Raw genomic sequence first — 112,469 nt, forward strand, 5'->3', positions numbered from 1 at the left:
AGCCTCGGCGTGCTGCACGGCTTCCGCTCGCTGTTCCTCCAGGACGGCCACGGGCAGATCACCGAGGCGCACTCCATCGCCGCCGGTCTCGACTACCCCGGGGTCGGGCCGGAGCACGCCCACCTGCGCGACCTCGGCCGGGCGCGCTACGTCACGGTCTCCGACGAGGAGGTGGTGGACGCGGCCGTGCGGCTGGCCCGCGCCGAGGGCATCGTGCCCGCGCTGGAGTCGGCGCACGCGGTCGCGTGGGTGATCCGCGCGGCGCGTACGGGCGAGCTGCCGCCGGGTTCGACGGTCCTGCTCACCCTGTCCGGCAGGGGCGACAAGGACATCTCGACCCTGAAGGAGCTGGTATGAGCACCGGCCTGCTCGAAAGGCCGCTGCGCGCCCGGCGCGACGGCGGCCACAAGCTGCTCATGCCGTACGTGACCGGCGGCATCACCCCCGGCTGGACCGGCTACCTGCGGGCGTTCGCCGCCGCCGGCGCGGACGCGATCGAGCTCGGCCTGCCGTTCTCCGACCCGACGCTCGACGGCGCCACCATCCAGGAGGCGTCGGACGCGGCGCTGGCCCGGGGCGCGACGGCCCACGGCATCCTGGCCGAGGTCGCCGAGCTGCGCCTGGACGTGCCGCTGGTCGCCAGCACCTACTACAACCTGGTGCTGCGCGACGGGCCCGCGGAGTTCTGCCGGGCGCTGCGGCGGGCGGGGGTCGCCGGGCTCATCGTGCCCGACCTGCCGCTGGACGAGGCCGGCGAGCTGGCGGACGCGGCCGCCGAGGCCGGCGTCGACCTGGTCCTGCTCGCCTCCCCCGCGACGCCGCAGCAGCGGCTGGACGAGATCGCGCGCCGCAGCCGGGGCTTCGTCTACGCCGTCTCGGTGATGGGCACCACCGGCGAGAGGGCCGCGCTCGCCGAGCCCGCCGCCGCCCTCACCGAACGGATCAAGCAGGGCAGCGACCGGCCGGTCTTGCTAGGATTTGGCATTTCCACGCCGGAACAGGCCGTGGAAGCCACCCGGCGCGCCGACGGTGTCGTCATCGGTGCCGCGATCATGCGCCGGATCCTCGACGGGGCGGCGCCGGACGACGTCGGCGCCTACCTGACGGGCCTGCGGCGGGCCCTGGACCAGGAGCGTGACGAAAGACGATGGCCCGCGACGCCGGACACGAAGCGAGGTACCGCGCCATAGCCGCCGACCTCGCCGCGAAGATCCGGTCGGGACATTACGCCCCTGGGGCGGCGCTGCCGCCCCAACGCGAGCTGAGCGCCTCGTACGGGGTCACCCTGATGACGCTGCGCCAGGCGCTCCGGCAGCTCAGCGACGAAGGGCTGATCGTGCAGCAGGCCGGCCGGGGCACGTTCGTGTCCCCGCCGCACCTGGCCTACCAGCTGGGCTCCCTGCAGAGCCTCGCCGACGACCTCAGGAAGCAGGGCCACGAGGTACGCACGGTCGTGCTCGGGCGTTCCCTGCGCCGGGTCCCGGCCGGGGTCGCCACGCAGCTGCGCACCGCTCCCGGCGAGAGCGCGCTGCGACTGGAACGGGTGCGCGAGTTCGCCGGCCGCCCCGCGATCCACCAGGTCTCGTGGATCCGGCGGCCGGCCGCCGAGCAGATCCGCGATCGGGACTTCACCGCCGTCTCCCTCTACGGCGCCCTGGCCGACTGCGGCGTGGCGGTGGCGCGGGCCTCGGAGAAGATCCGGCCGGGCCTGCTCGACCCGGCCGTCGCGGCGCACCTCGGGGAGCCGCCCGGCAGCCCGGTCTTCCTCAGCGAGCGGATCACGTACGCGCTCGACGCCACCGCGCTGGTCGCCGACCACGCCACCATCCTGGCCAGCATGATGGAGATCCGCACAGAACGGGCCGCCACCGGCCTCTCGCTCACCTGGGGCGCGAGCACCTGATCCCCACCCAGAAAGAGCGCTCAGGTAGATCTCGGGCAATGTTTTCGATCTAGGTCGGCGCAGGCCAGCGTGTCAGCCGCCAGGAGAGACCGATCGGCTGCGATGTTGGCGCTCCAGGTCTCACCCTGTGTTGGAGCGCAAAATGATCAATCTCGGCTTCGTCGGGCCCAGCCGTCCCGCCAATGACTACAAGCTCACCGACGTGGTCGACGGTGACACCCCGAAGATCGAAATGTCGGTCCGCATGGTGTCCATCGACACCCCGGAAACCCACTTCGGGGGCACCCCGGCCACGGCCCAGGCCGCGCTCGAGCGCACCAAGGCCCGCCTGCAGGACGGCACGTACGACGCCATCCCCGAGCACCTGCGCGAGTACCTCATCTCGCGCATCACCCCGAACGCCGCGGACCACCACATCACCGCCGGCCAGCTGGCGGCCGAGGCGCACAAGACCATGGTGAAGACCCGCCTGACCCGCCCGGACGGCACCCAGCGCAAGCTGGCCGTCGTCGCCACCGGCGAGCTCGTCGAGAACCACGGCCGCCTGCTGGCCTACACCGCGCCCTGGTTCGCCGGCGGGCCGTCGGACCCGCTGCCGCCCCGCGACGACCCGCAGCGCCGCACCTTCAACCTCGACCTGCTCTCCCTCGGATGGGCCGCCAGCTTCCTCATCTACCCCTCCATCCCGCCCTCCTTCGACCTGAACCTGATGCTCGACGAGGCCGAGGTCGCCTGGGAGCAGAAGCGCGGCGCGTGGGCGCAGTTCGGCCCGGAGCTGCTGCTGGGTTACGAGTACCGGGCCTGCGTCAAGCTCGGCGTCAAGGACCTGAAGAATCCCGCCGAGGCCGTCGCGAACGCCTACGAGCGCGTGTGCGTGGACCTGCGCACCCTGACCGAGGTCGGCCTGTACGGCTACCACCAGGTCCCGCCGCCGAACCGGCTGTGGATCTGGCAGAGGGACCTGGAGCAGGCCCGCAAGGACCTGCCCATCAAGCACTAGTTCCTGACGCTCACGCCGCCGTGCGGATGATGCCCAGGGCCTCCTCCACGCGGTCGGCGTGGGTGCGGAAGCTGAGCACGCACAGGCGCAGGAAGAACTTCCCGTCGACGGTGGTGCTGCTCAGGAAGACGCGCTGGGTGTCGTTGACGTCCGCCAGGAGCCGCCGGTTGCGCTCGTCCGTGCCACGCAGCCGGAAGAGCACGACCGTCAGGTCCGGCCGCCACGGCACCTCGAAGCGCGGGTCCTGGGCGAGCCGGCGGTGGACGTGGCCGGCGAGGTCGAGCTTCTCGTCCAGCTCCCGCGCGAAGGCGCGCACGCCGTGCAGGTGCAGCGGCAGCCACAGCCGCAGGCCGCGGAACTCCCTGGTCAGCTCCACCCCGAGATGTCCGTAGTCGGGCAGGCCGTCCAGCTCCCGCAGGTCCTGCAGATACCGGCCGTCGGCCGCGTGGGCGGCGTGGAGCACGGCCGGGTCGCGCACCAGCAGCAGGCCGGTGCCGTACGGGAGGAAGAGGCTCTTGTGCGGGTCCAGCACGATCGAGTCGGCGGCCTCGATCCCGGCGAGCCGGGTCCGGCCGCGTTCGGTGAGCTGGAAGCCGCCGCCGTAGGCCGCGTCCACGTGGAACCAGAGCCCTTCACGGCGAGCCAGCTCGCCCAGCTCTGGCAGGGGGTCGACGGTGCCGGAGCTGGTGGTCCCGGCGGTGCCGGCCAGCAGGAACGGGTGCAGTCCCGCCGCACGGTCGTCGGCGATCATCCTGGCCGCCGCCGCGACGTCCATGCGCAGGTCCGCGGTGGCGGGCACGACGCGGACGCGCTCCGGGGGCAGGCCCGCGACGCGGGCGGCCTTGGCGACGCAGTAGTGCGTGTGCTCGCTCACGTACAACGTGCCGTCGCCCGGCCGGCCGTGCCGGGCCGCGAGCAGCGCCGACAACGTGGCCGGCGAGCCACCCGTCGTGACCAGCCCGCCCGCGCCCGCCGGCAGTCCGAAGCGGTCGCAGAACCAGGTCACCACCCCGTGCTCCATGGCGACCAGGGCGGGTGACATCTGGGCCACGCCGGTGAAGCGGTTGGCGGCCTGGGCGAGCAGCTCCGCCAGCGCCGCGGTGACCAGACCACCCGCCGGGAAGTAGGCCAGGTAGCCGGGCCCCGCCGTGTTCACGCCTTGCCCGGCCGCCTGACGGAACGTCTCCAGGAGCGCGCCGAAGTCGCCGGGGCCGTCGGCGGGCGGCCGGAGCAGCGCGGGGGCCAGCCGGTCCACCTGCCCGTAGTCGCTCGCGGGCGCCGAGTCCAGCTCGGCGACCCAGTCGGCCAGGAAGTCCACCGCCTGGCGGCCCAGCCGGGCGACGGCGGATCGGTCGAGTTCGAGGGGAAGAGCACTTTCGTCGGTAGTCACGCGAGGCACCGTAAACCGGTGCCGAACGTCATGGATTGGACGTTATTGCACCCCCCGCTGGTAAGCGCGGGGCGGGACGCCGACGAGGCTCCGGAAGTGCCGCGAAAGGTGCGACTGATCGCAGAACCCCACCGCCACGGCGGCCTCGGCCGGCGGCATGCCCTGCCGCAGCAGCTCGCGGGCCTTCGAGACGCGCAGCTGGGTCACGTACGCGTGCGGCGGCATGCCGTACGCGCGCCGGAACGAGCGCAACAGCGCGAACGCCGTGACCCCGGCCGTGGCGGCCAGCTCGTTCAGGCCGGGCGGGTTCGGCATTGTCGCGTGCAGCAGGTCGCGGATCTCGGCCATGCTCCTGCGCCCGGCCGAGCGGGCCGGGCGCCTCGGGCGGCGCGTGCCGTACGCGCCGAGCACGACGGTCAGCAACGCGTGCAGCTGGGAGTCGGCGGCCAGCGACGGGCCGGACTCCGCCGCGCGATGGGCGGCCCTCACCCGCCGGGCCACCGGGGCGTCGGGCACCATCCTCCGGTCGAACGACGGGATCCCGGCGGGCACGCCGAGCTCGTCCGCGACCTCCCGCATCTGCTCGACGCTCGGGTACAGCACCCGGTACGTCCACCCGTCGGCGGTCGGGGACTCGCCGGTGTGGACGATGCCGGGCTCGATCAGCACGACGTCGTCGATGCCCGCGTACTCGACGCCGTCCGCGAAACGGATCGCCTCCAGGCCCGCCTCCAGCGTCCCGATCGCGTACGTCTCATGGCTGTGCCGGGCGAACCGGCGCCGGACGAAACGTGCCCGCATCAGATCCAGGCCACCGAGGCCGCCATAACGCCAATAGCTGGCGAACTCTCCGGATGCCATGACGTCCTCCCACCGATTCCGGCACTCCCGTACCGCCGCTCCTGCGATCTCATCAGTTCGCGGGGCCGCTGCGGGCGCGCGTGAGCGCGCCGCGGCACGTCGATCCTGCCGGGGTCGCGGACGTCGCCGAGTGGCTCTCACCGGGTCAGCGGGAGATCACCTGGCTTCTGTCCGGATTCAAGGGCCGCATCGCTCTCGCTCCGCTGCGCGGGCAGCTCGGGAACGGCCTCCTCCTCCGCGAGGGCGGGCCGCTCGGGCCGCTCGGGCCGCACCCGTTCGGAGCCGACCGTGGCGGGCTCGGCCGGTGCGGCGTTCTGCGTCGCCCGTTCGAAGAAGCGCAGCAGCTCGACCGGCAGCGGCATGATCAGCGTGGAGTTCTTCTCCGCGGCGACCTCCACCACGGTCTGCAGCAGGCGCAACTGCAGCGCGCCCGGCGTCTGGGCCATGATGCCCGAGGCGTCGGCCAGCTTGCTCGCGGCCTGCAGCTCGCCGTCGGCGACGATCACCCTGGAGCGCCGCTCGCGCTCCGCCTCGGCCTGGCGGGCGATCGACCGCTTCATGGCCTCGGGCAGCTGCACGTCCTTGATCTCCACGCGGTCGATGTGGATGCCCCAGCCGAGCGCCGGACTGTCGATCATGAGCGCGAGGCCCCGGTTCAGCTCCTCGCGGTTGGTCAGCAGGTCGTCCAGCTCGCTCTTGCCGATGATGGACCGCAGCGAGGTCTGCGCCACCTGCTCGACGGCGAACAGGTAGTTCTGCACCTCGATCGCGGCCCGCATCGGGTCCTGCACCCGGAAGTAGGCGACGGCGTCGACCCGTACGGAGACATTGTCCCTGGTGATGCCCTCCTGCGTGGGGATCGGCATCGTGACGATCTGGACGTTGACCTTCCGCATCCGATCGACGCCGGGGATCAGGAACCTCAGGCCCGGCTGGCGGATCTGCTGCTGTGCCCGGCCGAAGCGGAAGACGATGCCGCGTTCGACCTGGTTGACGACTCTCACCCCGGCGACCACCGCCAAGAAGAGGAAGAAGGCGATGACTCCGAGCACGATGTTGATGTCCATGGACCTATCCCTTCTCTTACGAGCCTAGGTCCTGTCCTGCGCAGCCGCAGCTGCGCCGCGCGACGAGGGCGGCGTGCGGGGTGAGCGGGGCGGCCGCCTCGTCGAACAGCAGGGCGACGGCCTGCTCGGCCATGGCCTGGAGCGGCTGCTCGGTCACCGTGAGCGCCGGAGCGGTGTGGGCGCTCTCCGGGGTCCCGTCGAGGCTGATCACGGCCAGCCGGTCGGGGACGGCCAGGCCGTGGGCCCAGGCGCCGGACAGCACCCCGATGGCCTGCTCGTCCGTGGCGGTGACCAGGGCGCGCGGCAGGGTGCCCGCGGCGGCGAGGCGGCGGGTCAGGGCGTCCGCCGTGGCCCGCGAGTAGTCGCAGCGCAGGAGCTCGGCGCCGGGGTCGCCGTCGACGGCCGCGTGCCAGGCCGCCCGCCGCACACCCACGGGCCCCTCGTCGTCGGGGCCGGCCAGGAAGGCGACGTGCCGGTGCCCGTGCCCGCGCAGGTGCGCGACCGCCTCCCGTACGGCCTGTTGATTGTCGGCCGCCGCCACGGGCGCGCCCGCAGGCCCGTTGTGGATGTAGACAGCCGGTACGCCGGCCGCCTCGGCCACCTCTGCCACGTCGCCCACGGAGTCGGACGAGACGATCACCAGCCCGTCGACCTGGGCGGCCAGGAACCGTTCGACGAGATGCCGCTGGCGCTGCGCCGAGTAGCCGGCGTTGCCGACCAGCGTGAGCAGGTCGCGGCCCTCCAGAGCCCGCTCGACGTGCCTGGCCAGGGCCCCGAAGTAGGGGTTGGACGCGTCGGCCAGCACCAGCCCGGCCACGCCCGTGGTGCGCGAGCGCAGCGCGCGGGCGATGCGGTTGGGCCGGTAGCCGAGCTCGGCCGCCGCGGCCAGGACCCGCTCGCGGGTGGCGGCGGCCACGGGACGGGGCCCGTTGTTCATCACGTAGCTGACCACCGCCGTCGAGGTCCCCGCTCGGCGGGCCACGTCGGCCAGAGTGCTCGGACGTTTCCTCATGGCGGTTTACATTCTCGCATCTAATCGATTAGATATGCACTTGGCGATTCTAAACGATTAGACAAGAGGTGACCGTGCTGCCCTTGATCGTCGACACCGACACCGGCTCGGACGACGCCGTGGCGCTGCTGCTGGCCGCCGCCAGCGGCCTGGCCGACGTACGCGCGGTGACGACCGTGGCGGGCAACGTGCCCCTGGCGACCGCGACCCGCAACGCGCTGATCTCCCTGCAGACGGCCGGCCGCCCGGACGTCCCCGTCCACGAGGGCTGCCAGAGCCCCATGACCCGCGCGCTGTCCACCGCCCAGCACGTGCACGGCCAGGACGGGATGGGCGACCTGGACCTCCCCGACCCCCTGCGGGCCGCCGAGCGGGAGCACGCCGTGGACGTCCTGCTGGCCGCGCCCCGCCGCCTGCCCGGCGAGCTGACGCTGGTCACCCTGGGACCGCTCACCAACCTCGCCGCCGCCCTGCTCCGCGACCGCGACCTGCTCTCCCGCTACCGGCACGTGTACTGCATGGCCGGCGCCGCGGACCTGTGGGGCAACGTCTCGGCCACCGCCGAGTTCAACGTGTGGGCCGACCCCGAGGCCGCCCGCGTGGTGCTCCGGGCCGCCACGCCGGACCAGGTGACCTGGATCGGCTGGGACGTCTCGCGCCGGGACGCCGTGATGACCCCGGCGGACCAGCTGCGGATGGAGCGGCTCGGGACCCCCATGGCCACCTTCGCCCACCGCGTCAACCGGACGGTCGCCGAGTGGGCCCGCGACGTCACCGGCCTGTCCGGCTACGACCTGCCCGACCCCGTCGCCATGGCCGTGGCGCTCCGGCCCGAGCTGGCAGTCGAGCGGGAACGGGCGTACGTGGACGTCGCGCTCGGCGACGAGACCCGCGGCCAGCTCATCATCGACCGCCGCCGCTCGGCCCCCGCCCCGAACCTGACACTGGTGCGGCGGGTCGACGAGACCGCTTTCAAACAACTGCTCTTCGACACCTGCGAGGGACCGCGATGACTCCACGTTACGAGCTGCACTGCCACCTCGACGGATCGGTACGCCCCAGCACGATCGCCGATCTCGCGCGCCGCCAGGGCATCACCCTGGAAGCCCCCGTCGAGCAGCTGGTGACGGCGCCCGCCGGGTGCGGCAGCCTGAGCCGGTTCCTGACGTACATCGAGGTGCCCCTCCAGGTGCTGCAGACGCCCGACGCGCTGAGCAGGGCCGCCCGCGAGCTGGTGGAGGACTGGCACGCGGACGGCGTGGTCTACGGCGAGACGCGCTTCGCCCCGCAGCAGCACGGCCGCCAGGGCATGACCGTCGACGAGGCGGTCGAGGCCGTCGCCGAGGGTCTGGCGGCGGGCGAGGCGGCGACGGGAGTGCGTACCGGGCTGCTGCTGTGCTGCCTGCGGCACCAGACGCCGGAGGAGAGCCTGGCCGTCGCCGAGACGGCGCTGCGGCACCGCGACAAGGTGGCCGGGCTCGACCTGGCCGGCGACGAGCGGCGGTACGCGGCCACGCCGCACCGGGCCGCGTTCGACCTCGCCCACGCGGCCGGTCTGCCCTGCACGGTGCACGCCGGGGAGGCGGCGGGCCCGGAGAGCATGTGGGAGGCGATCGACGTGCTCGGCGCGCGCCGGATCGGGCACGGCGTCCGCTGCACCGGCGACTCCGCGCTGCTCGAACGGCTGCGCCGCGACCGGATCGCCCTGGAGATGTGCCCGATCAGCAACGTGCTGACCGGCGCCGTCCCCGGCCTGCCGGAGCATCCCGCGATCCCGCTCCTGGAGGCCGGGCTGGCGGTCACGATCAGCACCGACGCGCGCACGACCGCCGGGACCACGCTGGAGCGGGAGTTCGCCGGGTGGACGGCCGAGCAGGAGAAGCGCGCCCAGGCGAACGCGGCGGAGGCGGCCTTTCGTCGGAACTGAAAGTTTCACCGGCTCTTGACAGGCTCTGTTGCGGACCTCAACACTCTATGCCGCTCCAAAATATGTGACATAACGCACGCTGTTAGCGTTAACAAAACGAGCGGCTCCCGGAGGTTTCCGAATGAGACGATTGCGGGCGGCGGCGGTCGCCCTGCTGATGCTTGTCACCGCGTTCCTCACGACCACCCCGGCGGCCACAGCGGCGGCCAAGAGCGTCTTCATCCCGGCGCGCTGGCAGAGCACCGGCGAGGTGCCGTGGGCGAGCGACCGTACGAAGGAATCGGCGAACTTCATCTTGTTATGGGGCGACCGATCGGGCACGAACCCCAAGACCGCGCCCTCCCCGTACAACTTCGACCCCGACAACATGCTCAGCCAGCTCGAGAGCCTCTACTCCTTCTACGTGAACACCATGAAGTTCACGCCGGAGACCGGGCTGCTGGCCCAGTACAAGATCATCGTCATCGTCACCAGGACCTGGTCGAACGCGCCGCTCGACGCGTGGGCGACGGGCGGCTCGACCGACGGCAAGGTCGGCGTCATCAACATCGCCCCCGCCGCCGCGCTCCCCGGCTCCTGGGGGCTGGCGCACGAGCTGGGGCACGTGTTCCAGAACTACACGTTCCTCGGCAGGTCCGGCTACGGGTTCACGGACCCGAGCGCGGGCACGTTCTGGGAGACGAGCGCCGAGTTCATGGCCATGCAGGTCTACCCGAAGACGGCCGCGGGTGACCTGACGAGGTTCATCCGCACGGAGAACCTCGCCTACAGCAGCAGCCGGCACCACTACGGCAACTGGATGCTGCTGCAGTACATCAAGGACCGCGACGGGCTGGCCATGTTCAACCGCCTGTGGAACGAGGCCAGGAGCAACGAGCACCCGCTGGAGACCTACCGCCGCATCGCCGGCATCGACCAGGCGGAACTCAACCGGCGGCTGGGTGAGTACGCCCAGCGCAACGTCACGTGGGACTACTCCAACCGCGCCGACTTCATGCCGTTCATCAACAGCCTGTATCCCTTCGTCACCGCCTACAACGGCGTGGAGGTGCAGGCCGTCAACGCGGCAGCCGGGCACTTCCGCATCTCCGACGCCCTCGCCCCCTCCGACTACGGCTACAACAAGATCCGCCTCGTCCCGAGCAGCGACGGCGCGCTCATCCGGATGCGGTTCAGGGGCCACGTCAACTCCGCGGCCGGGTCGGGCTGGTCGTACGGGTTCGTCGCGGTGAAGAACGGCACGCCCCGCTACAGCCCGATCTACAATTCCTCGAACGGCGAGGTGACCTTCCAGACCCAGGCGGGCGAGAAGGACGTCTACCTCGTGGTCGTCGGCGCCCCGAGCGCGGTGCACAAGTACGCCTTCCTCGACGGCTACCCCAAGAACTACCGCTACCCGTACCAGTTCCGCCTGCAGGGCGCCACGCCGTGGGGCTTCGAGCCCGGCCACGTGAAGCCGGCCGCGCCGGGCGGCGGCCACTGGCACTCCAACGGCGGCGGCTGGGTGGACAACCGCGCCAACGTGGCCGCCACCGCCTACGTCGGCCCCCGGGCCGCCGTGTACGGCAACAGCACGGTCAGCGGCAACGCCCGCATCGAGGACCTGGCCTGGGTCAACAGCGGCGCGACCGTCGGCGGCAACGCCGTGGTGAAGAACAGCGCGCTGGTCCAGGGCGGCGCCAACCTCGGCGGCAGCGTGGTCATCGGCGGCGACGCCGAGCCCGCGACGGCCTGCTCCTCGGGCACGTACCTGATGTTCAACCCGGACCGGCGCTGCGACGGCGGCGGTGGCGAGGCGGACGTCAACCCGTCCCACCCGATCTTCAGCGACGACGACCTCGCCTTCGGCGGCGGGGGCGGCGACCCCACGCCCGTCAACCTGGCCTCGAGCGCGACGCCCTCGGCCTCCTACACCTCGCCCTGGGAGAGCGTCGCGGCCATCAACGACGGCCTCGTGCCCAGCCCGCGCTGGGGCACCTGGCCGGAGACCGGCACCCAGTGGGCCGAGCTGACCTGGTCCTCGGCCCAGACGGTCAAGTCGGCCGAGGTCTACTTCTTCGACGACGGCGGCGGCGTGCGCGTGCCCGCCTCGTGGAAGCTGCAGTACTGGAACGGCAGCGCGTACGCGGACGTACCCGGGGCGAGCGCGTACGGGATCACGGCCGGGGCGTACAACCCGGTCACGTTCACCGCTGTCAGCACCACCAGGCTGCGGGTCGTGCTGCAGAGCGGCCAGGGCTCGGTCGGCCTCCTGGAGGTCCGCGCCTTCGGCTGATGGGACGCAGGATAATCGGCGCATGGCAGACCCCGTCGAAATAGTGGACCACGACCCGGCCTGGCAGGAGGAGTTCGCCAGGATCGGCGAGGCCCTGCGCCGGCGGCTCGGCGACGTGGCACCGCGGATCGATCACATCGGATCGACCGCGGTGCCCGGCCTGGCGGCCAAGCCGGTGATCGACGTCCAGGTGTCGGTGCGGTCGTTCGAGCCGCTGGAGGCGTTCAGGTCGCCGCTGGAGAGCCTCGGCCTGGTGTACCGGGCGGACAATCCCGACCTGACCAAGCGCTACTTCCGCGAGGCGCCGGGCGAGCGCCGCACGCACGTCCACGTACGCGTGCTGGGCAGCTTCTCCCAGCAGCTCTCCCTGCTCTTCCGCGACTACCTGCGCGCCCACGCCGGGGCCGCGGCCGAGTACGCGACGGTCAAGCGGCGTCTCGCGGCCGAGTTCCGGCACGAGCGGCACCGGTACGTCGAGGCGAAGCGGCCGTTCATCTGGGACACGCTCCGCCACGCCGACGACTGGTCTCAGGCCACCGGCTGGACGCCGGGCCCGAGCGACGCGTGACTCAGGGGCTGGTCTCGGTCCTGGGCTCGGTTTGTACGTCGTCGTACTCGACCGCGTAGTCCTGCTTCGACCGGTCCTTCAAGGCGAACGCCGCAACCACACTGATCAGCGCACATATCGCCATATAGACGGCTATGGCGAACGAGCTCTGGTACGTCGCGTACAGCCAGACCGCGATCAGCGGCGCGGGCCCGCCCGCCGTCACCGAGGCCAGCTGGTAGCCGAGCGAGGCCCCGCTGTAGCGCAGCCGCCCGGTGAAGCTCTCGGCGATGAACGTGGCCTGCGGACCGTACTGGATGTCGTGGATGGGCGCCGCCAGCACGATGGCCAGCAGGACCAGCGAGGGGACGCGGGTGTCCAGCAGCGGCCAGTAGACGAACGACCAGACCACCATGGCCGCCGCGCCGATGATGTAGAGCTTGCGGCGCCCCACGATGTCCGAGACGTATCCCCAGAAGGGGACGGTGAACAGCGACACGATCCCGGCGGCGATGACGTACGGGTAGATGTCACCCGCCTGGAACCCCAGGGTCTTGGTGGCGTACGTGAGGATGAAGACGGTGAAGATGTAGAACGGCGCCTGCTGACCGGTCCTGAGCAGCGCGCTCAGCACGATCTCCCGCCAGTTCCTGACGATGACCTCGCGTACGGGGACGCGTTCGACCCGGTTCTCCTGCAGGACCTTGGTGAAGACGGGCGTCTCCAGGATGCCGAGCCTGATGTAGAGGCCGACCCCGGCCATCACGATGCTGAGCAGGAACGGGATGCGCCAGCCCCAGTAGGGGTCGAGCGGCTGGAACACCTCGAGGGCCAGGTAGCCGAGCACGAGCCCGACGGGCACCCCGAACTGCGGCCAGCTCCCCAGGAACCCCCGCCGCCCGCCGCGCGACTGCCCCCACTCGGTGGCCAGCAGCACGGACCCGCCCCACTCACCGCCGACGCTGATGCCCTGCAGCAGCCGCAGCACGGTCAGCAGGATGCCGCCCCAGATGCCGATCTGCTCGTACGTCGGCACCAGCCCGACCAGCGCGGTGGCGATGCCCATGCTCAGGAGCGTGATGATGAGCGTGGCCTTGCGGCCGATCCGATCGCCGTAGTGCCCGAAGATCGCCGCCCCGATCGGGCGGGCGGCGAATCCTCCGAAGTAAGTGCCGAGAGACAGGAGCAGGCCCGTGGTCGGGTCGCTCTTGGGGAAGAACAGCTCCGCGAAGATCGTGCTGGCGGCGAAGCCGTAGAGGAAGAAGTCGTACCATTCGATCGAGGTCCCCACGGCGGAGGCGATGACCGCCCGGACCAGTTGCCTTCTCGTCTGCTGCTGACCTGTCGCGTCGAGTCGCTGCTCCTCTGCCATCTACCGCTCCTCGGTAGGTCTTACCTTTCCCGCGACGTTACATGACGCAACATTGGTGGTCACGAGGGCGATTTCAGAAGTATCTGGGGGCCAGGTCCGTGGTGGGCCACGTCTTCACGGTGCCGATCGCCTCGCCGAGGATGGGGTCGATCGCGTCGAAGTCGGGCGTGCCCTCCTCCTCCCTGCGGTTGAAGATCGCGCAGTAGCTGACGCCGTTCTGCACCCTCGCCAGGAAGCTGTACGTGCCGGGCATGCTGCCGGTGTGCCAGGTGTTCAGCCCTCCGGCGTTGTTGTTGCGCACGTACCAGCCGAGGCCGTACCAGGAGCCGTTGGCGTTCACGCCGATCTCGGGCTTGGCGAAGATCCGGGAGATCGACGTGGAGTTGAGCACGGGCCCGGCGGCGTTGAAGACGAAGCCCCACTTGACCAGGTCGACGGCCGAGGCGAGCCAGCCGCCGTTCGCGTCCTGGTTGGGCATGTTGAAACCGCCGTAGGGGTACGGCACGACGGCGCCCGACTGGTCCACGACGCTCTTGCGGGTGTACTTCGAGGCGTAGGTCACCTCGGTGGAGAAGGCCTCGGAGCGGAGGCTGCGGCCCAGGCGCAGCCGGGTGATCCCGGCGGGGGCGAGGAGCTTCTGCCGCACGTACGACTCGTAGCTCATGCCGGAGACCTTCTCGATGACCCGCCCGGCCAGCATGTAGCCGTAGTTGCTGTAGGAGAACTTCGTGCCCGGGTCGTGGTCGAGCTTCCTCGCGGTGACGTACTTGATGATGTCGGCGTGGTCGATCGGCAGCGGCGCGTCCAGCGACGCGGAGATCGTGTGGTCGTTCCACAGCGGGTCGCTCGACACGCTCGAGTCCCAGCCGCCGAGGTGCTGGAGCAGGCGCCACATGGTGACGTTCGCCAGCCGGGGGTCCGCCGTGGTGGACAACCCCAGCACGGTGGCCACCTTGGCGCCCAGGGTCAGCTTGCCGTCCTGGACCAGCCGGACGATCGCGGCCGCCGTGATGTTCTTGCTGAGGCTGGCGACCCGGAACAGGGACGTCGGCTGCACCCGCACGATGGGGGCGCCCGGCTTGGAGTAGAACCCGTAGCCGCGGGCGAGCAGGATCTTGCCGTTCTTGGCGACCGCGAGCTGGGCGCAGGAGATGTCCCGTTCCGTGATGAACGTCTTCATCGCCTTGTCGAACCCGGCCAGCGCGCTCGGCACGACACCCGTGGTCAGCGGCTCTGCCGCGCTGGCGGACGCGGGACGCGCCCCGAGCGCGATCGCCGGCACGGCACCCGCGCCCACCTGGAGGAGCCGTCGGCGGCTGAGCGTGGTCACATTTCCCCCTATTGTCACATCAACAGTGGCCTACGGCCTTGGAACGGCCGAGGCGGTTGGCGGGGCCATGGCAGTCGGCGAGGCCACGGCAGTCGTCGGCGCTCAGGCGGCCTCTGCGGCGCGGAACGTCTTGAGCGCCTCAGGACCGAAGTAGGAGCCGTAGCTGGTGGTGCTGTTACGCAGCGCGTGGGTGGAGATCTGGTAGCCAGTGCCAGTGATCTTGTTGAAGCTCTGGAACCACGGACCGCCGCTGGAACCCCCACCCATGTCGCACAGCAGCGCGTACTTCATGCCGTACGCCGGCGTCGCCGACGCGCCGCTGCAGTACTGCAGGGTCTGCCCGCCGTTCCCGTTGCTCGGGTAGCCGAGCAGCAGGTTGGACGAACCGGCGGCGGTGGAGTTGAACCTGATGCCCTGCCCACCCACGGTCTGCACGACCGTCTTGCCCTTCACCGGCTTGACGACCAGCATGCCGAAGTCGAACGGCGGCTGGTGAGCACCGTTCTTGTAGTAGCCCGACCAGATGAACATGGTCCGCGCCACGAACTTGCCGTAGGGCGCCGAGCCGTTCTTGTACGCCGGGACGAAGACCAGGTTGGTGCTCCACCGGCCCTCGCCGTCGATCAACGCGTGCCCGACGGTGACGACCACGTCTCCGTCCGCGCTGGTCACGACGTTGCCGGAGGCGACGAAGTCCCTGCCGTTGCCCCCGGTGCCGAACACCTTGCCCGCCGTCTTGGCGATGAGGCCACCGGACTTCCACGTCCGCTGCTTGGCCGCCGAGGTGACGTACGGGGTGACCCACCGCTTCGTACCGGCCGACGGGGTGGGCGCGATGTCCACCTGCTCCTGCGCCGCGTACGGCGTCACGCTCTTGCCCGAGCCGCTCCCCGCCTCGTCGGGGGCGGCAAGCGGCTGGGCGGCCCGCATCCGCTCGGGGGTCCAGTAGTCGCTCCCGGCCGCGAACGTCGTCGGGACCTGACGCGCGAGCGGCGCATCCGCCGCTGGGGGCTCGGCGACGGCGGCGTGGGTACCCAGCCCGAGCATCAAGGCGGTCAAACCGACGATGGGCAAGGTACGCATGGGACCTCCGTGACAAGCGTGACGGAGAAGATTTACCACACAAGTCACGAAAATGGACAATCGTCACAGACCAGCCCACTGCAGGTGGAGACTCGATCAAGTTCTCGCCAGGATCCACGCGACAGGACCTTGGGCACCGCACCGCGAGACCGGCCCTCCCCCGAGAAGAACCAGGTGCCCGAAGTGCTCATACTTCGCCCTGAAAGCGAAACGATCCTGTGGGGGCCGGAGCCCGCGAGTAGGAGGTGATCAAGCCACTCAATCCGGATCACGGCTCGGACCTACGGATCCTGGCCCAAAGCCTTGAGGACCGTAACCGCCCGCACCACCAGCAGCCGTCACCCCAGTCCAGCCGGTCGAGCAGCACTGCCGCCCGCTGACCCCGGACGACTTGTCAGGCGCTGACCTTCAACTGGTGCACACGCCACGCCGACGCCCTCAATCTCGCCAGTAGGGCAACGCGACACCCAGCGCCCGTTCTCGTAGGTGATGACATAGGTAATCGTCTTGCTCATGGGCTCAGCCTTTCGGCGACCGCTTCCAGACGCTTCAGGGCCTCACGAAATAGCGCTGGATCGCGATCCGGGTCGGCAGGGATCATGACAGTCAGCGGCGGCACCTGCCGCAGCCACTATGGCTGCAACCTCGGCGAACCGGCATACGTGCGGGAAAGACGCTCGACCGCATCCCATGCCAGACCCGTGGGCTGGAGCGGTTTCCGGCGCATTAGGCGGAAACAGACGGCATGGATAAACGGCGCTCTATTGTGATTTTCTTCAGCGTGCAGATTCTGTCGGTGCCGCGCCTCATACTCCCCATCAACACCGGTCTTCCAGGAGGGGCCCATGGCGAGGGGATCCAGACGGGGCAACAAGCGGCGAAAGTCGAACGGCATCGACGATCTTCGGCTGATGGGCCTGGTGGGAGCCGGTGTTGCGATCGCTTTCGTGGCCTACCTCATCACCGAATATCCCGGCTGGGCGATAGCCATCACCATCGTCCTGATCGCGGCCCTGACCGGCGGGCTCTTCCTTCGGCACCGGGTCATCCAGGCCCGCCGCCTGCAGTTCCTCGCGGCCAACGCGGCCCTGGAGAAAGTCGATCTCATGACCGGCCCGCAGTTCGAGCAGCTGGTCGCCGAGCACATGATCGCCCAGGGGTTCCGCCGGGTGCGGATCCGAGGCGGCAGCGGGGACGGCGGTGTGGACATCACCGCTGTCGCACCCGACGGCACGCCATGCGCCGTCCAGTGCAAGCGCTACAACAAGGCCGTCGGTGCACCGGCGGTCCGCAACTTCCTCGGAGCCCTGGCCAACGCCTTCACCGGGCACACCGGCGTGCTCATCACCTCGGGGCGCCTCACCAGCCCGGCCCGCCAGGAGGCGACGAACGCACGCCAGCGGCTGCTGCTCGTCGAGCGCGACCTGCTCGCCGATTGGCTGACCGGGAGGTTCGCGCTGCTCGCCAAGCCGGCGCCGCTGGTCGAAGGCGACGAGCCGGCAACCTGAGCAGCGGCGAGCCGAGTGGTCAGCCGGAGCCGCCGCTCGTCACGGAGACGAAGCCGGAGCCCGCGCGGTAGTTGGGTGACTGGTGGCGGAAGTAGGTGTTGTAGACCTCGCAGTAGCGCCCCCCGCGCGCCAGCAGGGTCGCGTGGTCGCCCTCCTCCACGATCCGCCCGTGATCCAGCACGATGATGCGATCGACGTGCTCGATCGTCGAGAGCCGGTGCGCGATGACGATCGAGGTCCGGCCGGCCAGCACCAGGTCGAGGCCCTCCTGGATCTGGGCCTCGGTCAGCGGGTCGACGCTGGCCGTGGCCTCGTCCAGGACCACGATCGCCGGGTCCTGGATCAGCAGCCGGGCCAGCGCGACGAGCTGCCGCTGCCCCATCGACAGCGCCCGCCCGTGCTCGCCCACGTCCGTCTCCAGCCCGTGGGGCAGGGCCTCCATCCAGTCGCCGCCGCCCACCGCGGCCGCCGCGGCGCGTACCTCGTCGTCGCCCGCCTCCGGCCGCGGGTAGCGGATGTTGTCGGCGACCGTGCCGCTGAACAGGAACGGGGCCTGCGGCACCGCGCCGATCTGGCTGCGGTAGGCGCCCAGCTCAAGGGTGCGGATGTCGCGCCCGTCGATCAGCAGGCGGCCTTCCTGGAACTCGTAGAAGCGGGTGATCAGCTTGCTGAGCGTCGACTTGCCGGCGCCGGTGTGACCGACCAGCGCCACGGTCTCCCCCGCCTCGATGCGCAGGTCGAAGTCGCGCAGCACCGGGTTGGCGGCGTCGTACCCGAAGGTGACGCCCTGGAACTCGATGCGCCCGGCCAGCCTGCCGGGCGGCTCGGCGGCGCTCTGCACCACCCGGGGCGGGGCGTCGATCAGGGCGAAGACGCGCTCGGACGCGGACAGCCCCTGCTGGAACTGGGACCAGAAGGCGGCGATGGACGTCAGCGGGAACCAGAAGAGCGACACGCCCTGCAGGAACAGGTACCAGTCGCCCGCGGACAGCCCGCCGTCGAGCACCTGCGCGCCGCCCAACCGGACCAGGCCCACCGTCGCGAGCCCGGCCACCAGGAAGAGTACGGGGAAGATGGTGGAGAAGACGAACCCCTGCCGGAGGGTCACCTGGTAGCTCTGCCGGTTGATCGGCCGGAACTCGTCGTAGACCTGCTGCTCCTGGCGGAAGTTCTTGGCGACCGCGATGCCGCCCATGGTCTCCTGCAGGTTGGCGTTGACGCGGCTGAGCGAGCGCTGCGCCCTGCGCGTGCTGATCCTGGCCAGCCGCCGGAACATCAGCGCCAGCCCCACCACGATCGGCACCACCAGCAGGGTCAGCAGGGCCAGCTCGACGCTGCGCACGAACAGCAGGACCGTGACGAAGCCGACCATCAGCACCTGGCTGATCAGGTCCATCGTCAGCGTGGAGACGGTGGCGAAGTCGTCGGTGTCGGACGTCACCCGGCTGACGATCTTGCCGGACGGGGTCTCGTCGTAGAACGACAGGTCGCGCTCCAGCACCGCGTCGAACGCGTCCTCGCGCAGCCGGAGCACCACGTCACCGGTGACCTGCGCGCTGTATTTCTGCCGGATGAAGTTGAAGATCCACGAGAGCACCCCGGTGGCCAGGATGCCCGCGGTGAGCTGCCAGCCCACCGCGCCGATGGTGCCGTCGGAGACCGCGTCGACGGCCAGGCTGCCCAGCGCAGGCACGGCCGCCTGGCTCGCGGACAGCAGCACGATCATGGTGGCGACGAGGATCATCGACCCCAGCTTGGGCCGGAAGTACGACATGATGCGGCGCAGCAGGGCACGATCGCTGTAGGTGCGGTCGTAGTCCTCGGCGTCGAGGCCGTCCATGATGAAGCCCATCAGCGCGCCCTTCCCTGCTCGGCGGCCAGCACCCCGTCCTCGGCAGCGTCCACGCCACCGCCACCGCCACCGCCACCGTCCGCGGCAGTGGCCACGCCACCGCCATCGTCCGCGGCGCCCTCACCGCCGACGTCACCATCGCCGTCCAGCTTGACCTCGCCGTCCAGCTTGGCCCCGCCGTTCAGCTCGACCTCGTCGTCCAGCTCGACCTCGTCGTAGTGCGCGAAGATCCGGCGGTAGAGCCGGCTGCGCGCGATCAGCTCGTCGTGGGTGCCGAAGTCGACCACTTCGCCGCGTCTGAGCAGCAGCACCTTGTCCGCCCACCGGATCTGCGAGAGCCGGTGGGTGATCAGCAGCGTGGTGCGCCCTTCGAGGATGCGCCCGATCGCCTGCTGGATCCTGTCCTCGGTGGCGGAGTCGATCGCGCTGGTCGAGTCGTCGAGCACGAGGATCGCCGGATCGGTCAGCAGCGCCCGGGCGATGGCCAGCCGCTGCCGCTGACCGCCGGAGAGCGTGACCCCGCGCTCCCCGATCACGGTCTCGTAGCCGTCGTCCAGCTCGGCGATGAACTCGGCGGCCTGGGCGTCCTCCGCCGCCCGCACTACGGCCTCGTGATCGGCCCGCTGCCCCAGGCTGAAGGCGATGTTCTCGGACACCGACCGCGAGAACAGCACGATGTCCTGCTCGATGGTGGAGATCTGGGAGCGCAGCGAGTCGAGGTCCCAGTCGCGCACGTCCACGCCGTCGACGAGGATCCGCCCGGACGTGACGTCGTAGATCCGCGGCACCAGCTTGGTCAGCGTGCTCTTGCCCGACCCGGTCTCGCCGACGATCGCCACCGTCTCCCCCGGCCGCACGGTGAACGTCACCCCGCGCACCGCCGGCTCCTCGTCGTCCTCGTAACCGAACGTCACGTCCTCGAAGACGAGCTCCCCGCTGATCGGCGCGGCGTGCCCCTCGGCCCGCTGCTCGAGCTCGCTGTCGGAGGTGACGACGCTCAGGATCCGGCGCGAGGACACGATGCCGATCTGGATCAGGGAGAACGTGAAGATCGACATCTGCGTGGGGAACCCGAGCTGGCCCATGAGCCCCATGAACGCCACCAGCTCGCCGATGGTGATCGCCCCGATGCCCTGGAGATAGAGGGCGTGCCACAGCGCCCCGGCCATGGCGAAGGAGAACAGCAGGGTGGGCAGGTAGCGGGCCTGGACCAGCCCGTTGCGTACGAACAGGTCGCGGTAGAGCCGCGCGTCGGCACGGAAGCGCCGCCGCTCCTGCCCCTCCTGGGCGGTCACCTTGATCACCTCGATGCCGCGCACCGCCTGGTTGAGCCCGGCGTTGAGATCGCCGAACTGCTCGCGCATGCGTGTGGCCACCGGGGTGAGCTGCCGCATGTAGTGCCAGAGCGCGACCGCGAACACGACGGCGAACAGCCCGGGCGCCAGCAGCAGCCGCGGATCGATCGCCGCGATGAAGAAGAGGGGCACCAGCCCGGTGAGCCCCGAGTCCACGATCAGGTCGAGCCCGGGCGTGACCATGACGGAGAGCTGCCGGATGTCGTTGGCGGCCCGGGCCATCAGGTCGCCCACCCGCTGCCGGTTGTGGAAGGTCTGGCTCTTGCCGAGCAGGCTCACGTAGAGCTCGTCGCGCGCGTCCCGCTCAAGGCGCTTGGCCAGCACCTCGCTCGACAGCCTGGCCACGAGGTCGAACAGCCCCCGCGCCAGCACGATCGCCAGCAGCGCGAGCGCGATGGAGCCGAGCGCGTCCAGCGGCTCGCCCCGCTGGCCCAGCACGGAGTCGAAGGCGTCGCCGGTGAACTGCGGCACCATGGCGTTGAGCACCACCATGACCAGCGACCCGCCGAGGAACCCGAGCAGGTGCACCGGATGCCGGCGAAGGTGGGACCAGAGCCAGCGCACCGGGCCGCGCCGGTTGTAGCGCGGGCCGGAGACGGAGAACTCCGAACTGCTGGTGGTCACTGCAGGCCCTCCCCCGGGCGCGAGCACGCGAGTGTCGAACCTGCTTTCTATCACCGGGCACCGACACTTTCCCATCGGTTTTCACCGGGCCCGGCCGGCGCCCGGACTGCCCGAAATGACAGGTCCGATATCCGCCGTCGTTCCGCCTCCCGGTCGCGCCAAGATGAGCGCCATGATCGAACATCCCCCTGGTCAGGCGTACGAGATCCGCGCCGACCGGCGCACCTGGGTCGAGCAGCACGGGGACGGCGACGCCGTGGTGCTGCTCGCCGGGCTGGGCCCCGCGGGGTCGCATGTGATCTTCCACCCGCACTTCGACGCCCTGGCGGCGGACCACAGGGTGATCTACGTCGACCTGTTCGGCCGCGGTCGCTCCGGCCGTCCCCGGCACCTCTCCGAGATCACCTTCGCCGATGACGTCGCCGACGTCGCCGCGCTGCTCGGGCGACTGGGCCCCGCCCACCTGTACGGCTTCTCGTACGGCGGCCTGATCGCGCAGGCGATCGCCCTCGACCACCCCGATCTGGCGCGTACCGTCACTTTGGCCAACACCCTGCACAGTCCCGAGATGTGGCAGCTCAACCACGCCAACATCAACCGCGAGCTGGCCACCCAGCTCCCGGAGGTGTGGGAGCGGATCCAGGCGCTGCGGCTGGACGGGCTGCGCTCCACGGACGAGCCGCTCAGGCGGGAGTTCGCCAAGGCGGCGGCCCTGGTCCGCTTCTACGACCCGGCCAACGCCGCCCTGCTGGCCGACGAGCCCGGCGCCAGGAACCAGGAGCTATATCCGATCTTCTGCGGCGACGACGTCGATTTCGTGATCGGTGGTGAGGTGGCCAGGATCCCCGACTTCCGGCCCCGGCTCAAGGAGATCCGCGTTCCCCTGATGGTGCTGGCCGGCCGCCACGACCGGGCGCTGCACCCGGCGCTGCAACAGGACTTCCGGCGCTTCGCGCCCCAGGCCCGCTTCCACATGCTGGAGCGCAGCGGCTCGTTCGGCCACGTCGAGGAGACGGAGACCGTCCACTCGCTGCTGCGGGACTTCTGGCGGCAGTCATGACCGCGATGACGCAGACGGCCGGGCACACGGCCCCCGGCGACTTCGGACGGCAGCCATGACCACCATCACACGGACGGTCGGGCACACGGCCCCCCGCGACTTCGGACGGCAGCCATGACCACCAGCACACAGACGGCCGGACGTGCGGCCCGCCGGGACTTCGGGCTGTTGTGGGCCGGGCAGTCGTTGTCGCTGTTCGGGGACCAGTTCATGACGCTGGCGCTACCGCTGCTCGCGGTGACCGTGCTGGGCGCGACTCCGGCGCAGGCCGCGTTGCTGCCGTTCGCCATGTTCCTGCCCTTCCTGCCGCTCGGTCTGCCGGCCGGCGCCATCGTGGACCGGCTGCCCCGCCGTGCCGTCATGCTCGTCTGCGACGGCGTGCAGGTGGTCGCGTTCGGCGCGATCTGGGTCACGGCGGTCACCGGCGTGCTCAGCTTCCCCCTGCTGTTCGCGCTGGTGCTGGTGAGCGGTTGCGCGGTGGTGTTCTTCCAGGTCGCCTACACCTCGTACCTGCCGGGCCTCTTCCCCGACCCGGGCGAGCTGCACACCGGCAACACCCGCCTGGCGCTGTCGGAGTCGACCGCCAAGGCGGTCGGGCCGATGGCCGCGGGGCCGCTCATCGGGCTGCTCGGGGTGGCCGGCGCGCTCCTGGCCAACACCGTCAGCTTCGCCGCCTCGCTCGTGACGCTGTTCGCGATCCGGCACCGCGAGGCGCCGCCCGCCGTCACCGCGCGGGAGCGGGGCTGGGTACGGCGCGACGTCGCCGCCGGGCTCAGGTTCGCGCTCCGGCATCCGGTTCTGGAGCCGGTCATCGCCTGCGGCACCGTCTACGTGCTGTTCCTGTCCATGGTCGAGACCAGCCTGGTCCTGTACTGCCGCAACGTCCTGGGACTGTCGCCGCAGTGGATCGGGATCGTGGTGGGCGCCGCCGCGGCCGGCTACCCGATCGGCAACCTCGCCTCGGCCTTCCTCATCAGGCGGCTGGGCAGCCCCCGCGCGCTCATGCTCGCCGCCACCGTGTCGGTGGCGGGCATCGTGGCCATGCCCGCGCTGGGGGCGGCGCACGGCATCGTGGGAGCCGCCGGCCTGGTCATCGGCAGCATCGTGCACTGCGTGGGCGAGGGCGCGTTCAGCCCCATCTCCCTGACCCTCCGCCAGACCCAGACCCCACCCGAGCTCCTCGGCCGGGTGTCCGCGGTGCAGCGGTTCCAGTTGTGGGGGGCGGTCGCGCTCGGCGCCCTGCTCGCCTCCGCGGCCACCGCGCTCGCCGGTCTGGAGGCGACGGTGTGGATCGGCGCGCTCGGCACGATCCTGTGCCTGCCCGCGCTGCTGCGCCGCGGCATCCGCGCCGCCGTGCTCCCCCGTACCGTCTGATGAGGCCCGTACGGGGCCACGGGCTTGGCCCGTGGCCCCGCGTCGATCAGCAGCCGCCCCGGTTGTACACCCTGAACACGTTGCTCCACCTGCCGACGTACCTCGACTCACCCGCCGGCACGCAGAAGTAGGTGTTTCCGCCCAGGAGGTAGGTCACGAAGATGTTCTCGCCGGCGCCGGTGCAGTTCTTGTACATGGTGGCGTCGCCGTCCCGGTACATGCCGCAGGCGGCTGCCAGGTGGCTGCGCTCGCTGACGCCGGCGGCCGCCGGGGCGGCGGTGACCAGCGTGGCGCTGACGGCCGCGAGGACGGTCAGCAGGGCGAGCGGGGACGGCTTCTTGATCTTGACTGGCATGGTTTGGACTCCTGTTCTGATTCGTCGAACGCCCTGGATCGCTGGGCGTCAGGCTCAGGAAAGCCGGCGTGGTGAGGTGTCCAACAGCGGCTCGGACACACCCGTCCAGGCTCGGACAGCACTCCGCCGTCGCAGAGGCCAGCTAGTATGTCCAGCCAAGTAATGGATCACGTACTTGGAGTAACTTTGAGCCAAGACGAAGCATCACGTATCCACCAGTTATCGGCGATCAGAGCGCTGGGCGACGCTCTCGTCGACGACGCCGAAGGCCCCTCGCCCGTGTCGCACCTGGCCGAGGCGAGCGACTTCCCCTCGAACATGCGCCTGGGACCCTGGGCCATGGGCGTGCTCGGCTGGCCCCTGACCAGCGAACACGACAAGATCGTCGGGTACGCGGAGAGCACGGTCCGCAACACGATCGAAGCCCTGCATGACGATCGGGACCGGCTGCACACGGTCGCCGGCAACATCCAGACCGTGGAGAACAGGAACGAGGCCGATGTCCGGCGGATTTGAGATCCCCGTCCCCGGCGGGACCCCCGACCCGTTCCAGCCGGGTGACCAGGGCGGCGACCTCAAGCTGATGCAGTACTCCACGCTCGGCATGTACGCGTTCGCCGCCCTGATCTTCCCCGCGTTCGAGCGGGTGGTGGTCGCGTACGGGCTGTCGGTCCCGTCCGACCCGCAGGTGATGCACAGGGCCGCGGACGGCTGGAGCGCCTTCGGAGACGGTGTCCACGCGGCGGGCGCGACGGCGCGGGAGCAGCACGACAGCGTGTCCCAGGCCAGTTGGCAGGCGCCGGCGCGGGAGCTCTACGGGCAGCGGGTCGCCGGCTACGCCATGGAGTCGGACAGCGCGGCCGGCTCCGCCCACAGCCTCTCGTGGCTGCTCAGGGTGCTGGCCAACCTCTGGACGCTGTACATCTACCTCCACCTGGGCATCGCGAGCCTGGCCATGGTCACCCTGGCCAAGGCCGCACTGGTCGGCCCGGGAAGGGTGTACTACGCGTGGGAGGCGCTGTCGCAGGCGATGACCGCCGAGAAGCGGGTCATCGAGCTGCGCAACTTCACCCTCAGGACCGTGCTGGGCCTGGCTCTGAAGTACGGTGCCGCCTGGATGACCGAGCGCACCCTCACGGACGGCCTCAAGCCGCAGGAGGTCTGATCAGTAGCCGAGCTTCCTGCGCATACGATCCAGCTCGCCCATCGCATCACCCATCATCCGGTCGAAGGCCTGCTGCGCCTCCGCGACCTTCGCCCGGGCGGTGTCCGGGTCGCCCAGGGCGCGGTCCAGCCCTCCGCCGAACGCGCCCGTCATGATCGCGGACAACTGGCGCTGGAGGTCGGCGTCGGCGTCACGAATGGCGGCGAGGATCGCCACGGACATCTCCTGCGCGCTCATCCGCTTCGCCCTCGGATCGATGTCCAGCCGGCTCACCCCGCCCTGCGCGGTGCACTCGACCGCGATGAGACCGTCGGCGGCCGTCGCCCGCCCGACCGCCGCCGCGACCCCTTCCTGCGCCGCGGCGAAATCGGCCACCCGCTTCTCGGAATCCCGCAGGAACGCCTCGACGTCGATGTTCGCGAAATTACCGAGGGGGTCGTCCACGTGCGGTCCTCCATCCACGTACGTTCTTCCGGACGGTCATAGCACAGCTCCGTTTCGGAGCGATTTCTTGGCGCTCGGGAGGGCGGATCGCGTCCCCCTGGCGGCACGTCGCTGGAGCACCAGCGCCCAGGCCGTGGACAGGAGCGCGAAGGCGCCGAGGGCGGCGAAACCGACCCCCGCGCTGGTGTGATCGGTGACGGCGGCCACGAGCAGCATGACGACGATGGTCGCGGCGAGCCCGCCGCCGTTGGCGAGGCCGAAGACCCGGCCTATGTCGGTACGACCGGCCCGGGCCATCAGCAGATTCCGCGAGGAGATCCTCGCCTGGCCGAAGACGAATGCCCCCAGGGGGACCAGCACGGCCAGTCCGGCGACGCCCAGCCGTCCCTGCGCGACGATGAGCAGGCTGCACGCGAGGAAGCCCACGACGGCGATGCGCAGATCGGAGTACCGCTGGGCGAACAGCCGGTATCCGGCGGCGGCGGCGAGGAAGCCGAGGCTGCCCAGGGCGTCGATGGCCCCGAAGGTGCCCGCCCCGCGATCGAGCTCGATCAGGACGTACGTGGGCAGGAGGGCGTTGAAGACGGTGACCACGACGCTGCCCTGCGCGTACAGAAGGATCAGGCTGCCCATCGGAAGCGGCGGCCGATCCGGGCCTGCCGCCTCCACCGGCTCGGCGGCGAGCCCGCCGGCGGCTCTCGTACGGCCGGTGGCGGTCACGCACAGGGCGGAGACGGCGAACGTGGCCGCGTTGAAGACGAGCAAGGGGACGGCGCCGAAGAGCTGGACGGCGAGCCCGCCGACGGTGGCGGACAGCAGCATCCCGGCCTGAGTGGCCATCTCGTAGCGGCCGTTGAACCGGCGCAGGACGGCACCACCGGGGACCCGCTCCTTGATCAGCGCCGCGCTCGCGGGCACGAAGATCGCGCTGACCAGGGCGAGCGCGAAGTTCGCGGCGTAGATGCCGGCCTCGGCCGCACCGCCCGCGGCCAGCCACAACGGCAGGCCGAGAGCGACGATCCCGCTCACCGTGTCGCAGGCGATCCACAGGGCGCGGCGATCCAGGCGGTCCGCGAGCCGTCCCAGGTACGGGGACAGGACGGCCTGCGGCAGCGCGACGGCGATGAACAACCAGCCCACGGCCATCATGGTCTGCTGCTCCCTGGCCAGCAGCAGCGCCCCGGTGATGAGCTGGACGTTGTTGCCGAGCGCGGTGGTGAAGGCCGCGGCGATGAGCAGCCGCATGGTCGTGCGATGGGGGATCTGAACGGGCATGCGCACAGTCTCCGCATCTTCACTGACACCACATGTCAGTGAAGACGTATCTCGGCCCTGGACGCCGCAGGCGTGTCAGCTTCCCCCGCTCTTCCCGGGCCGGTAGTTCGGGGGTGGCACGAAGGGTGCGGTCATGCCTTGGCGGTCGTAGAGCTCGATCGTCCAGCCCGCTGATCGGCCTTCGACCAGAGCGGCCAGCCGATCCGCCACCCCGGAGTGCGCGAGCTGGGGCACCACGTAGTGGCCGTCGCACAGTCCCAGGTCGAGGCGGGCCTTCTTGCAGCCCCACTTGGCGTCGGGACCTTTGTCGGCGACTTTCGGCGGAGTGGCGGGAAAGACGAACACGTCGAGTTGCTGCGCCTTTTCCAGCCAGCCAGGGCCGATCGCGGTGGAGCCGCCGAAGGAGCCGCCGAGGCCGGTCTTGTCGCACCGACCGCTGACCCGGCTGCCCCCGCCAGGGGCCTGGATCACGACCAGGGCCTTGGGATCCTTGCAGAAGATCTGCCAGGACGTGTACGTACTGAGCGGTTGGAAGTCAACGGTCGTACGTCCCAGGTCGGAAGAGGAATGGGACTTGATCACAGGAACCCTCCCGGAGGGCACCGGTCCAGAGGGATCCGGGGTCGGGGTGAGCACGACGGCCGCCGACTCCTTCTGGTGCGAGGCCGACCACGCCCCCACCCCCAGCGGCAGCGCCAGGAGGATCACCGCCGTTCCCGCCAGTGCCGCGCCCGCAGCCACCCTGCGTCGTCTGATCCGGCGCCCCCGTCGCATGATCTCGGGCAGGTCGGCGTGAGCCCGCTCCACGTGCTCGGTCAGCGCGGCGCGCAGCTCGTCCTCGGCGTAGGAGCGCTCGGTGTGGGCCATCATTTGGTTCCCTCTATCTGGAGTTCCGACTGCACACGAAGACGCTTGAGCGCGCGCGTCAGCTGTGTCTTCACCGTTCCGAGAGAGCAGCCGAGCGCGTCGGCGCATTGCATGAGGGTGAGCTCCTCGTAGTAGTGCAGGACGATGATCGCGCGCTGCCGGTCGGACAGACCGGCGACCGCCTCCCGGAGTTCCTGCCACCGTCCGACCTCGTTGGTGAAGTCGCGCGGGTCGGCCCGGTCGGGCAGCTGCGGCGCGGGTAGTTCAGCCCGCCATTTCCGCCGCCACCAGGAGGTATGGGTGTTGACGATGATCCGGTGCACGTACCGGTCGGGGTCGCCCTCGATGCGTTTCCACGCCACCCATGCCTTGGCCAGAGCGGTCTGCACGAGGTCCTCGGCAGTCGCCCGATTGCCCGTGAGCAGGTACGCCGTGTGTTTCAGGCGTTCGTAGCGCGCTGCCACGTACGCGTCGAACTGCTCGTGCATCCACTCTCCTGTCGCAGTGCCTCACTGACATTGACTTCATGAGAGCGGCAAGTGGATGACACCCCGCGGGGCCTGTGAGTCGCCGGTCGTTCCTCACCCATCTGCGACGAGGCGGGCCAGGGGTGCGGTGGGCAGGGCGATCCAGCCTTCCGTGGTCGCCGCTCCCGCCTGCTCCTCCGTCGGTACGGTGACCAGGCCGAGGGCGGCGGCGCGGGCGGCGAGGGCCGACACGACGGCGTCGGTGGCGTGGTCCGAGGTCCGGCAGAGGGGCTCGTGTTCGCCCAGGTCCAGCCATGGCGCCGCCTCCTGGAGCCGGTCCACGAGGTGGCCCAGCGCGGCGAGGTTGGCAGCGCGCTTGTATCCCCGGTACGGCAGCCCCCACCGCTTCAGGCAGGCCGCGGGGTAGATCTCCACGACGGCCCCGGTGCCGCGCCGGTCGACCGGCCGGCCCCTTCGTGCGAGCTCGGCCAGGAGGGCGGCGCAGCGCATGGTGGCGTGGGCGATGCGGTCGGCCGACACGCTCAGCGGGGTCAGGCCGGTCTCCTGGTGTACGACCTGGTCGGTGACCCGCAGCGCGAGATCGCGGCGCCAGGCCCGGCCCGCCAGGCCCGGCGGCACCTGGACGTGGCCGGCGCGGTGGGCGGTGACGAAGTCGACGAACCGGTCGGGCCAGCCGAACGGGCAGTCGATCCCCGCCTTGTCCGCGGCCATGGCCGCCTCGACGATCAGGGCGTCGTCCGCCCCGGCCACCACCCTGACGAGGCGCGCCCGTCCGGTCGGCCAGTCGAGCCAGGCCACCGCGGTCCGCACCGCCTCCGCGGCGAGATCGACGCCGACCGTCACCATCCGCGGGCTCAGTCCTCTCTGAGCGTGGGCAGGCCCGCGGCGAGGGCCTTGAGGGCACGGGTGAGGGTGGGGAGGAAGTCGGGGCAGGTCGCGGCGATGACGGGGTCCTGGGCATACAGCTCGGCCAGCGTGGGCGAGGGGTGCGCGATGGGATAGAGGATCCCGGCGAAGGCGGTGGCGACCGAGACCAGCTCCCTCCCTTCGCCGACCGTCAGGCCCGTGGCCCGGGCGACCTGTGCGCCCAGGTCGGCGATGACGGCCAGGATGGCGCGTTTGAACGTGCGGGCCGCCTCGATGGAGACGTTGTGTTCCAGGGTCGTGGCGGTCTGGCTGAGGATGTCGCACAGGAGCGGCCGGTCCGCGAGCGTTTCCGCGAGCGCCGCAACGACATGGTCCGATGACGCTTCAAGACGGGCGGCATCGTCTGGCGCGGCTTCGAGGCGGGTGGTGACGGCCTCCGCCCACTGGTGCCACTCCTCGGTGGCCAGGATGAGGTAGATCTCCTCGCGAGTCCCGAAATATCGCATGATGTTGGACTTCGCCAGCCCAACAGCCTCCGCGACCGCCCCCAAGCTGACGTTCCGAACCCCGGACGCCACGGCGAGATCGCGGGCGGCCGCGAGGATCTCCTCGCGCCGCTGCTGCTTGTGCTCCGGCCGCCTGGCCCGGACGAATGCCCGCTTCATGTCGGGCTCCAGCATAGGTGACCAGACTTTAGAGGACGACGTTCTCTTGTTAAGGAAACAGCGTTCTGTTAGCGTCGGCATCCTACGGACGGGAGGAAGCGTGTGACCGAGATACGCATGCGGGTGAACGGCGTCACCCGGACCCTCGACATCGAGCCGTGGGTCAGCCTGCTCGACGCGCTGCGCGACCACCTCGCGCTGACCGGCCCGAAGAAGGGCTGCGACCAGGGCGCTTGCGGCGCGTGCACGGTTCTCGCGGACGGGGTGCGGATCAACGCGTGCCTGGCCCTGGCCGTGCAGTACGCGGACAAGGAGATCACCACGATCGAGGGGATCGCGAAGGGCGAGCAGGGCACGCACCCGATGCAGGAGGCGTTCGTGCGCCATGACGGGTTCCAGTGCGGTTACTGCACCTCGGGCCAGATCTGCTCGGCTGTCGCCATGCTGACCGAGTACGCCGCCGGCATGCCCAGTGCCGTCACCCCCACGACAGAGCGCATCGAGCTGACCGACGACGAGATCAGGGAGCGCATGAGCGGGAATCTGTGCCGGTGCGGCGCCTACAACGGCATCCTCGACGCCATCAAGGACGTCGCCGCCCAGGAGGCGCCATGAAGCCGTTCGCGTACGTGAAGCCGCTCGACGTCGACGAGGCCCTGCGAGCCGCCGGCCCCGCCGTCAAGTTCCTGGGCGGCGGGACGAACCTGGTCGACCTCATGCGCGAGGGCATCGAACGCGCCGAAACCCTGGTCGACCTCACCGGCCTGCCGCTCGACGAGGTGGACGAGCTGCCCGGCGGCGGCCTGCGGATCGGCGCGCTGGTACGCAACAGCGCGCTCGCCGCCGACCGCCGCGTCCGCGCCCGCTACCCGGTCCTGTCGCAGGCCGTGCTCGCCGGCGCCTCCCCCCAGCTGCGCAACATGGCCACCGTCGGCGGCAACCTGCTGCAACGGACCCGCTGCCGCTACTTCTACGACCAGGCGCACGCCTGCAACAAGCGCGAGCCGGGCAGCGGCTGCGACGCGCTCGGCGGGTTCACCCGCGGGCACGCGGTCCTGGGCGTGAGCGAGAGCTGCATCGCCGCGCACCCGTCCGACATGTGCGTGGCGCTGGCCGCCCTGGACGCCACGGTCGAGGTGCGGAGCGTACGCGGCACGCGGCGGATCCCCCTGGCCGACTTCCACCTGCTGCCGGGCGACACGCCGCAGGTCGAGACCGCGCTGGCCGACGACGAGCTGGTCACGGCGGTCGAGCTGCCGCCCGCGCCGGTCGCGGCCAACTCCCGTTACCGCAAGGTGCGGGACCGGGCGTCGTACGCGTTCGCCCTGGTCTCGGTGGCGGCGGCGCTGGAGGTGCGGGACGGGACCGTGACGGCGGCCCGCCTGGCGCTGGGCGGCGTCGCGACCAAGCCGTGGCGGGCGTACGAGGCCGAGCGGGTCCTGGTCGGCGGCCCGGCGACCGAGGAGGCGTTCGGCCGCGCGGCCGAGGCCGAGCTGGCGCCCGCGACGGTCCGGCCGGGCAACGCGTTCAAGGTGGACCTGGCCAGGGCCACGATCGTGGCGACGCTGAGGGAGCTGGCATGACCATCAAGACGCCAAGGGAGCCGGCATGAGCATCAAGTACGTCGGCCGCCCCGTCGACCGGCTCGACAGCCGGGCCAAGACCACCGGCCAGGCCCGTTTCGCGGCCGAGCACCCGTACCCGGACCTCGCCCACGCCGCGCTCGTGCACTCCACGATCGCCCGGGGCCGCATCACCGCCGTCGACGCGGACGCGGCCCGCGCGGTGAAGGGCGTGATCGAGGTCCTCACCCACGAGAACGCCCCCGCCATGAAGCCCGCGCCCTCCCGGAGCCTGCTGAACCCCAGCACGATGGTCATCGGGACGTCGGTCAACTACCTGGCCACGGACGAGGTGCACTGGAACGGCCAGCCCGTGGCCGTCGTGGTGGCCGAGTCGCCGGAGGCCGCGCGGCACGCGGCGGGCCTGGTGCGGGTCGCGTACGAGGAGCTGCCCGCCGTGGTGGACTTCGCGGCCGAGGAGCCGAACGCCACCCCGCAGAAGGGCAACGCGCTGATGCCGGCGGCCGCGAGCAAGGGGGACGCGGAGGCGGCGCTGGCGGCCGCGGCGGTCTCGGTGGACCTGCGCTTCACCACGCCGCCGCACAACCACAACGCGATCGAGCCGCACGCGACGACCGCCGTGTGGGACGGCGACCGCCTGACCGTCCACGAGAGCACGCAGAGCATCTCGTGGCTGCGCAGCCATCTCGCGCAGCGGTTCGGCGTTCCCCAGCGGGACGTCCGCGTGCTGTCCCCTTACGTGGGCGGCGGGTTCGGCGGCAAGGGGTCGGTGTGGGCGGGCACGCTGCTCGCCGTGCTGGCCGCCCGGGCCACCAGGCGCCCGGTACGGCTGGCGCTCACCCGGGCGGCCGTCTACCACACGGTCGGCGGCCGGACCCCGAGCACCCAGCGGGTCGCGCTGGGCGCGGAATCCAGCGGGAAGCTGACCGCGCTGATCCACACCAGCGTCGCCAGGACGGGCCGGGTCGGCGGTGGTGGCGAGCAGATCACCTCGGCCTCCCGGCACCTGTACGACTCCCCGAACATCCGCCTGAGCCAGAGCCTCGTCGAGCTGGACCTGGTCTCCAACACGTTCATGCGGGCCCCGGGCGAGTCCATCGGCACCTTCGCCCTGGAGTCGGCCGTGGACGAGCTGGCCTGCGAGCTGGGCATGGACCCGATCGAGCTGCGGATGCTCAACGAGCCGGCGCGCAACCCGATCGACGGCAAGCGGTTCGCGCACCGCATGTTGCGCGAGGCGTACGAGGTGGGGGCGGAGCGGTTCGGGTGGCGCGAGCGCGATCCGCGGCCCGGCTCGATGCGCGACGGGCGGTGGCTGGTCGGCATGGGGGTGGCGTCGGCGTACCATCCGGCGTTCCAGCTCCCGGCGAGCGTCACCGTGCGGCTGGGCGCGGACGGCGGGGTCGTGGTGCGGTGCGGCCTGCACGAGATCGGCGTGGGCGCGGCCACCGTGCAGGCGCAGATCGCCGCGGACGAGCTGGGGGTGCCGCTGGAGTCGGTACGCGTCGAGATCGGCGACTCCGAGCTCCCCGACGGCCCGATGGCGGGCGGCTCCGGGCAGACGGCGAGCGCGGCGGCGAGCGTGCTGGAGGCCTGCCGCAAGCTGCGGCGTTCCGCCCTCGACCTGGCGCGCAAGTCGCCGGATTCCCCGCTGCGCGGCGTGCGCGATCCGCAGGCCCGCGACGGCGGGCTCTACCAGGGCTCCAGAGGCGAGACATATGCGGCGATCCTGACCCGGGCGGGCCGTGACCACCTGGAGGCCGCGGCCGGCGGCGGCATGCTGCGGTTCATGGCGAAGACCGTGCGCGACCGCAGCCGGTGGGTGAAGGCCGCGAGCGGGGCGCACTTCTGCGAGGTGCGGGTGGATCGCGACACGGGCGAGGTACGGGTCTCGCGCTGGACGGGCGTGTTCGACGTCGGCACCGTGATCAACGCGAAGACGGTGGCCAGCCAGCTGCGCGGGGGCATCGTGATGGGCCTCGGCCTGGCGCTGACGGAGGAGACGCTGGTCGATCCGCGCACCGGGCGGATCGTCAACGCGAGCCTGGCCGACTACCACGTGCCCGTGCACGCCGACGTCCCGCGCATCGACGTGCACTGCCTGGACGAGCCCGACCCGACGATGCCGCTGGGGCTGGTCGGGGTGGGCGAGGTGAGCATCACGGGCGTGGGCGCGGCCGTGGCCAACGCCGTGCGCCACGCCACGGGCAAGCGGGTCACGGATCTGCCGATCACGCTCGATAAGCTGCTGCCTCTCTGAAGCAGTGCCGAGGAGGCGATCATGTCCCGCCCGCCCGTCCCGCCGTTCACCGAGGAGACCGCGCGCGTCAAGGTGCAGGCCGCCGAGGACGCCTGGAACACCTGCGACCCCGACCGCGTCGCGCTCGCGTACACGGAGGACTCGGTGTGGCGCAACCGCGACGAGTTCTGTACCGGCCGCGACGAGATCAGGGAGTTCCTGCGCCGCAAGTGGGCGCGGGAGCTGGACTACGCCCTGCGCAAGGAGCTGTGGGGCGTGCTGGGCAACCGCATCGCGGTCCGGTTCCAGTACGAGTGCCGCGACGCCTCCGGGCAGTGGTGGCGCAGCTACGGCAACGAGCAGTGGGAGTTCGACGAGTCGGGGCTGATGCGGCGCAGGGAGGCGAGCATCAACGACGTGCGCATCGAGGAGAGCGAGCGCCGCATCTTCGGGCCGCGCGGCGACGACGAGCGAGGCGTGGACGTGCTGCCGCTCAGATGAGGTAGCGCAGCCACAGGTACGGCACCGACAGCGTGGCGGTCACGAGCGTGACGACCAGCCCGTACTTGGTGAACTGCCAGAAGCTGATCGGGGTGCCGTTGCGGGCGGCGATGCCGATGACGACGACGTTGGCCGCCGCCCCCACGGCCGTGGCGTTCCCGCCCAGGTCGGCCCCCAGGGCCAGGGCCCACCACAGCACCTGGGCGGGGCCGTTGCCCCCGTTGGCCTGGACGAGGTCGGCCACGATGGGGCTCATCGTGGTGACGTACGGGATGTTGTCCACGACGGCGGACAGCCCGGCCGAGACCCACAGCAGCAGCATCGTGGTCAGGCCGAGCCGGCCGCCGGTGGCCTCGGAGGCGGCCTTGGAGATCTCGCCGATCACGCCGGTCTCCACCAGCGCCCCCACCATGACGAACAGCCCCGCGAAGAACACCAGCGTCGGCCACTCGACCTCGCGGATGGCCTCCTCGGTCGTCACCCTGGTGGCCGCCACCAGCACCCCCGCGCCCAGCAGCGCCACGACCGACGGCGCGTAGTGCAGCACGGGATGCAGCACGAACGCGGCCATCACCAGGGCCAGCACGGCGAGCGACTGCCACAGGAGCCTGCGGTCGGCGATGGCCTCCCGCTCGTTCAGCGACATGATCTCCGCCACCCGCTCGGGGTCGTAGCTGAACGACGCCCTGAACAGCCACCGGCACAGCCCGACGAACACCACCACCAGCACGATGATCAGCGGGGCCATGTGCGCGAGGAAGTCGTTGAACGTCAGCCCGCCGCGGCTGCCGATGATGATGTTCGGCGGGTCGCCGACCAGCGTGGACGCGCCGCCGATGTTGGCGGCCATGGCCTCGGCGATCAGGTACGGCGCCACCGGCAGCGCCAGCCGCTCGCACACCAGGAACGTCACGGGGGCGATCAGCAGCACGGTGGTGACGTTGTCCAGCAGCGCGGAGGCGGAGGCGGTGATCACGATCAGCAGCGCCATGAGCCGGAACGGCTGCCCGCGAGCCCGCTTGGCCGACCAGATCGCCAAATATTCAAATATCCCGGTCTGTTTCAGGACACCGACGATGACCATCATGCCGAGCAGCAGGAAGATCACGTTCCAGTCGATCCCGGTGTGCTCGTCGAAGAACGCCGCGCTCCCGTCGGTGGCGTGGATCAGCAGCATGACCCCCGCCCCGCCGAGCGCCGCCGCGACCCGGTGCACCTTCTCGGTGGCGATCAGCGTGTACGCGAAGAGGAAGGCGGCCACCGCCAGCCAGGCGGTGACGGTCATGGCGACTCGATGAGCATGAGGGGCGAACTCCGGGAACGACGGCACGATCGCCGACCAGACTTCCCGGCACACCTGTCACGAACATATCAAGAGGCGTCAAGAGCCGCTCAGACGTACTACTCCCTAAGCGGCTACGCGGCGTCGCGGTGGTCACCGTGGTACGGCGGGGCGAGGTCGGCGCCGCGCGGCCCCGACAGCGTGGCGCGCAGGTCCGCCATCTGGATGGTCCGGCTGATGTCGGTGGGCGTCAGCAGGCCGACCAGCCGCCCGGCCGGGTCGAGCACGACCGCGCGCCCGTCGGCGCACCCCTCCATCCTGGCCAGCAGGTCGGTCAGCGGCTCCTCGGGCCGCGCCCGCGGCACCTCCTGCGGCGGGCAGGCGATGTCGGCGAGCCGGGTCGCGCCCCGGCGCTCCGGCTCGACCCGGCGGATCCGGTTGAGCGTCACCAGGCCGGCGAAGGTCCCGTCCGGGGCGACCAGCGGATACGTGGACAGCCGGTGCCGCATCACGACCCGCTCGATGAGCCCGGAGATGGTCTCGTCCGGCGAAGCGACCACGGGGTGCCCCGACATCGCGTCCGCGACGCGGATCCCGTGCAGGACGGTGCCGAGCCGGGTCTGCTGCTCCTCGGCGCTGGCGGCGTTCACCAGGAAGAGGCCGATCAGCGCCAGCCACAGCCCGTCGAAGCTGCGCCCGGTGACCACCTGCAGGAAGCCGACCGCGATGAGCACGTATCCGAACCAGCGCCCGGCCCGGGCCGCGGCGATCGCCGCCCGCGCCCGGTCGTGCCACCGCGCCCACAGGATCGCCCGCAGCACCCGCCCTCCGTCCAGCGGGGCGGCCGGGACCAGGTTGAAGAGGGCGAGGAGCACGTTCACCCCGGCCAGGTACGCGAACATGCCGCCCGCCAGCGCCGCCCCGGAGACCAGGCCAGAGATGAGCAGGGCGATCGCCCCGAACACCACGCCGGCCAGCAGGCTCGTCGCGGGCCCCACCACGGCGATCTTCAGATCCGCGCCCGGCGAGCGGGGCTCGCCGCGCAGCTCCGCGACCCCGCCCAGCAGCCAGAGCGTGATCCGCGACACCTCCACGCCCTCGTGCCGGGCCATGATCGCGTGCGCCAGCTCGTGCGCGAGCAGCGAGGCCATGAACAGCACCGCCGCCGCCACCCCGGCCAGCACGTACGCGGCCCGCGGGTAGCCGGGGAAGACCGCGGGGAACCGCCCGAACCCCAGCCCGAAGACCAGGATCGCGACGATCACCAGCACGCTGATGTTGAGCCCCACCCGCACGCCCCCGATGCGGCCCAGAGGGATGGATGAACGCATCTCGCCTCCCTGCGGCTGGATTTGTTCGCTCAAGCGCCCCCTGCCCGCAAAAGCGCAGCCCAAGCCCTGTTCAGGCGGCGCCGAACAGCCCCGCCGGCGCGAACGTCATGAGTGGACGCTCATGTCGGCCGGAGGCGCGGTCAGCAGCGGCAGCATGACCTCCACGCGCGTCCCGGCCCCGGGCTCGCCGCCGACCACGCAGATCCCGCCCAGCTCCGCCGCCCGCTCGCGCATCGAGCCGAGCCCCACGCCCGCACGGTGCTCCTCGGGCATGCCCTTGCCGTCGTCGGCGATCAGCACGCGCAGCACCGACCGCTCCCGCTGCAGGACGATCCGGCAGCTGGACGCCTGGGCGTGCCGCCGGACGTTGGTGAGGGCCTCCTGGATGATCCGGTAGACCGCCACCTCGACGGCCGCGGGCAGCTCCGACAGCTCGCCCTGCACCTCGACCTCCGCCGGCGGCGCCGACTGCCCCGCCAGATCGCCGATCGCCCGGACCAGGCCGAGGTCGTCGAGGGCGGGCGGGCGCAGGCCGTACACGAGCTCGCGGATGTCCCCCGTGACCGCGCCCATGCCCGTGTGCAGCTCGCGCAGCAGCTCGTCGGCGGCCTCCGGGGACTTCTTGAGGCTGAGCCGGGCCATGTTGATGGTCATCGCCATCGCCGAGAGCGTCTGGCCGAGCCCGTCGTGCAGGTCGCGGCGCAGGCGGCGGCGCTCCTCCTCCCTGGTCGTCAGGATGCGCTCCCTGGAACGTTGCAGGTCCGCCGCCATCCGCACCGCGTGCGCCACGTCCGCGGCGTACGGGGTGAGCGTGGCCAGCACCCGCTCGTTGTGCGCGGCGGGGAAGCGGCGCGGGCCAGGCGGCCCGACGAGCAGGCGGCCGACCCGCTCGCCGTGCCAGACCAGCGGCACCTCGCGGGCGTCCGGGCCCACCCGGCCGTTCTCCACGTAGCGGGGCTCGCCGTCGGCCACCTCCACGGCCACGCCCTCGACCGCCAGGCCGTCGCGCAGCACGCTCACCACCGAGGTCAGCGCCTTGGCCGGGTCGCCGCGCCGGAGCGCCTGGGTCAGGCGCTCGGCCAGCACGCCGGGGTCGCCGACGGCGCCGTACAGGAGCCGGTCCACGGCCCGCTGCAGCGCCCGCCGCAGCGGCTGGAAGAAGGCGCCCGCGAACAGCGCGGCGGCGATCCCGGCCACCTGCCCGTACCCGGAGACGAGCAGGCCGGACAGCGCGCCCGCGCCGAAGTAGACGGCGCTGACCACGGCCACCACGCCGGCGGCCACGAATGCCCGGCTGATCACCGTGTCGATGCCGTAGAGCCGGTACCGCATCACCGAGAACGCCAGCGCGACCGGGATGATCGCCGCCCAGCCGAACGCGATCCACGTGAACTCGGGCACGAACGCGGCCACGACCAGGAACACGATGTAGCCGGCGAACGCCAGCAGCGGCCAGCCGATCTGCCGCCTGGTGACGGAGTCCGCGTGCCGCAACCGCACCGTCAGCGAGAGCGCCGACAGCGCCATGGCGACGTAGATGCCCGTCCAGGCGATCGCCGAGACCGTCTGCGCGTACGGGGCCAGCGCGGGGATCTGCAGCGGGTTCGGGATGACCTGGGGGTACGGGTAGCTCCCAGGGGGCGGCGGCACCCGGAGCACGGCGCGCAGGAAGTCGGCCGTGATGGAGGCCGCGCCCAGCGCCAGGGCGAGGCGCCAGCGCGGCGAGGGCAGGCGGCCGTCGGGCGAGTACAGCGGCAGCACCATCGTGAGCGTCACGCCGCACACCGCCCAGCCGAGGTGGCCCGGCAGCCGCAGGTAGCCCGCGAGGAGGAGGTCGCCGCCGGCGGCGGCGCGGAACATCATCGCCTGCGAGAAATCGCTGACGGCGGCGGCCAGGCCGCCCGCGCACATCAGCCACGCCAGGTTCAGCCGGGGCCGGTGGAAGATGAGGAACGCGCCCACCGCGGGGAACGTCAGCGCGGCGGCCGTCTGCGGGGACACCGTCCGCGCGGGCGTCCACGCGTCGGGCAGTCCGGCCCAGATCAGCAGCGCGACCGCGGTGAGCGCCGGCGACACCACGGCCATGGTCACGGAGGCGGCTCGCGCCACCCGTGCCGGCCTCTGATCATCGGCGACCTCGGCGAATCCCCCAGCCATCCCGCGCTCCGCCTCTCCGATCCCCGGCACGCCTCCCGTAGAAGAGGATTATGACCCCTTAATTGGGATGAATCCGTAGGCCGTTTCCGGGACGTTATCCGCGGGCCCTGCCCTGACCCGCGATCGCCGCTGAGCCAGGGCAGGGAGCATCCGTGCTATCCGACGGTGACCGTGGCCTTGGCGGCGACGGGCGTGCCCGCCACCTGACCGTTCACCGTGAACGTGCCCGGCTGGGCGTACTTGTCAGGGCTGATCGCCTCCCAGATGACCTCCACCGAGCTGTCCTTCGACCCGTCGTTGTACGTCGCCACGACGGTCCTGGGCAGCGAGGGCGCGACCCCGGCCCGGGTGGCGACGCCCTCCTCGGCGATCGAGGTGATCGTCACCGCCGAGGTCGTGCGGACGTACACGGTGGCCTGGGCGGGCTGGCGCACGCCCTCGGCCAGGCCGGCGACCGTGAAGCTGGTGCCGCCGGTCCTGACCTGGTCGGCCGTCACCTGCTGCCAGGTGACGGCGGCCGAGCTGCGGGTGCCGTCCGCGTAGAGGGTCTCCACGGTGGCGGGCAGCTTCGGCAGCGTGCCGGCCAGGGTGGGGACGTGCGCGGGGCGCACGGAGTCCGGCGGGACCTCGTACGCCTTGACCTCCAGCAGGCCGACCGACGCCCCGCCGGCCTCGAGCTGGACGCGCAGCTTCGAGGTCGTCACGGTGTCGAACGCGACCGTGTTGTAGGCGTCGGCCGCCTTCGGGTAGGAGGCGACGCCGGTGACGTCCTCGAACGAGTCGCCGTCCCAGTACTGGATCTTCCACGAGGCGGGGACGCGCACGCCGCCGCCGTCGTCGAAGAAGTACACGTCGCTCTTGTTGATCCGCACCGCCGACGGCCAGTCGAGCTGCACCCACTGCGTGCCCTGCTGCGGCCAGGTGCCCCAGCGGGGGTTGGCGCCGTCGTTGGAGCGCGGCGGGTCGATGCCGTCGTTGATCGCGGTGACCTTCTCCCACGGCGAGGTGTAGGAGGCCGTGGGGGTGGCCTTGGGCGCCACGTTGACCTGCGCGGCCTGGGCCGTCGCGGTCACGGTCACGGTCGTGGAGCCGCTCTTCTCGCCGTCCGTGGCGGTGAGCTTGAGCCGGTACGCGCCCGCCTCGGAGAACGACACCACCGTGTCGGTGCCCGTCGGGTTGGTGAAGAACGCCTCGCCGGGCCCGTCGACCTTGGCCCACTGGGTCGTGAGCTTGCCCGACGGCAACGCGTCGTCCTTGACCACCGCGTCGAACCTGGCCTGGCCCGGGCGGCTGAACGCGGGGTCGGGCACGACCACCACGGACGGCGCCTTGTTGGCGACCGCGCCGGCGCCGGCGCCCGTCAGGTACGCCTGCACCTCCTTCAGTCCCGTCGCGTAGCCGGGCTGGTGCGTGACCAGCACCCGCAGCTTCTGCGTCGTGACGGCCGGGAAGCGGACCACGTTGAGGTTGGCCCGCGGGTGGGCCGGCTTCCTGGCCTGGCCCGGCACGTCCTTCCAGGTGTCGCCGTCCTGGTACTGCACCGTGTAGAAGGCGGGCTCGCGGTAGCCGCCCGCCTTGCGGTCGTTGTAGAAGTACAGCTTGACCTGGTCGACCTTCCGGGCCGAGCCCAGGTCCACCGCCAGCCAGTCCTGGGCGTTGCCGGAGCCCTTGCTGCCCCAGTACGGCTCGTTGATCGTGAAGCCGTCCACCGCGCCGGCTGGGTCGCCGTGGGAGGCGGTGGCGGACTTGACCAGGTTCGGGCGGGTGGAGCGCAGGTCCACGCCGGCCTTCTGGAACAGGTCCTCCACCCGGTCGCCCTTGAGCTCGACCTGGGCGGGGGCCTTCATGGAGGCGGCCTTCTCGGCGTGGACCACCTGGCCGCCCTCGACCTTGCCCGTGGCGGGGTCCCAGACGGCGTGCGCCAGCCCCGACAGGGTGACCTTGCGCTTGCCGTCGATCAGGATCGAGTACCCCTCGGGCACCCCGGCGTAGTGCCTGGTGCCGTCGCCCGGCTTGTCCCAGACGATGGTCAGGTCACTGCCCCGGTAGTTGACGCCGTTGACGCTGAAGTGGTCCCAGCCGATGTCCACCGGCCACAGCTCGACCTTGCCGTCCGAGCGCGGGCGCAGGCCCATGACGTCCTCGATGACGGTCCAGTTGCTGCTGCCCAGGATCGTGTGGTGGATCCAGGAGCGGTAGCCGATGGTCTTGGTCGAGGGGTTCCAGTCGGCCCAGAACTCGTTGGCGTCGGGGTAGCGGGTGTCGCCGCCGACGTACTGCGACCAGGCGTTCCAGTACAGGAGCTGCTTGTACTGGTCGGCGGTGATGTACGGCGAGCTGTACTGCCGCAGCGCCTTGGAGAACAGCGCGAAGTTCCGGGTGGAGTTGATCTGCGAGAAGTTGTTGGAGCCGGGGTTGCCGGCGGCCGCGGCCTCCTTCTTGTCCTTCTGGTTGGCGGTGTACGCCGGGAAGATCGGATATTCCGCCGGATCGGTCCACAGGCGCAGCGCCTCCCGGTACTTCGGGTCGTCCGTCGGCACGAGCCCGGTGGCGTACGGGATGTAGTTGTTGGACTCCTTCCACGGGATCAGGTTGCCCGTCTGGAGGTCGCGGTGCTTGAACAGCTTGTTCTGCTCGTCCCAGAGCAGCGTGAGGATGCCGTTCCTGACCTTGTCGGCCACCCCGCGCATCTCGGCCGCCTTTGCCACGTCGCCCGCCAGCTCGTACGCCTGCGCCGCCGCCATCGCGTTGGCGTAGACGTAGGCGCCTTCGAGCCGCTCGTTGGCCCGGTCGTAGTAGTGGAACGACACCGCGTCGGCGTCGTTGCCGGTCATGGCCTCCCAGTCGTACTCGATGACGCCGTTCTTGTTGGAGTCGTAGGCGTCGAGCTGGCCGTACACGTCCTTCTCGGCGTAGCGGGCCAGGTTGCGCAGGATCGACGGCTGGCCGCCGTGGAGCTGGTAGCTCTCCAGGGCCGCGGCCGAGATGTACTGCGTGTAGCTGTTCGACCAGTTCTCGGGGTCGCCGGGGTTGTCGGTGTACTTGGAGTTGCGCGAGACCTCGCCCGCCGACACCCACGGCCCGTACGAGTAGATCGGGTCCCGCAGGTACTTCAGGTCCTGCACGAACATCGGCACGGTCAGCACGATCGCGTTGTTGTAGCCCAGCGCCCCCTCGACCGACGTGGGGAACTGGAAGTCGTTCCCGGGGATGTCGGCGTCGAGGAAGTTGAAGCGCATGAGCCACCAGCGGTAGTACACGAACTTCTTGATGTTCTCGTCGGGCACGTCGATGTAGGGCAGGTTCTCGGCCCACCAGGCGTTGTAGTCCTGGAGCTGGCGCCGCAGCGCCTTCTCGGGCGAGCGGCCCTTGTAGCCGTCGTACTCGGCGCGCGACCCGGGCAGCTCGTCGGTGACGAAGCCCATCTGCACCTTGGTCCGCACGGTCTTGCCCGGCTCGACCGTCAGCGAGCCCCTGAGCGTGCCGTCGGAGACCTTCAGCCCGTCGCCGCTGAGCCGGGGGAAGATCGTGGTCAGCTTGTTCTTGGCCCAGACGGTCCCGGTCAGCTCGCGGTCGCCGTCGGGCGTCCTGGTGTAGGGCGAGGTCACGGTGATCGGCACGGAGCGCGCCGCGGACCCGGTGTTGGTGATCTCCAGCGTCGTCACGGCCACGTTCTCGTGGGTGATGAACTTCTTCACCCCGACCGACAGGCCGTCACCCGCGTACTGCCCGGTCCAGTGGCTGGGCATCTGCAGGCGCTTGGAGACGTCCTCGGTGAGCTGGGTGCCCAGCGAGACCTCGTACGCGCCGCGGTTGTCGATGCTCTCCCAGTACGCCACGAACCCGCCGAAACCGATGACCGAGGGATCGTGCTCCTTCATGAACAGCGCCCGCCCGCGCGTCATCAACCACGGGCCCGCCGGATCGTCGCCGGGGCGGGCCAGCATGCGGTCGATCCAGTACGAGTCGCCGCCCTTCTCCTTTTTGTAGATCTCTTCCATCATCTTGCGGGGGTGGTACGCCACGGGTTCGGCGGGCACCGGGTCGGCGCCCGTGAACACCGGCAGTCCCAGGTCGTCCTGGGCGGCGTACGAGGGTGACGCGGCAAGCGAAGCTGTGAGCGTTAACACAGCCAAGCACACCAACGGTTTACGCACTTGCCTCTCCTAGATCGGTAGCCAGACACGCATGGTCGCGGGGCCGCGGTTGCCCCACCGGTGGTAGGGCACGAGCCGGAGCCTGACGTCGGGGCCGCTCCCCTGCCCGTCCTGGACGGGCGCGTACGGCCAGCCGTTGCCGCCGCCGGCGCCCAGCGACGCCTCCACCTCCAGCTCCACCACCCCGTCCGCCCCGTGGTGCTCCACGGGCGGCTGGACCCGCGCGGTCAGGTCGCCCAGCGCCGGCTCGTCGGCCACCGACTCGGCGCAGTAGACCAGCGGCCCCCGCTCCACGGCCGCGCTCCCCCGCAGCGCGTCGATCCGCCGGTCCGGGAACGTCCACCTGGGCGCCATCGGCAGCTCCAGCCGGATCTCGTCACCGGCCCGCCACGGCCCCTCGACGTAGGCGTAACCGGGATCGACCGGGCGCACCTCCGGGCCCTCCGCCAGCGGCGCCTCCGGCGAGGAGGCCGGGACGCGGGCGAGCGTGGCGTCCGTGGCCCAGGCGGGGACGCGCAGCCCGATCCGGCCCTCGCCGCCCTCCAGCACCCGCACGCTCACCGAGCCGGTCCACGGGTAGCCGGTCTCCACGCGTACCGCCAGGCCGTCGTGCCGGATCTCCGACGGCGTGTGGTGGTGGATCTGGATCCCGTCCGCGGTGGTCGTGGCCACGTACGCGGCCAGCGAGGCCATCGTGCGGGCGATGTTGTTCGGGCAGCAGGACACGTCGAACCAGGGCGAGCGCAGCCCGCCCTCCGCGGCGTGGTTGACCCCCTCCAGCGGCACCGCCGGCACCCGCACCTGCAGCGGGTTGGCGTAGAAGAACGACTTGCCGTCCAGCGCCACCCCCGTGGCGAGCATGTTGTAGAGGGTGCGCTCGGCCAGGTCGGCGTAGCGGGCGTCGCCGGTGGCCAGCAGCAGCCGGTGCGCCAGCATGACGGAGGCGATGCTCGCGCAGGTCTCGTTGTAGGCCCGGTCCGGCGGCAGCTCGTAGTCCTCGCCGTACGACTCGTCGGCATGCCTCGAGCCCATGCCGCCGGTCAGGTGGGTACGCCGGGCCACCGTGCGCTCCCACTGGGACTCGATCGCCTTCAGCAGCTCCTGGTCGCCGGTCTCGACCGCCACGTCCACCACGCCGGAGGCGAGATAGAGCGCGCGCACCGCGTGCCCGCGGAACACCTGGGCCTGCCTGACCGGGATGTCGTCCTGGTAGTAGGCGCGGCCGAAGGGGATGTCGGCGAGCGCGGGCAGGCCGCGGCGCTCGACGAAGCGGCGGGCCATCTCCAGGTAGCGCTCGGTGCCGGTCGCGCGGTAGAGCTCGACGAGGGCCATCTCGATCACCGGGTGACCGCAGGTCTGGGTGCCCTCCATGAAGCGGCGGCACACGTGGTCGGCGGCCTTGACCGCGACCTGGGTGAGCCGGTCCTCGCCGTGCATGCGCAGCCGGGCGACCCCGGCCTGGATCAGGTGCCCGTAGCAGTAGAGCTCGTGGCCCCACTCGAAGTCGGTGTAGCGGCTGCCGGACCAGCGGGTGTTGATGTAGCCGTCGCCCTCCTGGGCCTGGGCCACGGTCGCGGCCAGCGCGGGCAGCGCCGGGTGGTCGGCCCAGGCCATGGCCTCCAGCAGCTTGTAGATCTCGGAGTCGCTGAACTCCCGCCCCCGGCGGGGCCGCTCGCCCCGGAAGTTGCCGATCCAGCCTTCCCGCTCTTCCCATTCCTGGCAGTGGGCGATCGTGACCTCGCGGTTGAGCGCGGCCCGGTCGCCCCAGAAGCCGGGGAGCAGCCGTACCGCGTCGAGGCCGAGGGGGGACAGGGCGCCCGATGAGGGCAGGACAGGGTTAGCCACGCAGAGCTCCTGACATGAATCCGCGCACGTAGTGGCGCTGCAGCACGATGAAGAGGATGAGACAGGGGAAGGCCATGACCATGACGCCGGCCTGGAGCATGCCGTAGTCGATGGCGCCGAACGTCTGCTGCGTCATGCTGACCACGGCCACCGGCAGGGTGAACGACGCGCCGTCGTTGAGCAGGATGAGCGGCGCGAAGAAGTCGTTCCACGAGGCCAGGAAGGCGAACAGGCCCACCGTGATCAGCGCGGGCCGCACGGCGTGCAGCAGGATCCTGGCGAACGCCCTGAACGTGCCGCAGCCGTCCACCAGCGCGGCCTCCTCCAGCTCGCGCGGCAGCGCCTCGAACGCGTTGCGCATCATGAACAGCGCGAACGGCAGCTGGAACATGACGAACACCAGCGAGAGCCCGACCAGGGAGTTCTGCAGGCCGAGGTAGCCGAGCAGCACGTAGAGGGGGATCAGGATCGTCGCGTACGGCACCATGAGGATCGCCAGCGTGGCCAGGAACAGCAGGTTCTTGCCGGGGAAGTCGAAGCGGGCGAAGCCGTAGCCGCCGAGCGCGGAGACGACCAGGGTGCCCGCCACCGTCATCACCGAGACCAGCACGCTGTTGGTCGCGTACGTGCCGAGCCCCTCGCCGAAGCGGGCCATCTCCAGGTAGTTCGACGGCTCCTCCAGCGAGGCGTAGCCGCTCCACACCAGCGGGAACAGGAACAGCACCGCCAGGGCGGACAGCGTGAGGTAACGGCTCATCGCAGCCTCCGCATCATCAGCGTGTTGAGCCCGACGAGGGCGACCAGCAGGACGACCGAGAGCGCCGCCGCGCCGCCGAGGTCGAAGCGGAAGAACGCGTCGCGGTAGACGACCATGACCATCGAGACCGTGCTGTTGTCGGGGCCGCCGTTGGTGAAGACGAAGAACTGGTCGAAGGCCAGCAGCGAGCCGGTGACGCTGAGGATCAGCATCAGTGCCAGCGTCGGGCGCAGCAGCGGGAGCGTGATCTTGGTGAAGATCTGCCAGCGGTTCGCGCCGTCGCTCCTCGCGGCCTCGTACACCTCGGTCGGGATGGCCTGCAGGCCGGTCAGCAGGATGAGCATGTTGAAACCGGCGAAGCGCCACAGCACCAGCGTGATCGTGGAGAACAGCGCCATGTTCGGCGTGCCGATCCACTTGACCGGCTCGCTGGTGATGTGCAGCGCCTGGAGCAGGGGGTCGATGGGGCCGAAGTCGTTGTTCAGCATCCCGTAGAACAGCAGGCCGGCGGCGGCGAAGCCCACGGCGCCGGGCAGGAAGAACGCGGTCCTGAAGAAGCCGATGCCCGGCCTGCGGTCCTGCACCAGCATGGCCAGCCCGAGCGCCACGCCCGACAGCAGGACGGTCGTGATCGCCGTGTACTTGAGCGTGAAGAGGATCGCGTCGATGAAGAGCGGGTTGTCGCCGATCTTGAGGTAGTTGTCGGGGGCGTTGAACGTGGCCTGGCCGAGCAGGGGCCAGCGGTTCAGCGACATCCAGACGACCAGCACGAGGGGCGCGATGAAGAGCACCCCCACGATGACAGCCGTCGGAGCCGTGTACAGCCAGCCCTGTACCTTCCTGCTCCGCCACCGGGCGGAGGGCGCGGAGTGCGCCGCCCGCCGCCCGGTTCGGTTCATCGTCAGAGTCATTGTTGAAGTGACTTCGTGATCTCGGCGTTGAGCTGCGGGAGCTTCGAGGCGTCACCGAACACGGCCTCGCGGGCGAAGCGCAGCCACGGGCCCTGCGGGTCGTTGAAGGTCTGGCCGAAGCGCAGCGCGTACGGCGTCTGGCCCTTGGCCACCAGCGAGTTGATCAGCACCACGCGCGGGTCCTCCGCGGAGTACTTGTTGCTGGCCAGGTCGGTACGCGCGAGCACGTCCTTGTTCTTGGCCATGACCTCGACCTGGGCCTCGTCGGAGACCGTCCAGGACAGGAAGTCCCAGGCCGCGTCGGGGTTCTTGGAGGTGGCGGAGATGCCGACGGAGTCGCCGCCCACGAACGTGGACTCGCCGCCGTCGGGGCCGGCGATCGGGGCGACGCCGATCTTCATGTCCTTGGGCATGAGACCGAGCGTGGTGGAGGGCATCGGCATGACGCCGATCTCGCCCTTGGGGAAGAAACCGGTCCAGGTCGGGCCCTGCTCCTCCTTGGCGGTCGGCCCGGTCACCTTCTTGTCGTACAGGTCGCGCCAGATCTTGAACACGTCGGTCATCGCGGCCTGGTCGTTGAGCGACTGGGTGCCCTCGGCGTTCATGACCTGGCCGCCGGCGGCCCAGACGGAGGGCCAGAATGTGAAGACGTAGCAGCCGCCGCAGTTGCCACCGAAGAAGGTGCCGTGGACCTTGCCGTCCTTGCCGAGCTTCTCCTGGATCGTGGTCGCCTGCTGGGCGAACTCCTTCAGCGACTTCGGCCCCTGCTCCGGGTCGAGCCCGGCCTTCTGGTAGAGGTCCTTGTTCCAGAACCAGACCGACAGGTCGAGCGTGTGCGGGAGCGTGTACATCTTCCCGTCGAGCGTGCCGAGCTTCATGTGGGAGGGGGCCAGGCCGTCCTTGAACGGCAGCTTCGCGACCCTGTCCGTGATGTCCATGAACAGACCCTGAGAGGTGTAGTTCGGGACGAAGATGACGTCGGCCGCGAACACGTCGGGGAGCTGCTTGGCACCGGCCGCCGCGGCGATGCGCGGCTGGTAGTTGTCGGTCGGGATGACGGTGAGCTTGACCTGAACGTTCTTGTGACTGCTGTTGTAGGCCTTGACCAGCCGCTCGCTCTGCGTCTGGGTGGCCGCACGGGTCCACATGGTGATCGTCACGGGACTGTCCGACGACGGAGTGCTGCCCCCACCACCACCGCCGCCGCTGCCGCAGGCCGCCGCTGTGAGCGCTAACACACCGAGGAGGGAGATCCCGGCCAGCCTTCGTCTCATGTTGTGCTCCTGGACTTAAAGGTTTTCGGAAACGTAGAAGAAACAAGAGTCCATGTCAATGGGTGCTAGGGTTCTATGCAGTTCACAGGTGACGAAAAGGGTTTCGAAACATGGCGAGTAAGCGGGCGACCATCTCCGATGTGGCCTCGCTGGCGGGGGTCTCGATCGCCACGGCGTCCAAAGCGCTCAACGGGCGCCAGGACGTGCGGGCCGCGACGCGCGAGCGGGTGCTGGCCGCCGCGGCGGAGCTCTCCTTCCAGCCGAACGCCCTGGCCAGGGGGCTGATCTCGGGACAGACGCGCACGGTCGGCCTGCTGACCTCCGACAGCGTCGGCCGGTTCGGCATCCCGGTGCTCCTCGGGGCGGAGGACGCGTTCGGGGCCGGCGAGATGGCCGTGCTGCTCTGCGACGCGCGCGGCGACGCGATCAGGGAGCAGCACCACGTACGGGCGCTGCTGTCGCGCCGGGTGGACGGGCTGATCGTGGTGGGCGAGAGCACGAGCCCGCGGCCGTCGGTGAGCAAGGACCTGCCGGTGCCGGTCGTGTACGCCTACGGCCCCTCGGAGGACCCGTCGGACGTGTCGTTCGTGCCGGACGACGTCGGCGCGGCCGCCATGGCCGTCAACCACCTGCTGGCGATGGGTCGGCGCCGGATCGCGCACATCACGGGGCCCACGCACTACAAGGCGTCACGCGACCGCGAGGAGGGCCTGCGCCAGGCGCTCGCCGAGGCGGGGCTGCCGCAGGCGGGGCAGACGCTGTCGGGCCCCTGGTCGCAGCGGTGGGGGCGGCACGCGGCCGAGATGCTGCTGATGGCCGAGCCGGAGGTCGACGCGGTGTTCTGCGGCAGCGACCAGATCGCGGCCGGCTTCGTGGAGACGGCCAGGGAACGCGGGCGGCGGGTGCCGGAGGACATCGCGGTGGTCGGCTACGACAACTGGGAGGTGCTGTCCACGGAGACCCGGCCCGCCCTGACCACCGTGGACATGAACCTGGAGCAGCTGGGGCGCACCGCGGCCCAGCACCTGTTCGCCGCCATCGACGGGAAGGCGACGCCCGGGGTGCACAAGATGCCCTGCCAGCTCGTGATCCGCGACTCCACCTCCCCGCCGGGCCTGTCCTGACTCAGGGGCAGCTCTTGAGGCGGGCCCGTCAGGGGCATCGGACGATCATGCCCGCGTACGACAGGTTCCCTCCGAACCCGAACAGCAGCATCGGCGCCCCGCGCCGGACCTCGCCCCGCTCCAGCAGCTTGGACAGCGCCAGCGGCACGCTCGCGGCCGAGGTGTTCCCCGACTCCACCACGTCGCGCGCCACGATCGCGTTGACCGCGCCGAGCTTGGCCGCGACGGGCTCGATGATGCGCAGGTTCGCCTGGTGGAAGACGACCGCCGCCAGGTCCTCCGGGCGTACGCCGCCGCGCTCGCACGCCTTCCTGGCGATGTCGGGGAGCTGGGTGGTGGCCCAGCGGTAGACGGTCTGGCCGTCCTGGGAGAAGCGGGTCGGGGTGCCCTCGATGCGTACGGCGCTGCCCAGCTCCGGCGCGGAGCCCCACACCACGGGGCCGATCTCCGCCTCCGGAGCCGCGCTGATCACGGCCGCCCCCGCGCCGTCGCCGGTCAGCACGCACGTGGTCCGGTCGGTCCAGTCGGTGACGGCCGTCATCTTGTCCGCCCCCACGACCAGGGCGTTCGTGGCCGCGCCCGCGCGGATGGCGTGGTCGGCCACGGCCAGGGCGTGGGTGAAGCCGGAGCACGACACGCCGACGTCCACCAGGGCCGCGCCGGGCACGCCGAGCCGGGCGGCGACGCGGGAGGCGATGTTCGGGGCGCGCTCCGTCTGGGTGCAGGTGGCGACCAGGAGGAGGTCGATTTCGGCGGCGTCCAGGCCGCTCGCCGCCAGGGCCTTGGCGGCGGCGTGCCGGGCCAGGTCGGTCACGGTCTCGTCGGGTTCGGCCACGTGCCGGGTACGGATGCCGACGCGCTTGGTTATCCACTCGTCGTTGGTGTCCACCATGGCCGCCAGCTCATCATTTGTCAGGATTTTTGCTGGTTGATAGTGACCTGTGGCGACAAGTCGTGATCCGTTCATGGGCGGACTATAGCAACCGAACGTTCGGACGCTAAAGTAGCGGACGTGAGCCCGCGCAAGTCCGTCGCCGAAGCCCTCAGCACCCGTGCGGCCATCCTGGAGCGCTCGGTCGCCATCGCCTCTTCCGAGGGGCTCGAAGGGCTGACCATCGGCCGCCTCGCCGCCGAGCTGGGCATGAGCAAGTCAGGCGTGCTCGGGCACTTCGGCTCCAAGGAGGCGCTGCAGCTTGCCGTCCTCGACCGGGCCGGAGAGATCTTCCGTACCGAGGTCTGGGAGCCCGCCCGGCCCGCCGCGCCCGGCCTGACCCGGCTGCGGGTGCTGTGCGAGGCGTGGATCTCGTACCTGGAGCGGGGGGTCTTCCCCGGCGGGTGCTTCTTCGTGGCCGCGGCCCACGAGTTCGACGGCCGGCCCGGGCCCGTGCGGGACGCGGTGGCGGCCAGGTTCGACGCCTGGCGCGGACGGCTGCGCAAGGAGGCCGGGCGCGCGGTGGACGCGGGCGAGCTGCCCGCGGGGACGGACCCGGATCAGCTCGCGTTCGAGCTGCTCGGCGCGGTCATGGCCCTGAACCACGCCCTCCAGCTCCACCACGACCCAATGGCCCCCTCCCAAGCCCGCCACGCCATCCGGACCCGCCTCACCACCTGACCCGGCTCTCGGCCCCGGCCGCCCCTCCCCCTTGACGCGCTCGCCCTGCTTGTCGTCGTGCTCCCACCGATCCCAGGGCGCGCGAAAGCTCGGGCGCGGCGGATGCGGCGCCCGAGCCCGGGTTGCAGGCGTCAGCTGCCGGTCGACAGCTGTTCGAAGAGGGCCAGGGCCGCCTCCCGGACCTCCTCCGGGGAGACCCCGTCCAGCGTCTTCCTGGCATCTGTGATGTCGCGAGTGGTGGCGAGCGTGATGGCCACGGACGAGGCTGCGGCGTGGTCGATCGATCCCGTCGGGGCGGCGTCCGCCAGTTCCTGGGCGCTCGCGGCGAGGTCGAGGTTGTCTCTCAACGGATCTCCTCGGATGAAGACGGCTCGGCCCATTGCATCATTTGGAATCATGCCGCATCCACCATTCGGTGAATTCACGACATCGACCATCGGGCACAAACCTGATCACCCATAGATTACTGTACGTTTTGTCGGGATATGTCGTGACCCCCTGGATAACGCTGACGTCGTCGGCCACGCTCACCGGATGCCACTCGAACTCGGCCTCACCAGGCTTGTCCTGCCGCCCGAGCCACTGCGAGACGATGTCGTCCCGCCCCTGCCACGGAGAGCTGTACGGCTCGGTGTAGTAGACGGCGTCCTCGGTGAACAACGCGGCGATGTCGTCGGGATCGTTGGAGTTCCAGGCACGTACGTATCCCTCGATCCATGGGCCCGGCTCGACCATTGTTACCCCCTCAGCGGGTCATATCGCCCGCCTACCCGCCCGACCAGCCGTTAAGCCCCGATCGCCGCCGCCACGCCCGGTCACGTTCTCGTCTCTTTTAGGTATAGGGGTACTCAGGCGCTCTCCTGCGAACTCCGTCATGGTGGAGCCGGGGGGAAGCAGAAGACGGCTCCGGACGTGCCGCGGAGGAGGGGACGGCACGTGCCGCGGGTGGGGAAGCGGCGGTCTGCCAGCCGCCCGCCCCACCCGCGGCACGCGCCGGGGCCGCCGCCACACCGGGCGAGAGAGCCGCCGCTGCACAGCGCGAGCAGGGCCCCGCTACACCGAGTGAGCGGGGCCGGTGCTGCCGCGCGGCGTGAGCACGGCCGCCCGGTCCTCGTAAGGGGGCACGCTCTCGCCCGCGATCAGCGCGAGCAGCCGCTGGGCGGCGTGCGCCCCGTACGCGGGGATGTCGCGGGTGAGCGCGGTCAGCGGCGGCCGGACGACCTGCGACAGCGGCGAGTCGTCCCAGGCCACGATGGACAGGTCGCGCGGCACCTCGACCCGCATCTCCTGGGCCACGGACATGCCCGCCACGGCCATGATGTCGTTGTCGTAGATGATCGCCGTGGGCCGGTTGGGCGAGCTGAGCAGCCGCCTGGTGGCCCTGGCGCCCTCCTCGCCGGTGTAGTCGGTGTGCACGGTAACGTGCTCGGCCACGCCCTCGCACGCCTGCTCGAACGCCTGGTCGCGGACGGTCGTGTGGACCAGCTCCGGCAGCCCCGCCACCCGCGCGACGCGGCGGTGGCCCAGCGCGACGAGGTAGCCGACGGTCTCGCGCACGGCCTCGCCGTCATCTGACCAGACCGCCGACAGCGAGCCCGACTCGGTGGGATGCCCGATGACCACGACCGGCATCCCCAGCCGCTCCAGCTCGACCACCCTGGAGTCCGAATAGTGCAGGTCCACCAGGAACACGCCGTCGATGCGGCTCTCGCCCCACCAGCGCCGGTAGACCTCGCTCTCCTGCTCATGGCCCGTGACGACCTGGAGCAGCAGCGCATACGAGCGGTCGGCGAGCACGCCCTCGATGCCGCTGATCAGCTCCATGAAGAACGGCTCGACGCCCAGGATGCGGGCGGGGCGGCAGAGCGCGAGGCCCACGCAGTTGGCCCGGGCGCCGTTGAGCGCCCGCGCCGCGCTGTTGGGCCGCCAGCCGATCTCCTCGGCGATGGCGACGATCCTGGCCCGCGTCGCATCGGATACGCCCGGTTGCCCGTTGAGCGCGTAGGAGACCGCCACTTTGGACACTCCCGCCCGGCTGGCGATGTCGGCGATCGTGGGTCGCTTCACGGGCTCCCTCTCTGAACCGGATAACCCTCATACTCTAGGCCACCCCATTCGGTAAGGGAATTAACCGCTTAAGCCACGTGCCAGGGTCTGGCGTCGTCGGTCTCCTTGGCGGCCCCGGCCACGCGCAGCGCGTACGTCGGCGGCTCGGCCCCCGGCACCGGCCCCAGGTACGTGTGCCCGGTCAGATGGCACCAGGCAGGCAGGTCGACGGGCGCGGCGGGGTCGGTGGCGATGAGGTGGATCACCGCTCCGGGACCGGCCTGGCGCACGTGACCGCGGAGTTCGATGAGCAGTTGCACGCAGAGCTTGCCACTGCCGTCCACCACGAGATCAGGCACATCTACCAGGAAACCACCGTCTGAGCCCCGGACGGTCACGAACCCCGCAGGTGGCCCAGGAGCTTGTCGACCTCCCGCGCATAATGCTCGGCGAACTCCGGCGACGCCGGATCCCGCCCCCAGACCGCCTGGACGAGCTGCGGGAACGCGATGCCGGCCGCCGCCATCGAGAACAGCGCCACCAGCACCGCCGCCGGGTCGAGGTCCGCGGGGAACTCCCCGTCCCGCTGGCGCTCGCGCAGGAGCTCCAGATCCCGGCGTACGTCCTCGACGAACGCCGGGTCGGGCGGCCCGTCGTCGGTGAGGCTCCGCCAGAGCATCAGCCGGCCGTAGTCGCGGCGGGCGGCGTTGGCGCGCACGTAATCGGCGGCGAGCGCGCCGAGCGAGGCCGACCGGTCGGCGAACCCGCTCTCCTCGGCCTGCCAGCGGGCGGTCAGGGCCTGGTAGAGGCCCTCCTTTCCGCCGAAATAGTAGGAGATCAGCTGCTTGTTCACCCCGGCCCTGGTGGCGATCTCGCCGACCCGCGCCCCCGCGAACCCCTTCGCCGCGAACTCCTCCAGCGCCGCCTGCAGGATGCGGGCCTTCGTGCGCTCGGGGTCGCGCTGCTTCTCCTCGGGTGCTCGTCTCACGATAGGCACTCTATCATCCATCCGGATGGTTGACAGAATCATCCGTATGGATGATAGTCGGGGTCATGACACGGAACATCGCGATCATCGGCGGCGGCGTCGGCGGGCTCTGCCTGGCCCAGGGGCTGCGCAAGGCAGGGCTCGACGTGACCGTCTACGAGCGGGACCGGACCCCGGCCGACCGGCTGCAGGGCTACCGCGTCCACATCGACCCGAACGGCGCCCGCGCCCTGCACGACTGCCTGCCCGCGCACCTCTGGCAGGCGTTCCTCGACACGACCGGGCACGGCGGGCAGGACTTCGGGTTCGTCACCGAGCAGCTGAAGCGGCTCGCGGTGATCGAGGCGCCCAGGGCGGCCGACCCGGCCGACGACCACCACTCGGCCAGCCGCATCACGCTCAGGCAGGTGCTGCTGTCGGGGCTCGACGACGTCGTACGGTTCGGGAAGACGTACGAGAGGTACGAGCGGCTCCCCGACGGGCGGGTCGAGCTGTTCTTCGCGGACGGCACGAGCGCGAGCGCGGACATCGTGGTCGCCGCCGACGGCGGGAACTCGCGGGTGCGCAAGCAGTACCTGCCGCACGCCGAGCGGGTGGACACGGGGATCACCACGGTGGCCGGCAAGCTCCCGATCACCGCCGAGACCCGGAAGCTCGTGGCGCCGCGGCTGATCGACGGGCCGAACAACGTCATCCCGCCCAGCGGCATGGGGTTCTTCACCGCGCCGCACGACCTGGGCGACGGGGTGGCGTCCGGCGAGTTCGGGGTGACGGAGCAGGAGGGGGCGCTGATGGACAACTCCAGCAGCTACATCCTGTGGGCGTTCGGCGCGCCCCGCTCCCGCTTTCCCGCCAACATTTCCGAAATGACGGGCGAGCAGCTCAAGGCCACCGTGGCCCGGAAGATCGAATCGTGGCACCCCGACCTGCGTACCGTGGTCGGCCGGTCCGACCCCGACACGGTCTCGCTGCTGCCGATCCGTACCTCCATCCCCATCGACCCCTGGCCCGCCACGAACATCACCCTGCTCGGCGATGCCATCCACAGCATGACGCCGATGCGCGGCATCGGCGCGAACACCGCGCTACGCGACGCGCGCCTGCTCTGCGCGGCCCTGACGGGCTCTCTCACCGGCGGGGGCGACCCTGTTGACGCCATCGCGGGCTACGAGGCCCGGATGCGCGAGTACGGCTTCGCCGCCGTCCGCGACTCGCTGCGGGCGGCCGAGCAGTTCGTCGGCGGCAGCAGGGTGAGCAGGACGGGGTTCAAGACCTTCCTCCGGCTGGTCCAGCGCTTTCCCGCGCTGAAGGCCAGGGTGTTCTCCTGATCCGGCCTGTTGCGCGGGAGGTGCCGGGCGAAGGGTGTGGAGGCATGCCAGGCGTCGACGCGGTGGACGGCCTGGTGCCAAGATCGGCATCGGTCCATTCCTCGCTCGCGTTGGCGGTGCCCGCTCACCGGACCGGCTCTCTACCGGGCGGCGTCCTGGAGGGCCTGGATCAGCGCGAGGGTGGCGGGTGGGTCGGGTGGATCGCCGTAGGTGACGGCGTAGAGCCGGCGGGTGAAGCCGGTGATCTCGGTGGTGTGGACGTCGGGCCGGCGGTGGGCTTGTAGCGCGAGTCCGGGCAGGGTGGTGACGCCTTTGCCGACGGCGACGAGGGCTTGCACGACGACCATGTCGTCGCTGAGTGATGCGATGCGTGGAGTGAAGCCCTTTTGCCGGCACAGGTTGATCAGCTCGTTCTGGCACCGTTCGCAGCCGCCGATCCATGCGGAGTGGCGATGGTTCGCGATGTTGTCGTCGGGTCGCCGGCTCACGAGGTAGACCGGGTCGTCGCCGATGTGGACCAGGCGGAATCCCTCGTCCTCCTCCTCGGCCGGAGCGCCGGCGTACCGGAAGATGAGGGCGACGTCGATCTCGCCCTGCCGCAACATCTGGAGCGCTTCGACCGGATGGCGGTCGATCAGGATCAGCTCAAGCCCCGGATGCGCCTGGTCCAAGGAGGCGGCCGCCTTCGGCACGATCGTGCTCAGCGGCGACGCGTTGGCGGCCAGCCGAACCCGTCCCGTCCGCAAACCGACCTGCGCCGCCAGCTCGTTGGTCGCCGCGTCGACCCGTCCCACGATCTCGGTGGCGCGGCCGGCCAGCAGTTGTCCTTCCGGGGTCAGCCGGATCCCGCGACCCACCCGCTGGACGAGCTTGACACCCGTGGCCGCTTCGAGGCGGGACAGGTAATGACTCACCGACGGCTGCGAGTAGTGCAGCTCTCTCGCCGCTTCAGTCACGGACCCGTGTCGCGCCACGGCGGCCAGCACCTTGAGATGGACCAGGTTCAGCACATATTCAGAATATCCATATGAAGTCCGAAGTATTGGCATTAGACGTCATCTGTTGATCCGGCCATGCTCTCTGGTGAGGCGCCGGACAGCGGCGCCGAGCCGATACGGAGGAACGATGAGCAAGCTCAGGTGTCACATCTCGATCTCGCTGGACGGTTTCGTCGCCGGCCCGAACCAGAGCGAGGAGAACCCGCTCGGCGAGGGTGGCGACCGGCTCCACGACTGGGTGGTTCCGCTGGCCGCCTTCCGCCGAGCCCATGGCGGTCAGGGCGGCGAGGTGAACGAGAGCACACCCGTCTTCGAGGAGGCGATCGCCAACCTTGGCGCCGGCGTGATGGGCAGGAACATGTTCGGCCCCATCGGCGGTGGCGCCTGGGGCGACGGGCAGTGGAAGGGCTGGTGGGGTGAGAACCCGGCCTTCCACTACCCCGTGTTCGTCCTCACCCATCACTCGCGTGAGCCGGTGGAGATGGAGGGAGGGACCACGTACCACTTCGTCACCGACGGAATCGAGTCCGCGCTCGATCAGGCGAAGAAGGCCGCCGGTGGCAAGGACGTCATGCTGTGGGGCGGCGGCCAGGTCGTTCAGCAGTACCTGGCGGCAGGACTGCTGGACGAGCTCGAACTGCACGTCGTTCCGGTGTTGCTCGGTGGCGGTTCTCGCCTCCTCGACAACCTCGGGGGCGCGAACGTACGGCTTGAGCAGATCCGGGCCGTCGAGGCGCCCGGCGTCACCCACCTCAAGTACCGGGTCCTGCCGGGTGCTTCATCATGATCGACGTAGCGATCATCATGGGCAGCACCCGCCCCGGACGCAACGGTGAGGCGGTCGCCGGCTGGGTCCATGATCTTGCGGTCAAGCGCGGCGACGCCAGGTTCGAGGTGGTGGACCTGGCCGACTTCCCGCTTCCACCCCTGGACGAGCCGATGCCGGCGATCACGGGCCGGTACACCCGGTCGCACACCCGCACGTGGGCAGCCAAGATCGCCTCGTTCGACGCCTACGTGTTCGTGACACCCGAGTACAACCACTCGGCACCCGGCCCGCTGAAGAACGCGATCGACTTTCTGTACGCGGAGTGGACCAACAAGGCGGTCGGGTTCGTCGGCTACGGAAGCGTCGGCGGCGTCCGTGCCATCGAGCACCTGCGGCTGGTGATGAGCTGCCTTCAGGTCGCCCACGTCAGCGCGCAGGTGGAGCTGTCGCTGTTCACCGATTTCGAGGACTTCACGGTCTTCCGCCCGGCCGGACGCCACGAGGACACTCTCACCACCCTGCTGGACCAGGTCCTCGCCTGGAGCGCCGCGCTGAAGCCACTGCGGACAGGAGAGCGCTGTGAAGCCTGATCGCCTGCGGACGTTCATCGACGACGTAGGACTCGTGGTGAGCAGCACCGACGACGAGCACGAGATCACGGCGCGGGTCGCCGAGCTGCTGTCGGCTCTCCTGGCCGGCGGTTACCGGCTGCCGGTAGAGGCCACGCGAGCATCGTCCGCGCGTCACGTGACGTATCCGCTCTACATCGCTCCCGACGACAGCTGGTCGATGGCGTCGGTGGTCTGGGACGTGGGCCAGCGGACCGGCGTACATTCGCACGAGACGTGGGGGGTCGCCGGCATCTACGCGGGAGTCGAACACGAGTTCCGCTACCTCAAGCCGACGGCGTCCACCGCGGGCACGCCGCTGACCCCGGCCGGCGAAACGCGGTGGGCGCCGGGGCAGGTGACCGTCTGCTGCACCACCGACGACGATGTCCATGCCGTCGCTGCCGTCGGCAGCGAACCCACTGTCGGGATCCACGTCTACGGTGGCAACATCGGCACGATCAAACGCCGGTCGTACGACCTCGCCACCGGCGAAACCCAGTGGTTCGTCTCCGGCTGGAACAACCCCGAGGACGTGCCCCGGGACGCGCGGTAACCAGGACCACGGCCGCGTCACCGCCGGCCACCTCGCGGTGCTGCGAGCCGTCCCGGGGCTGCGGGTCACGCTGTTCGACGGGTGCGCGCTGGCCGGCTCGCGGCCGTCGCTGGAGAGCGCCCTGAACCTCGACCGACGGACGCCCCGTTCCCTCAGGCCCTCCGTTCAGGACGCGGGGGCGCGACTCGGAGCGGGCGGCGATAGCCGGCCACTCCACCTCTTCCCCTTCAAGGACCCCAGCCGAAGTGCGGATGGGATGGGCCTGCGATAGGAGCCTGTCGGGTGCGTACTGTGGAGTCCGGGCGGGGAGGGCGGATGCGGGTCGGGATTCTGGGGCCGCTTCAGGTGGCGGGGTGCGCGGTCGGCGGTGCCCGGGTGCGGGCGCTGCTCGTACGGCTGGCGCTCGACCCCGGACGCGTCGTGACCACGGACCGGCTGATCGACGACCTGTGGCCGGGTGAGGCGCCGGCGCATCCGATGGCGGCGCTGCAGTCGCTGGTGTCCAGGGCGCGCAGGGAGGCGCCGGGCGTGATCTCGTCCCATCCCGCTGGATATGTGCTGGATGTGCCGCCGGGTGAGGTGGACGCGTGGGCGTTCGAGCGGCTCGTACGGGCCGGTGAGGTGCACCGGGCACTGGCGTTGTGGCGGGGGCCGGTGCTGGCCGACGCGGCCGATCTGCCCTTCGCCACGGCCCCCGCGGCCCGCCTGGAGGAGCTGCGCCTGACCGCCCTGACCACGAGGATCGCCGCCGACCTGACCACGACGATCACCACCGACCCCACCACCGACCCCGCTGCCGCCCCGAGCGCCACCACTACCGACGACCCCGCCGCCGACCCCGCCGGCTCGGCCGATCCCGCTGACCGGGGGGCTGGGCTGGTGGCGGAGTTGGAGGGGTTGATTGCCGCGTATCCCTTACGGGAGCCGTTCCACGCCCTGCTCATGCGCGCCCTCGTCACCCAGGGCCGGCGGGCCGAAGCGCTCGCGCTCTTCGAGCGGATCAAGGCGGCCCTGGCCGAGGAGCTGGGCGTGGACCCGGGACCCGAGCTGCGCGAAGCCCACCTGGAAGCGCTGCGGGACGCCGAGCCGAAGAGCAACCTGCCCGCCCGCCTCACGAGCTTCGTGGGCCGCTCCGAGGACATGTCCCGGCTGAAGGGCCAGCTCGGCAGGGCCAGGCTGGTCACCCTCGTCGGGCCGGGCGGCGCGGGGAAGACGCGGCTGGCCGTGGAGGTGGCCGCGGGCCTGCACGTGCCGGACGGCGTGTGGCTGGTCGAGCTCGCCACCGCCACCGGCGTACGGGCCGCCCTGGAGGGCACGCTCAGGACCACCGACCCGGTCAGGGCCCTGCGCGGCACCGCGCCGCTGATCGTGCTGGACAACTGCGAGCACGTGATCGACGAGGCCGCCACGACGGCCCGTACGCTGCTGTCCGAGGTGGCGGGCCTCCGGATCCTCGCCACCAGCAGGGAACCGCTCGACATCCCCGGCGAGACCCTGCACCACGTGCTGCCGCTGCCCGAGGGGAAGGCGGCCGAGCTGTTCGCGGAGCGGGCCGCCGCCGCCCGGCCCGACCTGCGGGTGGAGCCGGAGGAAGCCGCGCGGATCTGCCGCGAGCTGGACGGCATCCCGCTGGCCATCGAGCTGGCCGCCGCGCGCCTGCGTACGATGCCGCTGTCCGTCCTGGTGCGGCAGCTCGGCGACCGGCTGGCCTTCCGCGGCGGCCGTACCTCCGAGCCGCGCCACCGCACCATGCGCGCGGTCATCGACTGGAGCTGGAACCTGCTCTCCGACCGCGAGCGCGAGCTGCTCCGGGGCCTGACGGTGTTCTCGGGCGGCGCCACGTACGAGGCGATCTCCCAGGTCTGCGGCGGCGACCTCGACCTGCTCTCCTCGCTGGTGGACAAGTCGCTCATCGCGGTCTCCGGCGACCGCTACACGATGCTGGAGACCATCAGGCAGTACGCCGCCGCCGACCTCCCCGAGCTGCGACAGGCCCACGCCCGCTACTACACGGAGCTGGCCGAGACCGCCGACCCGCACCTGCGGACCGGCGAGCAGCTCAAGTGGCTGGCCGTGCTGGACGCCGAGCAGGGCAACCTGGACGCGGCACTGCGCCACTCCGACGACCCGCTCAGGCTGATCCTGCCGCGGTTCTGGCCGTGGATCATGCGCGGCAGGCATCGCGAGATCAGCGAGCAGGCCGCGTCGGTGCTGCGCAGGGTGGGCGATGTGCCGCCGCCGGGGCGGGAGCTGGCGCACGGGATCTGCCGGGTGCTGGCGGGGTTCGCGCCGACCGAGGCGGTGCTCGGCTCCGACCACCCCGCCGCCCTGAACTCGTGGGCGCTGGCCGGGGTCGGCACGCCCGCCGACGTGGTGAGCATCACCGAGCGGCAGGCGGCGCGGCTGCGCGACCACCCCGACCTGTGGATCAGGTCGGCGGCGCTGCTGGGCGCGGGCATCGTGCGGTTCGAGTACGGGGCGGTGGCCGGGGCCGAGCACCTGCTGGGGCCGGCGGTCGACGGGTTCAGGACCGTCGGGGACCGGTGGGGGCAGTGGGCGGGGCTCTTCTGGCTGTCGCTCGTCGCGGAGAACCGCGGGGACTTCGCCACGGCGGTCGCCCTGGCCGAGGAGCCGGAGCGGCTGGCCACCGAGCTGTCCGGGCTCGACACGGCGCTCGGGCCGATGACGTTCCTGATCCGGGTCGGCCAGCTCAAGGGGCGCGCGGGCGATCACGCCGGAGCGGCCCGCGCGCTCGAACGGGCGTGGGAGTCGGCCGTGCGGTCCGAGGACCGGGCGATGCTCGCCAGGGTCATGCACGCCAGGGCCGAGCTGGCCAGGCGCACCGGCGACCCGGACCAGGCGGCCCGGCTGCTGGAGGCGGCGCTGGCGCTCGACGTCGAGGTGTCAGCCCAGCTCAGGGCGTACATGAATGTCGAGCTCGCCCGGGTTCGCGAGCCCCGCGAGCCGCTGCGCCGGGCCCTGGAGCTGATGGCCACGTGCTCCGACAGGACCGCGCGGGCGACCGTGCTGGAAGGGGTGGCCGAGCACCTGGAGCCGGAGGCGGCCGCCGAGCTGCTCGGCGCGGCGCGGGCGCTGCGCGGGATCGACGAGTCCGCCGATCCCCACGTCAACGAGCTGGCCGCCAGGTGCCGGGCCGCGCTGGGCGAGCACGGCTACCGCTCGGCGTCGGCCAGGGGCGCGGCGATGCCGAACCCGGAGAGGTACGCGCTGAGGCCGCTCTCGTCCCCGTGATAGCCGATGTAGCCGTCGGGGCGGACGAGGATGACGCCCTCCTGGCCGTCGAGCGGCGGGAGCACGGTGAACGGGTACTTGGTCTCCGTGTCGGCCAGCAGCAGGAAGCCGGTGCCGCGCTGCTCGGCGAAGAGCGCGCCGAGCCGTTCGCCGCCGCGCTCGCCGACGGACAGCGGGCTGCCGAGGTAGGCCAGGCCGAGCTGGTTGGTGTCGTCGCCGCGCTTGTTGGCCTGCTCCCGGTACAGGCGGGTGCTGAGGCCCAGCACGTGCGCGGCCACGGCCATCCGCTCGTCCTCGTACGTGTCCAGCAGCGCCTCGGTGCCGATGGCCAGCTTCCAGCCCAGGTTGTAGGCGTCCTGCACGCCGGTGTTGAGCCCCTGGCCGCCCGCCGGCGTGTGCACGTGGGCCGCGTCGCCGGCCAGGAACACCCGGCCGACCCGGAACCGGTCGGCCATGCGGATGTTGACGCGGTACTCCGACCGCCAGAGGATCTCCTCGATGCGCACGTGCGGCGCGTGCTCGGCGACGAGCGCGATCAGGTCGTCGTCACCGGTGTACGGGGCGACGAGCTGGAAGATGTCGGTGTTCGGCAGCGGGCAGATCGTGAAGTAGATCTTCTGCTCGGCCGGCGAGCCCCACACGTGCCAGTGCTCGCGGTCCAGGTCGCCGGTCCTGATGTCGGCCAGCAGCATGCGCTCGTCCTCGAACGTGTCGCCGACGAAGCCGACGCCGAGCTGCTTGCGTACGACGCTGCGACCGCCGTCCGCGCCCACCAGGTACGCGCAGCGGATCCGCTCGCCGCTGCCCAGGGTGACGGTCACGCCGTCCGCGTCCTGCTCGAAGCCGGTCACCTCCGCCCCGAACTCGACCTCGTGCCCCAGCTCGGCCAGCCGGTCGCGCAGGATCTGCTCGGTCCGCCACTGCGGCTGCATGATCAGGTTGGGGTACGGCACGTCGGCGGACGGCTCCCGGAGCTCGTCCATCCGGCCCTCCCAGATCACCTGGTCGCCCTGGTAGCTGCGCAGGCTCGGGTACTCGCGGCCGGTGGCGAGGATCTCGTCGACCACACCGAGGTCGTCGAAGACCTCCAGCGTGCGCGGCTGCAGGCCCTTGCCGCGCACGCCCGTGGGTGGCTCCGGCGACTTCTCGACGATGCGGAGGTCGACGCCTCTGCGGGCCAGCTCGATGGCCAGGGTCAGTCCGGTCGGCCCGGAGCCGACGATCAGCACGTGTGTCATGCCAAGGACGATGCCTGGGGTCGCTGCCAGATCTCTGTCAGCCGCTGCCAGACCCGTTCAGGGACGCAATCGGTGGAACAGCGCCACGCGGTCGCGGTGGTATTCGAGGTCGTCCGCGTCGTGCCGCACCCCCGCGCGCACGGCCTTGTGGAAGTAGGCGTACTCCCTGCGGAGCTTGTGCCTGATGAGCTGGGCCAGCGCCTCCTCGTCCAGCTCTCCGGCGGTGCCCCCGGCCTCGTGGTACGCCTCCACGAACTCCCGGCTCGGCCCCAGCTCGTCGTCCCCCCATTCGAGCGCGGCGGCGGCCAGCTCCACCTCCGGGGCGCCGACGAAGGCCTCGTCCCAGTCGAGCACCGCCACGATGCCGCCGTCCCTGGCCAGGGTGTTGCCGGTGTAGTAGTCGCCGTGGAGGGGGTGGCGCAGCGGGTGGCGGGCGTGGAACTCCGCCAGCCAGCGGTCGAGGGCGGGGTCGTCCAGTTCGAGGGCGTCCTGGGGCAGGCCGCCGTAGAGGCCGGACTCCTGGAAGGCGGGCACCGGACGCGGCGGCGGGCGGAACGTGGCCAGCGACTCGTGCAGCCTGGCCAGCAGGCGGGCGCCCGCCGCGCGCTGGGCGGGCACGTCGGAGTCCGGCCAGCTCCCCTCGACGTACGGCCAGCAGGAGATCGGGCGGCCCGCCACCATGACGACCGTCGCCCCGTCGGGGGCCGGCACGGGTGCGACGGCCTCCGGGAGCGTGCCGGCGGCGTGGCGGGCGATCGCGTGGCACCATTCGGACTCGGCGACAGTCCGACCCACAGGTCCGACGCGGATAGCATGGCCGTCAAGCCGGTACGCGGCGGACTCCTCGCCACCGTGCAGCCGTTCTCCGTTCCCCGTGATGCCCCAGGTCAGGGCCACGACTGCACGGATTTCGGACGTAAGCGGGATATCGGCGTAGACCACTTCGGAAAGCCTATGCTTCCGGATCCGTCCCCGATGCGCAAAGGTTAGGGTCACCTACCTCGCACTCGTAAGGAGACCCGTGGCCAGTCCCGGCAAGCTCGACACCAGAGGCAGCGATTTCGCCCGACTAGCCCGTCAGATCACGGACGCCGGTCTCCTTGACCGGCGTCCCTTCTATTACGCGATCAGGATGACCATCATGGCCGCCGTCTACCTCGGCGGCTGGGCGCTGTTCATCTGGCTCGGCGACTCGTGGCTGCAGCTCCTCGTGGCAGTCGCGCTGGCGGTCGTCTTCGCGCAGCTCGGGTTCCTCGCCCACGATCTCGGTCACCGGCAGGTCTTCAGGACCCGGCGGCCCAGCGACATCGCGGGCCTGATCATCGGCAATCTCGGCATCGGGCTCGGCTGGGGCTGGTGGACCACCAAGCACAACCGTCACCACGCCAACCCCAACCACGAGGACCACGATCCCGACGTCTCCCCCGCCGTGATCGTCTGGTCGGAGGATCAGGTCGCCAGAAGCAACGGCCTACCGCGATTTGTCGCGAAATATCAGGCTTACTGGTTCTTCCCGCTGCTGACGCTCGAAGCCTGGCACCTTCACATCGCCAGCGTGAAGGCCCTGTTCAAGCCGGAGGCCAAGCGGCGCGGCCCGGAGCTGACGATGCTCGTCACGCACTTCGTGCTCTACTTCGGCCTCGTCTTCACGATCCTGCCGGTCGGCAAGGCACTGCTGTTCCTGATCGTGCACCAGGGGCTGTTCGGGATCTACCTGGGGAGCACGTTCGCGCCCAACCACAAGGGCATGCCGATCCTGACCGCGGAGGACAAGCTGGACTTCCTCCGCAAGCAGGTGCTGACCTCCCGGAACGTGCGGGGCGGCCTGTTCACCGACGTGGCGCTCGGCCAGCTCAACTACCAGATCGAGCATCATCTCTTCCCCAACATGCCGGCCCCCAATCTGCGCAGGGCGCAGCCGATCGTCGAGCGGTACTGCGCGGAGATCGGCGTCGACTACCTCCAGACCGGCCTGGTCGAGTCGTACGGGCAGGCACTCCGCCACCTGCACGAGGTCGGCGCCGCGCTCAGGCGCCCCCTTCCGATTCAAGGCGCTTGAGCAGCGAGTCGCGGCGGCGCTCGAGCTGAGCGATCAGCTCTTCCTGCTCGTCCGCCTGGCTGATCATGGCCGAGATCTCCACCTGGTCGGTCGCGCCCATGTCGCGGGTCTGGTTGCGGAGGTCCTGGTTCTCGGCTTTCAACCGGGCCAGGTCCTCTTCCACCTGCCGCAGATCGTCCTTTGTGCTCATTTACCTGCTCTACCCAGATGCGCCCCGGCGATTACCCCCGAGAATGGTGGCATGCGCAAGCCGTCGACCAGCATGATCGTGTCACTCGTCGTGCTCGCGGGCCTGCTGGTCGGCATGGCCATCACCTACGCGACCAGGAGCCAGACCCCGATCAACGCCCTCGACGTGGTGCTGCCGGTCATCGCCTGCGGCGGGCTGCTGCTTCGGGAGCGCTATCCCGTCGGGGCGCTGCTCCTGGTGATGGCCTGCGTCGCCGCCTACTACCGGTACGCGGGCCTCGACGGGCCCCTCGTCATCCTGCCGTTCGTCAACCTCTACACCGCGGCCGAGAAGGGCCACCTCACCGCGGCCATCGCCATCGGGGCGGCGTCGCTGCTGGGCATGGGGCTCGGCGAGACCAGCGGCGTCCGGCACGTCGAGAACAGCCTGTTCCTCATGATCGCCGGCTGGGAGGTGGCGGCGGTCGCGTTCGGCAGCGTCACCCGCAGCCGCCGCCTCTACCTTCAGGCGGTCGAGCAGCGCGCGCTCGAAGCCGAGCACGGCAAGGAGGAGGAGGCCAGGCGGCGGGCGAGCGAGGAGCGGCTGCGGATCGCCCGCGAGCTGCACGACGTGCTCGGGCACAACATCTCCATGATCAACGTACAGGCCGCGGCGGCGCTGCACGGGCTCAAGAAGCGGCCGGAGGACGCCGAGACGGCGCTGCGGACGATCAAGGACACCAGCAAGGAGACGCTGCGCGAGCTGCGGACCACGCTGGGCGTGCTGCGCCAGGTGGACGAGGACGCGCCGACCGCGCCCGCCGACAGCCTGGCCCGGGTGTACGCGCTGGTCGCGGCGTCGGGGCTGGAGGTGCGCACGGATCTGTCGGGGCCGCTCGACGCCGTGCCGACCGAGGTGGACCTGGCCGCCGCCCGCATCGTCAGGGAGGCGCTGACCAACGTCTCCCGCCATTCCGGTGCGAAGCAGGCCACCCTCACAATCAACAACACGTCCGGAAATATCATGATCCGCGTGGAAGATGATGGGCCGGGCGCCACGTACGACGGGGGCAGCGGCTTCGGCCTGCAGGGCATGCGCGAGCGCGCCACCGCGCTCGGCGGCACCCTGGAGGCGGGCCCGCGTCCCGAGGGCGGCTTCCGCGTCGTCGCCCGGCTGCCGCTCGGGGATGGGGCTCGATGATCCGCCTACTGCTCGCCGACGACCAGACCCTGGTACGGGCCGGGTTCCGGTCCATACTCAGCGACGAGGACGACTTCGAGGTCGTCGCCGAGGCCGCCAACGGCGCGGCGGCCGTGGCCGCGGCCCGCGAGCACCGCCCCGACGTGGTGCTCATGGACATCCGCATGCCGGAGCTCGACGGCCTGGAGGCCACCCGCCAGATCTCCGGCGACCCCCGGCTCGCGGACGTCAAGGTGATCATCCTGACCACGTTCGACCTGGACGACTACGTGTACGGCGCGCTGCGCGCCGGCGCGAGCGGCTTCCTGGTCAAGGACACCGAACCGGCCGAGCTGATCCACGCCGTCAGGGTCGTGGCCAGGGGCGACGCGTTGATCGCGCCGTCGATCACGCGGCGGCTCATCGCCGAGTTCGCCGGCCGGGTCAAGCGCCCCGAGCCCGGCCCCGAGCTGAACGCGCTCACCGAACGCGAGCGCGAGGTCATGGCGCTGGTGGCCGGCGGCCTGTCGAACGACGAGATCGCCGCCCGGCTCGTGCTCAGCCCCGCCACGGCGAAGACGCACGTCAGCCGCATCATGACCAAGCTGTCGGTACGCGACAGGGCCCAGCTCGTGGTCATCGCCTACGAGGCCGGCATGATCGTCCCGGGCTGGGTTACTCCCTGAGTCGTAGCCCGGGAGAGCTCGTGCGACCCGGGATGTACGCCAGGTTGCCGCCCGGGCATGACGCGGGGGGCGGAGCCGTACCGGGACGCTCTGGGCATGGACACCGTGGACCTGGCCCGCCTGCAGTTCGCGCTCACGGCGGGCGCGCACTTCCTCTTCGTGGCGCTGACGCTCGGCCTGGCGACGCTGGTCGCCGTCATCCAGACCAGGGCCACCTTCAGCGGCGAGCCCGTGCACCTGCGGATGACGCGGTTCTGGGGCCAGCTCTACATCATCAACTACGCGATGGGCATCGTCACAGGGCTGGTCATGGAGTTCCAGCTCGGGCTGTCGTGGAGCGGGCTCACGGAGTACGCGGGCAACGTCTTCGGGTCGGCGCTGGCCATCGAGACGCTGGTGGCGTTCTTCGTCGAGTCCACGTTCCTGGGCCTGTGGATCTTCGGCTGGGACAAGCTGAACCGGTGGGCCCACCTGGCGCTGATCTGGGTCGTGACGCTGACGGCGTACGCGTCGGCGTTCTGGATCATGGTCGCGAACGGCTTCCTGCAGCACCCGGCCGGCCACGTGCTGGACGGCGGCGTGCTGCGGCTGGTGGACCTCGGGGCGATGGTGGGCAATCCGGCCGCGCTGCTCGCGTTCTTTCACGTGATGGGCGGGGCGATGATCACCGGCGGGTTCTTCATGGCCGGGGTGAGCGCGTACCACCTGCGCAAGCGCACCGCCGAGCAGGACTTCTTCCGCAAGTCGCTGCGCATCGGGATCGGCGTGGCGCTGCCCGCGCTGTTCTTCACCGTGACCTTCGGCGGGATCTCGTTCCAGACCCTGCAGCCGACCAAGTCGGCGGCGTGGACGGGCGACATGGACCGGCTGGCCGAGGCGCAGGCCCAGATGGTGGCGGCGCACGGCCCCGGCGACTACCTGCCGCCCGTGGGCCCCGTGCAGGCGGCGGGCATCACGATGATGGTGCTCTGGCTGGTGATGACCGTGGTCGCGGCGCTGAGCCTCGTGCTCATGCTCTTCCGGCCCGTCGTACGCGGGTTCAGGCTGTGGCACTGGCTGCTGACCCTGATGATCCCGGTCCCGTTCGTGACCGTGCTGTCCGGCTGGGTCTTCCGGGAGCTGGGGCGCCAGCCGTGGGCCGTGTTCGGGCTGCTGCGGACGGCTGACGCGATGTCACCGGTGACCGCGGCCCAGATGCGCTTCTCGATCACGGCCTTCGCCGCGGTGTTCGCGGTGCTGATCGCGATCAACTACTGGCTGCTGGCCAGGCAGGCCCGCCGCGGGCCCGGCGCGGAGTCCCTCGGCGCCCCCGCCACCCCCGCCGCCCCCGCACTGAGCTTCTGAGGAGCCCGTCATGGAGATCTTCGTCCTGGCCTTCTTCGCGCTCGGCTACCTCGTGCTGGCCGGGGCCGACATCGGGGTCGGCATGGTACTGCCGTACCTGGGCAGGTCGGCGGCCGAGCGCCGCGAGGTGATCGCCGCCATCGCGCCGTTCTTCCTGGGGAACGAGGTGTGGCTGGTCGCCACGGCGGGCGTGCTGGCCGGGCTGTTCCCCGAGCTGGAGGGCGAGCTGCTGAGCGGCAACTACACGGTCGTCGTGGCGCTGGTCCTGTCGTGGGTCGTGCGTGACATGGGGCTGTGGCTGCGGGGGCGGCTGCCGGGGGCGCGGTGGCAGACGTTCTGGGACGGCGCGATCGTGGCCGGGAGCTGGGGGCTGGCGCTGGGCTGGGGGGTGCTGCTGAGCCACCCGCTGGTCGGCATGCCGCCCGCCCTGGTGGTGGCGGTGCTGGTGGTGGCCGCGCTGTTCGCCACGCACGGGCTGGCGTTCGCGGCCCTGCGGCTGCACGGGACGCTGCGGGAGCGGGCGGCCGTGCTGTCGGGCGGGGCGGGCGAGGGCCGCACCTACCTGCTGACGGCCGCCGCGCTGGTGGCGGTGGGGCTGCTGGCCGGGCTCCGGCTGCCGCTGGAGCCCGGCACCTCCGGCCCCGTGCTGGTACCGGTGATCCTGACCCTGATCCCGCTGCTGGTGGCGGCGCAGGGCTGGGTGTGGTGGACGTTCAGGCACCGGGTCACGGGGCCGTCCTATCTGTGACGGCGGGTCAGAAGACGGGGACGCCGTCCCTGGTCAGCTTCCAGTTCTGGACGGCGAACCCGCTGGGGTCGATGGTGCCCTTCGCGGTGGCGTACTCGATCAGCGCCTGCCGGATCTCGACCTGCGCGTTGTAGAGCACGGGGGCGCCGGTGACGTGCGGGAAGCCGCCGCCGCCCGACTGCCGGTAGTTGTTGATCGCGACCACGAACTCCTTGTCGGCCGGGACCGGGGCGCCGTCGTAGGACAGGTTGGCGATCCGCTGGCCCACCGGCTTCGAGATGTCGATGTCGTACGACACCCCGGAGAGCTGGTCGTAGTTGTAGTCGGGGGTGTTGCCGGCGTTCGTCAGCTTGGTCACGTCCACCGGGTCGCCGGGGGCGAGCTGGTTGAAGTACTTGGCCGAGTACTCCAGGTAGTCCTTGATCTGCGCGCCGGTCAGCTTGACCGCCAGCAGCGTGTTGTCGTAGACGTACAGGCCGGCCACGTCCCTGACGCGGATGTCGCCGGCGGGGAAGACGGCGGTGCGGCTGAACGGCGCCGCGATCGACAGCACCGGCAGCGTGTTGCCCGGCAGCGCCTGCTTGACCGTCTCCACCTGCACCTGCTGGATGTAGTCGAGGATCGGCGTGTCCTTGTACGGCGACTCCGCGGCCGACAGCGCCTGCGCCGACTTGGCCACGACCTTGTTCACGTAGCCCACGGTCGTGTCGTGCTGCGGCTTGAGCAGCTGGACGATCTTGGGGTCCTCCTGGACCGTGTTGGTGTTGATCGTGGTGGCGGACTTGCCGGTGACCACCCACCTGCCGTGCTGCTTGGTGAGCTGGAAGTCCAGCTTCGACAGGCGCTGGCCCCACCTGCCCGGCTCGGTCAGCAGCACCTGCTGCCCGGTGGCCTTGTTCGTGACGAAGCGCTGCGGCACGTCGTTGTGCGCGTGCCCGAACAGCACCGCGTCGATCCCCGGCACCTGCTCGGCCACCATCGCGGAGGCGTTCTCGACCGGCAGGTCACCGCCATAGGACGACAGGCCGTTGTCGCCCGCGTGCGCGGTCACCACGACCACGTCCGCGCCCAGCCCGCGGATGACCGGCACCCACTTCCTGGCCGACTCGACCAGGTCGGTGAATCGGAGCTTGCCCTCGACGTTCGCCTTGTCCCAGATGGCCACGCCGGGGTTGGTCAGCCCGAGCACGCCGACCTTGACCGGCTTGTCGCCCTTGACCTTCATGGTCTTGATCACGAACGGCTTGTACGCGGGCAGCCCCGTCCGGTCGTAGACCGCGTTCGCGCCGAGCACCGGTGCCCGCATCTGCTTGATCCAGGTGGCCAGCAGCGGCAGACCGTAGTTGAACTCGTGGTTGCCCAGCGTCACGGCGTCGTACCCGATGGCGTTCATGGCCTTGGCCATCGGGTGGATCTGGCCGGTCTGGGTGATCGGCTCGACCTTGGCGTAGTAGTACGCCAGCGGGGTGCCCTGGATGGTGTCACCCGAGTCGAACAGCAGCGTGCGGTCCGCCCCGCGCTCGGCCCTGATCTGGTTGACCAGCGAGGAGACCTTGGCCAGGCCGACGCTGTTGCCCGCGCTGTCGGCGTACGTGGCGTCCTTGAAGTAGTCCCAGTTGAGGACGTTGCTGTGGAGGTCGGACGTGCCCACGACCGTGACGGTGACCGAGGCGGCGCCGGCTTGCGCGGGGGGCGCCACCAGGACCAGCGCGCACAACGCGGCGGCCCCGGTGAGGGCGAGATTCTTGGTCTGCATGAGGCTGGAGCGTAACCAGCCCGCTCAGCCGGCGGCCACGCGGGTGATGAACTCCCGGACCAGGGCCGTCACTTCGGCCGGTTTCTCGTGCAGGACGACGTGGCCGCTGTCCAGCTCGGCGTACTCGCTGCCGGGCAGGGCGGCGTGCAGCGCGCGGGCGTGCTCGACCGGGATCAGGTAGTCCCGGGTGTTGCCGACGACCAGCGTGGGCGCGGTGATCTTCGGCAGCAGGTCCCTGATGTCGAGGCGCAGGTCCAGCTCGATCTGGCGGCGGACGCCGTGCGGCGGCTCCCCGGCGGTGAGGGCCTGCGCGCCGACCGCGCTCACGTACTCCGGGCCGAACGCCACCAGCGGCCCGAACGCGGCGAAGCTCTCCGGGTCCGTCTCCGCCAGCCTGGCCCACGTGCGCAGGCCCAGGCTCAGCCGGGAGTCCTCCGCGTGCGTCCAGCCGGCGATCAGCACCAGCCGCCTGACCAGCTCCGGGTGCTCGGCGGCGACCGCCACGGCCACGGCCGCGCCCAGCGAGAAGCCGACGAGGTCGGACGGGCCCTCGAACGTGGCCGCGACCTGGCCGGCGAGCAGGTCGAGCGTGAGGTCGCCGCCCGGGTCGGCGGTCTGGCCGCTGCCCGCGTAGTCAGGGGTGATGACGGTGCGCAGATCGGTGAACTCCGGCACGAGGTGGGCGTAGTTGCTGACGGCGTCGCCGCCGGTGCCGTGCACCATGACGAGGCCGGGCCCGCTGCCCGCCCGCAGGTAGTGGACGGCGCCCGAGCTGTGGGTGACCGTGGGCATGAGGGGCTCCTAGAGGTTTCCGCCGCCGGTGGCGTCGATGGTGCTGCCGGTGATGAAGCTCGCCTCCGGCGAGGCGACGAAGGCCACCGCGTTCGCGATCTCGTCCACGTGGCCGATCCGGTTGAGGGCGTGCCTGCTCGCCGCGTACGCCTGCGCCTGCGGGTCGCCGCGCAGCCAGCCCGCGTTGGTGTCGGTGTCGATGATGCCGGGGGCGACGTTGTTGACCGTGATGCCGCGCGGGCCCAGCTCCTTGGCCAGGGCCAGCGTGAACACCTGCACCGCGCCCTTCGTCATCGCGTACGCGATCCCCTCCGGGAAGGCGATGCGGGCCACGCCCGAGGTGATGTTGACGATCCGCCCGCCGTCGGGGATCAGCGGCAGCAACTGCTGGGTGAGGAAGAACAGCCCCTTGACGTTGACCTCGAACAGCCGGTCGTACGCCTCGGGGGTCTCCTCGCCGATGCGCCGGGACATGCCGATGCCGGCGTTGTTGACCAGCACGTCGAGAACGTCCGTCTCGTCCTTCATCCGCTCCGCCAGCGCCTGGCTCCCCTCACCCAGATCGGCCTGCACGGCGAACGCGCTGCCGCCGTCCTTGCCGATCAGGCCGACGACCTCCTCGGCCGCCGCCTCGTCCCTGGCGTAGTTGACGGCCACGCGGAAGCCGTCCCTGGCCAGGCGGAGCGCGATGGCGCGGCCGATGCCCCTGCTGCCTCCCGTCACGAGCGCGGTCTTCATCCCGGCAACCACCTTTCTTTAGCGATCGATACAGTAACCATAACATAGCGATCGCTATAGAATGTGGGGCATGGCCAGACAGCGGGCGTTCGACAGGGAGGCGGCGCTGGAGACGGCGCTGCTCGCGTTCTGGCGGCACGGCTACGAGGCGACCTCGATCGCCGAGCTGACCGCCGCCATGGGCATCCGCCCACCCAGCCTGTATGCGGCCTTCGGCGACAAGCGGCGGCTGTTCGAGGAGGCGGTGCGGCGCTACCAGGAGACGTACGGCGCCTTCACCACCCGGGCCCTCGCCGAGGAACCGACCGGCCGCCAGGCCATCGAGCGCGTGCTGCGCGAGACCGCCGAGGAGTATTCGAACCGCTCGCATCCGACGGGGTGCCTGATCATCACGGCGGCAGTGAACTGCGGGCCGGAGTCCGCCGAGATCGAGGAGCTGCTACGCGGCTTCAGGGAGGGGAGCAAGGCGGCACTCAAGGCCCGCATCGACGAGGACCTGGCGGCGGGCCGCCTTCCGGCCGGCACGGACACGGCGGGCTTGGCGACCTTCTACGCCGCCGTCATCCAGGGCATGTCCACCCAGTCCCGCGACGGCGCCACCCACACCGACCTCCTCCACATCGCCACCCTCGCCATGTCCGCTTGGCCCAAAAGCGACATTGTGTAGTCAATCAGCTACACAAAGTAGGGGTTCCAGGGTTGGAAACGCCGTACTAATCATGTAACACTGTTGCAAGGTTGCTACATGGTTGGTCGAGGAAGACATCAGCACAACGAAATCAACGCGGCCTTCAAGGAAGCGCGCAAGATCGCATCGTTGACCGTGGTGGAGAGCCACAACGGTCACTGCTGGGGGTGGATCGAATGCATCTGTGGCGAGGAGCCGCAGCCAGTGTGGTGCACGCCGCGTAACCCAGGCAACCACGCGAAGCGCCTTCTCCGATGGATCAAGAATCACTCGGAGTGCGCAAAGGACGAGGAGAGGTCATGATTACCTGGGATTTCCGCGTAACTCTGAACCGAGCACCTACCCGTGACGAGCTGAATGCTCTGTTCGAGGCCGGTCTGGATGACTGCACGGTCTCCGGAGACAAGGACGGCAGTATCTATGTACTGTGCGACCGCGAGGCCGACAGCATGCTCGACGCCATCGCCTCCGTGATCGCCCAGATCAAGACGGTCCCCGGTCTCTGGCCCATCGCCGTCGGCGAGGACGACGGCGTGACGCTGGGAGACGCCGCCCGCCGGCACGGCGGGCGCACGCAGGCCAGCCTGCGCCAGCTGGCCGCGGGACAACGAGGTCCCGGCGGTTTCCCGGCTCCGCTCATCGAGGCCGACAACATCCGCCTCTACTCGTGGGCCGAGATCTCCGAGTGGCTGCGCACCCGGATGGGGGATGACATCCCGCCGGAAAACCCGGATGTCGCTCTGGCGGATGCGCTCGTCAGGCTCAACTGCCGGGCCCGAGCCGCACATCGGGAAGACGGACTTCGCCACCTGTTCGAAGTCATCGCCTGAACCCGTCAGCCTGAGACCTCACTCCTCGACAACCACAGGCGCCCGCCGGCTCGCAGCGGGCGCCTGTCCGGGGTGTCAGCGCTCGACCTCGGTGTGCTCGCGGTCCAGGTCGGGGAACGGGGACGGCTCCTCGACCCCCTGGGTGAGCTGGCGGGGCCCCTTGGGGGTCTCGGCGTCCTGGGCGTCCGCCACCGCCTCGGCCGCCGCCTCCGACGCCTTGGCCACCTCCTCGTCGAACTCCGACGTCTCCGGCGCCTCCTCCCGCGTCGCCGCCGACCGGGGCAGGGCCTCCGTGAACGCCCGGGAGACCCCCTGCAGCGCCGAGGTGACCTCGCTCGGGATCACCCAGAACGTGTTGCCGTCGCCCTGCGCGAGCTGCGGCAGCACCTGGAGGTACTGGTAGGCCAGCAGCTTCGGGTCGGGGTCGTTGCGGTGCACGGCCTGGAAGACCTGGTCGATGGCGCGCGACTGGCCCTCGGCCTCCAGGATGGCGGCGGTGCGCTGGCCCTCGGCACGCAGGATGCGGCTCTGCTTGTCACCCTCCGCCGTGAGGATCTGCGACTGCCGCTGGCCCTCGGCGTTGAGGATCGCGGCGCGCTTGTCGCGTTCGGCCCGCATCTGCTTCTCCATCGCGTCCTTGATGGTCTTGGGCGGGTCGATGGCCTTGATCTCGACGCGGTTGACGCGGATGCCCCACTTGCCGGTGGCCTCGTCGAGCACGCCGCGCAGCTGGCTGTTGATGGTGTCGCGCGAGGTGAGCGTCTTCTCCAGGTCCATGGAGCCGACGACGTTACGCAAAGTCGTGACGGTCAGCTGCTCGACGGCCTGGATGTAGTTGGCGATCTCGTACGCCGCCGCCCGCGGGTCGGTGACCTGGAAGTAGAGGACGGTGTCGATCTCCACGACCAGGTTGTCCTCGGTGATGACGGGCTGCGGCCGGAAGGAGACGACCTGTTCCCGCAGGTCGATCATGGGGTAGACGCGGTCGACGTAAGGGATGACGAAGTTGAGACCCGGCTTGAGCGTGCGGTGGTAGCGGCCGAGGCGCTCGACGTTGCGGGCCCGCGCCTGCGGGACGATCCGCACCGCCTTGAGCACGGTGAACACCGCGAAGAGTATGACGAGCAGTCCGACCAGCAACAGCGGATCCATGAGTCACTCCCGGGGATATACGAGGGCTGTCGCCCCTTCGATCTCGATGATGTCGACGGTCGCCCCCGTGGGGATCACCAGCGTCTCGTCGTAGGCGCGCGCCGACCACTCCTCTCCCCCGATGCGCACGCGACCGTCGCGGCCCGTCACCTCCGAGACCACGTAGGCGGGCTTGCCGACGAGTGCTTCCACGCCGAACCGTTGCAGCGCAGGCTGCTTGATGTGGCGCATCGCGATCGGCCTGAGCACCATCAGGCCGGCGGCGGACGACAGAGCAAAGCACAGCAACTGCAGGGGGACGGGCAGCCCGATGACGGCGGCGACGGCGGTAAGGAGTGCCGCCGCGCCCAGCAACCCGAGCGAGGCCGTGAGGGTGAAGATTTCGGCCACGCCGAGGACTACCGCGAGGATTACCCAGATGATCCATTCATCCATGTCCGGCCCTCCTGATGGGACAACGGGCCTGAGTTCGCGTCTGGTTCCCCCCTCTCTACCGTAGTCCCGGAATCAACCTGACGGCACCCGTGCGTCCACCGGACCCGCTTCGAGCAGGGCGCTTCCCTGCCGCCACTTCTCCCACGGGAGCTGCCAGAAACCCCACCCGTTGTCCCAGGCGAGCTCCCGGTCGGTGCCGACGATCGTGACCGGGTCGCCGCGCAGGGAGGTGCCGTAGAACCAGGCCGCCTGGTCGGGCCTGGCGTTGATGCAGCCGTGGCTGACGTTGGCCCGGCCCTGCGCCCACACGTTGTCCTTGGCGTGCACGTATTCGCCGCTGTTGGAGATGCGCACGGCGTGGTCGATCAGCATGTCGTAGAAGCCGGGCTCGCCCTTGACGCGCCCCGGGGAGATCATGCGGACCGGGTTGCCCTTGTCCATGGTCAGGTGGATGCCGCTGGTCGTGGTGTATTCGGGGGTGGTGGCCATGCCCGCGCTGATGGCCATCCGCTGCGCGATCTCACCGTCGCGGCGGACGACCATCTGGTGGGTCCGGGTGTCGATCGTGCTGGTCTGCCTGCGCCCGACGGTGAAGGCGAAGGTGGAGTCGGTGGTGCCGTGGACGCCGCCGCCCGCGGGTACGCCGGCCAGGTGCGCGGTGACCGTGACCTGCTGGTGGGGCGGCCAGAACCGGCGGGTGCGGTAGACCACCTGGGTGTCGCTGATCCACCGCCACGCGCCCTCGACCGGCGTCGCCGCCCGGACCTCCAGCGCCCGCTCGACGGCCGCCTTGTCCTCCACCGGAGTGTCGAAGTCGATGATGATCGGCATGCCGGCGCCGACCGTCTCGCCCGGCAGCGGCGCCGTCGCGGCCACCTGGAACGTCCTGGCCGCGGGCCGGGTGCGGAAGCGGCCGACGGCGACCGTGGCCGGGCCGCGGGCGCCGGCGGCCGTGACGGTCACCGAGTATTCGGCCGCGGGCTTGAGCGTCCAGGCCGAGCGCCACGTCGTGTGGGTGCCGTCGAGCCGGCCGGGCACCTGCTCCCCGCCCTCCGAGACCAGCACCTGGCTGAGCGTGCCGCCGCGGGCCCTGACCACCAGGCCGCGGTCGGTGCGGGCCCGCTTGGAGTCGAACGCGGGCGAGACCCGCACCACCGGGGGCGGGGACGGGGCCCTGGCCGGCGCCGAGGAGCAGCCGCAGGCCAGGAGGAGGAAGGCGACACAAGTCAGCACGGCACGCCGCATGTCACTCCTGCTGTCCGAGGGAAGGGGTGACATCAGGGTAGCGGCGAGTCAGCGGTCAAGCACGCTGAGTCACCTATACGACAGTTCCGGAAACCTCCCCCAATGTCAGGGCGCCGGCGGTGGCCCGGATCGTCACCGTGTCCCCGTCCTCCAGGAAGGAGCGCGTCTCACCGCTCGCGAGCTTGAGCGGGTCGGTCCCGTTCCAGGTCAGCTCGATGAGGGAGCCGCGTTCGCCGCGCGAGGGCCCCGAGATTGTGCCGCTGGCGAACAGGTCGCCGGTCCGCAGGGAGGCGCCGTTCACCGTCATGTGCGCGAGCATCTGGTCGGGCGTCCAGTACATGCTCGCGTACGGGGGCCGCGACACGACCTCCCCGTTGAGCAGGACCTCCAGGGAGATGTCCAGCCCCCAGTCCCCTCGCCTGCGCAGATAGTCGGCCGGTGCCGGGTCCTGGGCGGGGCCGGGGACGCGGGGCAGCGCCTCCAGCGGCGTGATCCACAGCGAGATCGACGTGGCGAACGACTTGGCCAGGAACGGCCCCAGCGGCACGTACTCCCATGCCTGGATGTCACGCGCGCTCCAGTCGTTGACCAGCGTCACCCCGAACACGTGGTCCTCGAAGGCCCCGGCGGGCGAGCCGAGCTCGGTGGGCACGCCCACCACGAACCCCAGCTCCGCCTCAATGTCCAGCTTCGCGCACGGCCCGAACGCCCCGCGCCCGAGCTGGCCGTGCGGGCGCCTGACCGGCGTGCCCGAGACCACGACCGTCCCGGACCTGCCGTGGTAGCCGACGGGCAGGTGCCGCCAGTTGGGCTGCAGCGGCTCGGTGCCGGGCCGGAAGATCTGGCCGATGTTGCTCGCGTGGTCGATCGAGCAGTAGAAGTCGACGTAGTCGGCCACCTCGAACGGCATGTGCAGCCGCACCTGCTCCAGCGGGACCAGGTGCCGCTCGGTCACGGCGAGGTCGCCGGTGAGCTTGTTGCGGATCAGCGTCCTGGTGTCGTGCCAGGCCGTCCGCCCGCGGGCCATGAACGGGTTGAGCGAGGGCGCGTCGAAGACCTCGTCATGCAGGGCGGGCGCGAGGTCGAGCACCCTGTCGCCGTACCGGACGCCCACGCGGGGCGACTGGCCCGGACGCGAGAACACGCCGTAGGGCAGGTTGTCCACTCCCCAGCTCACGAAATTTTCCTCCGTCACGCGATCAGTCCCAGGGTGCGCAGGTCCTCGACGGGGATGCTGGTGCTGCACGAGCCGTAGCTCACCAGCAGCCGCCGCGCCCGTTTCGCGGTCTCGTCGGGTACGGCCTGCGCGAGCCGTACGAGATGCCCGACGTCGGTGGCCCGCAGCACGGGCACCGGGTCGCGCCCGTCCACGGCCTCGCAGACGGCGAGCAGCAGGTTGAGGAAGCCGTGCCGGTCGACGCCCAGCGCGGGGTCGAAGTGGCGTACGGCGTGGTGCAGCCCGGCCGTGGCCTTGAACGGGACGTCGTGCTCGACGCAGAACCCGATGAACGCCGCCAGGTGCTCCGCCGGTGGGAAGGTGTCGGCCGCCGGTCCGCCGCAGCGCACCTTCAGCCCCACCCCCTCGGGCACCTCGACGCTCACCTTCCCCGCCGCCACCTCCACGAAGAGCCGCACGCCCGCCGGCAGCTCGAGCCGGCCGGCCAGCGCCTCGATCGTCAGGCCCGGCGGCAGCACGGTCTCGACGAAGTCCACGGGCAGGTCGTCGAAGGGAGGCACCTCCTCCTGGTCCAGGATCAGCCCGATCCGCCGCGGCCGGTACTCCATGTCCCGCAGCCGGTGCAGCCGGCTGGCCGGGCACAGGAACCGGTGGGTGAGCACGGCGCTGCCGTGCTCCAGGTCGCGCCGGTTGCGGGCCAGCGCCTCGTCCATGTGCAGGGACGTCGGCGGGAACAGGCCCGCGTCGTCCACGAGTTCGGTGTAGACGTTCATCGTGACCAGGTCCACGCGTAGCCGGTGTCCTCGCAGGACAGCGCGCCCTGCCCGAGGTCGAGCGGGCGGAAGGTGTCCACCATGACGGCCTTCTCGCTCGTCGTCGTGATGCCGCGGGAGACCGCGTCGATCACCGCCTCGACCGCGCCGGGCTGCGGCCCGTGGGTGAACCCGGCGGGATGCAGCGAGATGGAGCCGATGTCGATGCCCGAGCCCTTGCGGGCGGAGTAGTCGCCGCCCACGTAGAACATGAACTCGTCGGAGTCCACATTGTGGTGGTTGTACGGGATCGGCACGGATTCCGGGTGGAAGTCGAGCGGCCGCGGGCAGAACGAGCACACCACGAACCCCGGCCCCTCGAAGGTCTGGTGGACGGGCGGCGGCGCGTGGGTCTTCTTCACGATCGGCTCGAAGTCGTCGATGTTGAACGCGAATGGGTAGAGGTAGCCGTCCCAGCCCACCACGTCGAACGGGTGGTTGCGGTAGACCAGCCGGCTCAGCCCGCCCCGCGTGCGCACCAGCACCGGCACCTCCTCGCCCTCGACCGTGAACGGCTCGGCGGGGCTGCGCAGGTCGCGCTCGCAGTAGGGGGCGTGCTCCAGGAACTGCCCGTACTGCGACAGGTAGCGTTTGGGCGGCCTGATGTGCCCGGCCGCCTCGATGGCCAGCACGCTGACCTGGCCGTCCGGCACCCAGCGGTGGATCGTTCCGGTCGGGATGACGACGTAGTCGCCCTCGCCGGCCCCGATCACGCCGTACGTGGACTCGAAGCGGACCCGGCCACCCTGCACGTAGACGCACTCGTCGCCCATCGAGTTGCGGTAGAGCTCGCTGGGCCGGTCGCTGGTGGCGTACGACAATCGGACGTCGCCGTTGCCCGCCAGCAGCATGCGCCCCGTGACCAGGTCGCCCGCGCTGGACAGCTCCTGCGTGCGGAAATGGCGCGGCGAGAGCGGCAGGTTGGGCTCCAGCCGGGTCTCCACCGTCGGCGTGACCGCCTCCGCCTTGACGATCGCGGTCGGCAGGTAGCGGTGGTAGAGCAGCGAGGAGTCGGACGAGAAGCCTTCCTCGCCCATGAGCTCCTCGGCGTAGAGACCGCCGTCCGGCCGTCTGAACTGCACGTGCCGCTTGCGCGGCACCTCCCCAACGACGCGGTAGTACGGCATCCGCTGCCTCCATAGTGTCCGTTTATCGGACGAATATGTCCTCTATATGTGACAACCGTCCGCCATCGGCCTGGAGATGTCAACCCAGCGCGGCGGCCAGCTCGGCCGCGGCGGCGACCACCCGAGGGCCTGCGGACTCCTCGAGCGGCCCGAACGTCACCACCCCCACCGACGCCTCCAACCAGGGCAAGCCGGTGACAGGCGCGGCGACGCCCCGCGCACCCTCCTGCAACTGCCCCTCCGTCGCGAAGTAGTCGTCACGCCCCCCGCGCAGCGCCAGGATCGCCTGCCCCGCCGCGCCTTTCGCCAGCGGATGGCGCGAGCCCTCGCGGTAGGCCACGTGCATGTCGGTCCAGGACGGCTCCACCACCGCCACGGCCAGCCCGTCGTCGCCCTCGGCCACGGTCAGGTGCGCGGTCGCCCCCACGTCCTCGGCCAGCCGCCGCAGCGTCGGCACCGCCGCGGCCCGCAGCAGCGGCTGAACGGCCTGCGCCAGCACCAGCACCCCGAACCCGAGGTGCACCCGCCCCTCGGCGTCCCGCCGCACGAACCCCTCGCTCATCAGCGTCGTCAGCAGCCGGTACACCACGGGACGGCTCAGCGACAGCTCGGCACTCAGCTCGGTCGGCGTCCGGCCGCCCCTCCCGTCGGCGAGCAGTCTCAGCAGGCGAAGCCCGCGTTCCAGGGTCTGAGCGGATTCAGCGGCCATGCCATCGATTATCCAGTGACTGTTCGCGCTGGTGAGGGTACTGAACGAGGGAAAGGTGGGGGGTGGCTATGCGGCTGTGGTGGGTGTTCCTGCTCGCGGGCTTTGCCGTGTGCGCGTTGTCCGCCGCCGTGCCCTCGCTCACCATGACGCCGATGTCCCGGCAGCTCCCCCTCGACCCCGTGCACGAGAGCCTGGTCGAGGACACCTTCTACGTCACCGAGGGCATCGAGGTGCACCAGCGGCTCCTGCCCACCGCGAAGGGCGTCTCGTTCCGCCCCGGCTACCTCGCCGTCGGGATCAAGGTCGACCAGGGCGGCGAGCTGTACGGCACGCCGCAGCGCTCCGGCACGTACCTCGCCGCCGTCCGGATGTGCGCGGGACAGTCGTGCCAGAGCCAGCGGCTCACCTTCGTCGTGCTCGGCAACGTGCCGTGGGAGCCGCGCGAGCTGACCTTCCCCGGCCGGGTCGGCACCCCGCTGAGCGGCGAGATCGGCATCAACGGCGGCCCGTCCGGCGTGATACCGACGTTCACCGTGACCGACCGCGCCAAGCTGCCCCGCGACGTGGTCATCGGGCCCGACGGCCACGTGAGCGGCGTGCCCGCGGCCGCGGGCATCTCCGAGGTGCCGGTGCGGATCTGCGTGGCGGGAAACTGCGCGGGCGTCGTGGTACGGCTCATCATCGCCTGAGCCTCCCGGCGATCGCGTGGTAGGGCTCGCCTCACCTGAACTCGGCGGACAGCGGGCATGCCCCCACCCCGCCCGAAAGCGGACACTTCAGGCGTAGTCACTTCACCTCTGGAGGCCACGCCATGACCACCGTCCTCGACGACACCCGCAGAACCGACCCGCCGCCCGTCGTCCACACCGCCGCCATGCTCTGGCTGGTCGCCGTCGCCTTCGGGGCGCTGGAGACCGTGCTGGTGGTCTCCGAGCAGCTGTACACGGGCGCCTCCACGCTCGCCGAACTGCTGCCGCAGGTCGGGATCCGGCTGGCGGTGTTCGCGGGGGCCGCCTTCCTGGCGCTGCGGCTCAAGGCCGGGGCGAACTGGACCCGCCCGATCCTCGCCGTGACACTCGGCGTCTTCGGCACGCTCTCGCTCGTGATCGGCCCCGTCCAGTGGCTGCTGGCCGGCGGCTCGATCGCCGAGGCCGTCGCCGGGGCGGACGCGATGGAGCTGGTCTTCGCGGGCAGCAGGATCCTGCACGTGGTGGCCGTGCTGGGGGCGGTGACGCTGATGTTCCAGCCCAGGGCCAACGCCTACTTCAGGTCAGCTTGAGATCGGCTCCCGCTCGGGGGCGCGCAGGTTGCGCACCCCCGGAGCCAGCAGGGCGGCGAGGGTGGACAGCACGATGATGACGGCACAGGCGAGCAGCGTCTCCTCCGTGCCGAACAGGTCGGCCGCCTGCCCCGCCAGCAGCAGCCCGATCGGCCCGAACATCATCGACCCGAGCAGGTCGTACGAGCTCACCCGCGACAGCGACTCGGCCGGGATCTCGCGCTGCATCGTGGTCTGCCACAGCACGCCGAACACGTCGAAGCACACGCCCAGCACGAACGCCCCGGTCACGATCGCCCAGAGCGGCGCGTCCAGCCCGAGCAGCACGTACGGCAGCGCGGACGGCAGGCAGAGCAGCACGCCCACCAGGATCGGCCGGCGCGGCCGCAGCCGCATCGCGACCAGCACGCCGACGATCGTCCCGACCGCCTCGCCCGCCAGGAACGCCGACCAGCCCGCGGGACCGCCCAGCGTCTCCTTCGCGATCAGCGGGCCGAGCACGCCGTGACCGGCCTGGATGGCCATGACCAGCAGCGAGAACTGCGCCACCACCACCCAGATCCACTGCCGCGAGCTGAACTCCCGCCAGCCGTCCCGCAGGTCGGCCAGCACCGAGTGCCGCTCGCGCCGGCTCGCGACCGGCTCCATCCGCAGCAGCGCCAGCAGCGCGCCCGCCACCGCGAACATCGCGCCGCTCACCACCAGCGCCCAGCCTCCGCCGACCTGCACCACCGTGAAGCCGCCCAGCACCGCGCCCGCCACCCGCGCGGCGTTCTGGCCCAGGCCGAGCAGGGCGTTGCCGGCCTGCAGCCGGTCGGGCGGCACGACCTCGGGGATGATCCCGGTCAGCGCCGGGAACATGATCGCGATGCCCACCCCGGTCACCGCCGCCGCCGCGGACAGCGCCGGCAGCGGGGTCCAGCCGGTGAGCAGCATCGCGGCCAGCGCGAAGAACCCCGCCGCCATCAGGGACTCGCCGGCCATCATCACCCACTTGCGCGGCAGCCGGTCCGCCAGCACCCCGCCGAACAGGATGAACACGATCATGGGCACCGACTCGGCGGTGAGCACGACGGACAGCGTCGCGGCGGTGGCGCCGGGCAGGCCGAGCACGCCGAACGCCAGGGCCACCGGTGCGAACGCGCTGCCCAGGACCGAGAGGGTCCGCGCCGACAGCAGCAGCGCGAAGCGGCGATCCCGGAGCAGCCCGAGATCGCTGAGATAACTGTGCACCGGCACGCCCCCCTGAAAACAGTCAAACCCCGCTATTCTGCCGAGTTCTCTCGCCGCTGTCGCCTGAATATTGGTCCGCTGACAAGAGCGGAAGCGGAATATGTGCGCGTTTGGCAAGAATCCAGACTCGATCTCCCGTAATTTGCTAGGACCCTGCTGTCGGCGAGGGGACTCCATTGGGGCGGCTGGTCTATCGCGGTAGATGGACGCTGCTGGCGCTGAGCCTGGTGGCGGCCCTGCTCGTCGCGCCGCTGGCACTGTCCGGGCGGGCGGTGGGCGGCGGCTTCGAGGACCCGCGCGCCGACTCGGCGACCGCCGCGCGCTGGAGCGCGGAGTGGTACGCCGGCCAGAGCCCCGACGTGGTCGTCCTCTACCGGCACCCGTCGGTCAAGGTGCGCGACCCGCGCTACAAGAAGGCGGTGCACGACTCGCTGCGCGGGCTGCCGGCCGAGTACGTGCGCGGGATGGTCACGTACTGGACGACCGGGTCGAAGGCGATGGTGTCCAGGGACGGGCATTCGACGTACGCGATCGTCACGCTGAAGGGCGCCAAGCGGGCGAGCTACGCGGCCGTCGCGGCGCGGCTCAGGACCGTCAAGAATCTGCGCGTCGCGGTCGGCGGGCCGGTGCCGGTGCAGGCCGAGCTCGACGGCGCGGCCGCCGCCGACCTGGCCCGGGTGGGGGCCATCGCGGCGCCGGTGCTGCTGGTGCTGCTCGTGGTGGTGTTCGGGAGCCTGGTGGCGGCCCTGCTGCCGCTGGTCGTGGGGCTGCTCGCGGTGCTCGGCGCGCTGGCGCTGCTCCCGGCGGTGTCCGTCTATTCGTTCTACGCCGTCGTGCTCCTCGGGCTCGGGCTGGCGGCCGAATACTCGCTGCTCCTGCTCAGGGCGTTCAGGGAGGAGATCGCGGGCGGGGCGTCGAACGAGCAGGCCGTGGCGGGCACGCTGGCCACGGCCGGGCGGACCGTGGGCGTGGCCGGGGTGTGCGTGGCCGCGTCGCTGCTGGGGCTGACGCTGTTCCCGCAGCCGTTCCTGGGCTCGCTCGGGCCGGCGGCGGCGGGCGTGGCGCTGGTCTCCTCGGTGGCCGCGCTGCTCGTGGCGCCCGCCCTGCTGGGGGTGCTCGGGCGGCGCGTGGACGCGCTGCGGGTCAGGCCCATGCCCGTACGGCGGGACGGCGGCCTGCGGGACGGCGGGCTGTGGGACGGGGCGCGCCGGCCGGTCGTGTACCTGGTGACGGTGACGGTCGCGCTGGTCGCGCTGGCGGGGCCGCTGCCCGGGGCCGAGTTCGGGAACGCGGACCACCGGGCGCTGCCCGCCGCCTCCGAGGGCCGCCGGGTGGCCGAGACGATCGAGCGCGACTTCGCCAGGAACGCCCTGTCGCCGATCGACGTGCACGTCGTGGTGGAGCCGCTGGACGGCACCGCCGTCACCGCGCTCGACGTCCGCCCCATCACGGAGCGGCTGGAGCGGCTGCCGCACGTCACCGGGGTCGAGACGGCGGGCCTCTCGCGGCCGAACCGTGCCGTGCGCCTGGCCGTCCGCCACGACCTCGATCCCCTGTCGGCGCAGGCCGGAGACCTGGTCGCCGCGATCAGGTCCGCGGCCGCTGGGCCGGACGTCCGGCAGGTCGTGGTCGGCGGGCCCGTCGCGGCGCGGCTGGACCTCCTGGCCGGCCTCTCCGGCACGCTGCCGTGGCTGGCGGTGGTGGTGTGCTCGGCGATGGCCCTGGTGCTGGCGCTCGCGTTCGGGTCGCTGGTGCTGCCCGTTCCGGCGGTGGTCGCGAGCGTGCTGTCCGCCGGGGCGTCGTTCGGGGTGATCGGCTGGGTGGCCGGGAGCGGCTTCCTGGGTTTCGCCGGCCCCCTGGACGTCTCCGTGGCGCTGCTCATCGGGGTCGTGGCGTTCGGGCTGTCGGTCGTCCACCAGGTGTTCCTGGTCTCGGAGGCGCGAACAACCGCGACGGGGGCGCGGGAGGTGATCATCGGTGCGGCGCTGCTGGTGATGGCGGTCGCCGGCACGTTCGCGGCGGCCGGGATCGCGGTGGTGAGGCTGCTCGGGGTGGGCCTGTGCGTGGCGGTCGCGGTGGACGCCGTGCTGGTGCGGCTGCTGCTGGTGCCCGCCGCCATGCGGCTGCTGGGACCGGCGAGCTGGTGGCCGCTGCGCTCCCCCGGGATCTCACCTGCCGCGTCCCCGCCTGTCCCCGAGGTCGAGCCGCCCGCGCTCGCTCCCCCGCGCGATCGGCGCCCGTTGACGGGCGGGCGGCCCGCGATCACCGTCAAGGGCCGGCCGGCCGTCTTCGGCGCGGACACCGATCCGGTGCCGGTGCCCGTCAAGCCCCCTCAGCCGGGATGGGTGAAGGTGGCGGCGGGGCGCACCCGGGCGGTACGCGCCGACCCCGGCGGCGCCGGCTGGACGTGGGTCGAGGTGGACGACTGAGGACTCGTTACTGGCGCGGCTACTTCGCGTCGAATAGTGCGTGAAGAAGCCATAGATCTCATTGAACGTTATTGATCGTCCGGATAGTGTGCGATATGCCCACGATCATCCCCTGGAAGTAAAGGTGCCATGCGACAGCGGCTACGGCAGATCTTCGTCATCGGATTAGCCCTCTCGCTCCTGGGCGTCGGCATTCCGGCGTGGTCGGAGGACGACCCCCGAGGCTGTAACGACCTGATGTCCGGCGACACCCCGGCGTACGTCGTCTGCCGGTGGCTGGCCACCCCCGAGGAGGCCGCCGACATCGCGAAGTTCTGGCTGGACAACGACGGCGAGCACATGCAGGAGGCCGGTCCCGGGAACCCGATCCTGGTGGACTGCACCGAAGAGGGCAACTCCTGCCCGACCGACTCCGAGGGCGACGGCGAGATGCACGACGGCGGCTCCCCGGACGTCCCGGGCGCCGAGGACGGCGGCACGCCTGAATGCCAGAACGGCGACCAGTGCGGCTACGTCGACCCCACCGGCGTCAGCGCCGCCGAGAAGCAGTCCGCGATGGAGACCCCGGCCGGCAAGGCCGCGCAGGCCGCCGTCCAGACCACCATGCGCCTGTGGATCGAGACCGAGCTGGCCGACGACTACAAGGCCGGCAAGCTGGCCGAGGGCGTCAAGAAGATCGCCGCGCTGGTCGCCGCGCAGCCCGGGGTGATCGGCATCCGGTTCACCTCGCAGCTCGGCTACAACAAGACGTTCGCGACGGCGGACGAGCTGGACAAGTTCGTCAATGAGGCCACGGTCGCGCTGCGTACCGCGATGCCGGGCAAGAAGCTGTCGGCGCACACGGTGGTGCCGCTGTTCGGCTGCGGCGCGAACGACGCCTGCAAGACCGAGATGACCAAGAAGTACCCGCTGCTCGACCCCGACCGCATCGGCGCCTGGCTCTCCAAGGGCCTGATCGACCAGCTCTCCCTGGACGACGGCCACCTGGGCACCGAGTACGCCACCTGGAAGATCGACGCCACCGAGGCCCAGCGCAACCAGTGGATCCAGGTCCGCGCCCGCGCCTGGGACGCCTACGCGCAGATCGCCAGCGAGGACGCCTCCTTCGCCGCCGCCGGCACCTCCAACCTCACCGAGGAGCAGGCCACCAAGGCGATCACCGAGCGCATCGCCGCCCCGCTCCAGGACGACGCCGCCGAGACGGTCACCCTGTGGACGCGCTGGCAGAACGACCAGGGCCAGGTCAGCCGGATGTACGGCGAGAAGTGGGCCGCCAACGCCATCTGGGACCAGCTCAAGAAGCTCGACGCGGTCCGTCCCCGCCTGGCGACCATCTACGACCCGGCCAACCCCGAGGTCGACGTGGCCACCGACCTGAAGAACCTGTCGGAGGTCTTCGGCCAGGTCTACCTGCACGCCGCCTGAGACACACCGAAGAAGTACGCCACCGGCCAGGAGCGCGATCCGCGCCCTGGCCGGCCGCGTTCACAGGAGAGTCCCGCCCGTCACCTCGAACTTCGCGAGGGCCGCGTCGATCCTGGCCAGCGTGTCGGGGTGGAGGGTGAGGTCGGCCGCCGCCAGGTTCTCCTCGATGTGGGCGGGAGTGCGGCTGCCGGGGATGGTCACCACGTGCTCGTCCTGGTGCAGCAGCCAGGCCAGGGCGAGCTGGGCGGGCGTGATGCCGAGCTGCGCGGCCAGGGCCCTGATCGGGGCGTAGCGGTCGTTGTTGCCGGCCAGGTTCTCCGCCGAGAAGCGGGGCGCGTTGTGCCGGAAGTCGCCCTCGGCGAGCTCCCGCACGGTGCCCGTCAGGAAGCCGGTGCCGAGCGGGCTCCACGCCACGATCCCCACGCCGAGCTCCCGGGCGGCGGCCAGCAGGCCGGGGTCGATGGGGCGCCACATCGACCACTCGTTCTGCACGGCCGTCACGGGGTGGACCGCGTGCGCGGCCCTGAGCTGGGCGGCCGTCACGTTGGACAGGCCGATGTGCTTGACCAGGCCGTCCCGCACCAGCTCCGCCAGCGCGCCGGTCATGTCCTCGATCGGCACGGCGGGGTCGGGATAGTGCGAGTAGTACAGGTCGATCACGTCGGTGTCCAGGTTGCGCAGGCTGCGCTCCGCGTAGCGCCGGATCAGGCGGGGGTCGGCGTTCACCCGTAGCTCGTTGAACGCGTAACCGACCGGGTGCGACCTGCTCGGCTCGCCCTCGGGGATCGCGAGCCCGAACTTGGTCGCGACCACCACCTCGTCCCTGCGGCCCTTGACAGCCCGGCCCACGAGGCGCTCGTTGTGGCCGTCCACGCCGTAGGCGTCGCTGGTGTCCACGTGGGTCGCGCCACCGTCGAGCGCGGCCTTCAGCGCCACCTCGGCGCGGGCGTCGTCGACCTCCCCGTAGACGCCCGGCGACAGGACCATGGCGCCGAAGCCGATGGCGGGCACTCGCAAGCTGCCAAGAGTACGTGTCTTCATGGCTGCGATCCTGCTGCGCGCGCCTCCGCCGTGTCCAAGACCTCTTGGTATAACCATTGGTTATGGATGTGCACCTGCGTGAGCTGCGGTACTTCGTGGCGGTGGCCGAGGAGCTGAACGTGACGCGGGCCTCGGAGCGGCTCTTCGTGTCCCAGCCGGCGCTGTCCAAGCAGCTCAGGGTGCTGGAGCGGCAGCTCGGGTTCCGGTTGTTCGAGCGGGTGCACAGCGGCGTGGTGCTCACCCGGCAGGGCGAGGCGCTCCTGCCGGTCGTCCGCGACCTGCTCGAACGGTGGACGAGCGGGGTGGAGTCCGCGCGGGCGGCGGCGCCCGCCGGGACGCTGGTGATCGGGATGCAGACGGCCGTGGGCAGGGGGCTGCAGCAGGAGGCGCTGCGGCGCTTCCGTACGGCGATGCCCGGATGGGAGGTGTCGCTCAGGCTGGTGGGCTGGGACGACCCCAGCGGCGGGCTGGCCGACGGGTCCTCCGACGTGGCGTTCATCTGGCTGCCGGTGCCGCCGGGGCTGCGGACGTACGTGCTGGCCACCGAGAACAGAGGGGTGGCCATGCCGGACGGGCACCCGCTCGCGGAGCTGGCGGAGATCCCGTTCGAGGCGCTGCGCGACGAGCCGTTCATCGCCCTGCCGCCGGAGGCCGGGCCGCTGCGGGACTTCTGGCTCGCGCGGGACGCCCGCGACGACGACCCCGTCGTCGGGTTCACCGCGAACACGCCGGAGGAGGTGTTCGAGGCCGTGACCAGCGGGCTCGGGGTGGTGCTGGTCGCCGAGGGGAACGCCGCGCTCTACAACCGGCCCGGGATGGCCTACCGCCCGGTTAGCGGGCTGCCTCCTGGGCAGCTCGCCATCGCGTGGCGCGAAGGGGATGCCGGCCCGCAAGTCATGGCATTCATCGACGCGCTGCGGCAGGTCACGACTAAGGTCTGACGCGACATCCATTCACGTGGAAGGGTGACCCCCCATGAGCGACCCCATGAAGGACTACGCCATCACCTTCGACCTCATCGACGCCGACAAGGACGGCCGCATCTCCGCCGTCGAGCTCGTGAAGCTGATGGAGGTGCTCGGCCAGCCGGTGACCCTGGAGGCCGCGCAGGAAGGCGTGCAGAAGCTCGACAAGGACGGCGACGGCCTGATCAGCCTGGAGGAGTTCGCCGCCTTCCTCCAGAAGTGACAAAAACAAGCTCTTGCTACACACTCTCCTGTTGCCTGGGTCACAATGGCGACGGGAGGGACGATGGTCATCACGAGTGAAATCCCCGTGCAGGCGCTCAGGGCGGGCATCGGCAGGGTCTCGGCAGAGGTGATCGAGGAGATCCAGACCCGGATCCCCGAGTACGCCAGGCCATCGGACGAGATCTACATCAAGGTCGTCAGGATGGCGGTCGAGCAGGCCATCGAGGGCTTTCTCGACCGCGTCGAGACCCCGGGCGCCCCGTGGGACCCCGAGCCGTTCCGCCTGATCGGCCGGGGCGAGGCGGCCGAGGGCCGCAACCTCGAGCCGCTGCAGACCGCGATGCGGCTCGGCGCCCGGGTCTGCTGGCGGCGGCTGACCGAGCTCGCCGAGCCGCTGCGCCTGTCCCCGCAGACCCTGTACGACCTGGGCGAGGCCATCTTCGTCTACCTCGACCAGCTCGCCGACGCGGCGGCCGAGGGCTTCGAGGAGGCCAGGGCGCACGCCGCGGGCGAGACGGAGCGCCGCCGCGCCCGCCTGCTCGACCTGCTGCTCAGCCGCCCGCCCGCCAGCGCGGAGGCCATCGCCGAGCTGGCCAGGGCCGCCGGGTGGCGGCAGCCCAGGACCGTCGCCTGCGTGGCGTTCGACGACCGGCACACCGCCTACCGCGCCCCCGCGCTGCCGCCCGACGTGCTCACCGGGCTGGACCGGCCCGTGCCCTGCCTGCTCGCGCCCGACCCCACCGGTCCCGGCCAGGCCCAGCTGCTCGACCAGGCGTTGCGCGGACGCCAGGCCGCGATCGGCCCCGCCGTGCCCCTCCCGGCCGCCGCGACCTCGCTGCGCTGGGCCAGGGAGGCCCTGGAGCTGTCGCGGCGCGGCATCCTGCCCCGGGGGCCGCTGCGGTGCGCGGACCACATGGCGACGCTGGTGGTGTTCAAGGACGAGGAGCTGGTCGGCACGCTGGCGCAGGCGCGGCTGGCGCCCCTGGCCGACCTGCGGCCCGCCCAGCAGGACCGGCTCGCGGAGACGCTGCTGGCCTGGCTGCGGCACGGCCGGGGCGCGGGCGAGGTGGCCGCCAGGCTGCACGTGCACCCGCAGACCGTGCGCTACCGGCTGCGGCAGCTGGAGGAGCTGTTCGGCGACCAGCTCGCCGACCCGGACATCCGCTTCGAGCTGGAGATCGCGCTGCGGGCCAGGCAGGCCGTCCAGGCGAGCACCCGTACCTGAACCTCCTGCGGATCCGGCGGCCTGAGCGCCCTTGTGGCGGGTAGCGGCCACCCATGCGACTGACGTACACCTCCGACGTCTGGTGGAAGAACGCCGTCATCTACTGCCTCGACGTGGAGACGTTCAAGGACGGGAACGACGACGGCATAGGCGACTTCCGCGGGCTGACGCAGCAGGTCGACTACCTCGCGGGGCTCGGCGTGACGTGCCTCTGGCTCATGCCGTTCTTCCCCACCCCCAACCGGGATGACGGATACGACATCACCGACTTCTACACCATTGACCCGCGGCTGGGCACGCTGGGCGACTTCGTGGAGTTCATGCGCACCGCCAACGACAGGGGGCTGCGGGTGATCGCGGACCTCGTCGTCAACCACACCTCAGACCAGCACCCCTGGTTCGTGGAGGCCCGGTCGAGCCGGGACTCCCCCATGCGTGACTGGTACGTCTGGTCGGACACCCCGGAGCCCGACGACCCCTCGCAGGTCGTCTTCCCGGACAAGGAGAACAGCGTCTGGCAGTACGACGAGGGGTCCGGACAGTACTACCTGCACAGCTTCTACCGGCACCAGCCGGACCTGAACGTCGGCAACCCCGAGGTCAGGGACGAGATCACGCGCATACTCGGCTTCTGGATGGAGCTCGGGCTGTCCGGGTTCAGGGTCGACGCGGTGCCGTTCCTCATCGAGAACGTCGATCCGAAGCTGGCGAACCCGCACGAGTTCCTGGCGGACCTGCGGGCGTTCATGACGCGGCGCAAGGGCGGGTCGATCCTGCTGGGCGAGGTCAACGTCCCGTACAAGGACCTGACCCGGTTCTTCGGAGAGGGCCTGGGCGACCAGATCACCATGTGCTTCGACTTCATCGGCATGCAGAACGCCTGGCTGTCGCTGGCGCGCAACGACGCCACGCCCCTCGCCGACGCCCTGCGCGAGCGCCCCGAGCCGCCGAAGGACTGCCAGTGGGCCATGTTCCTGCGCAACCACGACGAGCTCACTTTAGACAAGCTCACGGACGAGGAGCGGCAGGAGATCTTCGAGGCGTTCGGCCCGAGCAAGGACATGCAGATCTTCGGCCGCGGCCTGCGCCGCCGGCTGCCGACGATGCTCGGCGGGGACCTGCGGCGCATGAAGATGGCCTACAGCCTGCTGTTCTCGCTGCCGGGCACCCCGGTGATCTTCTACGGCGAGGAGATCGGCCTGGGCGACAACCTCGACGCGGAGGGCCGCATGGCGGTCCGCATCCCGATGCAGTGGTCCGCGGACGGCGGCTTCACCCAGGCCGAGCCGGTACGCGAGACCCCGGAGGGCTCCTTCGGGCCCGACCGCGTCAACGTCGCCGACCAGAAGCGGGACGTGGACTCGCTGCTGCGCTGGTTCCAGCTGCTCATCGAGCGCTACCGGGAGTGCCCCGAGCTGGCGTGGGGCGACTACACCGTGCTGGAGACCGGCGACCGGGCGGTCCTCGCCCACCGCTGCGACGCCGACGGGGCCACGGTGGTGGTCGCGCACAACCTCTGCGACACGGTCAGGGACGTGGAGCTGACCCTGGAGGGGCTCGAGAACCACCAGCTCACGGACCTCCTGGTGGACGGCACGCTGGAGGTCTCGGCCGAGGGCTCCGTACGGCTCCCGCTGGACCCGTACGGCTCCCGCTGGCTGCGCGCCTCCCCCCGGGAGCTCCCGCCGGAGGACGCCTCGGTCAAGTCCCTATGAACCGGGTTCCGCGGATCAGCGCTGGCCGTTGTCGAAGTACGCGGCCAGCTCCGGGTCAAGGGGCGGCACGTCGTACGGCATGCCGCCGTTCCGCAGCGACATCGTGGCCAGGTAGCCCGCCGCCACGCTCATCCTGGCCGCCACCGGCGAGGTGTCCGTCGCGCCGCCGTCCCGTACGAACCGGCAGAACTCCGCCACGATCTGCGCGTCCGCTCCCCCGTGCGAGCCATCCGCCGGCGGCACCTTGTACGCGATGTCGCAGTCGTCCCGGTAGGCCGTGGGCCCCCGGTTCCAGACCTTGACCGTGGCCCCTGGCTCGTCCCCGAAGTTCTCCAGGCGGCCCTCCGTGCCGATGACCGTGTAGTTGCGGACGTAGTCGGGCGTGAAGTGGCACTGCTGGTAGGCGGCGATGACGCCGTTGTCCAGGCGCATGTTCATCACCGACACGTCCTCGACGTCCACGACGTGGTGCAGGCCGGTGCGCGAGGTGGGCGGCCACTCGTACTCCTGGAGCCACCCGTCGGGCCGCGGCGTGCCGGGCTCGCGGCGCGGCAGGTCGCCGTGGACCATGAGGTCGCCGAACGCGTTCACCCTGGTCGTGTAGCCGCCGGCGAGCCAGTGGATGACGTCCAGGTCGTGGGCCGCCTTCTGCAGCAGCAGGCCCGTGGTGCGGGTGCGGTCGGCGTGCCAGTCCTTGAAGTAGTAGTCGCCGCCGTAGGAGACGAAGTGGCGCACCCAGACGGTCTTCGGCTCGCCGATGACGCCCTTGCGGATGATGTCGCGCATGAGCCGGACCACGCCCATGTGCCGCATGTTGTGCCCCACGTACAGGCGGGTGCCGGTGTCGCGGGCGGCGCGCAGGACGTTGTCGCAGCCCTCGACGGTGATCGCCATCGGCTTCTCCAGGTAGACGGCCTTGCCGGCCTGGAGGCAGTCGATGGCGATGCGCTCGTGGGTGTCGTCGGGGGTGTTGACGATGATCGCGTCGAGGTCGGGCCGGTCGAGCAGCTCGCGGTAGTCCCCGGTCAGGAACTCCGCCTCGAACCGTCCCGCCTGGCTCTTGAGCACCGCGGGGTCGGAGTCGCACAGCGCGGTCACGATCGCGCCCCTGCCCGGCCGGTGCGCGTGCAGGGCGAGGCTCGTCCGCAGCCCGAGGCCGATGACTCCGATACGCAGGTCTTCCACTGGTGTCCCTTCCCGAATCAGCCGCAGCAGACGTCAGGCTAGTACTCATTTATGCAGATAAATAGCTTGAATCATGCAGCTCTAAGCAATCCGGAGTCCGCAGACCCGCCTTTGCTGGGGCGTGAAGCGGAGCTGTGGGGGCACTTAAGAAAGCCTCGATGGACATCCCCCGAGGGGAGAGGGCACAGTGCGTTAGGTTCGGAGTGGGGGAAATGGAGCCATGAAAGCGCTGGTCAAAGAGAAGGCCGAGGCCGGTCTCTGGCTTGTGGACGTGCCCGAGCCCGAGGTGGGTCCCGGTGAGGTGAAGATCCGGGTCCTGCGGACCGGCATCTGCGGCACCGACCTGCATATCCGGAAATTTGATGACTGGGCGCGGCACACTCTGAAGCTCCCGTTGATCGTCGGGCACGAGTTCTCCGGCCACGTGGTCGAGGTGGCGCCGGGCGTCGAGGACGTCGCCGTCGGCGACCTCGTCAGCGGCGAGGGTCACCTCGTGTGCGGCAAGTGCCGCAACTGCATGGCGGGCCGCAGGCACCTGTGCCGCAACACGGTGGGCCTCGGCGTCAACAGGGACGGCGCCTTCGCCGAATACGTCACGCTGCCCGCCTCCAACGTCTGGGTGCACCGGGTGCCCGTCCACCCCGACGTGGCGGCCATCTTCGATCCGTTCGGCAACGCCGTACACACCGCACTGTCCTTCCCTCTGGTCGGCGAGGACGTGCTGATCACCGGGGCGGGCCCCATCGGGCTCATGGCCGCGGCCGTGGCCACGCACGTCGGCGCGCGCAACGTGATGATCACCGACGTCAGCGACGAGCGGCTCGCCCTGGCCGGCAAGCTCGGCGTCTCCCTCGCCCTGAACGTCTCCAGGACCTCGATCGCCGAGGGCATGCGCCAGCTCCACATGCGCGAGGGCTTCGACGTGGGGCTGGAGATGTCCGGCAACCCGCAGGCCATGCGCGACATGATCGCGAACATGACCCACGGCGGGAAGATCGCCATGCTCGGGCTGCCCGCCGAGGAGTTCGCCGTCGACTGGGCGACCGTTGTGACCTCCATGATCACGATCAAGGGGGTGTACGGGCGGGAGATGTTCGAGACCTGGTACAACATGTCGGTCCTGCTGGAGAAGGGCCTCGACCTCACCCCCGTCATCACCGACCGGTTCCCGTACCAAGACTTCGACGCCGCCTTCGACACGGCAGCAAGCGGGCGGACGGGCAAGGTCATTCTCGATTGGAGCGCCTGATGTTCACGAACGTGCGCCAGCAGCTGCGTACGACGCTCGACGAGATCACCGAGGCCGGGCTGCTCAAGCCCGAGCGCGTGATCGGCTCCCCGCAGAGCTCGTCGGTGAGCGTCGCCGGCCGCGAGGTCCTGAACTTCTGCGCCAACAACTACCTCGGCCTGGCCGACAACCCCACCGTGATCGAGGCGGCCAAGGAGGCGCTGGACCGGTGGGGGTTCGGCATGGCGTCGGTACGGTTCATCTGCGGCACCCAGGAGGTGCACAAGGAGCTCGAAGCTCGCCTGTCGGACTTCCTCGGCATGGAGGACACCGTCCTGTACAGCTCGTGCTTCGACGCGAACGGCGGCGTGTTCGAGACCCTGCTCGACGCCCAGGACGCGGTGATCTCCGACGCGCTCAACCACGCCAGCATCATCGACGGCATCAGGCTCTCCAAGGCCCAGCGCTTCCGCTACGCCAACCGCGACATGGCCGAGCTGGAGGCCCGGCTCAAGGAGGCGTCCGAGGCGCGGCGGCGGCTGATCGTGACCGACGGCGTGTTCTCCATGGACGGATATCTCGCGCCGTTGCGGGAGATCTGCGACCTGGCCGAGCGGTACGACGCCATGGTGATGGTCGACGACTCCCACGCCGTCGGCTTCGTCGGACCGACCGGCCGCGGCACGCCGGAGCTGCACGGCGTCACCGACCGGATCGACATCATCACCGGCACCCTGGGCAAGGCGCTCGGCGGCGCCAGCGGCGGCTACGTCTCGGCCCGCAAGGAGATCTGCGAGCTGCTGCGCCAGCGCTCGCGCCCGTACCTGTTCTCCAACTCGCTCGCCCCCGTCATCGCCTCGGCGTCGCTGCGCATCCTCGACCTGCTGGAGACCTCGAACGAGGCCCGCGAGCAGCTCCGCTCCAACACGGCGCGCTTCCGTGGGGAGATGGCCAGGGCCGGCTTCGACATCCTGCCCGGGGACCACCCGATCGTGCCCGTGATGATCGGCGATGCCGCCGAGGCCGCGGCTATGGCCGAACGCCTGCTCGACCTCGGCATCTACGTCATCGGCTTCTCGTACCCGGTCGTGCCGCACGGCCAGGCCAGGATCCGCGTCCAGCTCTCCGCCGCCCACTCCACGGAAGACGTCGACCGCGCCATCCACGCGTTCGTCCAGGCCCGCGGCTGACACCCCACCCGGGATGCCGACCTGGCCGTCCTGACCCGGCCGTGCGGGGTTATGACCGGCGGGTGAGTATTCTCGCTGCGACGGATCCCAGCGATCGGGCGCGCCTCACGCGGTGAGGCCAAGGAGCACGGGTGATAGACACGCGGCGGTTGCGCACGCTGCGGGCGGTGGCCGACCACGGCACGGTGACCGCCGCGGCGGCCGCGCTGCACCTCACCCCCTCCGCGGTGTCCCAGCAACTCGTCGCGCTGGAGCACGAGGTGGGCCACCGGCTGTTCACCCGCGACGGCCGCGGCGTCCACCTCACCGCCGTCGGCAAGATCATGCTGGGCCACGCGAACGAGGTGCTCGCCCAGCTCGAACGCGCCAAGGCCGAGGTGGCCGCGTACGCCACGGGCGAGGCCGGCGAGGTCACCGTGGCCTGCTTCGCCACCGCCATCGGCGCCGTGCTCTCCCCCGCCATCGCCGCCCTGCGCGCCACGTCCCCCGGGCTGCACGTACGCGTGCTGGACGCCGAGGGCGACCACAGCCTGGCCATGCTCCTGGACGGCGAGGCCGACCTGGCCGTCACGGTCGAGTACCGGGGCGCCCCCGACGCGGCCGACCGGCGCCTGTCCCGGCTGCCCCTCTACGCCGAGCCGTTCGACCTGGTGCTCCCCCACGACCACCCCTTGGCCTCGGAGGCGACCTTGACCTCGCTTTCCTCCGAGACCTGGATCGGCCCCTATCCGGGCAACCCGGTACACGACGTGATCACGTTCGCCTGCCAGCAGGCAGGTTTCACGCCAAACCTCGCCCACTGCTCCGACGACTTCCGCGCCGTGGTCGCCCTGGTCGGGGCCGGGGCGGGGGTGGCCCTGGTGCCACGGCTGGCCCTGCGCGACATGGCGCTGACGGGGGTGGCGGTCCGCCGCACGCCGGGGCCCGAGCGCCGCGTCTTCGCCGCCGTACGCCGCGGCTCCGACGCCCATCCCCTCCTGCGCCCGCTCCTGTCGGCGCTGCGCACGATCGGCCGCTCTCTCGACGCCGGGTGAAACATCCGGACTTAGCCGGACATCTCCTGAGGTGTGTTCGCCGAGTGGAAGGACCACCGCATGGGGCCACCCGAGCCCGAGCAGCGCTTCGAGGAGATCTATATGGCGCATTATCCGGCCATAGCCACATATGTGAGGCGACGTGCCGGCTCGCCTGACGACATCGCGGACGTGATCGCCGAGACGTTCACGACCGCCTGGCGCCGCCTGAACGACATCCCCGAGGGAGACGCGGCCCGGCTCTGGCTGTACGGCGTCGCCAGGCGCACGCTCGCGAACCACTTCCGCGGCGAGGAACGACGGGCCGCCCTGGCCGTACGGCTGCGCGAGGAGATCCCGAACTGGGCGAACTCCGTCACCGGCGCCGAACCGGCGTACGAGGCGTTCAAGCGGCTCTCGGACGACGACCGCGAGCTGCTCGCGCTGGTCGCGTGGGAGGGGCTCAGCGGGGCCGAGATCGCGAAGGTGCTCGGCTGCTCGCGCGGAGCCGCCAGGCTCCGGCTGCACCGCGCCCGCAAGCGCCTGGCCAGAGAGCTGGCGTACGCCGAAGCCGACTATCCCCGCTATGGACAGGTCACCCCCGCGAAAGGCCGATCATGACCCGGAACATCGACGAGATCGTCGCCAGGTTCGCCGCCCCGCCGGTGACGGAGGTCAGTGAGGGCGCCCGCGAGCTGATCCACGAGATCACCGCCGGATCGCCCGGCCCCACCCCGGCCAGGAGGCGCAGGCGGCTGAGCCCGCGCCTGGCGATCCCCGCGGGCGGGCTGCTCACCGCCGCCGTCGTGGCGCTGACCTGGCTGCAGCCGGACACCTCCGCCTCGGCCCTGAACATCCGGCAGGAGGGCGGCTACTACGTCATCGAAATCAAGGATCTCTACGCCAACCCGAAGCTGTACGAGGAGCAGCTGCGTCACTATGGGCTCGACGTCTCGCTCAAGGTACGTCCCGCCACGGCGGCGTTCGAGCGCGAGGTGTTCCCCACCGCCCCGGACATGAGCGTCGTGAGCGAGATCCAGGGCATCAACCCGCCGGGCCCGTGCGACATGGTGGGGGACGCCTGCGCGATCGGGCTGAAGATCCCCGTCGGCTTCAAGGGCACGGCCCTGGTCACGGTCAGCAGGAAGGCCAGACCCGGCGAGAAGTACTACGTCACCACCACATGGGACACCAAGGGCGAGCCCATGCACTGCGTCCCCTTCGCCAACAAGACGGTCGCCGAAGTGCGGGCCATGCTGACGGAACGCGGCGTGCGCATCAGCGGGTTCCTCGTCCCCGACCTCACCGCCGAGAAGGCCGGTGGCGGCAGCGAGCAGGCCTCCGTGCCGGACACCTGGCTGGTGCGCGGCGGGTTCTTCACCGAACCCGGAGTGGCCGTGGTGCTGGCGCACACGACCCCGCTGTCGCAGCGGGTCATCGACGCCCGCAACAAGGCGGAGGGCTGCCCGGCGTCCTGATCTCCGGGATAGCGTGCGGCCCATGGAAGATCCGCGCCATCGAAGCCTGCTCGGCCTGCCCGGCGTGCCCGCTCAGGCAGTGCTGGGATTCCTGGCGCAGCTCACGCAGCAGGTGGCGCCCATCGGGACGGTGCTGGTGGTGCAGGGCGCGAGCGGCTCGCTGACGCTGGCGGGGGTGACCGCGGCGGCGTTCGCCATGGGGGCGGGCATGGGGCGGCCGGTGCAGGGGCGGCTCATGGACCGGCGCGGGTCCAGGCCGGTGCTCCTCGTCACCGCGCTGGTGCACGTGTCCGCGCTCGTCGCGCTGGTCGCGGCCGCCGGGGACCGGCTCTGGTGGGCCGTGGTGGCGCTGGCCTGGGTGGCCGGGGCCGGGCTGCCGCCGGTCTCGGTGAGCATGCGGATCGAATGGGGGCGCCGCGTGCCGGACGAGGGGCGTACCGCCGCCTACAGCCTGGTCTACCTGGTGCAGGAGCTGGCCATGCTGGTGGGGCCGCTGGCGTTCGGGGTGGTGATCGCGCTGACCACGACCTCGCTGGGGCTGGCTCTGGTGGCCGTCGCCGCGGGGGCCGGGACGCTGGGCTTCACCCGGGCACTGCGGGCGGAGGCCCGCGGGTCCGAGCGGGGGCGCGGGCGGGTGTTCGCGGACCGGCGGATGCCGGTGCTGCTGGCCGTGGTGCTGCTGCTCGGCGGGACGCTGGGGGCGCTCCAGGTGGGCGTGCCCGCGCTGGCCGCCGCCCGCCACGTGCCCGCCGCCACCGGGGTGCTGGTGGCGGCGCTGTCGGTGGGCGGCATCATGGGGGCCGCCGCTTACGGCGCCCGGTCCTGGCAGTCCCGGGCCGGGGTGCGGCTGGTGGCGCTGATGCTGGCGCTCGGGGCGGTGCTGGCGCCGCTGGCGCTGGTGGAGTCGTGGCCGGTGTTCTGGATGGTGCTGTTCGGCGGGGGGCTGGCGCTCAATCCGGCGCTGACGACGTCGTCGTTGCTGGTGGACGAGTTCGCGCCGGGGGCGCAGGCGGAGGCGTTCGGGTGGGTCTCCACGGCCATCGGGGTGGGGGGTGCGCTGGGGTCGGGGGTGGCCGGGGTGACCGGGGAACGATTAGGGGCCTCGGCGCCCTTCCTCGCGGCCTCCGGCCTCGCGCTGGCGGGCGCGGCCCTGGCGACCGTACTCCTCCGGCGCGACAGCACGCGCTGAACGGCGCTGGTCCGGCACGACGGCACGGCCTGCACGGTACTGCCCCCGCGCGACGGTACCGAGCGTTCCTGGTGAGCCCGGTGAGCCCGGTGGGTCACGCGCGGGCTCGGGTGAGGGCCTCGGTGAAGCGGGCGTACCGGTCGAGCTCCGCCCGCACGGGGGCCAGCACGAGATCGTCGCCGACCTGGCCCACGGCCGTACGCAGGGCTCTGGCCGTACGCCGGGCCCGCCGCCTGCCGCCCGCCCAGGCGGCCAGCCTTGACAGCAGCGCGATCAGCACACCCGCCAGCACCCCGCCCACCAGCAGCACCGTCGGCCACGGCACCACGCCCACGGTCGGGAGCGGCGGCTGGGGCAGGCGCAGGTAGTCCATCCCGAACAGCCCGCCCAGCCACACGGCACCGGCCAGCATGGCCGCGAACACCAGCCACTGCAGGACGTTCACGGCCCGCCACCACCTGGGCCGCCGCGTCGCGCGGGCGGACGTCGTGGCCACCACCCGGTCCACCGCGTCGGCCAGCTCCTGGGAACGGGACCGCGCCGCCTGCCGCACCGCCGCCGCCCACGGGCCGGGCAGGTCCGCCGCGGCCGCCTCGCCGACGTCCCTGATCGCCGTCTCGACCCTGGCCCTCTGTACGGCCGAGGCCGCCGGGACGGAGGTACGGCCGACGACCTCGGCCCCGAATCCCTGCCCTGAGGCCGAATGTCCCGAAGGCGCGGCCGACTGCCCCGAGGACCCGGTTGACTGCCCCGAAGGCGCGGCCTGCGCCCGACCCGGGAGCAGCTCGCCCGCCGGCCCGCCCGTCGGCCCGCCCGTCGGGGTCATGGGGCCGATGCGGAGCCTGCGGAGCGGGTCGGGCCTGAGCTTGCGGATCCAGCGGGTGACGGGCCAGCCGGTGGCGACGACGGCGCGGTGGCGGTGCCCCTTGGCCACCGCCTCCACGACCAGCGGCACCCCGGCCGCCTCGCAGAGCGCCGCCGTGAGCGTCCGATCCATCGCCTGACCCGCCGGGGTCTCCTCCGGCGTGCCGAGGCGGGCGGCGGTGGTGGTGATGTCGGCCGCCAGGCGGGTGGACCAGGACTTGCGCTCCGCGACGCGGTCGTTCAGGAGCGCGCGGAGCTCCGCGAGCCCGGCGCCGGTGCGGGCGGAGACGGGCAGAACCGGCACGCCCGCCAGGCCGTCCTCGTCAAGGAGGCGGCGGAGGTCCCGGAGGCAGCGGTCGACGGCGCTCTCCGGCAGGCGGTCGACCTGGTTGAGCACCACCAGCATGACGCCCCGGTGGGCGGCCAGCCGGCGCAGATAGCGGTCGTGGAGCGCGGCGTCGGCGTACTTCTGCGGATCCACCACCCAGACCAGGAGGTCCACCAGCTCCACCAGCCGGTCCACCTCCAGGCGGTGGGACACCTGGATGGAGTCGTGGTCGGGCAGGTCGAGGAGGACGAGCCCGGACAGGTCGGAGGCGGAGGCGGCGGGGTGGCGCTGCGGGATGTCCAGCCAGTCCAGCAGCGGGCCCGAGCCCTCCCCGTCCCACAGCGCCGCCTGGGCGGCCGAGGTGGTGGGCCGTACGACGCCCACCGCCGCCAGGTCCGCGCCGGCGAGGGCGTTGTAGAGCGACGACTTGCCGCTGCCCGTCGCGCCCGCCAGCGCGGCCACGGTGTGGTCGATCGAGAGGGTACGGCGCACGCCGGCCCGTTCGGCGACCGCCCGCGCGCCGGACACCGCCTCCTCCGGCAGCCGCCCCTCGGCCAGCTCGGCGGCCTCCAGCAGGGCGGCCAGGCGGGAGTCGAGGGACGGGCCCTCCTTACGACGCAGCAGCTTCACGACGTGTCCCCCGCGTCCTCTCCACCCGCGGTCGCGCCTTCTCCGCCCGCGGTCGCGCCTTCCCCGCTCACGGTCGCGCCCTGCCCGCTCACGGTCGCGCCCTGCCCGCCCGCAGTCGTGCCCTGCCCGCCCGCAGTCGTGCCCTGCCCGCCCACGGTCGTGCCCTGCCCGCCCGCCGTCGTGCCCTGTTCGCCCGTGGCCGTCGGCGGGAGTTCCGCGCGGTGGGCCTGGATGCGTTCGGCCGCGGCGCGCAGCGCGTTCGCCGTCCCCCGGGGCGGCTCAATCGCCTCCAGCTGGGCCGTGAACCGGTACGACTCCTCTTCCAGCAGCAGCCGCACCCGATCCCGCAGGTCGTCGCGCGCCCGCACCGTCAGCGTCCGCACCGCCTGGTCGCCGAAGACGGCCTCCAGCAGCTTCTGCGACAGCAGGCTCGTGCCGCCCGCGATCCCCACCTCGATCCCGGTCAGCCCGCCCGTGGAGGCGAACACGCCCAGCATGAGCAGCAGCCCCGCCCCGTTCACCCCGAAGGAGGCGACGCGGGCGGCCGTCCGCCGTTCGCGCCCCTCCTCCCGTACGAGGTCCAGGACGAACTCCTGCCACCCCCGGACCGTCGCCTCCGCGCGCTTGCCCACATCGGGAGCGGCGCGGCCGAGGCGGGCGGACTCCATGGGGCCGAGCCGCTCCAGCAGGCCGGAACCGCCGGGCGCGGCCGACCAGCCCTCCAGGGCGCGTTCGGCGGACCCGTCGGCGGCGCCCCTGATGAGCGCCCCCACCCCGCTCTCCAGGGCGTCCCTGAGCTGGCCCTCCGGCATCTGCCCGGTGAAGAAGCCGACGATCCTGTCGCGCAGCCACCCCACCCGGCTCTCCAGGGAGCGCATGAGGTCGCCGGTGCCGATGAAGTCCTGCCAGCGGGCCAGCACCTCGCCCCGCAGCAGCGACCCGTCACGCATGCCCGCGTCGAAGTCGGCCATGCCGCCCGCGTAGGCGCCCGCCACGACGGAACGCAGGGTGTCGAAGGCGGCCTGCTGGCGTTCGACGGCCAGGGCCAGCGCGGGCACCCGGGTGGCCAGGCTGTCGAGCGCCCCCGACAGCGTCTGGCGTACGACGCGGGACCGCTCCGCCGCGTCGGTGGCCAGCCCCGCGAGCCAGGAGGAGATGGGCCGCACGCTCTCCTCCGGCAACCTGGCCTTCTCCGAGGGCAGCGCCGCCTCGGGGACGGTGAACAGGAGCGTGCCGTCGAGGCCGTTCTCGGCGAGGAGGCGGGTCAGGTCGCGCGAGACGGGCTCGACCGCCTCCTGGGGCACCCGGTCCAGGACGAGGGCCAGGGCGGTGCTGCGTTCGCGGGCGGAGCGCAGGAAGCTCCACGGCACCTCGTCCGCGTAACGGGCGGCGGTAGTGACGAACAGCCACAGGTCGGCGGCGGCCAGCAGCTGGGCGGCGAGCTCCCGGTTCGCCACCACCACCGAGTCGATGTCGGGCGCGTCGAGCAGCGCGAGGCCGGCGCCCAGCGCGTCGGAGGTGACCACCCGCAGCGCCCCCGGACCGGTGCCGGTGGCGCGGGACAGGCCGGGCAGCACGTTCTGGCCCATGAACCAGGACTGGTCGGCCGGGCTGACCACGAGCGTGGGGACGAGCGTGGTGGGCCGCAGCACGCCCGGCTCGGTCACGTCGGCCCCGACCAGCGAGTTGACCAGCGTGGACTTGCCCGCCCCCGTGGACCCGCCGACGACGGCCAGCAGCGGCGCGTCGAGCGCGCGCAGCCGGGGCAGCAGGTAGTCGTCGAGCTGCCCGGCCAGCTCGCGCAGCGCACGCCGGTCTCGCGCCGCCTCGCCGACCGCCAGCGGGAACAGCTCGCGATCCAGCGGCCGGCGCAGCGCCTCCAACGCGGCCAGCAGGTCCATACGGCCCACGCTAGTCTCCGGCGCGGCCAGCGGCTCCATACGACTCACGCTACGGTGAGCCACGTCCGGCGGTCCACCACAGATCGCGAACCGTCACGCCTGCCCCGGCGGTCCACCGCAGCGCCTAGCCGGGCGGCGGCTCCCGTAGCACGTAGCCGACGCTGCGCAGGGTGTGGATGAGCCGCGGCTCGACGTCGTCCACCTTGCGCCTGAGGTAGGACACGTACGACTCGACCACGCCCGCGTCGCCGCCGAAGTCGTAGTTCCAGACGTGGTCGAGGATCTGGGCCTTCGACAGCACCCGCCCCGCGTTGACCATGAAGTAGTGCAGCAGCTTGAACTCCGTCGGCGACAGCCGCACCTGCCGGCCGCCCCGCCACACCTCGCGGGCGTCCTCGTCCAGCTCCAGGTCGGCCACCTTGAGCCGGCTCGCCGGCGCGCCCTCCCCGCGCGTGCGCCGCAGCACCGCCCGGATCCTGGCCTGCACCTCTTCCAGGCTGAACGGCTTGGTCACGTAGTCGTCGCCCACCCGCAGGCCCGCGATCTTGTCCTCGGTGTCGCCCCGCGCGGTCAGGAACAGCACGGGGGCGTCGATCCGCTTGGCCACCTCGAACCCGTCGAGGTCCGGCAGCATCACGTCGAGCACCACGAGGTCGGGCGAGGCCCGGTCGGCCACCTCCACGGCTTCCTGCCCGTCGGCGGCGGTCAGCACCTCGAACCCGGAGAAGCGCAGGCTGGCGGACAGGAGGTCCCTGATGCTGGGCTCGTCGTCCACCACCATGATCAGCGCCTCGGGTTTCATCACCTACTTAGAGTGACCCAGCCACCTGAGGGTTAGCTGAAGGCTCACTCCAAGGCGAGTGGGAGTTCCACCCGGAAGGTGGAGCCGGCCTCCGGCGAGCTGTCCAGCGTGACCGTGCCGCCGTGGGCCTGGACGAGCGCCCGTACGATGGCCAGGCCGAGCCCGCTGCCCCGGTCCTCGCCGGAACGGCGGCGCGATCTGGCGGAGTCGGCGCGATAGAAGCGTTCGAAGACGTGCTCGACCTGCTCGGGCGTGAGTCCGGGGCCGTTGTCGACGACCTCCAGGAACAGCTTCTCCGGGCCCGCCCCGATGCGCACGATGATCGGCGAGCCGGGCTCGGTGTGGATGATCGCGTTGGTGACGAGGTTGCTGATGACCTGGCGCAGGCGTACCTCGTCGCCCGAGACGATCAGGGCCGCGCCGCCGACCACGTCCAGCTTGATGATCCGGTCGGGCGCGAGGATCCTGGCGTCCTGCACGGCGTCCGCGGCCAGCGCCAGCATGTCCACCGGGCGCATCTTCAGCGGCCGCTGCTGGTCCACCCTGGCCAGTAAAAGCAGGTCGTCCACCAGCAGGCTCATCCGGCCCGCGGCCTTCTCCACGCGCTGCATCAGCTCGGCGGGGTCGGCGCCGGGGTTCTGCCTGGCGTACTCGGCGAAGCCGCGGATGGAGGTCAGCGGGGTGCGCAGCTCGTGGGAGGCGTCGCCGACGAACTGGCGCATGCGGTCCTCGGAGCGGCGGGCCGCCGCCTCCGACGCCGACCGCGCCGCGAAGGCGGCCTCGATCTGGGCGAGCATCCCGTTCAGCGAGTTGGCCAGGCTCCCGACCTCGGTACGCGGGTCGGCGTCCGGCACCCGGCGGCCCAGCTCGCCGCCGGCGATGGCCTCGGCCGTGCGCTCGATCTGGCCGAGGGGGCGCATGCTGCGCCGCACGATCGTGATGCCCGCGACGGTCAGGAGGAGCAGTATGCCGCCGCCGCCCAGCAGCTCGATGAGCACGAGCCGCCTGGTGATCGCGTCGACCTCTTCCAGGTCCACCGCGACCACGAGCGTCTGCCGCTGGACCACGCGCTCCAGCACCCGCCACTCGCCGTCGCCCTTGATGGCCGGCGTCGTGTACGCCTCGGTGCCCGGCGAGGGGGACAGCACCGGCTTGGGCTTCAGGTCCACGTCGCGGTCGGTGAGCATCGGTACGAAGTTGCCGCCCGGCTCCTTGACCAGGACGATCGCGTCGGACTCGATGATGATCGGCCGCTCGGAGGTCTCCCTGTCCTTGCGCCAGTCGCTCACGACCTTCTTGTGCATGCGGGCGTTGAGCAGGCTGAGCTGGCTGTCCACCCGGTCGATGAGGTAGCCGTGCAGCACCGAGACGCTCACCAGGCCGATGAAGGTCATGCCGAACCCCAGCAGGGCCAGCATCGACGCGATGAGCTTGATCCGCAGCGGCAGACCGCGCATCAGGGACTCGGTGGCAGGCGTAGGACGTATCCGACACCGCGCAGGGTGTGGATGAGCCGGGGGCTGCGGTTGTCGATCTTCCGGCGGAGCACGGACACGTACGACTCGACGATGCCCACCTCGCCCCTGAAGTCGTAGTCCCACACGTGGTCGAGGATCTGGGGCTTGGACAGGACGCGGCCGGCGTTCGTCATGAAATAGCGCAGCAGCTTGAACTCCGTCGGCGACAGCGCCACCGCGTTGCCTCCGCGCCACACCTCGTGGCTCTCCTCGTCCAGCTCGATGTCGGCGAACGTGAGCCGGGGCGGGGCGGCCGGGAGGTCGCCGTTCGTACGGCGCAGGACCGCGTGGATCCTGGCGACCACCTCCTCCAGGCTGAACGGCTTGGTCACGTAGTCGTCGCCGCCGATCGTGAGCCCGCGGATCTTGTCCTCGGTCTCGTCACGGGCGGTCAGGAACACCACGGGCGTGTGCAGCCCGCCGCCGCGCAGCCGCCGGACGATCTCGAATCCGTCCAGATCGGGCAGCATGACGTCGAGCACGACGAGGTCGGGCCGGTGCCGTTGCACGGCGGCGACGGCGTCGTGGCCGCTCTTCGCGGTGGTCACGTCGAAGCCCGCGAACCTCAGGCTCGCGGCCAGGAGCTCAAGGATGTTGGGATCGTCCTCGACGATCAGCAGGCGTGATTCCATCACATCCAAGGATGCCCTCATCGGACGAGTGCTGGGACAATTCCGGCAATGTGCCGGGCAATTGCCAGGCTGGAGGTGGCGGCGGGCGAGGGCGCGTTGCGCACCAGGACGATGTTGCCGTGCACGTCCACCACGAAGTCGTCGACCAGGCGGCCGTCCCTGGCGACGGCTTGGGCGCGTACGCCGCCGGGGGCCCGTACGAGGTCGGCGGCGGTGAGCTCGGGGACGTAGCGGCGGGCGCCCCTGACGAACGCGCCCTTGACGAGGGAGCCGTAGACCTCCTTGATCCCCGTACGCCAGTGGCTCCTGGCCATGCGCAGCGTCCCCGGCCATCCAAGGATTTGACCGAAATTTCGGATATTTCGCCAGGTGTAGCCTTCGTAGGCCAGGGCGAGCACCGCGTTCGGCCCCACCAGCACCCCGCCGTCGATCTGGCGCGTCAGATGCACCCCCAGGAACGGGTAGCGCGGATCCGGCACCGGATAGATCAGCCCGCGGACGAGGTCCTTGGCCGCGCCCCGGAGGGCGTAGAACTCCCCTCGGAACGGGACGATCCGCACATCCCCCGGCTGCCCCGCCATCCCGGCCACCGTGTCGGTGCCCAGGCCGCCGCAGACCACCAGCCGGTCGAAGGTGAACCTCCGCCTGGCCGCGAGCACCTCCACGCCCCCGGACCGCTCCCTGATCGCCCTGACCGGATGCGACAGCCGTACGGACCCGCCCATCTCCGCCACGTCGAGCGCGAGCCGGCGCGCGACGGCGGGGAAGTCGCAGATCGCGGTGTACGGCGAGTGGATCGCGCCGACGCCGACCGCGTGCGGCTCGATCTCGCGCAGCGCCAGCCCGTCGAGCTCGGCGATGCCGGGCACGCCGTTGGCGCGCGCCCGCTCGGCCAGCGCGCTCAGCAGCGGCCGCTCGGCACGGGTGCTCGCGACGACCAGCTTGCCCACCTCGTCGTACGGCAGCGCGTTGGCGGTGCAGTACTCCTTGAGCAGTGCCACGCCCTCGCGGCAGAGCCGGGCCTTGAGCGAGCCCGGCGGGTAGTAGATGCCCGCGTGGACGACGCCGCTGTTGTGGCCGGTCTGGTGGGCGCCGACGTGCGACTCCTTCTCCAGCACGGTCACCTCGGCGCCCCTGACCCTGGCCAGCTCGCGCGCCACGGCCAGGCCGACTATGCCCGCCCCCACGACTCCGATCTTCTCCGTCACACGACGATTTTCCGGCTAACCGGCCGTCCCCGCTATATCCGGGCGATCCAGCGCTTGAGCCGACGGACACAGCGGCCCTTTCCATGACATCCAGTCGAACATGAGTACGATGGCGGCATGTACCTTCCGCCGGAGTGGCCGCCCGAGGTGCGGCCGCCCAGCGTCCCTGACTGGGAGCTGTCCGCCACGACCTGGCTCCTGGACGCGCTCCCGCCGGACTACCGGCAGCACGAGGTTCTCCGGCGCCATCCGATCGCGCTGGTCAGCATGGCGAGCTATCACGTCAACGCCGCCGTCGAGGCGGCCAGGACCGGCTACCGGAAGGCCGCCGTCGACCTGAAGGGGCACCTCCCGCCGCACGCCGTCGAGGCCGTACTCGACGTCTACCGGCACGAGGGCCCGCGCCTGGTCCGGCTGGCCCGCTCGATCGAGGTGGTCGGGCAGGCCCTGCGCGGAGAGCTCTTCACCGCGACCCTGCGCGGCCAGGGGCGGCGGAGGGGTCCCGCGCCGTCCTGAAGAGCCGGTTCAGGGCCGGGGGATGGCGACGGCGTCGTACGGCGTGTCCGGGGCCGGCGTCGTGTCGAAGCGGGCGTTCGGGAGGTACAACCGCGACCCGAAGGCGGCCACGGTCGCCGGCACGTCGAACCTGGGATCGCTCACCCGCCGCACGACGCGCCCCTCGGTCCCCGTCGCGTTCAGCCGCAGGACGGCCACGGCGTTGAGCCGGTTCTGCACCGCGTACAGCGTCCGGCCGCGCAGCAGCAGGCCGTCGCCCTCCCGCAGCGACTCGCCGTGCAGGTCCACCCGGCGGGTGGCGCCGGACGGGTCGACGCGGAACAGCCCGCCGGTGTTCGACTGCACGACGATCAGGCCCCGGCCGTCCGGGGTGGGCGTGATGCCGTTGGCGTTGAAGCCGTCGCCGTACTTCAGCTCCCCGGTGAGCGGGATCCGCACCGCGGTGGCGGGCAGCCGGTCGCCGCGCAGCGCCAGCTTGTAGAGCACCGGGTTGGTGGAGTCGGTGAACCACGCGGCGCCCTGGGTGAGGATGACGTCGTTGACGAACGCCGGGCCGGTGACCAGCCGGTAGGAGGCCAGCACCCGGCCGGTGCGGGAGTCGACCACCCGCGCGTCACCGCCCGTGCCGCCTGCCACGAACAGCCGCCCCCGCGAGTCGAGCTTCATGCCGAGTGACGGCGTGCCGGGTCCGCGGCTGATGATCGCGCCGCGGCCGGTGCGCAGGTCGGCGCGGTAAATGGAGCCGTCGGCCATGGAGCTGATGAAGGCGAAGGGTCCGGCGCCGGTGGCGATGCCCTCGGGCTGGAAGCCGTCGGGCAGCGAGATCGAGGTCGGAAGCCTCCCTGCCCGCCGGTCCGAGTCCGCTCCGGCGGGGCCGCCCGTGGTGACAGCCAGCGCGAGCGCGGCGAGGATCGCGCCGAGGGCCCTGAACGATCGCGTCACTTGCCACCTCCGGCCGAAGTGAACGCCGAGGTGAACGCCGAGGCGTGGTCGCGGGCGAAGTCGGCGATGTCGCGCGGAGGGCGGCCGAGAAGGCCGGCGACCGTGTCGGTGGTGAAGTCGCCCCAGCCGGAGGCGTACGCCTGCGCGTACTCCTCCAGCATGTCGACGATCCATACCGGGACGCCGTAGCCGAGCAGCGTCTTGCGCTTGGCGTCGTCGCCGACCGGCAGGTACGTGACGGACCTGCCGAGAGCGAGCCCCAATTGCTCGGCAACCTCGTCGAACGTCAGCGAGCGCGGGCCGGTGAGCGTGTACGTCTCGCCGTGGTGGCGATCCGGGTCGTCGAGGAGCACGCGGGCGGCGCACTCGGCGATGTCGCGTACGTCGATCATGCCGATCCGCGCCGAGGCCAGGTTCAGCGAGAACGTGCCGGTGGCGGCGATGTCACCCGCCTCGTTCAGCAGGTTCTGCATGAACCAGTGCGGGCGCAGGATCGTCCAGCGCATGCCCCACCGTTCGAGCTCCTGGTCGGACAGCGCGTGCAGCCTGCCGCTGCGGTTCGGCGCGTCGTGCGCCGCGCCGACGACGGACAGGCGGACGACGCGCTCCACGCCGGCCCGGCGGGCGGCCCACACGGCGTTCATGCTGTTCTCCGGGGCGCGCGGGCCGTTCGGGGTCAGCAGCCACACGTCCCGCACGCCCTCGAAGGCGGGCGGCAGCGACCGGGCGTCGTCGAGATCACCGGCGAAGACCTCGACTCCCCGCTCGGACAGCCCGCCCGCGCGGGACTCGTCGCGGACGAGGGCGCGAAGGCCGACATCGGCTCCTTCCAGCGCCTCGATCAGCGCGGTGGACACGGTCCCGGTGGCCCCGGTGATCAGTACGGTGCGTGACACGCTCATTCTCCTTTGGCAGTGGCAGGGGTACGGGGCGCGGTCTTCGGGGGCTCGCCCGCCGGCCGCTTGACGGTGATGCGTTCCAGGGCCCAGAGCACGACGGTCCCGGCCGAAAGGGCGGCGCCCAGGACGAACACGCCGCTCCAGCCCCCGTGCACCCAGACCACGGACGCCAGCGCGGACCCCACCGCGCCCCCGGCGAAGAAGACGGTGAGGAAGGCCGAGTTGATCCGGTTGCGGGCCTCGGGCCGCAGCGCGAAGAGGACGTTCTGGCTGCTGTTGAGCACCGCCTGATGCGCCAGGTCCAGCACGACCACGCCGGCGAGCAGCCAGATCAGGGACCGCGCCCCCGCCGCGAGCGCCAGCCAGGACGCCACCAGCAGCACCGTCCCGGCGCCGGTCACGACCTGTACGCGTCCGCGGTCGGCCAGCCGCCCCGCGACTGTGGCCGTCAGCGCGCCCACGACCCCGACCAGTCCGAACAGGCCGATGGCCGGCTCCGTCCAGTCGTACGGCGAGCCCGACAGCAGGAAGGTCAGCGCCGTCCACAGCACGCTGAACGAGGCGAGGCTCAACGCGCCGATGCCCGCCCGCCACCGCAGCAGCGGCTCGTACCGGAACATCGCCACCGTCGAGCGCAGCAGGCCGAGGTAGGTCAGGCGGCCGCCGTCCCCGCCGAGCCGGGGCAGGAACGTACGCAGCAGCACGGCCATCAGCGCCATCAGGGCCGCGTTCACCCAGTAGACCGTCCGCCACCCGCCCAGCTCCGACAGGGCGCCGGACGCGGTGCGCGCCAGCAACAGCCCGAGCATCAGCCCGGTCATCACGGTGCCGACCACCCGGCCACGCTCGGCGGGGTTCGCCAGCGTCGCCGCGAACGGCACCACGACCTGAGCGCCCACCGAGGTCAGCGCGGTCAGGGCGGTACCGGCCAGGAGCACCGTGCCGTTGGGGGCCATGGCCGACACCAGCAGGAACACCGCGGTCGCCGCGTAGAGCGCCACCGCCAGCCGCCGCCGCTCCACCAGATCGCCGAGCGGCACCAGCAGGATCAGCCCCAGCGCGTACCCGCCCTGCGCGGCCGTCACCACCAGTGCCGCCTGCGACGGCCCGACGTCCAGCTCCCGGCCGATCAGGTCAAGCAGCGGCTGCGCGAAGTAGTTTCCGGCGACCGCCAACCCGGTCGCCACTGACATGAGCAGGAGCAGACCGCGCGACAGGCGGCCGTCCGTTCGAGGTCTCATCGCCGTCATGCGGACAGCCTGGGCGATGGGGCATCAATGAGTCCAACGCATGTTTTTCATCGGAACGATCGCGTTTCACGATCGATCATTCCGGGGGGTTCAGCGGGTGCGGCGGGCGATGAAGGTGATGGTGCCCAGGGCGGTCGCGGCGGCGGCGATCCAGATGAGGATGTCCTTGGCCGTTAAGCCGGTCGCGCCCGCCTCGACGGCCGCCTGGGAGGCCGCGCCCGGGTCCTTCGCGGGGGCCTGCCGCGCGGCCGCGGTCGGGCTGGGAGTGGGGGTGGTGGCGGGGCGGGCGGTGGCGGGGATCGTGACGCGGTAGACCGGGCTCCGGGGCCCCTCCGTGCCGGTGAGGAGGTACTTGCCGTCCGCCGTGTACGCGATCGACTCCGCCTGCTTCAGCGCCGGCATCGACACCCTGCTGATCATCTCGCCCGACGGGCGGTAGAGGGTGGCCGAGAAGTAGGTGCGGATGACGTACGAGGAGCCGTCGGGGGCGTAGGCGGCGTCCGTGGCCATGAGGGGCGCGGTGGTCACCTTGCGCAGGACGTTCGGCTTGTCGGTACGGAGCTTCTTCGGCGCGGCGTAGACGGACCCCGAGAACTCCTTGGACACCACGTAGAGGCGCCCCGTCTTGGGGTTGATCATGATGCCTTCCGCGTTGCGGCCGCCGTCGGCGTAGCGGAAGCGGTAGCGGGTCGCGGGCAGGGTGGCGTCCTTGATGGTCTGGGGCTCCACCACGCGGTAGATGGAGACGTCCGGCCAGGCCCCGTTGAGGTTGTCGCCGATGTCCGCGAACCACAGCGTGGCCTGCCCCGTGGCCGGGTCCTTGGTCGCGGCCATGGCCTCCCAGTCTCTCGCCTGGGCGCCCCGCACCTGGAACGTGGCCCGCGTCCGCCCCTTGCCGTCCACGGCGTAGAAGGTGGGGCTGGCGGAGCTGTCGTTGTGCGTGTAGTAGATGTCCGCGTGCGTCGGCGAGACGGCCAGGCCGCTGGACTCCGTGATCTTCGGGTCCTTGAAGGTGAAAAGCTTCTCCATCCCCTCGTCCGCCACCGCCGCACGGGCGGGAACGGTGAACAGCACACAGGTGGCCATCGCCACAGCCCCCGCGGCGGCCAGCGCCCGCATCACTCCATCCCCCACTCCGACATCATGCCCCACGAGTCGCCGCGCAAGACCGACCTCCAACGCCGCCGCTCGTGTCCGCGTTGATAGCGGGTGGAAGGAGAGGCATGGACCCATATGAGGGCTTCAGGGAGTTTGTCCGTGGGCGCCAGCACGCGCTGATGCGTACCGCGTACCTGCTCACCGGCAACGCCCCGCAGGCCGAGGATCTGCTGCAGACCGTTCTGATGCGGACCGCCAGGCACTGGCGGAAGCTGATGAAGGACGGCAATCCGGAGGCGTACGTCCGCAGGGCGCTCGTCAACGAGCACATCTCCTGGCGGCGGCGCAGGCGCGCCAAGGAGACGCTCACCGCGTACCCGCCGGAGATCGAGCACGGGGCCGGCCCCGAGGAGGAGAGCCTGCACCGCATGGCGCTGCAGCGGGCCCTCCTGCGCCTGACGCCCCGGCAGCGGGCCGTGCTGGTGCTGCGGTACTACGAGGACCGCAGCGTCGACGAGACCGCCGACCTGCTCGGCTGCTCGCCCGGCACGGTCAAGAGCCAGACCAGCCACGCGCTCGGCCGCTTACGCGTCCTCGCCCCCGAGCTGGCCGAACTGCTCCACGACGTCGATCCCGAGGAGGTCTACCGATGACCCGGTTCCGTGACGAGCTCCACCTGATCGCCGCCCAGGCGCCCGAGGTCGACCTGACCGAGCGGGTGGTGCGGGGGGCGCGCAGGCGGAAGGCGGCGACGCTCGGCTCGGCGCTGGCGTCGCTGGTCGCGGCGGCGCTCACGGCCACCGTCCTGATCACCACGCCGGGCGGCGCCACGTTCAGCGGCGAGATCGCGGATGCGCTGCCCGCCTCCGGCGTGGACCCGGCCGCGTACGCGTACTACGACTTCTGCGGCAAGGAGTGGACCCCGAAGAACACCCGGGACTTCGGCACGGAATGCGCCCAGTGGCGGCTGGTGACCCGGACCGGCGGGAGCTTCCGGATGCCCGAGGCGCTCAGCGTGTACACCGAGCAGGTCCCCGAGAACTACATGAACACCGGCGGCCCTCTGACGATCTCCTCGGACGGGAAGCGGGTGGCGTACTACAGCGAGAAGGACCAGAAGTTCGCGGTCCGGGATCTGGCCGACGGCCGCATCTGGCTCACCCCGCAGACCGTCACGCGGGAGACGATGGTGAA

At 71.1% G+C, this 112,469-nt stretch carries 105 protein-coding genes (2 of these 105 running past the window's edge); 48 read left to right on the top strand and 57 right to left on the bottom strand.

Annotated features, from left to right (window positions below; genetic code table 11):
- The 4 genes from trpB to HD596_RS09255 all read left to right on the top strand — a co-directional run.
- Positions 1–357 carry the 3' end of a tryptophan synthase subunit beta gene (gene trpB, locus HD596_RS09240; RefSeq protein WP_221519249.1) on the top strand. It extends 837 nt beyond the left edge of the window, so the window shows 357 of its 1,194 coding nt (coding positions 838–1,194); its start codon lies off the left edge, out of view; its stop codon occupies positions 355–357.
- Positions 354–1,190, top strand: a complete 837-nt coding sequence (gene trpA, locus HD596_RS09245; protein WP_185068860.1) for a tryptophan synthase subunit alpha — start codon at positions 354–356, stop codon at positions 1,188–1,190. The genes trpB and trpA overlap by 4 nt, the downstream gene beginning before the upstream one ends.
- Positions 1,148–1,903 (top strand): GntR family transcriptional regulator, encoded by a 756-nt coding sequence (locus HD596_RS09250; protein WP_185068861.1) that lies wholly within the window; start codon positions 1,148–1,150, stop codon positions 1,901–1,903. Before trpA ends, HD596_RS09250 begins: the two co-directional genes overlap by 43 nt.
- A gap of 142 nt (positions 1,904–2,045) precedes the next feature.
- A complete protein-coding gene (locus HD596_RS09255) occupies positions 2,046–2,903 on the top strand; it encodes a hypothetical protein (RefSeq protein WP_185068862.1) in 858 nt (285 codons plus the stop codon).
- A 10-nt stretch (positions 2,904–2,913) separates the two neighbouring features.
- On the opposite strand, the gene HD596_RS09260 is transcribed toward HD596_RS09255, so the two are convergent.
- From HD596_RS09260 to HD596_RS09275, 4 genes are all read right to left on the bottom strand, one after another.
- Positions 2,914–4,293, bottom strand: coding sequence for a pyridoxal phosphate-dependent decarboxylase family protein (locus HD596_RS09260; RefSeq protein ID WP_185068863.1), 1,380 nt, complete (start codon positions 4,291–4,293; stop codon positions 2,914–2,916).
- A gap of 42 nt (positions 4,294–4,335) precedes the next feature.
- Entirely contained in the window at positions 4,336–5,154 is an 819-nt protein-coding gene (locus HD596_RS09265) for a helix-turn-helix domain-containing protein (protein WP_185068864.1), read from the bottom strand.
- Positions 5,155–5,291: 137 nt separating this feature from the next.
- Positions 5,292–6,221, bottom strand: coding sequence for a slipin family protein (locus HD596_RS09270; protein ID WP_185068865.1), 930 nt, complete (start codon positions 6,219–6,221; stop codon positions 5,292–5,294).
- A gap of 16 nt (positions 6,222–6,237) precedes the next feature.
- A complete protein-coding gene (locus HD596_RS09275; RefSeq protein ID WP_185068866.1) occupies positions 6,238–7,233 on the bottom strand; it encodes a LacI family DNA-binding transcriptional regulator in 996 nt (331 codons plus the stop codon).
- A 74-nt stretch (positions 7,234–7,307) separates the two neighbouring features.
- Between HD596_RS09275 and HD596_RS09280 the strand changes: the two genes are divergently transcribed.
- From HD596_RS09280 to HD596_RS09295, 4 genes are all read left to right on the top strand, one after another.
- Complete coding sequence (locus HD596_RS09280) at positions 7,308–8,246, top strand: nucleoside hydrolase (protein ID WP_313043385.1); 939 nt, start codon at positions 7,308–7,310, stop codon at positions 8,244–8,246.
- Complete coding sequence (add, locus tag HD596_RS09285) at positions 8,243–9,160, top strand: adenosine deaminase (protein ID WP_185068868.1); 918 nt, start codon at positions 8,243–8,245, stop codon at positions 9,158–9,160. The genes HD596_RS09280 and add overlap by 4 nt, the downstream gene beginning before the upstream one ends.
- Before the next feature lie 121 nt (positions 9,161–9,281).
- On the top strand, positions 9,282–11,435 hold the full coding sequence (locus HD596_RS60305) for a DUF6055 domain-containing protein (protein WP_221519250.1): 2,154 nt from the start codon (positions 9,282–9,284) through the stop codon (positions 11,433–11,435).
- 22 nt (positions 11,436–11,457) lie between these two features.
- A complete protein-coding gene (locus HD596_RS09295) occupies positions 11,458–12,003 on the top strand; it encodes a GrpB family protein (protein ID WP_185068869.1) in 546 nt (181 codons plus the stop codon).
- Between the two features lies 1 nt (position 12,004).
- Here the strand turns inward: HD596_RS09295 and HD596_RS09300 are convergent, their stop codons facing one another.
- The 3 genes from HD596_RS09300 to HD596_RS09310 form a co-directional block, all read right to left on the bottom strand.
- A complete protein-coding gene (locus HD596_RS09300; protein WP_185068870.1) occupies positions 12,005–13,354 on the bottom strand; it encodes an MFS transporter in 1,350 nt (449 codons plus the stop codon).
- 73 nt (positions 13,355–13,427) lie between these two features.
- On the bottom strand, positions 13,428–14,684 hold the full coding sequence (locus HD596_RS09305; RefSeq protein ID WP_185068871.1) for a serine hydrolase domain-containing protein: 1,257 nt from the start codon (positions 14,682–14,684) through the stop codon (positions 13,428–13,430).
- Between the two features lie 102 nt (positions 14,685–14,786).
- Positions 14,787–15,767 (bottom strand): trypsin-like serine peptidase, encoded by a 981-nt coding sequence (locus HD596_RS09310; protein WP_185068872.1) that lies wholly within the window; start codon positions 15,765–15,767, stop codon positions 14,787–14,789.
- A gap of 845 nt (positions 15,768–16,612) precedes the next feature.
- On the opposite strand from HD596_RS09310, the gene HD596_RS09315 reads away from it, so the two are divergent.
- Entirely contained in the window at positions 16,613–17,275 is a 663-nt protein-coding gene (locus HD596_RS09315; protein ID WP_185068873.1) for a restriction endonuclease, read from the top strand.
- 19 nt (positions 17,276–17,294) lie between these two features.
- Here the strand turns inward: HD596_RS09315 and HD596_RS09320 are convergent, their stop codons facing one another.
- Together HD596_RS09320 and HD596_RS09325 are read right to left on the bottom strand one after the other, a co-directional pair.
- Entirely contained in the window at positions 17,295–19,127 is a 1,833-nt protein-coding gene (locus HD596_RS09320) for an ABC transporter ATP-binding protein (RefSeq protein ID WP_185068874.1), read from the bottom strand.
- A complete protein-coding gene (locus HD596_RS09325; RefSeq protein ID WP_313043393.1) occupies positions 19,127–21,106 on the bottom strand; it encodes an ABC transporter ATP-binding protein in 1,980 nt (659 codons plus the stop codon). Before HD596_RS09325 ends, HD596_RS09320 begins: the two co-directional genes overlap by 1 nt.
- Before the next feature lie 172 nt (positions 21,107–21,278).
- Here HD596_RS09325 and HD596_RS09330 point away from each other — a divergent pair, with 172 nt between their 5' ends.
- Both HD596_RS09330 and HD596_RS09335 read left to right on the top strand, forming a co-directional pair.
- Positions 21,279–22,166, top strand: a complete 888-nt coding sequence (locus tag HD596_RS09330; RefSeq protein ID WP_221519252.1) for an alpha/beta fold hydrolase — start codon at positions 21,279–21,281, stop codon at positions 22,164–22,166.
- A gap of 114 nt (positions 22,167–22,280) precedes the next feature.
- Entirely contained in the window at positions 22,281–23,540 is a 1,260-nt protein-coding gene (locus tag HD596_RS09335; RefSeq protein WP_185068875.1) for an MFS transporter, read from the top strand.
- A 46-nt stretch (positions 23,541–23,586) separates the two neighbouring features.
- Here HD596_RS09335 and HD596_RS09340 read toward each other — a convergent pair whose 3' ends face one another.
- Positions 23,587–23,895 carry a hypothetical protein gene (locus tag HD596_RS09340; protein ID WP_185068876.1) on the bottom strand — a complete coding sequence of 103 codons (309 nt, stop codon included), beginning with the start codon at positions 23,893–23,895 and terminating at the stop codon, positions 23,587–23,589.
- A 186-nt stretch (positions 23,896–24,081) separates the two neighbouring features.
- On the opposite strand from HD596_RS09340, the gene HD596_RS09345 reads away from it, so the two are divergent.
- Together HD596_RS09345 and HD596_RS09350 are read left to right on the top strand one after the other, a co-directional pair.
- Positions 24,082–24,411 (top strand): hypothetical protein, encoded by a 330-nt coding sequence (locus HD596_RS09345; protein ID WP_185068877.1) that lies wholly within the window; start codon positions 24,082–24,084, stop codon positions 24,409–24,411.
- A complete protein-coding gene (locus HD596_RS09350; protein WP_185068878.1) occupies positions 24,395–25,060 on the top strand; it encodes a hypothetical protein in 666 nt (221 codons plus the stop codon). Before HD596_RS09345 ends, HD596_RS09350 begins: the two co-directional genes overlap by 17 nt.
- Here the strand turns inward: HD596_RS09350 and HD596_RS09355 are convergent, their stop codons facing one another.
- From HD596_RS09355 to HD596_RS09380, 6 genes are all read right to left on the bottom strand, one after another.
- Positions 25,061–25,504 carry a YbaB/EbfC family nucleoid-associated protein gene (locus HD596_RS09355; RefSeq protein ID WP_185068879.1) on the bottom strand — a complete coding sequence of 148 codons (444 nt, stop codon included), beginning with the start codon at positions 25,502–25,504 and terminating at the stop codon, positions 25,061–25,063.
- Between the two features lie 36 nt (positions 25,505–25,540).
- A complete protein-coding gene (locus tag HD596_RS09360; RefSeq protein ID WP_221519253.1) occupies positions 25,541–26,779 on the bottom strand; it encodes an MFS transporter in 1,239 nt (412 codons plus the stop codon).
- A 75-nt stretch (positions 26,780–26,854) separates the two neighbouring features.
- Positions 26,855–27,649 (bottom strand): hypothetical protein, encoded by a 795-nt coding sequence (locus HD596_RS09365; RefSeq protein ID WP_185068880.1) that lies wholly within the window; start codon positions 27,647–27,649, stop codon positions 26,855–26,857.
- A complete protein-coding gene (locus tag HD596_RS09370) occupies positions 27,646–28,134 on the bottom strand; it encodes a SigE family RNA polymerase sigma factor (protein WP_185068881.1) in 489 nt (162 codons plus the stop codon). Before HD596_RS09370 ends, HD596_RS09365 begins: the two co-directional genes overlap by 4 nt.
- Positions 28,135–28,227: 93 nt before the next feature.
- Complete coding sequence (locus HD596_RS09375) at positions 28,228–28,980, bottom strand: DUF429 domain-containing protein (protein WP_185068882.1); 753 nt, start codon at positions 28,978–28,980, stop codon at positions 28,228–28,230.
- An 8-nt stretch (positions 28,981–28,988) separates the two neighbouring features.
- Positions 28,989–29,666, bottom strand: a complete 678-nt coding sequence (locus tag HD596_RS09380) for a TetR/AcrR family transcriptional regulator (protein WP_185068883.1) — start codon at positions 29,664–29,666, stop codon at positions 28,989–28,991.
- Between the two features lie 117 nt (positions 29,667–29,783).
- On the opposite strand from HD596_RS09380, the gene HD596_RS09385 reads away from it, so the two are divergent.
- The 4 genes from HD596_RS09385 to HD596_RS09400 are packed head-to-tail and all read left to right on the top strand — an operon-like array spanning position 29,784 to position 33,989.
- A complete protein-coding gene (locus HD596_RS09385; protein ID WP_221520314.1) occupies positions 29,784–30,281 on the top strand; it encodes a 2Fe-2S iron-sulfur cluster-binding protein in 498 nt (165 codons plus the stop codon).
- Positions 30,278–31,249: an FAD binding domain-containing protein gene (locus tag HD596_RS09390; protein ID WP_185068885.1), complete on the top strand. Its 972-nt coding sequence runs from the start codon at positions 30,278–30,280 to the stop codon at positions 31,247–31,249. Before HD596_RS09385 ends, HD596_RS09390 begins: the two co-directional genes overlap by 4 nt.
- Positions 31,250–31,274: 25 nt before the next feature.
- Positions 31,275–33,509 (top strand): xanthine dehydrogenase family protein molybdopterin-binding subunit, encoded by a 2,235-nt coding sequence (locus HD596_RS09395; RefSeq protein ID WP_185068886.1) that lies wholly within the window; start codon positions 31,275–31,277, stop codon positions 33,507–33,509.
- 21 nt (positions 33,510–33,530) lie between these two features.
- The gene (locus tag HD596_RS09400) at positions 33,531–33,989 is read left to right on the top strand and encodes a nuclear transport factor 2 family protein (RefSeq protein ID WP_185068887.1); all 459 of its coding nucleotides are present in this window, start codon (positions 33,531–33,533) and stop codon (positions 33,987–33,989) included.
- On the opposite strand, the gene HD596_RS09405 is transcribed toward HD596_RS09400, so the two are convergent.
- The 8 genes from HD596_RS09405 to HD596_RS09440 form a co-directional block, all read right to left on the bottom strand.
- Positions 33,982–35,274, bottom strand: a complete 1,293-nt coding sequence (locus tag HD596_RS09405; protein WP_185068888.1) for an ArsB/NhaD family transporter — start codon at positions 35,272–35,274, stop codon at positions 33,982–33,984. The genes HD596_RS09400 and HD596_RS09405 overlap by 8 nt on opposite strands.
- Before the next feature lie 131 nt (positions 35,275–35,405).
- Positions 35,406–36,602 carry a site-2 protease family protein gene (locus HD596_RS09410; RefSeq protein WP_185068889.1) on the bottom strand — a complete coding sequence of 399 codons (1,197 nt, stop codon included), beginning with the start codon at positions 36,600–36,602 and terminating at the stop codon, positions 35,406–35,408.
- Positions 36,603–36,707: 105 nt separating this feature from the next.
- Positions 36,708–38,759 carry a sensor histidine kinase gene (locus HD596_RS09415; protein WP_185068890.1) on the bottom strand — a complete coding sequence of 684 codons (2,052 nt, stop codon included), beginning with the start codon at positions 38,757–38,759 and terminating at the stop codon, positions 36,708–36,710.
- A gap of 155 nt (positions 38,760–38,914) precedes the next feature.
- Positions 38,915–42,889: a galactose-binding domain-containing protein gene (locus tag HD596_RS09420; protein ID WP_313047519.1), complete on the bottom strand. Its 3,975-nt coding sequence runs from the start codon at positions 42,887–42,889 to the stop codon at positions 38,915–38,917.
- A 36-nt stretch (positions 42,890–42,925) separates the two neighbouring features.
- On the bottom strand, positions 42,926–44,761 hold the full coding sequence (locus HD596_RS09425) for a glycoside hydrolase family 127 protein (RefSeq protein ID WP_185068892.1): 1,836 nt from the start codon (positions 44,759–44,761) through the stop codon (positions 42,926–42,928).
- The gene (locus HD596_RS09430) at positions 44,754–45,518 is read right to left on the bottom strand and encodes a carbohydrate ABC transporter permease (protein WP_185068893.1); all 765 of its coding nucleotides are present in this window, start codon (positions 45,516–45,518) and stop codon (positions 44,754–44,756) included. Before HD596_RS09430 ends, HD596_RS09425 begins: the two co-directional genes overlap by 8 nt.
- A complete protein-coding gene (locus tag HD596_RS09435) occupies positions 45,515–46,417 on the bottom strand; it encodes a carbohydrate ABC transporter permease (RefSeq protein WP_246554243.1) in 903 nt (300 codons plus the stop codon). Before HD596_RS09435 ends, HD596_RS09430 begins: the two co-directional genes overlap by 4 nt.
- 8 nt (positions 46,418–46,425) lie before the next feature.
- Positions 46,426–47,703, bottom strand: coding sequence for an ABC transporter substrate-binding protein (locus tag HD596_RS09440; protein ID WP_185068895.1), 1,278 nt, complete (start codon positions 47,701–47,703; stop codon positions 46,426–46,428).
- Between the two features lie 110 nt (positions 47,704–47,813).
- Between HD596_RS09440 and HD596_RS09445 the strand changes: the two genes are divergently transcribed.
- Entirely contained in the window at positions 47,814–48,827 is a 1,014-nt protein-coding gene (locus tag HD596_RS09445; RefSeq protein ID WP_185068896.1) for a LacI family DNA-binding transcriptional regulator, read from the top strand.
- A gap of 28 nt (positions 48,828–48,855) precedes the next feature.
- On the opposite strand, the gene HD596_RS09450 is transcribed toward HD596_RS09445, so the two are convergent.
- Positions 48,856–49,794, bottom strand: a complete 939-nt coding sequence (locus HD596_RS09450; protein ID WP_185068897.1) for a beta-ketoacyl-ACP synthase III — start codon at positions 49,792–49,794, stop codon at positions 48,856–48,858.
- Between the two features lie 45 nt (positions 49,795–49,839).
- Between HD596_RS09450 and HD596_RS09455 the strand changes: the two genes are divergently transcribed.
- Positions 49,840–50,439 carry a TetR/AcrR family transcriptional regulator gene (locus HD596_RS09455; protein ID WP_185068898.1) on the top strand — a complete coding sequence of 200 codons (600 nt, stop codon included), beginning with the start codon at positions 49,840–49,842 and terminating at the stop codon, positions 50,437–50,439.
- Between the two features lie 131 nt (positions 50,440–50,570).
- On the opposite strand, the gene HD596_RS09460 is transcribed toward HD596_RS09455, so the two are convergent.
- From HD596_RS09460 to HD596_RS09480, 5 genes are all read right to left on the bottom strand, one after another.
- Positions 50,571–50,786 (bottom strand): hypothetical protein, encoded by a 216-nt coding sequence (locus HD596_RS09460; protein WP_185068899.1) that lies wholly within the window; start codon positions 50,784–50,786, stop codon positions 50,571–50,573.
- 37 nt (positions 50,787–50,823) lie between these two features.
- Positions 50,824–51,174 carry a nuclear transport factor 2 family protein gene (locus HD596_RS09465; RefSeq protein WP_185068900.1) on the bottom strand — a complete coding sequence of 117 codons (351 nt, stop codon included), beginning with the start codon at positions 51,172–51,174 and terminating at the stop codon, positions 50,824–50,826.
- Positions 51,175–51,492: 318 nt separating this feature from the next.
- The gene (locus tag HD596_RS09470; RefSeq protein ID WP_185068901.1) at positions 51,493–52,506 is read right to left on the bottom strand and encodes a LacI family DNA-binding transcriptional regulator; all 1,014 of its coding nucleotides are present in this window, start codon (positions 52,504–52,506) and stop codon (positions 51,493–51,495) included.
- Positions 52,507–52,574: 68 nt separating this feature from the next.
- Positions 52,575–52,844: a sulfurtransferase TusA family protein gene (locus HD596_RS09475; RefSeq protein ID WP_185068902.1), complete on the bottom strand. Its 270-nt coding sequence runs from the start codon at positions 52,842–52,844 to the stop codon at positions 52,575–52,577.
- Between the two features lie 35 nt (positions 52,845–52,879).
- Complete coding sequence (locus HD596_RS09480; protein WP_221519255.1) at positions 52,880–53,473, bottom strand: TetR/AcrR family transcriptional regulator; 594 nt, start codon at positions 53,471–53,473, stop codon at positions 52,880–52,882.
- 65 nt (positions 53,474–53,538) lie between these two features.
- Here HD596_RS09480 and HD596_RS09485 point away from each other — a divergent pair, with 65 nt between their 5' ends.
- On the top strand, positions 53,539–54,801 hold the full coding sequence (locus HD596_RS09485; RefSeq protein WP_221519256.1) for an FAD-dependent oxidoreductase: 1,263 nt from the start codon (positions 53,539–53,541) through the stop codon (positions 54,799–54,801).
- Between the two features lie 140 nt (positions 54,802–54,941).
- Here HD596_RS09485 and HD596_RS09490 read toward each other — a convergent pair whose 3' ends face one another.
- Entirely contained in the window at positions 54,942–55,787 is an 846-nt protein-coding gene (locus HD596_RS09490) for a LysR family transcriptional regulator (RefSeq protein WP_313043408.1), read from the bottom strand.
- 139 nt (positions 55,788–55,926) lie between these two features.
- Between HD596_RS09490 and HD596_RS09495 the strand changes: the two genes are divergently transcribed.
- From HD596_RS09495 to HD596_RS09510, 4 genes are all read left to right on the top strand, one after another.
- The gene (locus tag HD596_RS09495) at positions 55,927–56,586 is read left to right on the top strand and encodes a dihydrofolate reductase family protein (protein WP_185068905.1); all 660 of its coding nucleotides are present in this window, start codon (positions 55,927–55,929) and stop codon (positions 56,584–56,586) included.
- Positions 56,583–57,158 carry an NADPH-dependent FMN reductase gene (locus HD596_RS09500; RefSeq protein WP_185068906.1) on the top strand — a complete coding sequence of 192 codons (576 nt, stop codon included), beginning with the start codon at positions 56,583–56,585 and terminating at the stop codon, positions 57,156–57,158. The genes HD596_RS09495 and HD596_RS09500 overlap by 4 nt, the downstream gene beginning before the upstream one ends.
- Complete coding sequence (locus tag HD596_RS09505; protein ID WP_221519258.1) at positions 57,148–57,732, top strand: cysteine dioxygenase family protein; 585 nt, start codon at positions 57,148–57,150, stop codon at positions 57,730–57,732. Before HD596_RS09500 ends, HD596_RS09505 begins: the two co-directional genes overlap by 11 nt.
- A gap of 315 nt (positions 57,733–58,047) precedes the next feature.
- Positions 58,048–60,984: an AfsR/SARP family transcriptional regulator gene (locus HD596_RS09510; RefSeq protein WP_185068907.1), complete on the top strand. Its 2,937-nt coding sequence runs from the start codon at positions 58,048–58,050 to the stop codon at positions 60,982–60,984.
- On the opposite strand, the gene HD596_RS09515 is transcribed toward HD596_RS09510, so the two are convergent.
- Positions 60,906–62,222, bottom strand: coding sequence for an FAD-dependent monooxygenase (locus HD596_RS09515; protein ID WP_185068908.1), 1,317 nt, complete (start codon positions 62,220–62,222; stop codon positions 60,906–60,908). The genes HD596_RS09510 and HD596_RS09515 overlap by 79 nt on opposite strands.
- Before the next feature lie 57 nt (positions 62,223–62,279).
- Positions 62,280–63,218: a phosphotransferase enzyme family protein gene (locus HD596_RS09520; protein ID WP_313043414.1), complete on the bottom strand. Its 939-nt coding sequence runs from the start codon at positions 63,216–63,218 to the stop codon at positions 62,280–62,282.
- A gap of 136 nt (positions 63,219–63,354) precedes the next feature.
- Here HD596_RS09520 and HD596_RS09525 point away from each other — a divergent pair, with 136 nt between their 5' ends.
- Entirely contained in the window at positions 63,355–64,281 is a 927-nt protein-coding gene (locus HD596_RS09525) for a fatty acid desaturase family protein (protein ID WP_185078379.1), read from the top strand.
- Here HD596_RS09525 and HD596_RS09530 read toward each other — a convergent pair.
- Positions 64,250–64,471, bottom strand: a complete 222-nt coding sequence (locus tag HD596_RS09530; RefSeq protein ID WP_185068910.1) for a hypothetical protein — start codon at positions 64,469–64,471, stop codon at positions 64,250–64,252. The genes HD596_RS09525 and HD596_RS09530 overlap by 32 nt on opposite strands.
- 51 nt (positions 64,472–64,522) lie before the next feature.
- On the opposite strand from HD596_RS09530, the gene HD596_RS09535 reads away from it, so the two are divergent.
- Genes HD596_RS09535 through HD596_RS09550 form a run of 4 tightly spaced genes read left to right on the top strand, consistent with a single transcriptional unit; the run spans position 64,523 to position 68,407 of the window.
- The gene (locus tag HD596_RS09535) at positions 64,523–65,650 is read left to right on the top strand and encodes a sensor histidine kinase (protein WP_246554246.1); all 1,128 of its coding nucleotides are present in this window, start codon (positions 64,523–64,525) and stop codon (positions 65,648–65,650) included.
- The gene (locus tag HD596_RS09540; protein WP_185068911.1) at positions 65,647–66,315 is read left to right on the top strand and encodes a response regulator; all 669 of its coding nucleotides are present in this window, start codon (positions 65,647–65,649) and stop codon (positions 66,313–66,315) included. The genes HD596_RS09535 and HD596_RS09540 overlap by 4 nt, the downstream gene beginning before the upstream one ends.
- A gap of 57 nt (positions 66,316–66,372) precedes the next feature.
- Positions 66,373–67,659 carry a cytochrome ubiquinol oxidase subunit I gene (locus HD596_RS09545; protein ID WP_313043415.1) on the top strand — a complete coding sequence of 429 codons (1,287 nt, stop codon included), beginning with the start codon at positions 66,373–66,375 and terminating at the stop codon, positions 67,657–67,659.
- A 10-nt stretch (positions 67,660–67,669) separates the two neighbouring features.
- A complete protein-coding gene (locus HD596_RS09550) occupies positions 67,670–68,407 on the top strand; it encodes a cytochrome d ubiquinol oxidase subunit II (protein WP_185068912.1) in 738 nt (245 codons plus the stop codon).
- 7 nt (positions 68,408–68,414) lie between these two features.
- On the opposite strand, the gene HD596_RS09555 is transcribed toward HD596_RS09550, so the two are convergent.
- From HD596_RS09555 to HD596_RS09565, 3 genes are read right to left on the bottom strand one after another with little or no spacing between them, the layout of a single operon-like run.
- Positions 68,415–70,163 (bottom strand): bifunctional metallophosphatase/5'-nucleotidase, encoded by a 1,749-nt coding sequence (locus tag HD596_RS09555; RefSeq protein WP_185068913.1) that lies wholly within the window; start codon positions 70,161–70,163, stop codon positions 68,415–68,417.
- 24 nt (positions 70,164–70,187) lie between these two features.
- Positions 70,188–70,955, bottom strand: a complete 768-nt coding sequence (locus HD596_RS09560) for an alpha/beta fold hydrolase (RefSeq protein WP_185068914.1) — start codon at positions 70,953–70,955, stop codon at positions 70,188–70,190.
- 9 nt (positions 70,956–70,964) lie between these two features.
- Positions 70,965–71,693, bottom strand: coding sequence for an SDR family NAD(P)-dependent oxidoreductase (locus HD596_RS09565; protein WP_185068915.1), 729 nt, complete (start codon positions 71,691–71,693; stop codon positions 70,965–70,967).
- Positions 71,694–71,763: 70 nt separating this feature from the next.
- Here HD596_RS09565 and HD596_RS09570 point away from each other — a divergent pair, with 70 nt between their 5' ends.
- Both HD596_RS09570 and HD596_RS09575 read left to right on the top strand, forming a co-directional pair.
- A complete protein-coding gene (locus HD596_RS09570; RefSeq protein ID WP_185068916.1) occupies positions 71,764–72,360 on the top strand; it encodes a TetR/AcrR family transcriptional regulator in 597 nt (198 codons plus the stop codon).
- Between the two features lie 320 nt (positions 72,361–72,680).
- Positions 72,681–73,211 carry a hypothetical protein gene (locus HD596_RS09575; RefSeq protein ID WP_185068917.1) on the top strand — a complete coding sequence of 177 codons (531 nt, stop codon included), beginning with the start codon at positions 72,681–72,683 and terminating at the stop codon, positions 73,209–73,211.
- Positions 73,212–73,286: 75 nt separating this feature from the next.
- Here the strand turns inward: HD596_RS09575 and HD596_RS09580 are convergent, their stop codons facing one another.
- From HD596_RS09580 to HD596_RS09610, 7 genes are all read right to left on the bottom strand, one after another.
- Entirely contained in the window at positions 73,287–74,363 is a 1,077-nt protein-coding gene (locus tag HD596_RS09580; RefSeq protein WP_185068918.1) for an SPFH domain-containing protein, read from the bottom strand.
- Between the two features lie 3 nt (positions 74,364–74,366).
- Positions 74,367–74,798 carry an NfeD family protein gene (locus HD596_RS09585; RefSeq protein WP_185068919.1) on the bottom strand — a complete coding sequence of 144 codons (432 nt, stop codon included), beginning with the start codon at positions 74,796–74,798 and terminating at the stop codon, positions 74,367–74,369.
- 72 nt (positions 74,799–74,870) lie between these two features.
- On the bottom strand, positions 74,871–76,043 hold the full coding sequence (locus HD596_RS09590) for a L,D-transpeptidase (RefSeq protein ID WP_185068920.1): 1,173 nt from the start codon (positions 76,041–76,043) through the stop codon (positions 74,871–74,873).
- A 73-nt stretch (positions 76,044–76,116) separates the two neighbouring features.
- The gene (fahA, locus tag HD596_RS09595; RefSeq protein ID WP_185068921.1) at positions 76,117–77,220 is read right to left on the bottom strand and encodes a fumarylacetoacetase; all 1,104 of its coding nucleotides are present in this window, start codon (positions 77,218–77,220) and stop codon (positions 76,117–76,119) included.
- Positions 77,221–77,234: 14 nt separating this feature from the next.
- Positions 77,235–78,008 (bottom strand): hypothetical protein, encoded by a 774-nt coding sequence (locus HD596_RS09600; RefSeq protein WP_313043419.1) that lies wholly within the window; start codon positions 78,006–78,008, stop codon positions 77,235–77,237.
- The gene (locus HD596_RS09605; protein WP_185068922.1) at positions 77,990–79,159 is read right to left on the bottom strand and encodes a homogentisate 1,2-dioxygenase; all 1,170 of its coding nucleotides are present in this window, start codon (positions 79,157–79,159) and stop codon (positions 77,990–77,992) included. The genes HD596_RS09600 and HD596_RS09605 overlap by 19 nt, the downstream gene beginning before the upstream one ends.
- Before the next feature lie 79 nt (positions 79,160–79,238).
- Complete coding sequence (locus HD596_RS09610) at positions 79,239–79,868, bottom strand: helix-turn-helix domain-containing protein (protein WP_185068923.1); 630 nt, start codon at positions 79,866–79,868, stop codon at positions 79,239–79,241.
- 68 nt (positions 79,869–79,936) lie between these two features.
- Here HD596_RS09610 and HD596_RS09615 point away from each other — a divergent pair, with 68 nt between their 5' ends.
- Both HD596_RS09615 and HD596_RS09620 read left to right on the top strand, forming a co-directional pair.
- Positions 79,937–80,557 carry a hypothetical protein gene (locus HD596_RS09615; RefSeq protein WP_221519259.1) on the top strand — a complete coding sequence of 207 codons (621 nt, stop codon included), beginning with the start codon at positions 79,937–79,939 and terminating at the stop codon, positions 80,555–80,557.
- A gap of 122 nt (positions 80,558–80,679) precedes the next feature.
- A complete protein-coding gene (locus HD596_RS09620; protein ID WP_185068925.1) occupies positions 80,680–81,147 on the top strand; it encodes a hypothetical protein in 468 nt (155 codons plus the stop codon).
- On the opposite strand, the gene HD596_RS09625 is transcribed toward HD596_RS09620, so the two are convergent.
- Complete coding sequence (locus HD596_RS09625) at positions 81,139–82,380, bottom strand: MFS transporter (protein ID WP_313043423.1); 1,242 nt, start codon at positions 82,378–82,380, stop codon at positions 81,139–81,141. The two genes, HD596_RS09620 and HD596_RS09625, sit on opposite strands and share 9 nt — an antisense overlap.
- 176 nt (positions 82,381–82,556) lie before the next feature.
- Between HD596_RS09625 and HD596_RS09630 the strand changes: the two genes are divergently transcribed.
- Together HD596_RS09630 and HD596_RS09635 are read left to right on the top strand one after the other, a co-directional pair.
- Entirely contained in the window at positions 82,557–84,809 is a 2,253-nt protein-coding gene (locus HD596_RS09630) for an MMPL family transporter (protein ID WP_185068927.1), read from the top strand.
- A gap of 129 nt (positions 84,810–84,938) precedes the next feature.
- The gene (locus tag HD596_RS09635; RefSeq protein WP_185068928.1) at positions 84,939–86,234 is read left to right on the top strand and encodes a hypothetical protein; all 1,296 of its coding nucleotides are present in this window, start codon (positions 84,939–84,941) and stop codon (positions 86,232–86,234) included.
- A 60-nt stretch (positions 86,235–86,294) separates the two neighbouring features.
- Here the strand turns inward: HD596_RS09635 and HD596_RS09640 are convergent, their stop codons facing one another.
- Positions 86,295–87,245 (bottom strand): aldo/keto reductase, encoded by a 951-nt coding sequence (locus HD596_RS09640; protein ID WP_313047520.1) that lies wholly within the window; start codon positions 87,243–87,245, stop codon positions 86,295–86,297.
- 92 nt (positions 87,246–87,337) lie between these two features.
- On the opposite strand from HD596_RS09640, the gene HD596_RS09645 reads away from it, so the two are divergent.
- The 4 genes from HD596_RS09645 (at position 87,338) to HD596_RS09660 (ending at position 91,405) form a co-directional block, all read left to right on the top strand.
- A complete protein-coding gene (locus tag HD596_RS09645; RefSeq protein WP_185068930.1) occupies positions 87,338–88,216 on the top strand; it encodes a LysR family transcriptional regulator in 879 nt (292 codons plus the stop codon).
- Positions 88,217–88,250: 34 nt separating this feature from the next.
- Positions 88,251–88,463 carry an EF-hand domain-containing protein gene (locus HD596_RS09650; RefSeq protein WP_185068931.1) on the top strand — a complete coding sequence of 71 codons (213 nt, stop codon included), beginning with the start codon at positions 88,251–88,253 and terminating at the stop codon, positions 88,461–88,463.
- Positions 88,464–88,526: 63 nt separating this feature from the next.
- On the top strand, positions 88,527–89,690 hold the full coding sequence (locus HD596_RS09655) for a PucR family transcriptional regulator (protein WP_221519260.1): 1,164 nt from the start codon (positions 88,527–88,529) through the stop codon (positions 89,688–89,690).
- Between the two features lie 53 nt (positions 89,691–89,743).
- Complete coding sequence (locus HD596_RS09660; protein ID WP_185068933.1) at positions 89,744–91,405, top strand: alpha-amylase family protein; 1,662 nt, start codon at positions 89,744–89,746, stop codon at positions 91,403–91,405.
- A 15-nt stretch (positions 91,406–91,420) separates the two neighbouring features.
- Here HD596_RS09660 and HD596_RS09665 read toward each other — a convergent pair whose 3' ends face one another.
- The gene (locus HD596_RS09665; RefSeq protein WP_185068934.1) at positions 91,421–92,590 is read right to left on the bottom strand and encodes a Gfo/Idh/MocA family protein; all 1,170 of its coding nucleotides are present in this window, start codon (positions 92,588–92,590) and stop codon (positions 91,421–91,423) included.
- A gap of 220 nt (positions 92,591–92,810) precedes the next feature.
- Here HD596_RS09665 and tdh point away from each other — a divergent pair, with 220 nt between their 5' ends.
- The 6 genes from tdh to HD596_RS09695 all read left to right on the top strand — a co-directional run bounded on the left by tdh (position 92,811) and on the right by HD596_RS09695 (position 98,688).
- Positions 92,811–93,839 (top strand): L-threonine 3-dehydrogenase, encoded by a 1,029-nt coding sequence (gene tdh / locus HD596_RS09670; RefSeq protein WP_185068935.1) that lies wholly within the window; start codon positions 92,811–92,813, stop codon positions 93,837–93,839.
- Entirely contained in the window at positions 93,839–95,008 is a 1,170-nt protein-coding gene (locus HD596_RS09675; protein WP_185068936.1) for a glycine C-acetyltransferase, read from the top strand. The genes tdh and HD596_RS09675 overlap by 1 nt, the downstream gene beginning before the upstream one ends.
- Positions 95,009–95,139: 131 nt before the next feature.
- Positions 95,140–96,042: a LysR family transcriptional regulator gene (locus tag HD596_RS09680; RefSeq protein WP_185068937.1), complete on the top strand. Its 903-nt coding sequence runs from the start codon at positions 95,140–95,142 to the stop codon at positions 96,040–96,042.
- 60 nt (positions 96,043–96,102) lie between these two features.
- Positions 96,103–96,642 carry an RNA polymerase sigma factor gene (locus HD596_RS09685; protein WP_185068938.1) on the top strand — a complete coding sequence of 180 codons (540 nt, stop codon included), beginning with the start codon at positions 96,103–96,105 and terminating at the stop codon, positions 96,640–96,642.
- Positions 96,639–97,499, top strand: coding sequence for a hypothetical protein (locus HD596_RS09690; protein ID WP_185068939.1), 861 nt, complete (start codon positions 96,639–96,641; stop codon positions 97,497–97,499). The genes HD596_RS09685 and HD596_RS09690 overlap by 4 nt, the downstream gene beginning before the upstream one ends.
- A 22-nt stretch (positions 97,500–97,521) precedes the next feature.
- Positions 97,522–98,688 (top strand): MFS transporter, encoded by a 1,167-nt coding sequence (locus HD596_RS09695; RefSeq protein ID WP_185068940.1) that lies wholly within the window; start codon positions 97,522–97,524, stop codon positions 98,686–98,688.
- Between the two features lie 94 nt (positions 98,689–98,782).
- Here the strand turns inward: HD596_RS09695 and HD596_RS09700 are convergent, their stop codons facing one another.
- From HD596_RS09700 to lhgD, 6 genes are all read right to left on the bottom strand, one after another.
- Positions 98,783–100,510 carry a YfjP family GTPase gene (locus HD596_RS09700; protein ID WP_185068941.1) on the bottom strand — a complete coding sequence of 576 codons (1,728 nt, stop codon included), beginning with the start codon at positions 100,508–100,510 and terminating at the stop codon, positions 98,783–98,785.
- Positions 100,507–102,411, bottom strand: coding sequence for a GTPase family protein (locus HD596_RS09705; protein ID WP_246554252.1), 1,905 nt, complete (start codon positions 102,409–102,411; stop codon positions 100,507–100,509). Before HD596_RS09705 ends, HD596_RS09700 begins: the two co-directional genes overlap by 4 nt.
- Before the next feature lie 124 nt (positions 102,412–102,535).
- On the bottom strand, positions 102,536–103,213 hold the full coding sequence (locus HD596_RS09710) for a response regulator transcription factor (protein ID WP_185078383.1): 678 nt from the start codon (positions 103,211–103,213) through the stop codon (positions 102,536–102,538).
- 44 nt (positions 103,214–103,257) lie between these two features.
- Positions 103,258–104,670, bottom strand: a complete 1,413-nt coding sequence (locus HD596_RS09715; protein WP_185068942.1) for a sensor histidine kinase — start codon at positions 104,668–104,670, stop codon at positions 103,258–103,260.
- Entirely contained in the window at positions 104,670–105,362 is a 693-nt protein-coding gene (locus tag HD596_RS09720) for a response regulator transcription factor (RefSeq protein ID WP_225963761.1), read from the bottom strand. Before HD596_RS09720 ends, HD596_RS09715 begins: the two co-directional genes overlap by 1 nt.
- A gap of 17 nt (positions 105,363–105,379) precedes the next feature.
- The gene (gene lhgD, locus HD596_RS09725) at positions 105,380–106,570 is read right to left on the bottom strand and encodes an L-2-hydroxyglutarate dehydrogenase (protein WP_313043431.1); all 1,191 of its coding nucleotides are present in this window, start codon (positions 106,568–106,570) and stop codon (positions 105,380–105,382) included.
- A 117-nt stretch (positions 106,571–106,687) separates the two neighbouring features.
- Between lhgD and HD596_RS09730 the strand changes: the two genes are divergently transcribed.
- Positions 106,688–107,086, top strand: coding sequence for a hypothetical protein (locus HD596_RS09730; RefSeq protein WP_185068944.1), 399 nt, complete (start codon positions 106,688–106,690; stop codon positions 107,084–107,086).
- 9 nt (positions 107,087–107,095) lie between these two features.
- On the opposite strand, the gene HD596_RS09735 is transcribed toward HD596_RS09730, so the two are convergent.
- The 4 genes from HD596_RS09735 to HD596_RS09750 form a co-directional block, all read right to left on the bottom strand.
- A complete protein-coding gene (locus tag HD596_RS09735; RefSeq protein ID WP_185068945.1) occupies positions 107,096–108,028 on the bottom strand; it encodes an SMP-30/gluconolactonase/LRE family protein in 933 nt (310 codons plus the stop codon).
- Positions 108,025–108,924, bottom strand: a complete 900-nt coding sequence (locus HD596_RS09740; protein ID WP_185068946.1) for an SDR family oxidoreductase — start codon at positions 108,922–108,924, stop codon at positions 108,025–108,027. The genes HD596_RS09735 and HD596_RS09740 overlap by 4 nt, the downstream gene beginning before the upstream one ends.
- A 2-nt stretch (positions 108,925–108,926) precedes the next feature.
- Positions 108,927–110,168 (bottom strand): MFS transporter, encoded by a 1,242-nt coding sequence (locus HD596_RS09745; protein ID WP_185068947.1) that lies wholly within the window; start codon positions 110,166–110,168, stop codon positions 108,927–108,929.
- A 99-nt stretch (positions 110,169–110,267) separates the two neighbouring features.
- Complete coding sequence (locus HD596_RS09750; RefSeq protein WP_185068948.1) at positions 110,268–111,311, bottom strand: YjiK family protein; 1,044 nt, start codon at positions 111,309–111,311, stop codon at positions 110,268–110,270.
- 89 nt (positions 111,312–111,400) lie between these two features.
- On the opposite strand from HD596_RS09750, the gene HD596_RS09755 reads away from it, so the two are divergent.
- Together HD596_RS09755 and HD596_RS09760 are read left to right on the top strand one after the other, a co-directional pair.
- Positions 111,401–111,928: a SigE family RNA polymerase sigma factor gene (locus HD596_RS09755; protein WP_185068949.1), complete on the top strand. Its 528-nt coding sequence runs from the start codon at positions 111,401–111,403 to the stop codon at positions 111,926–111,928.
- Positions 111,925–112,469, top strand: the beginning of a protein-coding gene (locus tag HD596_RS09760) for a hypothetical protein (protein ID WP_185068950.1). It continues 601 nt past the right edge of the window; 545 of the gene's 1,146 nt are visible here — the first part of the coding sequence; it begins with the start codon at positions 111,925–111,927; its stop codon lies beyond the right edge, outside the window. The genes HD596_RS09755 and HD596_RS09760 overlap by 4 nt, the downstream gene beginning before the upstream one ends.

This window comes from Nonomuraea jabiensis (assembly GCF_014204795.1).
In the GTDB taxonomy this organism is placed as follows: domain Bacteria; phylum Actinomycetota; class Actinomycetes; order Streptosporangiales; family Streptosporangiaceae; genus Nonomuraea; species Nonomuraea jabiensis.

Coding starts and splice junctions, on each gene's coding strand:
- HD596_RS09715 (WP_185068942.1), bottom strand. CDS start 104,670: ATGCGCGGTCTGCCGCTGCGGATCAAGCTCATCGCGTCGATGCTGGCC.
- HD596_RS09335 (WP_185068875.1), top strand. CDS start 22,281: ATGACCACCAGCACACAGACGGCCGGACGTGCGGCCCGCCGGGACTTC.
- HD596_RS09320 (WP_185068874.1), bottom strand. CDS start 19,127: ATGGGCTTCATCATGGACGGCCTCGACGCCGAGGACTACGACCGCACC.
- HD596_RS09360 (WP_221519253.1), bottom strand. CDS start 26,779: ATGCCCGTTCAGATCCCCCATCGCACGACCATGCGGCTGCTCATCGCC.
- HD596_RS09300 (WP_185068870.1), bottom strand. CDS start 13,354: ATGGCAGAGGAGCAGCGACTCGACGCGACAGGTCAGCAGCAGACGAGA.
- tdh (WP_185068935.1), top strand. CDS start 92,811: ATGAAAGCGCTGGTCAAAGAGAAGGCCGAGGCCGGTCTCTGGCTTGTG.
- HD596_RS09755 (WP_185068949.1), top strand. CDS start 111,401: ATGGACCCATATGAGGGCTTCAGGGAGTTTGTCCGTGGGCGCCAGCAC.
- HD596_RS09395 (WP_185068886.1), top strand. CDS start 31,275: ATGAGCATCAAGTACGTCGGCCGCCCCGTCGACCGGCTCGACAGCCGG.
- HD596_RS09295 (WP_185068869.1), top strand. CDS start 11,458: ATGGCAGACCCCGTCGAAATAGTGGACCACGACCCGGCCTGGCAGGAG.
- HD596_RS09540 (WP_185068911.1), top strand. CDS start 65,647: ATGATCCGCCTACTGCTCGCCGACGACCAGACCCTGGTACGGGCCGGG.
- HD596_RS09265 (WP_185068864.1), bottom strand. CDS start 5,154: ATGGCATCCGGAGAGTTCGCCAGCTATTGGCGTTATGGCGGCCTCGGT.
- HD596_RS09605 (WP_185068922.1), bottom strand. CDS start 79,159: ATGCCGTACTACCGCGTCGTTGGGGAGGTGCCGCGCAAGCGGCACGTG.
- HD596_RS09495 (WP_185068905.1), top strand. CDS start 55,927: ATGAGCAAGCTCAGGTGTCACATCTCGATCTCGCTGGACGGTTTCGTC.
- HD596_RS09440 (WP_185068895.1), bottom strand. CDS start 47,703: ATGAGACGAAGGCTGGCCGGGATCTCCCTCCTCGGTGTGTTAGCGCTC.
- HD596_RS09685 (WP_185068938.1), top strand. CDS start 96,103: ATGGGGCCACCCGAGCCCGAGCAGCGCTTCGAGGAGATCTATATGGCG.
- HD596_RS09415 (WP_185068890.1), bottom strand. CDS start 38,759: ATGGCTGGGGGATTCGCCGAGGTCGCCGATGATCAGAGGCCGGCACGG.
- HD596_RS09365 (WP_185068880.1), bottom strand. CDS start 27,649: ATGATGGCCCACACCGAGCGCTCCTACGCCGAGGACGAGCTGCGCGCC.
- HD596_RS09485 (WP_221519256.1), top strand. CDS start 53,539: ATGACACGGAACATCGCGATCATCGGCGGCGGCGTCGGCGGGCTCTGC.
- add (WP_185068868.1), top strand. CDS start 8,243: ATGACTCCACGTTACGAGCTGCACTGCCACCTCGACGGATCGGTACGC.
- HD596_RS09515 (WP_185068908.1), bottom strand. CDS start 62,222: ATGACACACGTGCTGATCGTCGGCTCCGGGCCGACCGGACTGACCCTG.
- trpA (WP_185068860.1), top strand. CDS start 354: ATGAGCACCGGCCTGCTCGAAAGGCCGCTGCGCGCCCGGCGCGACGGC.
- HD596_RS09430 (WP_185068893.1), bottom strand. CDS start 45,518: ATGAGCCGTTACCTCACGCTGTCCGCCCTGGCGGTGCTGTTCCTGTTC.
- HD596_RS09530 (WP_185068910.1), bottom strand. CDS start 64,471: ATGAGCACAAAGGACGATCTGCGGCAGGTGGAAGAGGACCTGGCCCGG.
- HD596_RS09695 (WP_185068940.1), top strand. CDS start 97,522: ATGGAAGATCCGCGCCATCGAAGCCTGCTCGGCCTGCCCGGCGTGCCC.
- HD596_RS09565 (WP_185068915.1), bottom strand. CDS start 71,693: ATGAAGACCGCGCTCGTGACGGGAGGCAGCAGGGGCATCGGCCGCGCC.
- HD596_RS09655 (WP_221519260.1), top strand. CDS start 88,527: ATGGTCATCACGAGTGAAATCCCCGTGCAGGCGCTCAGGGCGGGCATC.
- HD596_RS09370 (WP_185068881.1), bottom strand. CDS start 28,134: ATGCACGAGCAGTTCGACGCGTACGTGGCAGCGCGCTACGAACGCCTG.
- HD596_RS09405 (WP_185068888.1), bottom strand. CDS start 35,274: ATGACCGTCACCGCCTGGCTGGCGGTGGCCGCCTTCCTCTTCGCGTAC.
- HD596_RS09510 (WP_185068907.1), top strand. CDS start 58,048: ATGCGGGTCGGGATTCTGGGGCCGCTTCAGGTGGCGGGGTGCGCGGTC.
- HD596_RS09525 (WP_185078379.1), top strand. CDS start 63,355: ATGACCATCATGGCCGCCGTCTACCTCGGCGGCTGGGCGCTGTTCATC.
- HD596_RS09315 (WP_185068873.1), top strand. CDS start 16,613: ATGGCGAGGGGATCCAGACGGGGCAACAAGCGGCGAAAGTCGAACGGC.
- HD596_RS09720 (WP_225963761.1), bottom strand. CDS start 105,362: ATGGAATCACGCCTGCTGATCGTCGAGGACGATCCCAACATCCTTGAG.
- HD596_RS09385 (WP_221520314.1), top strand. CDS start 29,784: ATGCGGGTGAACGGCGTCACCCGGACCCTCGACATCGAGCCGTGGGTC.
- HD596_RS09390 (WP_185068885.1), top strand. CDS start 30,278: ATGAAGCCGTTCGCGTACGTGAAGCCGCTCGACGTCGACGAGGCCCTG.
- HD596_RS09645 (WP_185068930.1), top strand. CDS start 87,338: ATGGATGTGCACCTGCGTGAGCTGCGGTACTTCGTGGCGGTGGCCGAG.
- HD596_RS09650 (WP_185068931.1), top strand. CDS start 88,251: ATGAGCGACCCCATGAAGGACTACGCCATCACCTTCGACCTCATCGAC.
- HD596_RS09745 (WP_185068947.1), bottom strand. CDS start 110,168: ATGAGACCTCGAACGGACGGCCGCCTGTCGCGCGGTCTGCTCCTGCTC.
- HD596_RS09380 (WP_185068883.1), bottom strand. CDS start 29,666: ATGAAGCGGGCATTCGTCCGGGCCAGGCGGCCGGAGCACAAGCAGCAG.
- HD596_RS09635 (WP_185068928.1), top strand. CDS start 84,939: ATGCGACAGCGGCTACGGCAGATCTTCGTCATCGGATTAGCCCTCTCG.
- HD596_RS09560 (WP_185068914.1), bottom strand. CDS start 70,955: ATGCCCACGGTCACCCACAGCTCGGGCGCCGTCCACTACCTGCGGGCG.
- HD596_RS09400 (WP_185068887.1), top strand. CDS start 33,531: ATGTCCCGCCCGCCCGTCCCGCCGTTCACCGAGGAGACCGCGCGCGTC.
- HD596_RS09550 (WP_185068912.1), top strand. CDS start 67,670: ATGGAGATCTTCGTCCTGGCCTTCTTCGCGCTCGGCTACCTCGTGCTG.
- HD596_RS09620 (WP_185068925.1), top strand. CDS start 80,680: ATGACCACCGTCCTCGACGACACCCGCAGAACCGACCCGCCGCCCGTC.
- HD596_RS09590 (WP_185068920.1), bottom strand. CDS start 76,043: ATGCGGCGTGCCGTGCTGACTTGTGTCGCCTTCCTCCTCCTGGCCTGC.
- HD596_RS09310 (WP_185068872.1), bottom strand. CDS start 15,767: ATGCGTACCTTGCCCATCGTCGGTTTGACCGCCTTGATGCTCGGGCTG.
- HD596_RS09270 (WP_185068865.1), bottom strand. CDS start 6,221: ATGGACATCAACATCGTGCTCGGAGTCATCGCCTTCTTCCTCTTCTTG.
- HD596_RS09690 (WP_185068939.1), top strand. CDS start 96,639: ATGACCCGGAACATCGACGAGATCGTCGCCAGGTTCGCCGCCCCGCCG.
- HD596_RS09465 (WP_185068900.1), bottom strand. CDS start 51,174: ATGGTCGAGCCGGGCCCATGGATCGAGGGATACGTACGTGCCTGGAAC.
- HD596_RS09660 (WP_185068933.1), top strand. CDS start 89,744: ATGCGACTGACGTACACCTCCGACGTCTGGTGGAAGAACGCCGTCATC.
- HD596_RS09545 (WP_313043415.1), top strand. CDS start 66,373: ATGACGCGGGGGGCGGAGCCGTACCGGGACGCTCTGGGCATGGACACC.
- HD596_RS09555 (WP_185068913.1), bottom strand. CDS start 70,163: ATGCAGACCAAGAATCTCGCCCTCACCGGGGCCGCCGCGTTGTGCGCG.
- HD596_RS09255 (WP_185068862.1), top strand. CDS start 2,046: ATGATCAATCTCGGCTTCGTCGGGCCCAGCCGTCCCGCCAATGACTAC.
- HD596_RS09250 (WP_185068861.1), top strand. CDS start 1,148: ATGGCCCGCGACGCCGGACACGAAGCGAGGTACCGCGCCATAGCCGCC.
- HD596_RS09580 (WP_185068918.1), bottom strand. CDS start 74,363: ATGGATCCGCTGTTGCTGGTCGGACTGCTCGTCATACTCTTCGCGGTG.
- HD596_RS09585 (WP_185068919.1), bottom strand. CDS start 74,798: ATGGATGAATGGATCATCTGGGTAATCCTCGCGGTAGTCCTCGGCGTG.
- HD596_RS09730 (WP_185068944.1), top strand. CDS start 106,688: ATGTACCTTCCGCCGGAGTGGCCGCCCGAGGTGCGGCCGCCCAGCGTC.
- HD596_RS09615 (WP_221519259.1), top strand. CDS start 79,937: ATGCGGCTGTGGTGGGTGTTCCTGCTCGCGGGCTTTGCCGTGTGCGCG.
- HD596_RS09610 (WP_185068923.1), bottom strand. CDS start 79,868: ATGGCCGCTGAATCCGCTCAGACCCTGGAACGCGGGCTTCGCCTGCTG.
- HD596_RS09575 (WP_185068917.1), top strand. CDS start 72,681: ATGATTACCTGGGATTTCCGCGTAACTCTGAACCGAGCACCTACCCGT.
- HD596_RS09275 (WP_185068866.1), bottom strand. CDS start 7,233: ATGAGGAAACGTCCGAGCACTCTGGCCGACGTGGCCCGCCGAGCGGGG.
- HD596_RS09410 (WP_185068889.1), bottom strand. CDS start 36,602: ATGCGTTCATCCATCCCTCTGGGCCGCATCGGGGGCGTGCGGGTGGGG.
- HD596_RS09375 (WP_185068882.1), bottom strand. CDS start 28,980: ATGGTGACGGTCGGCGTCGATCTCGCCGCGGAGGCGGTGCGGACCGCG.
- HD596_RS09710 (WP_185078383.1), bottom strand. CDS start 103,213: ATGAAACCCGAGGCGCTGATCATGGTGGTGGACGACGAGCCCAGCATC.
- HD596_RS09500 (WP_185068906.1), top strand. CDS start 56,583: ATGATCGACGTAGCGATCATCATGGGCAGCACCCGCCCCGGACGCAAC.
- HD596_RS09445 (WP_185068896.1), top strand. CDS start 47,814: ATGGCGAGTAAGCGGGCGACCATCTCCGATGTGGCCTCGCTGGCGGGG.
- HD596_RS09340 (WP_185068876.1), bottom strand. CDS start 23,895: ATGCCAGTCAAGATCAAGAAGCCGTCCCCGCTCGCCCTGCTGACCGTC.
- HD596_RS09450 (WP_185068897.1), bottom strand. CDS start 49,794: ATGAACGGATCACGACTTGTCGCCACAGGTCACTATCAACCAGCAAAA.
- HD596_RS09350 (WP_185068878.1), top strand. CDS start 24,395: ATGTCCGGCGGATTTGAGATCCCCGTCCCCGGCGGGACCCCCGACCCG.
- HD596_RS09435 (WP_246554243.1), bottom strand. CDS start 46,417: ATGAACCGAACCGGGCGGCGGGCGGCGCACTCCGCGCCCTCCGCCCGG.
- HD596_RS60305 (WP_221519250.1), top strand. CDS start 9,282: ATGAGACGATTGCGGGCGGCGGCGGTCGCCCTGCTGATGCTTGTCACC.
- HD596_RS09705 (WP_246554252.1), bottom strand. CDS start 102,411: ATGGACCTGCTGGCCGCGTTGGAGGCGCTGCGCCGGCCGCTGGATCGC.
- HD596_RS09675 (WP_185068936.1), top strand. CDS start 93,839: ATGTTCACGAACGTGCGCCAGCAGCTGCGTACGACGCTCGACGAGATC.
- HD596_RS09330 (WP_221519252.1), top strand. CDS start 21,279: ATGATCGAACATCCCCCTGGTCAGGCGTACGAGATCCGCGCCGACCGG.
- HD596_RS09535 (WP_246554246.1), top strand. CDS start 64,523: ATGCGCAAGCCGTCGACCAGCATGATCGTGTCACTCGTCGTGCTCGCG.
- HD596_RS09570 (WP_185068916.1), top strand. CDS start 71,764: ATGGCCAGACAGCGGGCGTTCGACAGGGAGGCGGCGCTGGAGACGGCG.